Source organism: Nonomuraea antri (assembly GCF_013283785.1).
Classification (GTDB): domain Bacteria; phylum Actinomycetota; class Actinomycetes; order Streptosporangiales; family Streptosporangiaceae; genus Nonomuraea; species Nonomuraea antri.
Map to the genome: position 1 here is coordinate 1 of NZ_JABCPZ010000013.1, position 87,867 is coordinate 87,867.

Consider the following 87,867-nt stretch of genomic DNA (forward strand, 5'->3'; position numbering starts at 1 on the left):
TCGATCACCGGCGACTCCACCTTGGCCAGCCCGCCCACCGCCACCACGCTGAGCACCAGGTTCTTGACCGGGCCCTCGATGAGCATCTTCATGATGATCGCCACGACCCCCACCAGCGTGGCCGCGACCGCCACCACCACGACGACGGCCATCATCGCCCCGATGGACCGCGTCCGCAGCCGCCACATGGCCCAGACGCCCAGCAGCGCCACCAGGAACCCCAGCCCGGCGGTGACCGCCACGATCATCCCGAGATCACCCATCGCCGCCTGCGGCGCCCCATCCGCGGCCGCGGTCACACCACACCCCCGGGCCCGCTCACGTCACGCCCCAAAGCACGCCGCACCCCGCAGGCCCGGTCACGCCGCGCTCTCCAGCGGTTCGTACCGGTAGCCGACCCCCCAGACCGTGACGATCCTGCGCGGTTCCGTCGGGTCGCGCTCGATCTTCTCCCGCAGCCGCCGCACGTGCACCGTCACCGTGGACGAGTCGCCGAACGACCACCCCCACACCTGGTCGAGCAGCGCCGACCGGCTGAACGCCTGCCTCGGGTTGCGCATCAGGTAGGCCAGCAGGTCGAACTCCCTGGCCGTCAGCATCACCTCGGCCCCGCGCAGCCGCACCTCGTGCGCGCCCACGTCCACGAGCAGGTCGCCGTCGCGCAGCACGCCGGTGCCGCCTGTGACGGACGCGCCGCGCGCCCGACGCAGCACGGACTGCACGCGCAGGGCCAGCTCGCGCGGGCTGAACGGCTTGGTCACGTAGTCGTCGGCGCCGGTCTCCAGGCCGACGACGCGGTCGATCTCCTCGCCGAGCGCGGTCAGCATGATCACCGGCACCGGCCAGCGTTCCCGCAGCTTCCTGCACACCTGCAGCCCGTCGATCTTGGGCAGCATCAGGTCGAGCACCATCAGGTCCGGCGGGCGGGCCAGCGCCCTGCGCAGCGCCTCCGCGCCGTCGCCGACGCACTCGACCTCGTGCCCGTCGCGCTCCAGATACCGCGCCACGACCTCGGCCACGGTCGGATCGTCGTCGACCACCAGGATGCGCGTGTTCACGACTTCACGGTACGGCGCGGCGCGCCGAATCCGTCAGACACGTCACCGGTTCGTAAGCCTCCTTCAGGCCCCCGTCCGGCCGGTAAAAACCTCGCAGCCCGCGCCCCGACGACGTACGGTGGCCCCATGGGTAAAGTCGTGATGCTCGCCTTAGGCACCCTGCTCGGTGCGTTCGTGCTGTTCAACTTCCTGCTTCCGATGCTGGGAGTGCTGCTGAAGGTCGCCCTGATCATCGCGGTGATCGGCGTGATCGTCTTCGTCGCGGTCAACGTGGTCGGCAAGTCCTCGCGATCCTCGTGACCCTGTTCGTTCTCGATCCGTGGCTGGCCGGGGTCACCATGATGGCGATCCTGCTGCTGGTCATGTGGGCGGCGGCGCTGCTGCCCGCCCTCGGCGGTGAGCCGTCCGGCTTTCCGCTGATCTACGCGCGCCGTACGGCGTTCCAGCGCCAGCGCGATCCTGACGCGTCCGGGCGTTCGCGTCCTCGCGCACCCTGACCTGCCCCGCTTCCTCCTCAGAAGCGGGGCTCAGACTCATGAGCCCTGAAATCTCACCCTGAATTCCGAAAGGGAAGGGCTCATGATCGATTCTCTCGTCACGTTCGTCATCGGCATGTCCGGCGGCAGCGCCGCGCTCGGCATCGTGCTGTTCACCCTGGCGGTACGCCTGTTGCTGCTGCCGCTCAGCGTGCGCCAGGCCCGTACGTCCAGGCTCAGGGAGAAGCTCGCCCCGAAGCTGCTCGAACTGCGCAAGCGGTACGCGCGCAACCCCGAGCGCCTCACCAGGGAGATGAACGCGCTCTACGCCAAGGAGGGCACGTCACCGTTCGCCGGCATCGGCGCCGGGCTGGCGCAGTTGCCTTTCCTGTGGCTGATGTACCAGGTGGCGACGCACCCGACCGCCCTGGCGGGGCAGCAGTTGCTGGTGGCGCCGCTGGGAGAGCAGGCGGCGGGCGTGATCGCCCATTACGGTCTGATCAGCTTGCCAGTTTCGGTCTTTGCGGTCGTCATCGCGTTGCTCGTGGTCGTGGCCTGGTTGTCGGCCCGCAGGATGAAGGCCACGATGCCCGACGGACAGCCCGAAACGATGCGGAAACTTCTGCCGCTGATGCCGTTCGGCGCCGTGCTGGCCGCGGCCGTGCTGCCGCTGGCGGCCGCGCTCTACCTGCTGGTCTCCACGGCCTGGACGTTCGGCGAGCGGGTCGCGCTGTATCCGCGACCGGCCGCCTGAATTGACCTAACCGGCCTCCCTGAGTGCGGCCACCTGCCCGTTCGCCGAGTTCACCGACCCGTTGGGCGCGGGCAGGATGGCCCACACGGTGGTCGTGTCACCGTCGTGCCGTACCCCCCAGCTCTCCGCGACGTACTCGACGATGCCCAGCCCCCTGCCTCCGAGCGACGACAGGGTCGGGCGTCCCGCCCGCGGCTCGGTGGCCGCGCCCCCGTCGCTGACAGCGACCTCGATGTGGTCGTCGCTGCGTAGCCAGGCGACTCTCACCATGCCTGACGGCAGCGGATGCGCGTGCCGCAGCGCGTTGCTCAGCAACTCGCTCACCACCAGCACGGCATCGTCGATCGCGGCCGAAAAAACCCCGCTGTCCTGCAGATCAGTGCTCAGACGCTGGCGGGCAACGGCGACGCTGGACGGCGCGTACGGCAGTAGCACCACGCTTGACACACCCACCTCCCCGCTCCCTGTGCCCCCCGCGGGAACACTCCCCGGTACGACCGAAATGCCCCGTTACTCGATCCCAGAAACCGCATCTCGATCACAGCTTGTACACATTGGACGATAGATCAGCGCAACCGTGACCACCTCGTTACCGCGTCGGTGTGTCGGATCCGATAGGGGATGCGCACCTCATCACGAGACGCAGCCGAGTGCCGCCACCTGGCCTTGGATGTGCGCTTACGTCGCCTCCCTGAGCTCTCGCCAGACTGCGGACGATATAGAGACCTAGTCCCACTCCACCAAACCGTCTCCGATCGCCGCTGTCCACCTGTACGAACCGCTCGAAAATCCGTTCACGATCCGTGGGAGCGATCCCGACACCTTCGTCGTCGACGACCACGACCGCCGTATCTTCTTCGCGCCAGGCCTCGACCCGGATCAGCCCGCCCTGCGGCGAGTACTTGAACGCGTTCTCCAGCACCTGGCCGAGCACGATGTCGGTGGCCAGCGGATCGCCCAGCACCCGCGGCAGGTCGTCGGCCACGCGCACCTCGACCCGGTGCTTGTCCGACAGCACGGGCAGCCCGAGCGTGGCCACGTCGATCCGCTCGGCCAGGTCGAACGACTCGATCCGCACCGCCAGCTCGTCCGCGCCGGCCCGGGCGCCGAGCAGCAGGTGGTCCATGAGCCCGCCCAGCGACCTGGACCGCTCGGCGATCGTGCGCACGGCCGAGCGCCGCTCGTCGTCGCTCAGCTTGTCCCAGCGCGAGTCGAGCGTGCTGGCGAACCCGCGCACGATGGTGATCGGCGTGCGCAGCTCGTGGCTGGTCGTGGCCAGGAACAGGTCCTTGGCCTCCTCCAGTTCCTTGGCCGCCGTCACGTCGCGGAAGTCGATGACGACCTCGCCGGTCTCCTCGATCCCGGCGCTCACCACGTCCAGCCAGCGGCCGGATTCGAGCTGGAAGGTGCGCTTCTCCCCCGGGCCTGGCAGCGGGAACGGCGGCGGCCCGCCGATCACGGCGGCGGCCGCGTACCCGGTCAGATCGACCGCGGCCGGGTTCCACCGCAGCACGCGCCCGGCCTCGTCGAGCACCGCGATGCCGTCGGCGCTGGCGTCGAACACGGCCCGTTCGTGCGCCCGCTGCCGCACCGCCTCCTGGTAGGCCACCGCGTTGCCGGCCGCGATGCCCGCGTGTCCTGCCAGCAGTTCGAGCAGTTCCAGTTCCAGGTGGCCGGGCTTGCGCCGGGCGAACAGCGCGTACAGCGCGCCGTAGGGCCTGCCGCCAACCGCGGCCAGGCCGAGCGCGATCGTGTGCAGCCCGGTGAGCCTGGCCCACACCAGGTCGCCGAGCCCTTCCGACTCCAGCATGACGGTCTTGCCGGTGCGTAAGAGTTTGTCGACCAGGCTCGTGCGCAGGTCTCTGGTGGTGCCTCTGAGCTGGTCGGGCAGCTGGTAGGTGCTGACCAACCGGAGCTTGTCGCCCTCGATCAGGACGAAGCCGCCGGCGTCCGCGCCGGTCAGCTCGGTCAGGCTGGCGGAGATGCGGTCGAGGACGGCGGGCAGCTCCAGCTCGGCGTTGATGTCGCCGACGACGTCGGTGAGCCTGCGCACGAGCCTGGCGCGGCGGGCCATGCGGCTCTTGGCCGCCTCCTCGGCCTGGGCCAGGTGGTGCACGCACACGTAGCCGGCCACCGAGTTGCCCAGGCGCAGCGCGCTGATGTCCACGCGCACGTCGAGCAGGACGCCGTCGCTGCGCAGTCGCTTGGTACGCAGGGACACGCTGTTCCCCGCGCCGCCGGTGCGCACGCGTTCGAGCACCGCGTTGTGCTCGGCGGTCAGCTCGCCGGGCACGATCGGCGCCCTGCGCCCCAGCATGTCGGCGGCCGGCCAGCCGAACAGCCGCTCGGCGGCGGCGTTCCAGACCAGCACGCTCTGGTCCCGGTCGAGCGCCACCACCGCGTTGGGCGAGCTGGCGAGCACCGCGCGGGCGATCTCATCGTCACTACCGGCCCATTCATCCCCCACACCTCCATAGTGCCCGTGGCGTGGTGCGTGCGAGGGGGGATCCGTCCGATACGCTGCGGTCACGACTTTTCCAGGCGGTGAAGAGGGTGAGGGTATGTCGAGTGGCGATCTCGATGCCCTGCTGCGGGTGACCTCGAGCACCTATCGGGGTGAGACGCCGCCCGACATCGCGTTCGGCACCTACGACGGGGCGCTCGGCCGCATGGTGCTCGCCGTGTCGGGCAGGGGCGTCGTGGCGTGCAGTTTCGAGCCGGAGAACACCGTGTTCGAGCTGATCACCAAGCAGGTGGGAACGTTCATCGGGCCCGACGCGCGGCGGCTCGACCCGGTGCGCAGGGAGCTCGACGCGTACTTCTCCGGCCGCCTGCGCACCTTCGCCACGCCGGTCGACCTGTCGCTGGCCACCGCCTTCGCCCGTACGGTGCTGCAGAAGACGATGGCGGTGCCGTACGGCACGACCACGACGCTGGAGGAGATCGGCGAGCTCATCGGCAGGCCGCGCGCCCTGCGGGCGGTCGGCAACGCGCTGAGCGCCAACCCGGTGTGCGTGGTCGTGCCCTGCCACCGCGTCCTGCGCCAGGACGGCGGGCTCGGCGACTACCCCGGCGGGGTGGCCGCCAAGCAACACCTGCTCAACGTCGAGCAGCGCGCCTCCGCCAGCCGATAGCCAGCGTCACCAGCGCCGCCACCACGGCCGCGCCGAGCGCGCCGTTCATCCACGGCTGCCTGATCTGGTCACGCAGGGGAGCCCAGAGGTCGTCCCAGGCCTGGACGGTCGGGGTCGAGGTGGTCAGCCAGTACGCCACGAAGCCCAGCGCCCACGGCACCAGCATCGACCAGCGCGACGGCGCGTTCTCCGCGGTGTTCCACCGCGACCGGCCGCCGAGCAGGAAGTAGTCGACGGCGAGCACCGCGAACATGGGCACGAACACCGCGCCGATCACGCCGAGGAACGCGCCGTAGGAGGTGATCTCCCGCAGCGCGATCCCGGTGGTCAGCACGCCGATGGCGATGGAGATGATCCGCCGGTCCACGCGCGGCATCAGGTTCTGCAGCGAGACCGTGGTGGAGTAGACGTTGGCGAAGGACTGGTCGGTCTCGCGCAGCACCAGGATGCCGAAGAACAACGCGCCCAGCGGCGCCGCCACGAACGGCTCGAACACCGCCATCGGGTCACCGCTGCCGGCCAGCGCCACCGCGTAGACGCCGAGCCCCAGGCAGGCCACCTGGGCCAGGGTGTACCCGCCGACGACGCCGGTGAAGGCCGCCCTGCTGGAACGCGAGTGCCTGGCGAAGTCGGCGGCCAGCGGCACCCACGAGACCGACAGCGCGATCACGTAGTCGACGGCCGGCGCGAACGCCGTCCACGAGCCGCCCGTCTGCGGCGGGGCCTTGGTCAGGAAGTACACCGTGAACCAGATCATCGAGATGATGACGCCGATCGTGACGTAGCGGCGCAGCACCCGGACCGCGCCGAGCGGCCAGATCGCCAGCGCGGTGGTCAGCAGGCCGGCGGCGATCACCCACACCTCGTAGGGCACCGAGCCGAAGATCGCGCCGGCCGCCTTGGCGATCACCCAGAGCTCGAAGGCGCCCCAGCCGATCATCTGCACGATGTTCAGCACGGTCGGCACGTACGACACCCGCGCCCCGAACAGCCCGCGCAGCAGCGCCATCGCGGGCATGCCGGTCTGCGTGCCGGGAATGGCCGCCAGGCCGACCATGGCGGTGCCGATCAGGCTGCCCACGACGGTCGCGGTCAGCGCGGCGGCCAGGCTGAGCGGCGCGTCGCCCAGCGGGTTGAGCAGGAGCAGCGCGCCGGAGAAGCCCAGAAGGCTGACGCCGAGGTTGGCCCAGAGCGCGCCCTGGTCGAGCACGCCCAGTGTCTTGGGCGGGGCTCCTTCGAGTGTCAGCGGAACTTCGTCTGCGACATGCGTCATCGCACACTCCCTACGCCGGCATTATCCGGACAGGTTCAGGCGGTCGGCAGCGCTTGTGGGGTCTGCCCTCTCAGCCCGGCCATGCCCGAGCTCCCGCGACTATGTAATTTGCGCCCTCATCATGCCCTATGTCGTGCGATGCCGACCACAGGGGTCAGCGCAGGTGGTGTATCACCTGCTCGGCGCGGCCGGGAAAGGCGACGAGCAGGTGCTCTTCGTAGGGGCCGTTCTCGTCGGGTCCGGTCATCTCGCGGACGTAGATCCGCAGCCGGTACCGGCCTGAGCCGCGGGCGGCGAGGTTCACCGACACGATCTCGCCGTCCTCGCCGGAGACGAACAGGCGGCCCGAGCGGCTGAGCACGCCGGCCTCGGCCACCCGCTGCCAGCCCGTGAGCCGCAGCGGCGGGGCGGCGGTGAACGCCTTGATCGTCAGGCAGATGGGCGAGAACTCGTCGGTCAGCACCACGGCGCTGGTGCCCTCGGCGTGGACGAGCCCGTCGTCGAAGGCCGCGTGCACGTCGGCGTGCTCGCCTTCCTCGTAGGAGGCCCGGTCGTCGAAGACGTAGTACGAGATGCCGTCGCCGAAGAGGGCGAGCGTGTCCTGGCGGGCGGCACGCACCCGTGGCCAGGGGTCGCGGCAGCGCGCGGTCAGCTCGGCGCGCTGGTCGGCCTGGGACCGGCGGGCCTGATCGGCCTGCCGGTCGGCGGCCCGTTGCCGGTCGGCCTCCTCGGCGGCGATGACGTCCGGGCAGAGCAGGTGCAGCGCGCCGGACAGGTCCCAGCCGTCCAGCGGCTGCCGCTCGTGCTCCCGCACCGCGCACGCGACCTGACCGGCGACGAGAATCCGCTGGTCGGGCACGTTTTCGAGGAGGCCGGGCGAAGTCGCATCCGAGTCCTGGCGCACCTGGCAGACGAACGCCCGCTCGCCCTCCTGCGGGCAGGAGCCGGCCCGCCCGGTGAACGTGATCCGCGCCAGTTCCTCCGCCTGGACCACGCCGAGCAGCAGCACGGCGGTCACCACCGCGGCGATCGCCCGCCTGCCGCGGCCCTCGGGTGCACCGGGGCCGGCCAGCTCGTGCGCCGAGCGGGCCGGCCAGATCGTGTTGAAGACGTTCAGCGCGCTGATCAGCGCGTACGTCATCCCGCCGTCCTGGATGACGTCGACGACCGGGAGCGCCACCGTGAGCGCCAGCGCGACCCAGCCGAACCGCAGGGTGCCCCGGCTCCAGCGGCCGTCGCGCCGCTGGCCGACCAGGACCGTCACCCACCAGACGACGGCGCCGAGTCCGGTCAGCTCGAACGCCCAGGACGACGTCAGCGCGCTGCCGGCCACCCAGCCGAGCGCCCCGGCGAGCACGTCGATCAGCCCGAGCGTGATGGCCACCGTACGGAACCCGGCCGAGACCCCGCCGAGCGCCAGCGGGAAGAGGATCACCAGGGGAGCCCCGCTGATCAGCGCCACGACGGCGAACACCGGGCGGGGCGACCCGCTGATCAGCGCCCAGAGGATCAGGTCGTGGGCGACGGCCAGGTAGAGCAGGCGGCGCAACCACACCGCGCGCCGGTCCGCCGGGTCAGCCGCTCGCCCGGAGGGCGAGGTCGTGGGCCCGCGCAGCACCTGCCAGTACATCCAGCTCCGCACCGCGCCGACCGCGACCAGCCCGGCCACGGAGACCCAGGGCAGCGACTCGGGCAGCCACGCCGACAGGTACAGCAGCGACAACAGGCCCAGCAGCTCGAACGACGAAGCAGCCGGGCTCCGGACGGTGACCACCGCCACCACGGCCACGACGAGCAGGTGTAACCCGGCGAAGACCGCCGCGAGCCAGCCAAAGCGATACCGGCGCACCCGAAGCCCACCCTCACCCGCATCGGCAGCAGACGGGTGATCTTAGCGCGCCGCCGGACGCCTGTCTCAGGCCACGAAAGGCGGCTGCCCGGTCTCGCTCACCATCGGCCGGTGCGCGTGCTCCCAGGACTGCATGCCGCCGCCCACGTTGACCGCGTCGCGGCCGAGCCGGTTGAGCCAGGCGGCCACCTGCATGGACCGGCCGCCGACCCGGCAGATCACGTAGACCGTCCGCTCGCTCGGGACCTCGTCGAGCCGCCCCTGGATCTGGGTCATCGGGATGTGCACGGCGTGCGGGGCGTGGCCGGCCGTCCATTCGTCCTGCTCGCGCACGTCGAGCAGGTATCCGTCTTCGGGGACTGCACTGGCCTCGATCTCAGGAACGGTCATGACCCCATCATCTCGCGTCTCGCCAGGTCCCGCGGCACCCACCGGCCCCGGGAGCACCAGGCGGCTACTTGAGCAGGCGCGAGAGCCTGCGGTCGGCCAGCGGTTTGCCGCCGGTCTGGCAGGTGGGGCAGTACTGCAGCGACGAGTCGGCGAACGACACCTCGCGGATCGTGTCGCCGCACACGTCGCACGGCTGCCCGGCCCGGTTGTGCACGCGCAGCCCGGACTTCTTCTCCGCCTTGAGGTCCTTGGCCGCCAGCCCGTGCGCGCGTTCGACGGCGTCGCGCAGGGTGGTCACGATCGCCTCGTGCAGGTCGGCGATCTGGGCGTCGGTCAACGTCGCCGCGATCTTGAACGGCGACATCTTGGCCACGTGCAGCACTTCGTCGGAGTATGCGTTGCCGATGCCGGCGATCACCTTCTGGTCGCGCAGCAGGCCCTTGATCTGGGTGCGGTTACCGCCGATGATCCGCTTGAGCGCGTCGACGGTGAACGCGTCGTCCAGCGGGTCGGGGCCGAGCGCGGCCACTCCGGGCACTTCGCCGGGGTTCTTGGTGACGTAGACGGCCAGGCGTTTCTGGGTGCCCGCCTCGGTCAGCTCGAAGCCGGGCGCGATCCCGTCGTCGTCGGGCGCGAAGCGCACGCGTACCGCGAGCGGCCCCTTGCCCGGGCGGACCGGCTTGGCGCCGGACATGTCCTCGCGCCAGCGCAGCCATCCGGCCCTGGCCAGGTGGATGACCAGGTGCAGGCCGTCGCAGTCGAGGTCGAGGAACTTGCCGTGCCTCGACACGCTGGTCACGCTCAGCCCGCCGAGCGCGGTGACCGGCGGGTCGAACGTCTTCAGCGCCTGGATGGCGACCACGTCGACGGCCAGGACGGTACGGCCCACCGCCCGTTCGCGCAGGAAGTGGGCGAGAGACTCCACTTCTGGAAGTTCCGGCATGTCACCAGGGTACGGTGCGCACCGGACCATCCACAGCCTGTGGACACACCCTGGGCAAAGCGCCTAAGGGACGTCCCAGAACGCCAGCTCGTGCGCCATCCCCTCGCGGAACAGCGCCTCGGCGCGGGCCGGGTCGGGGTCGGCCTCGTCGATCATCTGCCCGATCCTGGCCGTCAGCGCCGCGAAACCGGGGTCCGCGTACGTGTCCACCCACGCCCGATATCTCGGCTCAGCAGGCGGATTCTCCGCCAATATCTGGCCAAGCGTCGAATATCCCCACATACACGGGTAAAGCGCGGCCAGCCCCTCCCCGTACGACCCCGCGGACTCCAGCAGGAACCCCGTGTACGCCGAACACGCCGGCCCCTTCACCGCCCCGTCGAGATCGGCGCCGAACTCCGCCGACAACGACCGGTGCAGGTTCAGCTCGTCGTGGTACGTCGTGTGCGCCAGATCGACCAGGTCACCCAGATGGGCCGCGGGCGCCTGCCAGGCCAGCCGCGCGAACACCCGCACGTAGTCGTGCAGGAACAGGTAGTCCTGCTCCAGCCAGGACCGGAACACCGGCTCCGGCAGGTCACCCCGCCCGATCCCCGCCACGGTCGGATGCGCGAGCTGGGCGTCGAGCAGCGGCCGCCCGACAGCGTGCAATTTCTCAGAGATACCCATGAGTGTGGAGGTTAGTGTCGAAGCATGACTATGACGATCGCCGAGGAACTCCTCCTGCTGGCCTACAGCGAAGAGGAAGGCAAGCAGCTCATCGCGGCGGCCCAGCTCGACCCCGCGCTCGGCGGCGCCATACTCGCCGAGCTGGCGGTAGCCGGCCGGGTGGAGCTGTCGGACAAGAAGGTGGCCGTCATCGACCCCACCCCGCTGGGCGACGAGGAGCTCGACTCGGCCCTGGCCCGCATGGCCGCCGAGGACAAGGAGCGCAAGCCGGTCTGGTGGGTGCAGAAGCTGTACTCGAGCAAGCTGCGCAGGCGCCTGCTGACCAGGCTGGCCGAGAACGGCGTGCTGGCCGAGGAACGCGGCAAGGTGCTCGGGATCTTCCCCACCACCCGCTGGCCGGAGTCGAACCCCGAGGTCGAGGCCGGGGTGCGGGCCCGCGTGGCGCACGCGCTGTCGGGCGAGGACCCGGACGCGCGCACCGCCGTGCTGATCGCGCTCATGCACGTCTCGAAGCTGGACGCCAAGGCCTTCCCCGGCGCGGACAGACGCCGAGTCAAGGAGATCGCCGAAGGCGCCTGGGCCGCCGACGCGGTGGCCAAGACCATCGCCGCGATCAACTCGGTCATCGTGATCGCGGCCACCAGCGCCGCCGCCGGCGCCATCGCCTCAGGCTCCTCCTGAGCCGACCGGAGAACCGTCAGCCGGCGTCGAGCACCGCCTTCGGCACCGGCTTGTCCTCCTTCAGCGCGTTGAACAGCATCAGCGCCTTCTCCCTGTCCCACTTGACCGCCTGGCCGCCGCCGGCGATCTCGTTCCCGCCGAACGGCACCACCGTCGTGACCGGGCTGTCGCCCATGGACAGGCCCAGCGACAACATGTCGAACGCGCCGGTGTCGCCGTCGACCGCGACCGCCTCGGTGGCGCTCATCGCCAGCGGGATCGAGGTGAACGGGTTGATGAGCACGCCGGGGCTGGCCGCCTTCTTCACCACCGCGCTGAGGAACTGCCGCTGCCGCTTGGTGCGCTCGAAGTCGGGCAGCGCGCCACCCTTGCGGGTGCGTACGTAGCCGAGCGCCTGCGAGCCGGTGAGCACCTGGGTGCCCTTCTTCAGGTTCAGCCCGGCCTTGGGGTCGTTCACGTCGGCCCGCACGTTGATCTCGACGCCGCCGACGGCGTCGACGATGTCCACGAACCCGGCGAACCCGATCTCCATGTAGTTGTGGATGCGCAGGCCGGTGGTCGTCTCGACGGTGCGGATCAGCAGCTTGGGGCCGCCGATCGCGTACGCCGCGTTGAGCTTGTTGCGGCCCTGGCCGGGGATGGTGACGGCCGAGTCGCGCGGCAGGCTGACCAGGGTCGGCTTGTCGCTGCCGTCGGGGATGTGCAGCAACATCATGGAGTCGGTGCGCTGGCCCTGGGAGCTGCCGGTGGCGAGCTTCCTGCGCTGGGCCGCGGACAGGCCCTTGCGGCTGTCTGAACCGACCAGCAGCCAGTTGGTGCCCGCGGTGTCGGCCGGGCGGCCCTCGTAGTCGGCCAGCACGTCGCCGTCGATGCCGCCCAGGCGGGAGTCGACCCAGAAGAACAGGCCGATGCCGGCCACCAGGAGCACCACGAGCAGACCGGCGAGGATCTTGAGTATCGTCCGGCCCGACGGCAGTTTGCGCGGGCCGCGCGGCCCGCGCGGCTCCTTCTCGCGCCGCTCGGCCGACGACCTCAGCGGCTTGACCGGGCTGCTGCCCGAGCGCTCCCTGCCGTACACGCGCCCCTTGGACGACGACGGCGGCGACGAAGGCGGCGGCGGGGGCGCCGCGGCGGGCGCGGCGACCTCGGGCACGGGCATCTTGTGCGTCGGCGCGGCGGCCGGGCTCTGCGGCATCTGGTGCGCGGGAGCCCCGCCCGAGCGCAGGCCGTCGGCGGGCCGTGGCGGCAGCGGGCGGCCGTCTCCCGGCGAGCGCATGGCCCGTGTCCGGTCGTCCTCAGTCACGTCGCCTTCTTCCCTTCGGTCTGCCTAGACGGTACGTCGAACCCCCAGACAGTGCGCCCTCTGGTCAAGGTTTCTCCAGGGAAAAGTACCGGAACAGCCACAGAGAAGGGGGGACGTGCGGGCTCTGGCGGGCGAGCACGGAGTGGCACGCGGGCGAAACCCGGAGTCACTGCGGAAACATAGAGGTCACCAGCGTCGTTACGGTATTGGACGACCGCTATCGAAGGGATGACCGTGTCCGCTCCGGACCCATGGAGTCTATGCCCGTGCGCAGGCACGGGTTCCTCTGAGAGCTCACCACGGTGAGCGCTTATCTGGGCCTCCTGGCCCTCTTCCTCCTCACCGCGGCGACCGGGTACTTCGTCGCCCAGGAGTTCGCCTTCGTCGCCGCCGACCGCGGCCTCCTGCGCGAGCAGGCCGCCGCCGGTGACACCAGAGCCGTCAAAGCGCTCCAGGTGACCTCACGCCTGTCCTTCATGCTCTCCGGCGCGCAGCTCGGCATCACCGTCACCGCGTTGCTGGTCGGCTTCCTGGCCGAGCCGGCGATCGCCGTGCTGACGCGTCCGTGGCTGGCCGGCGCCGGGCTCTCCGACACGATGGTCACCGGGGTCTCCGTGGCCATCGGCGTGTTCGTGGCCACCGTCGTGCAGATGGTGCTCGGCGAGCTCGCACCCAAGAACCTGGGCATCGCCAGGCCCGAGCCGGTGGCCAAGTTCCTGGCCGCGTCGACGCTGGCGTACCTGGCCGTGGTCGGCCCGGTGATCAAGCTGTTCGACTCCGCGGCGACCGGGCTGCTCAGGCGGGTCGGCATCGAGCCCGTCGAGGAGGTCGAGCACGGCGCGACGCCCGAGGAGCTGTCCCGGATCATCGAGGAGTCCGCGGAGGCGGGCGAGCTGCCCGCGCAGCTGTCCGAGCTGCTGGAGCGGGCGCTGGAGTTCGGCGACAGGAACGCCGAGGAGATCATGGTGCCGCGGCCGCGCGTGGTCGTGCTGCGCGACTCCCAGCCGATCTCCGAGCTGGTCGAGGTCATGCGCCGGTGCGGGCACTCCCGCTACCCGGTGCTCGGCGGCGACGGCGACGTGCTCGGCGTGACCGGGGTGCGCGAGCTGCTGACGTCCGGGCTGGACGAGGGCCTGGTCAGCGCCATCACCCGGCCCGCGCTGCTGGTGCCTGACTCGCTGCCGCTGCCCGCCGTGCTGAACAGGATGCGCGCCGCGCATGAGGACATCGTCTGCGTCATCGACGAGTACGGCGGCCTGGCCGGCGTCATCACCGTCGAGGACCTGGCCGAGGAGCTGGTCGGCGAGCTCATGGACGAGAACGACCCCGAGCCGCAGGGCGCCGTCGAGCAGCCGGGCGGGATCTGGGAGGTGCCGGGCCGGCTCAGGCTCGACGAGGTCGAGCGGGCCACCGGCATCGCGCTGCCGGAGAGCGACGACTACGACACCCTCGCCGGCCTGGTGCTGGCCAGGCTGGGCCGGATGCCGAACCCCGGCGACAGCGTCACCGTGCCGATCGCCGCGGTGACCGACCCGTTCGCCGAGGACGACCAGGAGCACCTGGCCGAGCTGACCGTGATGTCGCTCAGCCGGCGGGTGCCCGAATGGGTGCGGCTCTCGCCCGCCCAGCACGCGGAGGCGGCCCGATGACGCTCATCCTCATCAGCCTCGCGCTGCTGGCCTTCAACGCGCTGTTCGTGGCCGCCGAGTTCGCCTTCGTCTCCTCCAGGCGGCACCGGCTGGAGGAGATGGCCTCCGGCGGCAACCGCCTGGTCAGGATCGCCGCGAAGTCGGCCGTGGGCGGCGGGCGCCAGCTCTCGCTCATGCTGGCCGGCGCCCAGCTCGGCATCACGCTGTGCACGCTGGGCCTGGGCCAGGTCACCGAGCCGGCCATCGAGCACTTCCTCGAACCGGTCTTCGCCGCCGCCGGCGTGCCCGAGTCGCTGCGCCTGCCGATCGCGCTGACGTTCTCGCTGGCGCTGGTGACGTTCCTGCACATGGTGGTGGGCGAGATGGCGCCCAAGTCGTGGGCGCTGACGCATCCCGAGCGGGCCGCGCTGGTGCTGACGCTGCCGTTCCGCGCCTTCACCTGGCTCATGCGCCCGCTGCTCTCCTCGCTGAACGGGCTGACCAACGTCATCCTGCGGCTGTTCGGCGTGCAGCCGCGCGACGAGCTGGCCACCACCAGGACGCCGCGCCAGCTGGCCATGCTGGTGGGCGAATCGGGCCGGATGGGCCTGCTCGACCGGGAGGAGCACGACCTGCTCACCCGGGCGCTGCGCCTGGAGGCCGAGGGCATCGAACGCCTGATGGTGCCGATCGACCAGGTCGTCTTCGTGCCGCCGTCGGCCGATTCCGCCGCCATCAAGGACACGGCCGCACACAGCGGTCACCTGCGGCTGCTGGTGGGCCGGCCGGGAGACGTCGGAGGCGTCCTGCACGCCCGCGACGCGCTCCTGCGCCCCGACCAGACCGCCGCGGGCCTGGCCAGGCCCATGCCCCGGCTGGCGTGCGTCACGCAGGTGCCGGAAGCGGTGGCCGCGCTCCAGGAGGCCAGGGCGCACCTGGCCCTGGTCACCGGCCAGGGCGGGGCCGTCATCGGCATGGTGAGCCTCACGGACCTGCTGAGCGTGCTGCTGGACACCAAGGCCGCCGCCTGAGCCGGAACACCGCCTGACCCGGAACACTGCCTGACCCGGAACATCGGGCGCCCGGCCGCGAACACTCGAGGAAACGACGGTGCGAGCGGCCGGGTGAGGCACCTCTGGCAAAGTTTTCCCGGGGACGGTGTGAGCTAAATCACGTAAGCAACCAGACAGCGGCCTGCAAGTGGCGGGCTTTACCGTCTTCCCAGCGGAGCACGGTCCCCCATGCGCCGGAGAACTTGCGGAGAACAAAGAAATGGCCCCGGCTCTTGCGAACCGAGGCCACTTTCGTCAGTGTGGGTCTGCCGATCTCATCGGTGACCCGAGTGGGCGAGGAGGGATTTGAACCCTCACGTCCTTTCGGACACACGGACCTGAACCGTGCGCGTCTGCCGTTCCGCCACCCGCCCTTTTTTGGGTGCGGAGAAACAGTAGCACGGAACTGCCACTAGTACTGAACCCGGATACGATCGCATAAGACACGGGAGCGGATGAGCTGGGCGCGACGGTCGAGGAGCGCCGGGCAGCCGCGTCGTGGGACGAGCGGAAACCGGGCGCCGGAAGCGTCTGGGGGCCGCGATCATATGCACGGAGGAAGGGAGGTACCCGGTGGGAGTCCTTCAGCGCTTCGAGCGAAGGCTCGAAGGCTTGGTTGAGGGGGCCTTTGCGCGGGCGTTCAAATCTGACCTTCAGCCGGTCGAGGTCGCCAGCGCGGTTCAGCGGGAGATGGATGAGCGTGCGGCGATCGTCGCTCAGGGTCGCACGCTCGTGCCCAACGACTTCGTGGTCGAACTGTCCACGACCGACAGCGAACGGCTCGAGGTCTACGCCGACAGCATCAGCCACGAGCTGGCCAACCTCGCCAGGGAGTACGCCAAGGAACAGGGCTACTCCTTCGTGGGACCGGTCCGGGTCCGTTTCGAGACCGCCGGAGACCTGGCTGTGGGGCTGTTCCGCATCCGGTCCGGCGTGATTCGCGGCGCGACGGTCGAGCAGGACGAGATTCGCCAGCCGGCGAGCGACCTGCCTCCGTCCAGGCCGCACGCGTTCAACGGGCGGCCCAGGCTGCTCGTCTCCACCCAGGACGACCCGCAGGGCGACCGTTCCTACGAGCTCACCACTCCGGTGACCTTGCTCGGCAGGGGCACCGACTGCGATCTTCGTCTGGTCGATCCCGGAGTCTCGCGTCATCACGCGGAGCTGCGCGTCGAGGGCCAGCTGGTGGTCCTCGTCGATCTCGGATCGACGAACGGCACTTTCGTCAACGGCCAGCCGGTACGCAGGATCGAGCTCCAGAACGGCACGCGAGTGACGCTGGGGCGCACGACTCTGGTGTTCCGGCGCGATTAGGGGTAGACAGACGGTCCATGTCCGAGCTCACGCTGCTGCTGATCCGGCTCGCCTTCCTGGCGGTGCTGTGGTTCTTCGTCATTGCCGCAGTCGGCGTGATCCGGACTGACTTGTTCGGCTCACGCACGGCACCCGCGGGCCCACGCAAAGGCGTGAAGCCCGCGAAACCGGTGGTCAAGCCCAAGAGCAAGAAGGGCGAGCCACGCCAGCTCGTTGTCACAGGTGGGCCCCTGCAGGGCACCACCATCAACCTTTCGGAGACGCCCATCACGATCGGCCGGGCGAACGACGCCACGCTGGTAGTCAGCGACGACTACGCATCCAGCCGGCATGCCCGGCTCTTTCCTCAGGACGGTCAATGGATCGTGGAAGATCTTGGGTCCACCAACGGCACGTATCTCGACCGCTCGAAAGTCACCCGCCCGACCCCGGTGCCGCTCGGTGTTCCGATCCGCGTCGGCAAGACAGTCATTGAATTGCGCAAATGACCATCGCACTCCGCTACGCCGCCCGCTCGGACGTCGGCCTCCTCCGCGAAGGAAACGAGGACTCGGCGTACGCTAGCGGCCGCCTGCTCGCCGTCGCCGACGGCATGGGCGGGCACGCACACGGCGAGGTGGCGAGTTCCGTCGCCATCGCCGCCATGGCCTCTCTGGAAGAGGCCCAACAGGGGGGTGACCTGCTCAACGCCATCGAGGCAGCGGTACGCGACGCCAATCGCAAGCTGCACGAGATGGTGGGGCGGGATCCCAGCCTCAAGGGCATGGGCACCACTCTCACGGCCATGCTCTGGAACGGCACCCAGGTAGCCCTGGTGCATGTCGGCGACTCGCGCGCCTACCTGCTCAGACGCGGGGAGCTGTACCAGATCACCCACGACCACACCCTGGTGCAGCAGCTCGTCGACGACGGGCGCATCACGCCGGAGGAGGCGGCCACCCATCCGCAGCGCTCGATACTGCTGCGGGCACTCGACGGCAGCGGCGAGGTCGATCCCGATCTCACGTTGCGCGAGGCGCAGATCGGCGACCGCTACCTGCTGTGTTCCGACGGCCTGTCGGGCGTGGTGAGCGCGGAGACGCTGCACGCGACGCTGACCAACATCGACGACCCTGAAGAGGTCGTCCGCCAGCTCATCGATCTGGCGAACCGAGGCGGCGGGCCCGACAACATCACCTGCGTGCTGGCCGACGTCCTGGAGATCACCGACGGGCAGCAGGTTCCCGCCGAGGCAGCCGTGGTCGGCGCCGCGGGCATGAACCGGCTGCATCCGAGCCCCCAGGACACCTCGCCGGGGCGAGTGAGCGCGGTGACCGCACCCCAGCCGGCGATCACCGATGACGATCTCGACGAGCCGGTCGCGCAGGCGTCCAGGCGGTCGGGCAGGCGTCGTCGCGTGTGGCCCGTGCTGGTCACCGTGCTCGGCATTGGCGGCGTCGTCGTCGGCGTCGGCGCATATCTTGGATATCAGTGGACCCAAGACCAGTACTTCGTCGGAGCTAGGGGCAACGAAGTGGTCGTGTACCAGGGAATCCAGACGGAGGTGGGGCCGTTCCAGCTCTTCAAGGTCAGCAAGGAGACGGGCAAGCCGCTATCCGGCCTGTCCACGGCCGACCAGGCCCTGATCAAGAGCGGAATCCCGGTCACCGACGTCAACGCAGGTATGACGAAAATCAACTCGTTCAAGTTCAGCCAGGACCAGAAGCCGGCGGTCACGGCCTCCCCGACGCCGTCGGTGACTCCGACCACGACGAAGACGAAGTCGCGTTAGATGAGCGAAGTGGCGGCGACCCCCGTCCCCATGCCCGCCAAGCGCCGTGGGGCCCAGCTCGTCATGCTCGCCTTCGCGGTGCTGATCGTCATGCTGGCCTACGCGAACGTGGGGCTGGCGGTCGACGGTCAGGTGCCCGCGGGCATGCTGACGTACGGACTGGGGCTCGGCGGCCTGATGCTGGCCGCCTACCTGGTGCTCGCCAAGTTCGCCCCGTGGGCCGACCCGCTGATCCTGCCGCTGGTGACGCTGATCAACGGCCTCGGCCTGGTGATGATCTACCGGCTGGAGGTCGCCGACCAGGCCGGCGCGTCCGCGGCCAGCCAGATCATGTGGACGGCCGTCGGCGTCGTCATGTTCGCCGCGACCCTGATCGTGCTGCGCGACCACCGCATGCTGCAGCGGCTCACCTACACCGCGGGCGCGGTCGGCCTGGTGCTGCTCGCGCTGCCGGCGTTACTGCCGGCCAGCCTGAGCGAGGTGCAGGGCGCCAAGATCTGGATCAGGATCGGCGGCTTCTCCATCCAGCCGGGCGAGTTCGCCAAGCTGGCGCTGGTGGTCTTCTTCGCCGGCTACCTGGTGGCCAAGCGCGACGTCCTGGCCCTGGCCGGGCGTCGGCTGCTGTTCATCGACCTGCCCAGGGCCCGCGACCTCGGCCCGGTCCTGGTGACGTGGGTGGTCAGCCTGGGCGTGCTGGTCTTCGAGAAGGACCTGGGCACCTCGCTGCTGCTGTTCGGCACGTTCATCGCGATGCTCTACATCGCCACGCAGCGCACCTCGTGGGTGCTGATCGGCATCCTGCTGTTCGTGGGCGGCGCGTTCGTCGCCGGGCAGCTGTTCGGCCACGTCGAGGCCCGTTTCGACGCCTGGCTCGACCCGCGTAACGACGTCTATTTCGGCAACGCCGACGTCTGCCAGACGAACCCGCCGAGCGACCCCATGTGCGGCAAGAGCTACCAGATCATGCAGAGCCTGTACGGGCTCGGCGCGGGTGGCATCCTCGGCACCGGCCTGGGCAAGGGCAACCCGGACGAGATCCCGCTGGCCTTCTCCGACTTCATCTTCGCCGCCACCGGCGAGGAGCTGGGCCTGACCGGCCTGATGGCGCTGCTGCTGATGTACGCGCTGCTGGTCGAGCGCGGGCTGCGCACCTCGCTGGCGGCCCGCGAGCCGTTCTCCAAGCTGCTGACGGGTGGCCTGTCGTTCCTGCTGGCCTGGCAGGTGTTCATCATCGTCGGCGGCGTGACGAACCTCATTCCCCTGACCGGTCTGGTCACCCCGTTCATGTCACAGGGCGGCTCGGCGCTGCTGGCTAACTGGATTCTTATCGCGCTGTTGGTACGAACGTCGGACGCGGCACGGCGGCCTCCGCCCCAGGCGATCCAGAACGAAGGACTGACGCAGGTGTTCCAGCGATGAACAGCACACTCAAGCGCGCGGCCGTGGCCTGTCTGACCTTGTTCGCGCTCCTGATGATCAACGTGAACGTCCTGCAGGCCGTGAACGCCGACAAGTACCGCGAAGACCCCCGCAACCGGCGCAACTACTTCGACCGCTACGCCGTGGAGCGCGGGCGCATCACGGCCGGCGGGAAGATCATCGCGGAGTCGGTGGAGACCAAGGACCCCAAGTTCAAGTTCGTCAGGAAGTACCACGACGGCCGGCTGTACGCGCACGTCACCGGCTTCTTCTCGCCTGAGAGCGCCTCCCAGATCGAGGGCGCCAAGAACAAGCTGCTCGACGGCTCCAGCCCCGACCTGCTGCTGCGCCGGAGCATCGACCTGTTCACCGGCGAGCCGACCAGGGGCGCGAACGTCGAGGTCACGATCAACCCCAAGGTGCAGAAGGCGGCCTACGACGCGCTGCGCGGCAGCGGCAAGCGCGGCGCGGTGGTCGCGCTCGAACCGAAGACCGGGGCGATCCTGGCCATGGTCTCGCTGCCCACCTACGACCCGGCCGAGATCTCGGTCACCGACAAGGGCAAGGCGTTCGGCCGTTACGACGAGCTGGCGGCCGACAAGAGCCAGCCGCTGCTCAACCGCAACATCGACCGCACCTACCCGCCGGGGTCGACGTACAAGGTGGTGACGGCGGCGGCGTTCCTCGAGGACGACTCCTCGCGCGGCCCCGACACGGTCGTGCCGGCGCCGCAGCGGCTCCCGCTGCCCAACACGAACATCAGCCTGCCCAACTACGGCGGCGCGGCCTGCGGCGCCGGCCAGGTGCCGCTGATCTTCGCGCTGGAGAGGTCCTGCAACACGCCTTTCGGCCAGATCGGCATGGATCTCGGCTACGACAAGATGCAGGACCAGATGGCCAGGTTCGGCTCGGCCGAGCCGTTCAGCATCCCGATGCCGGTGGCCCAGAGCAACATCGGCCCGCGCGAGGACGCGGCCGCGCTGGCCAAGACCGCCATCGGGCAGCAGAGCAACCAGATGACGCCGATGCAGATGGCCATGATCGCGGCCGGCATCGCCAACAACGGCGTGGTCATGAAGCCGTACCTGGTGAACAAGGTCAGTGACGCCAAGGGCGACACCATCGAGGAGGCCGACAGGGAAGAGCTGTCGGAAGCGGTGAGTTCCGAGACGGCGGGCAAGTTGCGCGAGATGATGGTGAGCGTCGTACAGAACGGCACCGCCAACCGGGCGCAGATCCCAGGCGTCCAAGTAGCGGGGAAGACGGGCACTGCGGAGACTTCCAACGGCCAGCCGCCGCACGCCTGGTTCATCTCGTTCGCGCCTGCGGAGAACCCGCAGGTGGCGCTGGCGGTGCTGGTGGAGTCCGGCGCCGCGAACGTCGGCGCGGAGGCGACGGGCGGCGGAACCGCTGCCCCGATCGCGAAAGCCGTGATGGAGGCGGTGCTGAACAAGTGATGGGACTTTGGTGCTAGACGGTAACGTGCTGGGTCATGCGGCTCGGTAACCGCTACCTGTTGCTCTCCCGGATCGCCGCGGGCGGTATGGGGGAGGTCTGGCGTGCCCGAGACGAGCTGCTCGGCCGCGAGGTCGCGGTCAAGGTGCTGCGCAGCCACATCTACGCCGACCCCCAGTTCCGCGGCCGCTTCCGCAACGAGGCCCGCATCACCGCCGCGCTGACCGACTCCGGCATCGCCCAGATCTACGACTACGGCGAGCAGGGCGGCGTGGCCTACCTGGTGATGGAGCTGGTGCACGGCGAGCCGCTGTCGGCCATCCTGGCGCGCAACGGCAGCCTGGGCCCCGAGGTGGCGCTCGACGTGGTGCACCAGACGGCCAGGGCGCTGCACGCGGCCCACACCTCCGCGGTGGTGCACCGCGACATCAAGCCGGGCAACCTGCTGGTCACGCCGGAAGGCACGATCAAGGTCACCGACTTCGGCATCGCCCGCGCGCTGGAGGCGGCGCCGGTGACCCAGACCGGCACGGTGCTGGGCACGGCCCAGTACGTCAGCCCCGAGCAGGCGCAGGGGCTGACGCTGACCCCGGCGACCGACATCTACTCGCTGGGCGTGGTGGCCTACGAATGCCTGTCGGGGCGCACGCCGTTCCGCGGCGACAGCCAGGTGGCCATCGCGCTGCGGCATCTCAACGAGCCGCCGCCGCCGCTCGGCGTCGACGTGCCCGCGCCGGTGCGCGAACTGGTCATGTCGATGCTGGCCAAGGAGGTGGAGCAGCGTCCCGCGACCGCGCTGGAGGTGGCGGACCGGGCGTACGTGCTGCGCGAGTCGCTGGCCGGGGCCGAGCACGTGCCGTACGAGCTGTACATGCTCACCGACCCGGCCGGCCATCGGGTGCGCGAGCCCGCGCAGGAGCCCGAGGACGTACGGACGACCGGCCCGCTGGCCGATCAGCCGCTCGGCCCGCCGACCAGGCGGCAGCCCGCGCAGAGCGTACCCGGGCGGCGCAGGGGCGCCAGGACGCTGGCGCTGGTCGCCTCGGCCGGATGCGCGGCCGCGGTCGGGCTGAGCGCCATCACGTTCGCCAACCAGACGCCCAACACCCCCGCGCCACTGCCCGACATCGCCGAGCCCACGCTGACGCTGCCGCTGCCCTCCCCCGATCAGCAGCGGCCGACGCGGACCAAGCCACACACGCGGCGACCCCCGGTGGTTCCGGTGAAGTCGAAGCGGCCGGTACCCTCGCGGTCGGCTACGGTAAGCAAGTCGGCAACTCCTACCAAGAAGCCAACACCGACCACCCGTACCCCGACTCCCACACCCACCCCAACGCCCACCAGTACACCGACAACTCCGACACCAACCGCCTCGCCCGATCCGGGGGAAACCATCCCGATGAAGGAGGAGACGTGATGCGTCACGGGGTCGATGATGGACACCGGCGGCCCCCCGAGCAGGCCGGTACCCAAGATGAACGGTAAGGGACAGTGCAGGAAATGACTCAGCCTCGGCTACTCGGAGGTCGTTACGAGCTCGACGGTGTCGTCGGGCGCGGCGGCATGGCCGAGGTGTATCGTGCCCGAGACATCCGGCTGGACCGCGTTGTCGCGATCAAGACCCTTCGGTCGGATCTGGCGCGAGACCACACCTTCCAGGCCCGTTTCCGCCGTGAGGCCCAGTCGGCCGCCTCGCTGAACCACCCGGCCGTCGTGGCGGTCTACGACACCGGCGAGGACGTCACCGACGGCACCCCCGTGCCGTACATCGTGATGGAGTACGTCGACGGCAGGACGCTGCGCGACCTGCTGCGTCAGGACCGGCGGTTGCTGCCCGAGCGCGCGACCGAGCTGGTCGACGGCATCCTGCGGGCGCTCGACTACAGTCACCGCGGCGGCATCGTGCACCGCGACATCAAGCCGGCCAACGTGATGATCACCCGGGCCGGCGACGTCAAGGTGATGGACTTCGGCATCGCCAGGGCGATGGCCGACTCGGCCGCCACGATGACCCAGACCGCGCAGGTGATAGGGACCGCCCAGTACCTGTCGCCCGAGCAGGCGCGGGGCGAGCGGGTCGACGCGCGCAGCGACATCTACTCCACCGGGTGCGTGCTGTACGAGCTGCTCACCGGCCAGCCGCCGTTCACCGGCGACTCCCCCGTCGCGATCGCCTACCAGCACGTGCGCGAGGAGCCGATCCCGCCGTCGCAGATCGATCCGGAGATCCCCCAGTGGGCCGACGCGATCGTGCTCAAGGCGATGGCCAAGGACCCGGCGCACCGCTACCAGAGCGCGAGCGAGATGCGGGCCGACATCCAGCGGGCGATGTCCGGCATGCCGGTCGACGCCCAGACGATGGCGATGACCGGCAACTACGGTCAGGGCACCCGCATGATGACCACCACGCAGGCGGCTCAGGGTCCGGCCACGCAGCGCACCACCGCGGTCCCCCCGTACGAGTACGGCGACACCGAGCACGGCGGCCGCGGCGGCCGGCGGCGGGCGTCGGGCGGCGGTGGCAACGCGGTCAAGACGGCCCTGTGGATCATCATCCCGCTGCTGATCATCGGTGCGTTCATCACGGTGGGCTACGTGGTGTTCGGCTCGAAGGACACCCCGACGGACACGCAGATCACGATCCCCGGGCTGGTCAGCCAGAAGAAAGAGGCGGCCGAGAGCACGCTCACCGAGCTGGGGCTGAAGCCCAAGGTGGTCGAGGAGTTCAGCCAGGACCTGCAGAAGGGCCTGGTCATCAAGACCGACCCGCAGGAAGGCAGCAAGGTCGACAAGGGTACGGAAGTCACCCTGGTCGTCTCCAAGGGCATCGAGAAGACGACCGTGCCGGAAGGCCTGATCGGTCTCACCCCCGACGAGGCCAACCAGATCCTCCAGCAGGCCGGGTTGCGCGGCACGGTCAAGACCAAGGTCTCCAGCAAGGCGCAAGGCAAGATCCTCGACACCAAGCCGCGGGCCGGCGAGGAGATCGAGAAGGAGGGCGTGGTCACCCTCTACGTGCCGAAGGAGCAGGCCGAGGTCCCGGGCGTGATCGGGCTCACCGAGGCAGACGCGCGCAAGCTGATCGAGGACGCCGGCTTCAAGGTGCGGGTGGTCCCGCAGCCGAGCAACGAGGCGGCCGAGGGCACGGTCATCCAGCAGAACCCGGCGGAGGGCAAGCCGCTCCCGCCGAACACCACGATCACGATCGTGGTCTCCTCGGGCCCTGACATCCCGACGCCGACCGACCAGCCGACGGACGACTTCCCGACCGACGACGTGCCGACCGACGACGTGCCGACGGAGGACGTGCCGACCGAGGACGAGCCGATCGGCGACGGCGGGCTCAACGGCTAGCCGCGCCGGAACGCGAACAGGGCCGCCCATCCCATCGGGGGTGGGCGGCCCTGCCGCGTCTCAGAAAGGAACGCCCCCGCCGCTCGGGGGCAACGGCGGGGACGCTCATTAGGTAGTCGCTCTGTGCGAGAGGTGTGTTACACGATCGCGCGCAGCCAGTTCGCCAGCAGCCGGTGCCCGTGCTCCGACAACACGGACTCGGGGTGGAACTGCACGCCCTCGATCGGCGCGGTGCGGTGCCGCAGGCCCATGATGACGCCGTCGTCGGAGCGCGCGGTGACCTCCAGCACGTCGGGGACGGTCTCGGGGAGCACCGCCAGCGAGTGGTAGCGGGTCATCAGCACCGGCGAGGGCAGCGACTCGAACACGCCCTTGCCGTCGTGGGTGATGGCGCTGGTCTTGCCGTGGAACAGCTCGGGGGCGCGTGACACGGTCGCGCCGTAGGCCAGGCCGATGGCCTGGTGGCCCAGGCAGACGCCGAGCAGCGGCCGGCCCTGCTCGGCCGCCGCGTGCACGAGGGGGACGCTCACGCCGGACGCCTCGGGCGTGCCCGGGCCCGGGCTGATCAGCACGCCGTCGAAGCCCTCGGCGTCCTCGGCCCTGACGCAGTCGCGCGGGCGCACGTCGCACGTGGCGCCCAGCTCACGCAGGTACTGGACGATGGTGTGGACGAAACTGTCGTGGTTGTCGACGACCAGGACACGGGTCATGAACGGACGGTCACCTCATCGAGTGTCACCACGGGTTCCAGGAGTGGGAACACGACATACCAGAGTACGGCCCCCGCCGCGACGACCAGCACGGCGGCCGTCGCGAGCTTGGTGCGGGTGTCGCCGGGAAGCCTGCGCCAGAGCCAGCCGTACATGTCATTCCATTCTGAGCTCGGTCTTCTTGAGCACGCCGTACACGATGAGCCGTTCGGCGGCGGAGTATTCGGGGTGGCAGGTGGACAGCGTGATGAACGCGCGCACGGGCCGGATGTCCGGCTTGCCGGGTACGGGGGCCAGGATCTCCACCTCGTCGGGCGTGACGATGTCCTGGGAGGTGACGCGGTAGGTGTAGCGGGCCTCGCGGGCCTCGATGATGATCTCGTCGTCGCGCCTGAGCCGGTCGATCTCGTTGAACGGGGCCGCGTAGGTGGTGCGGTGGCCGGAGAGCACGAAGTTGCCCACCTGGCCGGGCATGGCGCTGCCCGGGTAGTGCCCGGGGCCCTTCTTCAGGTGTTCGGCATCGACGCCTTCGACGACCGCGTACCGGTAGTCGCGGCCCAGCCTGGGGATGCGCAGCAGGGCCAGGGCCTTGCCGAGCTGTATCTTGGCCAGCTTGGCCGGCTCTTCGCCGGTCACCTTCGCGCTCAGCTCCCGCTGGAGTCGCACCTGCTGGCGCTGCGTGTAGGCGCCGGTCCCCCAGAGCAGGTAGGCGCAGAACATCATCATGATCAGGCCCGCGGTGATGCTCAGCTCCCCCACGGCCCGCAGCACGGCCCGCACCCGATCCACACTATTGCGCGATCGGCGGCCGGTTGGGGATCGCCATGTCGTGCGCGTGGCGACTATCCTGGGGCACGCTTCAACTACGCTTAACGAAGAGCCTGTGGACGATCCGGAAGCCCAGGCCCTCAGCAGGAGTTATCCAGTGCCCAAGTCCAAGGCTCGCAAGAAGGCGGTTTACACCCCGCCGCAGAGGTCCCAGCAGGTCAAGGTCAGCCCGCGCTGGCTGGCGCCGACGATGGTCGTGTCGTGGATCATCGGCATCCTGTGGATCGCCGTGTACTACGTCGCGCCGCAAGCCAAATTCTTCAGCGACCTCCAGAACTGGAACCTGCTGATCGGGTTTGTATTCATCATCTTCGGTGTGGTGCTTTCCACCCGCTGGCGTTAGTTCTTTCCACAGCCTTTTCCACACCCTGGGGAAGTCACCCCATCATGGGGATCATGCTGACTATCGCTGGGACGCGTACCAGTACGAGCACCACGAGCACGGCCAGCGTTCCAGCGATCGCCAGCCCCTGCCAGAGGGTCCTGTTGTTCCTGGGCGCGTAGGCCATCCCGGCCGCCAGCGCCGAGCCGACGATCAGGCCGCCGACGTGCCCGGTCCAGCTGATGCCCGGAAACACGAAGGTGAGCACCAGGTTCAGCACGATGATGACCGCGATGCCGCGCACATCCAGGTTCAGCCTGCGCCCCACCACGAACGCGGCTCCGAACATGCCGAAGACGGCCCCCGACGCGCCTACCGTGGGCTGGCCGATCGGATCCAGCCAGAGGCCGAGCACCGAGCCGCCGAGCGCGCTCAGCACGTAGAGCGCCAGGAAGCGCACGTGCCCATAGGCGCGCTCCAGGTACGGACCGACGAGGTAGATCGCGTAGCCGTTCAGCAGCAGGTGGATGATGCTGCCGTGCACCAGCGCGACGGTCAGCAGGCGGTGGTATTCGCCGAGCCCCGCCACTCCGGCCGGCCACATGGCCAGTTCCTTGACGACGGCCTCGCTGCCTGTGGTCAGGAGCTGGGCGCCGTAGACCAGTGCGGTGACGACCAGCAGGCCCCAGGTCACGTACGTCTTCTGGACCACGCCGCCGCCGAACGGGCTCCTGGCCTGCCTGACCGTCCTGTTGCCCTCGGCCACGCACTCGGGGCACTGGAAGCCCACGGCGGCGTCACGCATGCAGTCAGGGCAGATCGGGCGCTCGCACCGCTGGCAGCGCACCCAGGTCTCCCTGTCGGGGTGCCGGTAGCAGGTGGGGACCGCCTGTTCTGGCTGCTCGGGCTGCGAGGGCGGGCTGGGCGGCTGGCTGGTCATGACCGAAGCCTAAAGCGTGTCGGACCATGCCGCGTGTCGTGTGACCCCAGCCCGTCCCTCGCGGGAGCCCTGCGGGCCTGGATCAGGCCTGCACGCGCTCGATCGTCACCGACTGCAGGACGACGTCCGCGGACGGGCGGTCGCGGCGGTCGGTGGGGACCTTGGCGATCGCGTCGACGACCGCCTGGCCCTCGATGACCTCGCCGAAGATGGTGTGCTTGCCGTTGAGGTGCGGCGTCGGGACCACGGTGATGAAGAACTGCGAGCCGTTGGTGCCCTTGCCGAACCTGACGCCCGCGTTGGCCATGGCCAGCAGGTACGGGCGGTTGAAGTAGAGGTCCGGGTGGATCTCGTCGTCGAACTCGTAGCCGGGGCCACCGACGCCCTGACCCAGCGGGTCGCCGCCCTGGATCATGAAGCCGGAGATCACCCGGTGGAAGATCGTGTTGTCGTAGTAGCGGTCGGTCCGCTTGTCACCGTCGGCCGGGTGGGTCCATTCGCGGGTGCCCTCGGCGAGCTCCACGAAGTTCTTGACCGTCTTCGGCGCCTGGTTCGGGAAGAGTTCTACCTTGATATTGCCGTGATTCGTCTGCAGGTTTGCGATCAGCTTCTCAGCCACGAGACAGCTGCCCCCCTCTATGCACCGGGTTGGTTTTGTGATGTTTTGAGGACTATGGCCGTTGGGCCTTCAGGGCCATCCTCCCACGGCTCGCCATGATTGAGCCGCCTTGTCCAGGGAAGGTCAGGCTCGGGGCCCCAACGACAGGGGAGGTTGTCGTGTCCCTGACACTGAGAAGACGCCGCGTGGTCATCGATGTGCCCACCACGTGGATGGGCCGAATGAAGGCCCAGGCCGTGAAAACCGGTCGCCAGATCCAGCCGATGGCTGATCAGGCGCGGGTGGTCGCGAACCAGCGCATCGAGGATGCCCGCTACTGGGCGGCACCGCGGTTGGAGTCCACCGCACACATGTTCGAAGACCAGGTAGCCCCCAAGGTCAGCGCCATGCTGACCCAGGCGGCACGGAGGATCGACCCCAAGCCGACGCGTTCGCGCCGGTGGCCGGTCATGATTCTGCTGACCGGTCTCGCGGTGGGAACCGTCGGCTACATGTTCTATCGCCGCAATGCCCAGCAGTGGACCGAGCACATGAAGGACTCCGCCTCAGATGCATCACGCTGGGTCAGCGAGAAGGCCGACAGGACCGCCGAGTCCACCGACCGGATGGCGGCCAGGGTGTCCGACCAGGCGGACGAGACGTCTCGCAAGTTTTCCTAGTTCTCACCGCCGTGAACGCGCCCCCGAGCTTCGGCTCCGGGGCGCGTTCCACGTTCACGGCCATGGTTGACCTGTAACCAAGCGCTTGCTACAACCGCTGCATGACGCTGTCACCCCTCGACGACTTCCCCGTGCACCAGACGGCCGAGGTCATGCGGCACCCGGTCACCTCCGACAGGAACTTCTACGACCGGTACTACTTCAACTGCCACAAGGGCACCGACGACCTCATGCTGATCATGGGGCTCGGCCAGTATCCGAACCTCGGGGTCACCGACGCGTTCGCGCTGGTCAGGCACCGTGATCTGCACCGGGTGGTACGGGCGTCGCGCGAGCTGGGCGGCGACCGGATGAACACCGGGATCGGCCCCTTCCGGGTGGAGGTCATCGAAGGGCTCAAGCGGCTGCGCGTGGTGCTCGAGCCGAATGAGCATGGCCTGGCCTTCGACCTCACCTGGGAGGGGACGATCCCGGCGACGCTCGAACCACGGCACTACGTGCGCTGGCAGGAGCGCGTCATGTTCGACTCGATGCGGCTGGCGCAGACCGGAAGCTGGTCGGGCACCATCGCGGTCGGGTCGGAGGAGATCGCGGTCACCCCGGACGAGTGGCTGGGCACTCGCGACAGGTCCTGGGGCGTGCGCCCGGTCGGCGAGCCCGAGCCGCCGGGCATCCAGGTCAAGAACGCCGGGACGTTCTACTGGCTGTACGCGCCGATGCGCTTCGCCGACCACGCGATCCTGTGCATCGTCCAGGAGGACGAGCGGGGGCGGCGGGTGCTGGAGGAGGCGGTCAGGGTCTGGTCGGACGGCCGGGACGAGGAATACCTCGGCCGGCCCGAGTACCACCCGGTCTACGCGCCGGGCACCCGTGACGTGGTGTCGGCCACGATCACGTTCGCGCCGCCCGGTGGCAAGCCGTTCGACGTGCGGTGCACGCCGGTGCTGCCGGTGCACCTCATGGTGGGCACCGGGTACGGGCTGGAGCCCGAGTGGAAGCACGGCATGTACCAGGGGCCCGGGCCGGTGGTGCAGGGCGTGACGTACCGGCTGCCCGACGACGCGGCCAGGATGTGGGGACTGGTCGACGCCGTCGGACGCTTCGAATACGACGGGCTCGTCGGCCACGGTCTCTACGAGTACTGGGCGCTGGGCCCGCATCCGTCGTTCCCCGAATGATCACCCGTGGTCCCGCCGGCACGCCCCGGTCGTGCGGCGGGACCTCCGCGTCATCCCGCCTTGCAGGCGATCGTGACGGCCTTGATCTCGCCGGCCGCGCCGTCCGGCAGGGTGAGGTCCATCGGCGGGGCCGACGCGTCGTTCAGCGGCTGGGCGGGAACCGCGGGCTGGGCCGGCACCATCTCGGTGGCCTCGAAGGGCGCCCGCTCGACCGTCTCGTCCACCTTGACGTCGGGGTTCACGGTCGTCACCGTGCCCTCCTGGCCGGGCTGCGGCGCCGCGACCAGCTCGGCCGCCTTGATCGCCTTGAACTCGACGACCTTGCCGTCGGCGGTGGTGCAGGTGACCTTGGTCTCGTTCGCGGGCGGGGCGTCGTCGGCCAGGGCCGAGCCGCCGAGCACGGACAACGCGAGCACGCCGACCGCGCCGAGCACCGCGAGACGTCGCTTGAACATGGGATCTCCTCGTCGTAGAGCGAACGATCTGACGCTGCACAGGCTGGCCCGGCGTACCTGAAGCGAGGCTGAACACAGCCGAAATGATCTTCAGGTTGGCTTTAGGTGCGCTGCGGCACCCTGGTCGGTGTGCGAGTGCTACTGGTTGAGGACGAACAACGGCTGGCCGACCTGATCAAAGGCGGGCTGACCGGCGAGGGGTTCGCGGTCGACGTGGCCTACGACGGGCGCGACGGGCTCTGGATGGCCACCGAGAACGCCTACGACGTGATCGTCCTGGACGTGATGCTGCCGCGCATGAACGGCTACGCCATCTGCTCGCGGCTGCGCGAGGCCGGCGACTGGACGCCCATCATGATGCTCACCGCCAAGGACGGCGTCTACGACGAGGCCGAGGCACTCGACACCGGCGCGGACGACTACCTGGCCAAGCCGTTCTCGTACGTGGTGCTGCTGGCCCGCCTGCGGGCCCTGGTGCGGCGCGGCGGGCGGGAACGGCCGGTCTCGATCACGGTCGGTGACCTGGTCATCGACCCGGCCGGGCTGAGGTGCCGCAGGGGCGAGGTGGAGATCGCGTTGACGCCCAAGGAGTTCGCGGTGCTGCACGGGCTGGCCCGGCGGGCCGGCGAGGTGGTCTCCAAGAGCGACCTGCTGGCCCAGGCCTGGGACTTCTCCTACGACGGCGACCCGAACATCGTCGAGGTCTACATCAGCGCGCTGCGCAGGAAGATCGACGTCCCGTTCGGCCGGACGACGCTCGTCACGGTCCGCGGGGCCGGCTACCGGTTGGAGGCGGCGTGAACGCGTGGCATGACGGACTCTCCTCGGTGCGACTGCGGGCCACGATCGCGGCGACGCTGGTGGTGGCCGCGGCCCTGGGCGTGGCGGCGCTGGTGCTGGTGGTGTCGCTGGGCGGCAGCCTGCGCGCCAGCGCCTACCAGGAGGCGGCCAGACGCGCGGTCGCCGCCGTGCCGCTCGCCGAGGCCGCCGAGGTGATCTCCACCACGCCGGACTCGGTGGACCTCACCGGGCAGCTCGCGGTCGCCGAGACCATCACGGTCGCCCCGATGCGGGTCGGCCTGGTGCAGTTGAAGGAGGCCGAGCCGGTCTCCGACCCGGACGTCCGGGTGACCAGCGCGCAGCCCGCCGCGGCCGTCGAGTGGGCCCCGACCGGCGACTACGCGGTCGCGGGCCTGCCCGTCACCACCGCCGCGGGCAAGCACGGCATGCTGGTGGCCAGGGCCTCGCTGGCCACCGCCGAGGACGCGCTGCGCACGCTCAACGGCGCGCTGCTGCCAGGCGTGCCCGCGTTGCTGCTGGTCGTGGCCGCCATGACGTGGCTCTCGGTGGGACGCGCGCTGGCCCCGGTGGCCGCGATCAGGGCCAAGGTCGCCGACATCACCGCGCGTGACCTGCATCAGCGCGTGCCCGTACCGCGCTCGAAGGACGAGATCGCGGCACTGGCCACGACCGTGAACAGCACGCTGGACCGGCTGGAGACGGCGGTGGAGACGCACAAACGGTTCGTCGCCGACGCCGCGCACGAGCTGCGCAGCCCGATCGCCACCCTGCGGGCCCGGCTGGAGCTGGCCGCGCCGAGCGAGCTGACCGCCGAGGCGCTGGCCGACGTCGAACGCCTGCAGTCCCTGGCCGCCGACCTGCTGATGCTGGCCAAGCTCGACGCGGGCGAGCCGCTGCGCACCGCCGAGCTGGACCTGGGCCAGGTGGCCGCCGAGCAGTCGCTGCGCGCGGATCGGCGTCCCGAGGTGCGTCTGGAGCTCGACGTCGAGCCCGACGTGGTGGTCGACGGCTCGCGCGCGCACCTCGACCGGCTGGTGACCAACCTGGCCGACAACGCGGTGCGGCACGCCGCAACGACGGTCGAGGTGCGGGTCCGCGCCGAGGACGGCCAGGCGGTGCTGGAGGTGCGTGACGACGGCCCCGGCATCCCGGCCGAGCACCGCGAGTCCGTGTTCGACCGCTTCACCAGGCTGGATGAGGCCCGCGCCAGGGACGCCGGCGGCGCCGGGCTCGGCCTGCCGATCGCCAGGGACATCGCCACGCTGCACGGCGGCACGCTCACCTACGCCGGCGGCGCCTTCGTCGCCCGTTTCCCGTTGAAGGGCGCGGTGGGAGCCGGGTAGCGGGGTCAGGCGTCGAGTTGCATGAAGGCGCGTTCGATGGCCTGCCGCGTCACGTCCTCCTCGTAGGGGAAGCGGCCGATCAGGTCGCGCAGACCGGCCACGTGCGCGTGCCTGGCCAGCTCGGCCACCAGGTCGAGCTCGGCGTGCTGCCGCTCCACGAACGCGCGGTCCACCACCGCGCCGTGCCCGGGGACGAACACCGGCTCGGGCAGCGCGGCCAGCATCGCCGCGACCGTGCCCGGCCAGTCGAGCGGGTAGGAGTCGCCGAACGCCGGCGGCGCGCCCTCCTCGACCAGGTCGCCCGCGAACACCACCCCGGCGTCCGGCACGTGCACGACGATGTCGTTGCTGCTGTGCCCGAGCCCGAAATGCCGCAGGTGGACGATTCTGCCGCCGATGTCGAGCGTGGCCGAGCCGGTGAACGTGTGGTCGGGCGCGACGAGCCGCACCTCTTCGATCTCCGCGCGCCGCTCCTCAGGCAGCCGGGCGATGACGCCGGCCCGGTGGCTCTCGCCGTCGCGTTCGATCTCCTCGGCGCACCTGACGTGGCCCCAGATCTCGGCCGGGAGGAAGAGCGCGTTGCCGAAGTAGTGGTCGAAGTGGGCGTGGCTGTTGACGACCGTCCACGGGTTGCCGGTGATCGTCCTGATCGCGTCGACGAGGTCGGCGGCCTCCCGGTGCGAGACGCGCGTGTCGAGCACCAGGCAGTGATCGTCGCCCACGACCAGGCCCACGTTCATGTCGAAGGACCGGTGACGTCGGACGTACACGCGGTCACCGATCTCCTGCCACCGTTCCCCCATGCCGGAGAAGCATACTTTTATGATCAGTGCATGGCATATGACTTCCAAGTCGTGATCGACGCGAGTGAGCCGCACGCGCTGGCCGACTGGTGGGCGGATCTGCTGGGGTGGAACGTGGAGCCCCAGGACGAGGCGTTCATCCGCAGCATGATCGAGAAGGGCTACGCGTCCGACGACGACACCACCACGCACCACGGCGCGCTGGTGTGGAAGGCGGGCGCCGCCATCAGGCACCCGGACGGGCTCGAACGGGCGCCGCGGGTGTTGTTCCAGCTCGTGCCCGAATCCAAGACGGTGAAGAACCGGGTGCATCTGGACGTCAGGGCGGGGGCCGACAACATCGAGTCCGAGGTCGCCAGGCTCACCGAGAAGGGGGCCACGGTGCTGCATCGCGGGCAGCAGGGGCCGAACTGGTGGATCACCATCGCCGACCCCGAGGGCAACGAGCTGTGCATCTCCTGATCCGCGCCGGGGGTGGCTCGGCGGGCCTTCAGGTGAGGTAGGCCAGGACGGCCAGCACCCGGCGGTGGCCGTCCGCGGCGGGCGGCAGGTCCAGCTTGGCGAAGATGTTCGCGATGTGCTTGGCCACCGCCGCCTCGGTGACGACCAGCTCGCGGGCGATCGAGGCGTTCGAGCGTCCTTCGGCGATCAGCCCCAGCACCTCCAGCTCGCGCGGCGTCAGCCGGTGCAGCGGGTCGCGCCGCCGCCGCAGCAACTGCCGCACCACCTCGGGGTCGACCACCGTGCCGCCCGCCGCCACCCGGTCGAGCGCGTCGACGAACTCACGCACGTCGCCGATCCTGTCCTTGAGCAGGTATCCGATTCCCCGACCTTCGCCGGATTCGAGGAGTTCGGCGGCGTACGTCTGCTCCACGTACTGGCTGAGCACCAGCACCGCCAGATCAGGCCGCTCCCTGCGCAGGTCGAGCGCCGCGCGCAGGCCCTCGTCGGCGAAGCCGGGCGGCATGCGCACGTCGGTCACCACGGCGTCGGGCCGGTGCTCGGCCACGGCGGCGAGCAGCGCGGGCGCGTCGCCGACCGCGGCGACGACGGTGTGGCCGAAGCGTTCGAGCAGCCCGGCCAGCCCCTCGCGGAGCAGCACCGCGTCCTCGGCGATCACTATGCGCACGGGATCTCCACTCGGATCGAGGTCGGCCCGCCGATCGGGCTGGACACCGACAGTCTTCCGCCCACCACCTCCAGCCGGTCGGCCAGCCCGGTCAGTCCCGTGCCCTGGTCCGGGTCGGCGCCGCCCCGGCCGTCGTCGCGTATCTCCAGGACCAGCGTGTCGCCGGTCAGCCGGCCCGCGATCGTGCCCCGGGTGGCCAGGCTGTGCTTGGCCAGGTTCGTCAGCGCCTCGCTGACCACGTAGTACGCGGTGACCTCGACGGGGGCGGGGAGTCTGCCCAGGTCGTCCAGGTCGAGGTCGATGGGGACCGGGGAGCGGCCGGCCACGTCCCGCACGGCCGCCACCAGGCCCCGGTCGGTGAGCACCGGCGAGTGCACCCCTCTGATCAGCTCGCGCAGCTCGGCCAGCGCCTGCTTGGCCTCGCCGTGCGCCTGGCGCACCAACCGGCCCGCGGGCGAGTCCTCAGGCAGGTCGAGACCGGCCAGGCCGAGCGTCACCGACAGCGACACCAGCCGCTGCTGCGCGCCGTCGTGCAGGTCGCGCTCGATCCTGCGGCGCTCCAGCTCGTAGGCGTCCACCAGGCGCGCCCGCGAGCGCACCACCGCGCCGAGGCGCGCGTCCGGCGAGTCGAGCAGCGCCCGCACCATGACGCCGCGCGCCCCCGCCCACGCGGTGACCGTGTACGCCGCCACCGGCGTCAGCAGCGCCCCCGCCACGACCGCCACGGCCGCGACCCCGGGCGTGGCCTCCGGCTGGACCACCGGCGACGACATCAGCACCAGCGGACCGCCGACGGCGACCCCGACCATCAGCAGGTCGATCCACCACAGCGCGAGCACGGTGACCAGCGCCAGCCCCGCCTCCCTGACGCGCCCACCGGCGGGCGGCGGCCCGGCGTCGACCAGCGCGAGCCGCCGCCGCTCGAACCAGGCGACCAGCGGCACGACGGGCACGAGCACCGCGAACCCGGCGAACGCCGCGATGACCTGCCGCGGCAGCGTCCCACCCACCGCCTCCGCGAGGGCGAGCGACCCTGCGACGACCAGCGCCACGGCCGCTCCGGGGAGCAGGCTGGCCAGCAGGTACGCCAGCGAACGCCAGGGCCAGGCCGACCGGAGGAAGGGCAGCGGGCGTCTTGTCAGGGCTTCCAGGGCCGTCCCGTTGAGCACGTGGTGAACGGTATCCCCCGGTCGGCGGGGTGAGCAGTAGCGCCAGGACTACCTCTCACCCGGCCCGCCGGGGGCCGGCTCGCCTGACGTGGGGCAGGACCCCGATCTGGAAGTCGTCCTCGTAGACGAGGGTCCCCGGGTCGTCGGAGCGCACGACGTCGTACGGGATGCCGTAGCGGCGCAGCAGGCTCTCCAGCGGCGCCAGCGCGACCATGAGGGACGCGGCCGCGGGCTTGAACCACGGCACGGCGCCGATCGTGTTCCCGTCGGCGTAGTAGGGCGGGTACGGCAGCCGCGCGATGAACCAGTTGTCGACGTCGGCGAAGAGCCGATCGTCGGCGGGCGTGAGACGGCCGCCCATGCGCAGGTGATGGCAGGCGGCGAAGATGCCGACAGGCACCCCGAGCCGCCCGTAGTAGCGCACCTGGAACCGCACGTAAGGCCCGCCGCCGTCCGGTAAGGCAGTCTTCCGGCTTCCGATGCTCACGCGGGTGTTCCTACCCGGCGGCGCGGCCCTGCACGCGCTCGTGCGGCTCAGGTCGGGACGGGGACCATCAGCGGTTCGGCGGCGATCCGGATCTCCTCGCTGAACGGGGTCGGGCGGAAGGTGGCAGGGTCGAGGTTGACGTTCACCCGGTAGCCGTCGGCGTGCACGATCGACCGGTCGGCGGACATGACGCGGAAGCCGTACACGCCGCTGGTGCGTCCCATCCGGTCCATCCAGAACTCGACCACGACCTCGCCCGCTCCCACGATGGGCGCGTTGTACGTGATCTTGAATTCGCGTACGGCCAGGTAGATGTCCTTGAAGCGGGAGACGGCGGGGTCGAAGTTCCATCCGGCGTCCGTCCAGAACGCGGAGATGGCGCGCTCGACGAGCAGGGCGTAACGCGAGTTGTGCAGCAGGCCCATCGCGTCGAGGTCGTCGAAGTGGATCTGGACGGTGCGGCTCTGGGTCACGTTCAGTCCTCCGGGAGGAGCGCGGGGTCGGTGGTCAGTGCGCGCAGGCGGCTCAGCACCGCGCGGCGGGCCCGCTGGTAGGCGGCCTCGGGCCGGTCGAGCAGCCGGGTGTGGGTGATCGCGGTCTCGCCGAGCGCGTCGATCTCGTACGCGAGCTGCGCGGAGTCGGTGCCCTGCGGCAGCTCGCCAAGTTCCACGGCCTCGTCGGCGAGGCGGGCGATGAGCGCGAGCCAGTCGGCCAGCGCCTGCCCGATCCGTTCCTTGACGCTGCCGGGGCGGTCGTCGAACTCGACCTGGGCGGCGAAGAAGAAGCACCCGCCGGGCAGTACGCCGTCGGCGTAGAAGCGCAGGCGCGACTCGTGCAGCGCCAGCAGCCTGCGCACGCCCTTGGGCGCCTGCATCGCCGGCTGGACGACCTCGTCGACGAACTGGCGGGCGGCCCACTCGATGGCGTCGAGCTGGAGCTGCTCCTTGTCACGCCAGTGGGCGAAGAATCCGGACTTGCTCACGCCGGTGGCGGTTGCCAGCGCGCCCAGGGTCAGGCCGTCCAGGCCGTGGACGGAGGCCAGCGAGACCGCCTGGGCCAGGATGGCCTCCCGGCTGCGCTGGCCGCGGGCCCGGCGACCGTCCTCTTTGGTGTCGGTCATGGACGACACCTTACCTTAACGACCGATCGTTCTTTTAGATTATCTAGAAGCGAGGTTTCTCAGAAGAGGGTCAGCGGCTCCGACGGCATCGGCTCGGGCAGCGGCTCCACCTCCGGCACCCGGGCGCGGACCTCGTCGTGGAACCGGCGGGCGAGCGACAGCGCGTCGGCGTTGTCCGGGGTGTGGACGAACACCGTCGGCGACCGGCCTTCACGCAGCCAGCCGGCCACCGTACCGACCCAGTGCTGCCAGCCCTCGACCGTGCGGTCCGTGGCGTCCCTGCCGAGATAACGCACGATGGGACGGTCGGTGAGCGCCGCCGACCGGCGGGGCACGCGCGGCTTCTTGGTCCAGGCGTCGCGCTCGGCGTCGCTGGTGGGCGGGCTCTGGAACAGCGTGACCGTGTCGAACGGCACCCACTCGGCGTCCACCGGGGAGAGCACCTGCTCCAGCAGGCGTATCGACCGTTCGTCTTCGAAGAACGCGCGGTGCCGCACCTCGACCGCGTACCGGTGGTCGGTCGGCAGCCGGCGCAGGAACGCGGCGAGCGTGCCCAGATCGCCCGGGCCGAACGAGCCGGGCAACTGGATCCAGTAGGCGTGCACCCGCGGGCCCAGCGGTTCCATCGTGTCCAGGAACGCGCGCAGCTCCTCGTCCGCGCCGGTCAGGCGGCGTTCGTGGGTGATGGGTTTGGGCAGCTTGACGACGAATCGGAAGCTCGGATCGGTCTGCGCGGCCCACGACTCGACGGTGGACCTGGCCGGGGTCGCGTAGAACGTGGTGTTGCCCTCGACCGCGTTGCACCAGGTGGAGTAGGCGCGCAGGCGTTCGCCGGGTGGGAGGGGGTGCGGCAGGAACCGGCCCTGCCAGGGGGTGTGGTTCCACATCGCGCATCCCACATGAAGCCGCATACGTTCGACGCTACCAAGGCCGGAACGCCGGCTCTGTTCGTCGGGTCGTTTGCCAGGGCGGTCCTGTTTGTCGGGTCGTTTGCCAGGGCGGTCCCGTTTGTCGGGTCGTTGCCAGGGCGGTCCCGTTTGTCAGGTCGTTTGCCAGGGCGGTCCCGTTTGCCACGTCGGCCGCTTCCCTCGATCATGGTCGGCACCATGGACTTCACCGTCACCTACCACCCCAGCCCCGACGAAGTGGCCCGGGCGCTGCAGCAGGGCCTGCGGCGGCAGCTCAGGCTCGGCTACCTGGCCGCGCCCGCCGCGCTGGTCCTGCTGGGGGTGGTCTGTGTGGTGGTCGGGTCGCGCGGGGTGGCGATCGGGTCGTTCGTCGCCGCCGTCCTGTTCCCGTTCGTGCTCAACCTGTCGATCCGCCGTACCGCCCGGCGGCAGCTCGCCTACCTGTGCGTGCCCACCACGCTCCACGTGACCGGCGACGGGTACGAGTGCCGGACCGAGCAGTCGACCACGACGATGCGGTGGTCGCTGTTCAGCCAGGTCGTGAGCGCGCCGGAGTTCTGGCTGCTGTTCGTCGGCAAGCAGTGTGCGGGGTTCCTGCCTCGGCGTGCGTTCGACCCCGAGCAGCAGGCCGAACTCGACCGCTTCATCGCGGCACGTCAGGTCGGGGCGGCCTGAGACGCGTCTGCCTCGAACTGTCGGTGACCGTCTCTACGATCACCGCATGTTCGGCATGACTCCGGGTGAGACGTTCCTCGTCATCCTGCTCATCGCCATCGTCGGGGTCGGGGTCAGGCGTCGCCGGGTGGGCCGGGTTCACGTCGATCTGGGGTTCATCACGCCCATCGGCGTCCAGGTCCGGGCCCACGATCTCATCGAGGCGGGCCGGTTCGCCGACGCCGTCCGGCTGATCAGGAAGGAGTCGCAGGTGCCGCGGCGCACCGCGGTCGCGGTGGCGCAGGCGCTGCGGGCGGGTGAGGTGCTTCCGGACTTCCCGATGGCCTGGGACGGCGACCTCGCCGACCGGGTTCGCGAACTGCTCGCGGCCGGCAACCGCAAGGAAGCCGTCTTCCTGACCCGGATCACCGAGGATCTGGGCCTGTCCGAGGCCGAGGCGTTCGTCGATTCGCTCGCACGGGAACCGCGCTGAAGGGCTCAGAAAATGGGGCGTCCGTGCTCATGTCCGGCCCGTAGGGTTCTCGCATGTCGAAGACCCTCCGCCTCGCGCCCGTCACGCCCGCCAACATCGAGACCGCCCTCGCGATCAAGGTCCGCCCCGATCAGGAGCGCCTGGTCGCGCCGGTGGCGAAGTCGCTGGCCGAGGCGTACGTGTATCCGCAGGTGGCCTGGCCGCGCCTCATACTCGACGGCGACAAGGCGGTCGGCTTCGTGATGGCGTTCTTCGACATCGACTGGGACGGCAAGGGCGTCGATTTCCGGTCCGGCCTGTGGCGTCTCAACGTGTCGCCCGAGGCGCAGGGACGCGGCATCGGCCGCTTCGCCGTCGACGCGGTGGCCGCCGAGCTGAGGCGGCGCGGCGGGACGCAGCTGTACGTCACCTGGGAACCGGGCGAGGACGGGCCGGTGGGCTTTTATCGGAGGCTGGGGTTCCAGCTCACGGGTGAGACCAGCGAGGGCGAGACGGTCGGCGTCCTGGCCCTGCCCGACCTGGCGTAACGGCGGGCCCCGGCGAACAGCACGTCGGCCAGTTGGATCCGCCAGGGACCTCGGCCGACTGGGTCTGCCGCGCACGTCTTCCGGCTGGATCAGCCAGGTGCCGCGGCCGACCGGTCTTGCCGCCAGGGCCTCGGTCGTTCGCGCGGCGGCAGGGGCTTCTCCCCCGTCCAGGGGAGGCGACTCGCTCGCCGTAGGGAGTCGCCCCCGAGATGCGCACCCTACGGTCGACGTCATGGTTGGTTCTGATCGTCCGCGCAGGTGGCCGGCTTATGCGGTGGCGGCGCTGCTCCTCGGCTACGCCGCGGGGAAGGCCGCCTTCGCCATGCAGTCCAGGCTCGGGTTCCCCGGCGGCCCGCCCGTCCACGCCGCCGAGGCGCAAAGCTACTTCATGGACGCCGCCATCGCCCAGTGGTTCGCGTCCGCGACCGGCGTGCTCGCCGCGATCGTCGCCATCGCCACAGTGACGACGCTGGGACGCCGAGTGCCCAGGATGTTGATGCTGTTCGTCCTGACCGTGATGCTGCTGGCCGTGGGCGGCGGCGCGGGCATCATGATCCTGGACGGTTTCGTCGGCCTGGGCGTGGGCTGGCAGTGGTACCACGGTGTCCTGGGGATCCTGGTGATCGCACTGTCCCTGGAGATGACCCGGTCGTACGCGACCGCGACGAGACCGGTGAGCCGATGATTCGCGCGCGGACGAGGCTACGCTGTCGCGCGTGATCGTCGACCAACCGGTCTATTTCGTGATCCACTCAGCGGACCTGACGCCCGAGCAGATCACCCGGCACCTGCGTGTCGAACCGACGGAAACCGAAGTGAAGCAGTCGCGGCGCGGCAAGCGGGACGGACGCCTGATCCCGTCACAGCACGAGTGGAGGCTGGACTCGGATCTTGCGACTTTCCCGAGTCGGTGGCCGTCTCCTCCATGATCCAGCTGGCCGAGGGGTTCGCGACGGTCCCCGTCCCGTCCGGTCAGGCGGAATGACCTGCGGCCTGACCTCGCCGACGGACGGGGAAGGCCTGTGAGTCGTAACCGGCCCACCGCAGCAGGACGATGGCGAAGCCGACGAGGGCCGTGCCCGCCCCGGAGAAGAAGGCCAGGAACGCCGCTGCGAACTCCGCGTCCGTGTCGCCCAGCCCGGTCGCCTCACCGTCGACCCAGCCCACCGTGGTCCAGGCCAGGACGATGACGGTCAGCCCGAACACGGTAGTGATCGTGCCGAGGATGTAGCCGGGAGCACGCGTCCATACCTTCGCGATCGCCAGGGCGAGTCCGACCACGAACCCGAGCGGGACGGTCACGAGCTGCCCGAGCTCCAACCCGATCAGCGCGCCCAGCGCGCCGTGCTCGAACCCGTCACCACGCGGCCTCCACAGCGGCGGCACCGCCAGCACCCCGCCGATCAGGCCGATCGCCAGCAACCGTAGTAACGCCATGCATCTCATGATCGCGCACCCGGCCCGCCGCCCGGGTGTTCTCGGCGCAACTCGCCACCGTCCCCGCGCCTGGACGCGCGTCGGTGAGCAGCCCCGCACCACCAGCACGCTGCACGGACCGCGGGCAGCGGTCACCCGCCCACCGGACCGCTTCTCACCCGATGAGCAGGACCTGGTTCCCGTCGTCGAGCCGGCCGACCGTGCGCAGGAAGCGAGGACTGTGCCGGTGGCTGTAGGCCTCGGGCAGCCGGCCGGTGGTGCGCGTGATGCCCGCGGCCCTGAGCTCCTGGCGGACGTGCCGGCCGAGCGCCACGGCGACGGCCTGGGCATGACGGGTGCCGGTGATCCGGAAATCGGTGAACTTGCACGTTTCAGGCGACGGCTGGTGAAGCTGGATTTCCACCGTGCCGAGCACCTCACCGGGCGTCACCTCGCCCGGTGGTCGCTTCTGATAGGACCATCGGCGCAGGTCCCGGATGCGTGGCTCGTCGTCGGGCCGGGCCTGTCGTACGTGTGGCACGCCGTCGTCCCCGATCACGGCGACGTACCGGAACCGGTTGTCCGAGCACGGGGTCAGCAGCAGGTGGTGGCGGGAGCAGAGCGGATCCCAGTGGTAGGCGAACCACATCAGCGACGCGGCCAGGTCCGGGTGGGCGGCGGCCCATCGGTCGTCGAAGAAGAACCACTGCTCGAAGTGGTCGTAGCCGTCGTGGATGAACATCTGGGCCACGTGCTCGCCGGTCTGGATGACGGTGCGTTCGCGGTGACGTTCCGGGGCGGGCGGGGTGGCGTCCAGGAGACGTAGTGCTTCCGTGTGGGAGCCGGGCGCGCGCGGCTCGTCCCCCGAGATCCAGGTGTATTCGGGCCAGCGGTTGCATCGCTCGAGCGCGGCGGCGATGTCGTCCTCGCCGGGTGCGACCATCGCGCGCAGCACCCCCAGCTCCAGAGGCCATTCGCCGCTGTCGGTCTCCAGGTCGCGGAGTGCCGCTCCGAAGCGGGGGAGCCGTACGCCGGGTAGCGCGTAGGTGGGGTTCCAGCCGATGCTGTCGTGCTTCGCCTTGCAGGTGAGCAGGACGGCGTACACCGTCCCGTCCCCTGCCGGCGCTTTCCCCGCGGCGTTCAGCTCGGTGAGCGCGACCGGTGCGGTGAACGCCGTGGCGCCGCCGCTCGGCCCGTCGTGTACGGCGGGAGCCTGGGGTAATGGCCCGTCGTGTACGGCGAAGGACCACCGTTCGGGGTTCGCCGCGACGGCGGCGTCGTCCACCAGGTAGTAGGCCACGTCGTGGTCGAGCCCGTTGGCGAGGACGCGGATGCTGTGCTCGTCGACGTTGCACTGGTAGGCCTCCGGGAGCCGGGTTCTGGCCAGAGTGCGCAGGTCCTGGACGGTCTCCGGGGCCGGGCTCTCGGTCGTGAAGAGTTCGTCCAGGCCGTAGACGTTCGTGCCGAGCTCGCGGATGAGCCACTGGTAGGTATCGTGGGCGCAGGCGTCGTCCCAGACCTGGCGCACCCAGCCCAATACCGTCGGCTCGGCCACATGGCGAACCGATTTGCCCAGTATCCCCTGGTTCCACGATCGATAGATCACGTACAAGGTGGTCCGCCCGCCTGAAGGTCGCCGAGTGGTGGCCGTTTCGCCGTCCCATCCTGGTGCAGTCGGCCCCTGCCTGTCATTGGACGGGACGAACCGTGCGACCTCGTCCCGTTCCGGGGGAAATCGGGTCGACAGACGAGCGCACGATGCACTGTGATGGTTCGGCCGCCCGCCGTCCGGAGTGGGCCGATCAGAGGAGTTGCGGCTCTTGGCCACCTCGGGAACCGCGGACGTCCGCCCCACGATCAACACCGCGCTGGTCAGGAGGCTGGTCGAGGCGCAGTTCCCGCAGTGGGCCGCGCTGCCCCTGCGACTGCTCGATCCGGCCGGCTCCGACCATGTGATCTACCGGCTGGGCGAGGAGTTGTCCGTCCGGCTGCCCCGCCACGCCGACGCCATCGGGCAGGCGGACAAAGAGCTCGAATGGCTGCCCCGGCTCGCCCCGCGACTGCCTCTGGCCGTCCCGGTGCCCGTGGCGGTGGGTGAGCCCGGGTTCGGCTATCCGTGGCGGTGGGCCGTGTCGCGCTGGCTGGCGGGCGAGGTGGCGACCGTCGAGGCGCTGGCCGGCTCGTCCGAGGCCGCCGTCGAGCTGGCGGAGTTCCTGGCCGCCCTGCAACGGTTCGACGTCCGGCCGCTGGAATCCCGAGACGATCTCGAAGGCCGGCCGTTGGCGGACCGGGATCGCGCGACCCGAGCCGCAATCGCGCAGGTCGGGGACGTGTTCGACGCTGCCGCCATGACCGAACTGTGGAACGCGGCCCTGGCGGCCCCTGGCTGGGATCGTCCCCCGGTCTGGTTCCACGGGGATTTCCACACCGGCAACCTGCTGACCGTCGACGGCCGTCTCAGCGCGGTCATCGACTTCGGCGGGCTCGGCATCGGCGACCCGGCCTGCGACCTGACCATCGCCTTCACCCTGATGACGGCCGAAACCCGGGCCGCCTTCCGCGCCGCACTCGACGTCGACGACGCCACCTGGACCCGAGGTCGCGGCTGGGCCCTGGCCACCGGCCTGAACGCCTATACCGCCTATGCCGCCGTCAACCCGAGGGTCGCCGCCCAGACCACCCGCCAGATCACCGAGGCCCTGATCGGCTGAACCAGCAGCAACCGCGCTCCTGGCACAATCGTGACAAGGTGAGCAGTGTGAACGGGCCGACAAACGAACAACACGCATCAGGAATTTCGGCGGCAGTTCAACTCGGCGACATCGTCTCAGGCACGATCACGGAACTGGACCGCACTCACTCCGCCGTAGTACGACTCGACGACCCCCTGAGCCGGATTTCGGCGAGCATCGGCCTCCTGGACGTCTCCTGGCGTCACCGGCCGGAGGACATCATTCGAATCGGCCGCCGCATCACCGCAGAAGTGATCGCCGTCGAAGAGCAACCTCCAAGGATCAGACTGTCCCTGGCCGCGACAGAGAACCCCGAACTCTGGGCATTCCTGAAGGCACTCCGCCCAGGCGAGGTGATCGGCGGCGAAATAGCGGACGTACAACGCTTCGGCGTATTCGTAGCCCTGGACGACGGTCCTCCACACCCCATCTATCCGGGAGTGGGCTTCATCACGATCCCCGAACTGTCCTGGCGACATTTCGCCGACGCCTCGGAAATCGTCGAAACAGGCCAACGGGTCACCGGCTCAGTTCTCTGCTTCGACACCACCCAGGGCGAAGCCAGGCTCTCCCTTCGTGCCCTTCAGCCCGACCCTTTCCAGGAGTTCGCCGACGTGACCCGCGAAGGGCAAGAATTCCTCGGCACGGTGACCAAGGTCGTCCCCTTCGGCGTCTTCGTCAGAGTCGCGGACGGCATCGAGGGCCTCCTCCCTTCGGACGAACTCGCCCCCACTCCCGTCGAAGCCGTCCAGGTCGGCGACCACGTCCACGTCCGCCTCATCGACCTGGACCGCACTCGCCGCCGCCTACTCCTCTCCCGCTGATGCGGCGACTGCCCCGGGCTTCTCCACGGATGGAACCCGGTCAAGCAGTGGGACGCCCATCGTTGGAAGCGCGTGAAGATGTACGGCGGGCCATGGGCGCGGTGGTCGGCTCGGCGGTGGGCGACGCGCTGGGCGCCCCATTCGAGTTCGGCCCGGCGGGAGCGTTCTCCGCCCGCTTCCCGACGCCCGGCGCCGGCGGCGAAATGAGCGGTGGCGGCGGCTGGGACGCGGGCGAGGCCACCGATGACACGCAGATGGCCGTTCACCTGGCCGAGTCGCTGCTGGAGCATGGCGGCCTGAACCTGCCGGACATCTTCACCCGCTTCCAGCGATGGGCGTCCGACGACCCCAAGGACATCGGCTTGCAGACCGAGGACGTCCTGACCCGAGGACTGCCCTGGGACCAGGCCGCCACCGCCCACTACCGGAGCAGTCATCGGGCGGCAGGCAACGGCGCCCTGATGCGCGCCACCACGTCGGCGGTGTACTTCGCCCGCGACGGCCGCCAGGCCACCATGGACGCCGCCCGGCGCATCGCCGCCCTCACCCACGGCGACCCGGCGGCCTGGGAAGGCGCCGCGATCTTCCACGACCTGATTCGCGTCACCCTGTACGGCGCGGATCCCTTGGCGGAACTCCCGCGCACCCTCGATGCCGTCCAGCCCGAGCATCGTCAGCGCTACGCTGCCGTCCTCGCGACCGACTGGCATCCCGACCACGCCACCGAGTTCAACGGCGCCGTCTGGCCCTGTCTCGGCTCAGCCGTCTGGGCCCTGCGCACCACCCGCAACTTCGAGGACGCCATCCGCGCCGCAATCGACCTGGGCGGCGACACCGACACCGTCGCCGCGGTCACCGGCGCCCTGGCCGGAGCCGTCCACGGGCCGGCAGCGATACCAGCCCGCTGGACCGAACCCCTGCACGTTCCGCTACCCGGAAGCGGCGGCCGAACCTTGCGCCTGCCCCACCTGCTCGACCTCGCCCGCGGCCTCGCAGAACGCCCGAATACGGGGAGTTGACGCCGAGGCCCGACCTGACCGCGCCCGCGTATCGCACGCAACACCAGCCACACCCCCTACGGCTCACCGACAGGCCCGGCGCGCCGACGACACTCAAACCTTCTGATCCCCATTAACCTCAGCATCGCCCCGCCCACCACCCCTCATCCGGCGATGCGAACGGATCAGGCCAACTGCCCGCGACATAAAGCTCATCAAGCGGCTCAACCAAATGACGCAGCTCACGCGCCACTCGCGAAGGCAAGGCATGGAGAGCGAGCTCAAGAACCGCGCGTTCCTCGGTTCCGTAGAAGGGGTTGCACAACGGGCAGCCACAACCTCCAGAAAGCACAAGGCCGGGACGATGAGCTATCCGCGTCCATTCCCGAAGAGCTTGCGCCACCGCACCCGGCCAAAGACGCTCACGTTCCAAACGAGCGACTGCGGCCGCGAGCGCGCTGGAGCCACGCGCAAGCCCAGGCGCAGAAGCCTCGCCCGACCGTCTCCGCGAGGAACGGCCGGCAACCCGGAGCTGAGACGGCCGCCTACGCGGCATCTCCCTTTCTACCTGGATTCATGAGCACAGCATGCCAGATCCACGCCAACTCGCCTGCCGGACCATATCCGTCCGCAGCCGAGTCATTGTCGAAAGGTTCGCAGACCTAAGCGCCCATGCCGATTCACTCCTTGGCAGCGGAAATTTTGGCGCGCGCCCGGTCTCAACAGTGGCATCCCACGAAATGGCCTGTCGCCAATGGCCGGCGAGCAGGCCGCTGTTCAGACGGACACTCAGGTACTGTGCCACCATGGTGGATCTTGGTCGACAAATCGCCTACTGGGACACCGCCGGTGCCGCGAAGACATTCACCCACCCCGTGAATCTCGCCTGGCTGGCGACCGTGAGCCGGCAGGCTCGAATCCTGGATTACGGCTGCGGGTACGGCCGTGTCATGGCCGAGTTGCGTGAACACGGCTTCTCCGATGTCTCCGGAGTTGACCTGTCTCCCGCTCTGATTTCGCGAGGCCGCCAATTGCACCCTGACCTACGCCTGGCGGTCCTGGAGTCTCCGCCGAGCCTGCCGTACCCGCCGACGAGCTTCGATGTCGTACTGCTCTTCGCGGTACTGACGTGCATCCCAGACACGACGAACAGCGGGCACTCATCGCAGAAGTAGCCCGAATCCTGACACCAGGCGGGCTCCTTTACATCAGCGACATCCTGCTGGAGGACGACGAGCGAAACCAAACCCGCTACGCCGCCTATGCCCAGCAGCTCAAGACGCCGTACGGAGTATTCGCCACCGACGACGGCGCGGTGGTCCGACACCATGACCTAGCCGATCTGCACGCCCTCCTGCCCGCCTTCACCCTCATGGAAGAGCGCGAAATCTCTGTGGTCACGATGAACGGGCATGAAGCCCGAGCAGTGCAACTACTGGCCCATAAACAGTGACCCGCCGAGCCCCGCCCCACCGTTCCCCTTCAATACCCGCCCAGCCGAGCATGCCATCAGCAAGCCGACGAAGCCGGCCACGGCCTTCGTGGCCGATGTCGCTGACAGCGTATGGAAGGGGCCGGAAGAGACGCTTCCACGAAACAATGTGACGTGCGGATCTGCACTCAACGAGCATGATCGCCACCTGTGCTTCGGCCACCCCATCCAGCGCCGGAGCTGGATCCCGCTGACCTGGACGCTCGCCGCGGAGCAACGACGTCATGACGGCGGCCGAGGGGGCCGGCACGCTCGTCAGATGCCTCCTACCAGTCATGCTGACAATGACTACCCCTGTCGACCGCGCCGAATGGCACGGATGGCAGACTCTCGACGTGATCTCTGATGCTCTCGGCTATCTCCAGTCCTGGTACAGCTCCCAATGTGACGGCGACTGGGAACATGGCTACGGGGTCACGATCGACACTCTCGACAACCCCGGCTGGATCCTGAAGGTCGACCTCGTCGGTACCTCACTGGAGGGCGCTTCCAAGGGAAGCATGGAAGTGGATCGCTCCGACGATGACTGGGTTCGTGTGTGGAGCGACGGCGTCCAGTTTCAGGGCGTCTGCGGTCCCTTGAACCTCGGCGAGATGCTCGACGCCTTCCGCCAGTTCACTGACACCGCCAGCCCGCCTCCGCCTGCTTGACCGCCCCTGTACCCGCGTGGTCAGAGGTCGGCGCGCGAGAACATTACAGACTGCGCGCAGCGCGCCGCCGGACGCAAATCATCCGGCCCGTTGCGCCACATCCCTTGACCATCTGACGACGTTTCGTACGCGGCGCCCCCCTCGGAGCGGCACCGCCAGCTCAAGGCCAAGCGGGCGAATGCGTCAGGGCCTGCACTTTCATGATCTCTGGCACACCGGCAACACCCTCGCCGCGCTGATCTACCAGCACGCGACCCCAGACGCCGACTGAAGATCGCCGACGCGCGAAGGAAGGCGAGGGGAACGCAAGAAGCGCGATGACGGCGGAATCTCGACCCCCGCAGGCTAATGGCACGTTAATGGCACGAGAGCCAGCTGGCGAGCTGCTGCGACGACTGCACCAAGAGACGGGGCTGACCGGAAGGACCTGAGAGCGGACGCGGACGAGACAGGGGCTGACATGGGCCTGGTCTTCCGAACCCGGACCGGCACGGCGCTGGCGGCCCGGAATGTGCGCCGCGACTTTCCCAACGTGCTCGGTGCTGCCGGACTAGCCAGCGGGGAGTGGACGCCGCGAGAGTTGCGGCACAGCTTCGTCTCGCTGCTCTCGGACTCAGGGGTGCCCATCGAGGACATCTCACGCCTGGTCGGTCACGCGAACACGGTGGTAACCGAGACGGTCTACCGCTTCCAGCTCCGGCCGGTCCTGCTGGAGGGAGCCGAAGCGATGGACGGCATATTTCCGCTGGCCGAAGAGGCTTAGTCACTCAGTTAGACACTCACCCCCGCTGGAGGATCTTCGGCGGGGGTGTCTTTTCGCTGGTGGAGCCTAGGAGATTCGAACTCCTGACATCCTGCTTGCAAAGCAGGCGCTCTGCCAACTGAGCTAAGGCCCCGATACAAGTGCCTGACCTGAGGAAACGCGTCACAGCCAGTCACCTGCTCCGGTCGTACACCGTAGCAACAGCATAGGCTTTCGCGCCACTTGATATGGCCCCGAGCCCGGTGACGGCGTGACGAGGCTCGGGCCTGGGCGGTGGTGTTGCGCCGAGGCCCGGCCTTTCCCTCCCTCGATACTGCCCGATACCCCCCTCGATGATGAGTTACCGCACGGTGGGCGCGACCTCCGTGGAGCCCAGGTCGTCGCTCAGCACCAGCCCCGGGAAGTCCGCGATCGACTCCAGGATGTGCGTGGCGCCGCCCTTCAGCAGCCGCTCCCTGCTGTGCACGCCCGTGAGCACCCCGGCCACGATCGACGCGCCGGACCGGCGGCCGCAGAGCATGTCGCTCTCCGAGTCGCCGATGACGGCGACCTGGCGGACGTCCTCCACCCCCGTCCGCAGGACGGCGTGCAGCACCATGTCGGGCCAGGGGCGGCCGCGACCGGCGTCCTGGGGGCAGATGGCCAGGTCGATCTTGTCGTCCCAGTCGAGCACGCTCAGGACGCGGCCCAGGGTGTTGCGGCTGAAGGCGGTGATCAGGGCGAGTTTGATGCCTGAGCCCCTGAGCTTGTCGAGGACCTCGGGCACGCCGGCCATGGGTTCGAGCCCGGCACGTTCCAAAGCGCCCTCGTAGGAGCGCTCGAACGTCAGGTTCGCCGCCTGGGCCTGGGCTTCGTTTCCAGGAAATATCCCACGGAAGACATCGATCTTGGGGCAGCCCCGGGACCGGTGCACGTGGACCATGGCACGTGCGTACGCTCCGGTCCCGGGGACTATGCCCTGGGTGGCGATCGCCTCGGCGAAGGCGCGCTCGACCATGGCGATGTCTCCGACTGTGGTGCCCGCCAGGTCCAGGCACACCAGTTTTATGGGGACGACGTCACTCATCGCCTCGCCGGTCGGCTAGTTCTCGCTGCCGGTGGCCTCGGTCCACAGATCGAGCTCGGCGCGGTCGGCCTGCCACTTACGCCAGATCAGCAACCCCCCAAGGGCGACCAGCGCCAGAACAAGCAGCTTCTTCACGGTGTGACCCCACTTCTTCGACGGTCTCACCTGCCGGGGTGAGACCCAACGGTTGACATGCAGCCTAGCAAGGTATGGCTGCGGTCCCTGAGTTGCGCACGGACCAGATGTGCTGAATGTACGGAGAACGAGCGTTCGGCCCCAGGTGGGGCCAGCTATACCCGTCCTATCTTGGACAACGTTTCGATCATGCCAAATAGCCGGACTCGGCGCACGTTAGACAAACCCCTGGGGGGTATGTTACGTTCCTCGCCGTCCACGAGATACCCCCTAGGGGTAATAGGAAGGAAGGGAGGGCATCATGGCTGAGAATCCGCGCCGGTGGTGGGCACTCATCGTGCTCGCCGCCGCACAGTTCATGGTGATCATGGATACGTCCATCATCGGAGTCGCACTGCCCGACATGCAGCGCGACCTCGGGTTCACCGCGAACAGCCTGCAGTGGGTGTTCAACGCCTACGTGGTCGCGTTCGGCGGGCTGCTGCTGCTCGGCGGACGCCTGAGCGACCTGTTCGGCGCGCGCAGGGTGTTCGTGACCGGATGGGTGATCCTGATCGCCGGCTCGGTGATCGCGGCCGCCGCGGGCAACGCCTGGACCGAGATCCTCGGCCGCGGCGTCCAGGGCGTCGGCGGCGCGCTGATCGCGCCGGCCGCCATGACGTTGCTCATGATGCTCTTCGGGGGCAACCCGCGCGAGCTGGGCAAGGCCATGGCGCTGTACGGCGCGGCGGCCCCGGCCGGCGGCACCGCGGGCGTGTTCCTCGGCGGCGTCATCACCGAATACCTCAGCTGGCCCTGGGTGTTCATCATCTACATCCCGATCGGCGTGGCCACGCTGCTGGCGACCGGGCTGCTGCCCGCGGTCCAGGGCAAGCGGGGTTCGGTCGACGTGGTGGGCGCCGTGTCCGCAACCGCCGGCATCGCGCTCGCCGTGTACGGCATCGTCAGCGAGAACTGGCTCGCCGGCCTCGGCGGCGTGGCGCTGCTCGCGCTGTTCCTCATCGTCCAGCGCAGCGTCAGGGAGCCGCTGATGCCACTGTCGATCTGGCGTACGCCGGGGCTGGCCTCGTCGAACCTGGCGATGGCGCTGCTCGGCGCGGCCTGGATCCCCATGTGGTACTTCCTGAACCTCTACCTGCAGCAGGTCCTCGGCTACGGCGCGTTCCCCAGCGGCGCGGCGCTGCTGCCGATGACCGTCGCCATCATGATCTTCATGATCGGCATCACCGCCAAGCTGCTCGGCCGCTTCGGCGCCAAGCCGCTCATCGTGATCGGACTGCTGGTGCTGGCGGCCGGCGTGTTCGGGCTCTCGTTCGCCGGTGAGGGCGGTTCCTTCGCCGTGAACGTGCTCCCGGCGAGCCTGATCGCCGCGGTGGGCATGTCGCTGGCCTACATCCCGGCCATGATGTCGGCCATGTCCGGCGCCCGGCCGGAGGAGGCGGGCCTGGCCTCGGGCATCGTCAACACCACCTACAACGTGGGCTCGGCGCTCGGCCTGGCGGTCATGACCGCGATCGCCACGTCCGAGCAGCGGCTGGTCGACGGCTTCCAGGGTGCCTTCGTCGGCGCCGCGGTGGTGGCCGTGGTCGGCGCGGTGCTGGCGGTGGCCCTCATGCGCAAGCCGGCCGCCGCGAACGCGCCCGCTGCCGACGAGCGGGCGAAGGTGTGAGCTGAATCTCATCGTCCCTCCGACATACCCTAGGGGGGTACGGTGTTAGCATCGACTACGAGCAAGAAGAACGCCGAAGCGAAGGAGACCGCCATGAGCACCGCCACCTACACCGTCAAGGGCATGACCTGCGGCCACTGCGTCAGCTCGGTGAAGGAAGAGGTCGGCGAGGTCGCCGGGGTCACCTCCGTGGAGGTCGACCTGGCCAGCGGCCTGCTGACCGTCAACAGCGACAGCCCGGTCGACCAGGGTGCGATCAGCGCCGCGGTCGAGGAAGCGGGCTACGAACTGGTGGCGAACTCGTGAACACCGCGGCCGGCCAGGTCGGGCCCACCCCGGGCCCGACCACCCCGGCCGGCCCCACGGGAACGCGATCAGCCACCCACTCCCACACTCAGACTCACGCAACTGATACCCCCGGGGGGCTCCAGATGTCGCAGCACGGCTACACGCTCAACCCGCTGACCACCGTCAAGGCCGGCGCACCCACCGACTTCCGCTTCACGGTGACCGGCTCGGACGGCCGCCCGGTCACCGGCTACCAGGTCGAGCACGACAAGAAGCTGCACTTCATCGTGGTCTCCCGCGACCTGACGACCTTCCAGCACCTGCACCCCGAACTCGCCCCCGACGGCACCTGGTCGGTCAAGCTGACCCTGCCCGCCGCCGGGCCGTACCGGGCCTTCGCCGACTTCGCGCCCATCGGCGGGAGCGGCGTGACGCTCGGCGCCGACCTGCTCGTCCCCGGCGATCACCGGCCCGAGCCGCTGCCCGAGGTCAGCCGTACGGCCACGGTCGACGGCTACACTGTGACCCTCGACGGGGACCTGGTGCCCGGCCGGGCCGCCAAGCTCACGCTCACGGTCGGCAAGGACGGCGAGCCGGTCACGGACCTGCAGCCGTACCTCGGCGCCTACGGCCACCTGGTGGCACTGCGCGCCGCTGACCTCGCCTACCTGCACGTGCATCCCGAGGAGAGCGAGCAGGCCGGCCCGGAGATCACCTTCTACGCCGAGGCGCCCAGCGGCGGCGACTACCGCCTGTTCCTGGACTTCCAGCACGACGGCGAGGTCCACACCGCGGACTTCACGGCGAGCGCGGACGGCCCGGCCCCCGCAGGCGCCCACGAACACCACGCGGGCACCCACCACCACTGACAGCAAGACGCACGCCGGGAACGCGCAGGAAAGGAGAGATGATGTCTTCCCTCACCGAAGACAGGGCTGTCGAACTCTCGATCGGCGGCATGACGTGCGCGTCCTGCGCCAACCGCATCGAGCGCAGACTGAACAAGCTCGACGGCGTGACCGCCACCGTCAACTACGCGACGGAGAAGGCGAAGGTCACCTTCCCCGAAGGCGTCGATCCGCAGACGCTGATCGGCGAGGTCGAAAAGGCCGGCTACACCGCCGCGCTCCCCGCCCCGCCCACGGCTAAGGCAGGAGAAGAGCAGGAGCCCGCCGACGAGCTCGCGCCGCTGCGGCAGCGCCTGATCACCGCCGTCACGCTGAGCGTCCCGGTGATCGCGATGGCGATGATCCCGCCGCTGCAGTTCACCAACTGGCAGTGGTTGTCGCTGGTGCTGGCCGCCCCGGTGGTGGTCTACGCCGGCTGGCCGTTCCACAAGGCCGCCTGGACGAACCTGCGCCACGGCGCGGCCACCATGGACACCCTGATCTCGCTCGGCACGATCGCCGCGCTCGGCTGGTCGCTGTGGGCGCTGTTCTTCGGCACCGCCGGCACCCCCGGGATGACACACCCGTTCGCGTTCACCATCGAGCGCACCGACGGCTCGGGCAACATCTACCTGGAGGCCGCCGCCGGGGTCACCGCGTTCATCCTGGCCGGCCGCTACTTCGAGTCCCGCTCCAAGCGCCGGGCCGGAGCCGCGCTGCGCGCGCTGCTGGAACTGGGCGCCAAGGACGTGGAACTGGCCGACGGCCGCCGCATCCCGGTCGAGCAGCTCAAGACCGGCGACAGGTTCGTCGTCCGGCCCGGCGAGAAGATCGCCACGGACGGCGTGATCGAGGAGGGCGCCAGCGCGGTCGACGCCTCGATGCTCACCGGCGAGTCGGTCCCGGTCGAGGTCAGACCCGGTGATGCCGTCACCGGCGCGACCGTGAACGCCGGCGGACGGCTGGTCGTCCGGGCCACCCGGGTCGGCGCCGACACCCAGCTCGCCCAGATGGCCAAGCTGGTCGAGGCGGCCCAGACCGGCAAGGCCCAGGTGCAGCGCCTGGCCGACCGCGTCTCCGGCATCTTCGTGCCGATCGTCATCGCGCTGGCCCTCGGCACGCTCGGCTTCTGGCTGGGCACCGGCGACGGCGTCGGCGCGGCGTTCACCGCCGCGGTCGCGGTGCTGATCATCGCCTGCCCGTGCGCCCTGGGCCTGGCCACGCCGACCGCGCTGCTGGTCGGCACCGGACGGGGCGCGCAGCTCGGCATCCTGATCAAGGGCCCGGAGGTCCTGGAGTCCACCCGCAGGATCGACACGATCGTCCTGGACAAGACCGGCACGGTCACCGAGGGCCGGATGACGCTGGTCGGCGTGCACCTGGCCGAGGGGGAGAGCCGCGAGGAGGTGCTCAGGCTCGCCGGAGCCATCGAGCACGCGTCCGAGCACCCGATCGCGCAGGCCATCGCCAAGGCCGCCCAGTCCGACGCCACGGTCGAGGACTTCGCCAACGTCGAGGGTCTGGGCGTGCAGGGCATCGTCGACGGCCACGCCATGCTGGTGGGCCGGCCCCGGCTGCTGGCCGAGTGGTCGCAGCACCTCACGTCCGAGCTGGAGCGGGCCCTGCACGCCGCCCAGGCGGCCGGCCGCACCGCGGTCGCGGTCGGCTGGGACGGTCAGGCCCGCGCGGTCCTGGTGGTCGCCGACGTGGTCAAGCCGACCAGCAAGGAGGCCATCGCCCAGCTCCGCGCCCTCGGGCTCACCCCGGTCCTGCTGACCGGCGACAACGAGCAGGTGGCCGAGACGGTGGCGGCCGAGGTCGGTATCGACGAGGTCATCGCCGAGGTGCTGCCGGCCGACAAGGTCGATGTGGTCAAGCGGCTGCAGGCGGAGGGCAAGGTGGTGGCCATGGTGGGCGACGGCGCGAACGACGCCGCCGCGCTGGCCCAGGCCGATCTGGGCCTGGCCATGGGCACCGGCACCGACGCCGCGATCGAGGCCTCCGACCTCACGCTGGTCAGGGGCGACCTGCGGGTGGCGGCCGACGCGATCAGGCTCTCACGCCGGACGCTGGGCACGATCAAGGGCAACCTGTTCTGGGCCTTCGCCTACAACGTGGCCGCCCTGCCGCTGGCCGCGCTCGGCCTGCTCAACCCGATGATCGCCGGGGCCGCGATGGCGTTCTCCAGTGTCTTCGTGGTCAGCAACAGCCTGCGGCTGCGTGCCTTCAAGTAAGACGTGCGTGCCTTCAGGTAGGACATGCGTGGCTTCAGGTCGGACACGCGCGCCTTCAGGTAGGACGCGTGTGCGTTCCGCCCATCTGACGGCCGGTGCCATCGCGGCGCCGGCCGTCACGAACATGAGGCCGACCAGCAGCCAGCCGGCCGCGCCCGCGCCGAGCACCAGCCAGGTCAGCACGACCGGGCCGAGCATCCTGGCCACGGCCACCCCGGTGCCGAAGAACCCTTGATACTGGCCCTGCTTGTCGGCCGGAGCCAGCCCGAAGCCGATCTCCCACGACCCGGCGGCCAGCATCATCTCGCCGGCCACCAGCAGCCCGCCCGCCACCAGCAGGAACAGCCAGGCGTACGGCCCGAGCCCGGACAACGCGAACACCGCGCACGCGGCGAACATCACGAAACCGGAGTTCCGCACCGAGACCGAGGCATCGCGCAGGCCCTTGACCCGCCTGGCCACCCGTACCTGGAACAGCACCACGCTGAGTGTGTTGAGCAGCAGGAGCACCGAGACCAGCCATGCCGGGGCGGTGGTGCGCTCGGCGATCCACAGCGGCACGAGCAGGCTGAGCAGCGGCATGTAGAAGAGCATCACCGCGTTGATCAGCGTCACCACCGCGTACGGCCGGTCCCTGAGCACGGCCAGGCGCGGCCCGGCGGTCACCGGGGCGGTCCGCACGGCGGGCAGCCTGAGCAGCACCAGCGCGGCGATCACGAAGCCGGCCGCGTCCAGCGCGAAGACGGTCTGGTAGCCGGCCCGGGTGCCCAGGTGCAGCGCCAGGCCGCCGAGCGCGGCGCCCACGGCCAGCCCGGCGTTCAGCACGGCCTGCAGGCTCGCGCGTACGGCGGTGCGCTCGGCCGGCTCGACCAGCGCGGCCAGCAGCGCCTGACGGGCGGCGGACAGGCCGGTCTGCGCGGTGCCGTACAGGCAGGCGACCGCCACGAACCAGCCGAACGAGCCGACGAACAGGAACGCCGCCACCGCCGCGGCCGTGGTGAGCGCCAGCAGGACGGCCACGCCGCGGGGCCCGCGCCGGTCGGCCAGGTGCCCCAGCGGCACCCCGGCCACCGCGCCCACCGCCCAGCCCAGCGTCAGACCGAAGCCGATCTGGGCCGGCGACAGGCCGACCACCCTGGTGAAGTAGAGCGCCGAGGTCACCAGGTAGAGCCCGTCGCCGAAGGCGTTGGCGAACTGGGCCAGCGCGAGCACCCGCCGGTCGTTCATGACTTGTAGGACTCCGGGATCATCCTGGCGGAGACGCCCATCCGGTTCCAGGCGTTGATGGACGCCACGGCCACGATGAGCGCGGCCGACTCCTCCTCGGTGAAGTGCGCGGTGACCTGCGCCCAGACCTCGTCGGTGACGTCGTCGGTGGACAACCTGGTGGCGGACTCGGTGAAGGCGAGCGCGGCGCGTTCCTGGGGGGTGAAGAAAGGCGCCTCCTGCCAGACCGCCACCGCGTGCAGCCTGGCGTCGCTCTCGCCGGCGAGCTTGGCGTCCGAGCTGTGCATGTCCACGCAGTAGACGCAGCCGTTGATCTGGCTGGCGCGCAGGCGGACGAGTTCCAGGAGTGGCTTGGGCAGGGTACTGGCGGCCACGAACCGGTCGAGGCCCGCCATCGCCCGGTAGGCGTCACCGGCCAGGGAGCCGAGATTGATGCGTTCTGTCATGCGCCCATGCTCCACCCACCTTTGTCCCGATATAAGCTCCAATTTCCGGTGAAATGATTGGGCCAAGATGGACGTCCACATCAGCCTGCACGGCTGCGGTGACCTGGCCGCACAGGTGTACAGGCAACTGCTCGACGCCATACTCGACGGACGCCTGCGCTCCGGCGAACGACTGCCGCCGACCAGAGAGCTGGCCACGCGGCTGGAGATCTCCAGGAACACGGTCGCGGTGGCCTACGACCGGCTGGTGGCCGACGGGTTCCTGGTGGGCCGGGCGGGCGCGGGCACGTTCGTGTCCGCCGACCCGGTACGCGGCCGGGCCGCGCCCAAGGGCGTGGTGCGCCCGCGCCCGGTCTGGCGCGACCTCACCTTCTCCCCCAACCTGACCGGCGACAGGTACGACTTCCGCGTCGGCGTGCCAGACGCCCGGCTGTTCCCGATGGAGACCTGGCGCCGGCTGGTGGCCCGCGAACTGCGTCCTGGCGCCGCCGTCTACGGCGACCCGGCCGGGCACGAGGGCCTGCGTGAGGCCATCTCCCGGCACATCGGCATCAGCCGCTCGGTGCACGCGAGCGCGGCCGACGTGCTGATCACCAACGGCGCGCAGCAGGCGCTCGACCTCATCGGACGCGTGCTGATCGAGCCGGGCGCGTGCGTGGCGGTCGAGGAACCCGGATACCCACCGGCCCGGCTGCTGTTCCGCTCGCTGGGCGCGCGCGTGGCCGGGGTGCCCGTGGACGCCGAGGGCCTGGTCGTCTCGGCCATCCCGAGCGCGGCCCGCCTGGTCTACGTCACCCCTTCGCACCAGTTCCCGCTGGGCACGCCCATGTCGCTGGCCCGCCGCGCGGCCCTGCTCAAGTGGGCGGAAGGCCGCAGCGCGGTGGTGATCGAGGACGACTACGACAGCGAGTTCCGCTTCGGCGAACGTCCGCTCGAACCGCTCCAGAGCCTCGACCGGGCCGGTCGCGTCATCTACGTCGGCTCGTTCTCCAAGACACTGCTGCCCATGCTCAGGCTCGGCTTCCTGGTCGCCCCGGCCTCGCTCGGCCCCGCGCTGCGCGCGGCCAAGCAGCTCTCCGACTGGCACGGCGAGCTGCCCACCCAGGCCGCGCTGGCCCGCTTCATCGACGAGGGCCTGCTGGCCAGGCACATCAGGAAGGCCACCCGCGAGTACGCGGCCAGGCACGAGCTGATCGCCGCGACGCTGGCCGCGGACGAGCGGCTGCGGCCGGTGCCGTCGTCGGCCGGGCTGCACCTGTGCGCCAGGTTCGCCCCAGGCGTGTCCATGAACCGGCTGCCCGGGCTGGCCGTCGAGGAGCTCGGCGGGTACTGCGGCGAGACGCCCGCCCAGCCCGGACTGGTGCTCGGCTACGGCGCGATCGGGCAGCACGACCTCCCGGACGGCCTGCGCCTGCTCCGCCGATCGCTCGGCTCGACCGGCTAGCGGCGGTCGCCGCGGCTCCAGAACCGCCTGGACCGATGCTCGCCCGACAGCTGCGGCTCGTCCGGCGGTGAAGGCTGGCGCACGATCACCACGGTCGTTCGCGCGTGTCTGGCGCAGTACATGCTGGTCGACGGCAGGAACAACCGGCTCAGCAGGCCGCGCCTGCCCCGCCCGAGCACCAGCAGATCACCCTCGCGGGCCAGGTCGACCAGGTGGTAGCCGGGGTCGCCGACCCGGCCGATCATCGCGGTCGTGACGTCGTCGGGCACGCCGCCGGCCACGTCCTCGAACACGCCCGAGATCACCTCGGAGCAGCGGGCCTCCTCCCCCATCCTGACCGCGTGCTGCACGGGCAGTGCCTCGGGGAAGGGATGTACGGGCGCGCGACTGACGTGGACGGCCACCAGAGCCATGCGGTGGAGCCTGGCCACGCCGATGGCCCAGGCCAGAGCCCAGCGCGAGGCCGGGGACTCGTCCACCCCCACGATCAGCCGCGCACCGCCGGGCAGATCCTGTTCCACAGCGCCTCCTGTTGGAAGTACGACCATAGTGCGCCTACCCACCGGTTACCGGGAGGTGGCACTTTGCGAACTCTGGAGTCCCCGAGTGCCGCGGGCGTAGCATGCGGGGGTGGAACGAGGGTGGGTGCAACCCCGTCCCGCCCTCGACCGGCGGCTCGACGGGGCGCTTACGCACAGGCTCACCACTCTCGTGGCGACCACGGGCTTTGGGAAGTCGATCGCGCTGGCCGGATGGAGCCAGGCCGTCGGGGGTGTGCTGCACCGGCTCGGGCCGGCCGATCGCGACCTGCCGACGCTGGCCGGGGCGGTGGCGTCCGCGCTGTCGCAGGCGGTTCCCGGGCTCCCGCACGACCTGATCGCCACCGCCGGGTCGCCGCTCGGCCCCGACGCGGAAGAGCTGTCCAGGGCCGCGGCGCTGGCGGGCGCGCTGGCCGAGGCGCTGGCCGGGCGGCTCACCCGGGGCCTGGCACTGATCTTCGACGGCGTCGAGGCGATCGCCGACGCGCCGGGCCCGGTGCGATACGTCGAGACCCTGGTCCGGGCCGCGCCCAGGCACCTGCACCTGGTCACCGCCTCGCGGGCGCCGCTGCCCTTTCCCACCGCCCGTCTGCGCCAGGACCACGAGGTGCTCGACCTCGACGCCACCGACCTGGCGCTCACCCCCGGCGAGACCGAGACCTGGGCCCACGCCCGGCTGGGCGAGCCCGGCGCGGGCATCGCCGCCGCGCTGCACACGGCCTGCGGCGGCTGGCCGGCCGCGGTGCAGGCCGCGCTCGACGCCCTGGCCAGGGAAGATCCGGCCGTCTGGCCGGGCAGGGCGGCGAGCCTGGCGGCCAACTCCGCCACGCTGGAACGGCTGATCCTCGCCGCCTACGACGACCTGCCCGCCGCCATGCGCGAGTTGTTACGCGCGGCCACCGCGCTGCCGGTGCTGACCGGCGGCCTGGCCGCCACGCTGGGCGCGCCGCCCGACACCCTCGAGTCGCTGACCAGGCGCGGGCTGTTCCTCGAAGCCGGCCAGGAGGGCCACCGGCTCACCGCCACCAGCGCGCACGTGCTGACCAGGCACGCGCCGCTGGACCGGCACGAGGCCCACGACGTGGCCGCGGTGGCCGCCCGCTGGTACACCGAGCACGACCAGCCCGAACTGGCCCTGCGTGCGGCGGTGGCGACCGGGCACGCCGATCTCGCCGCGGCGCTGCTCGACGCCCACGGCCTGCGCCTGGCCGAGCGCGGCGACGTGATCGCGGCGCTCGACCTGCTGCCCGAGCCGGTCAGGCGCTCGCCCGCGATGCTCCGGCTGGCCGGGGTCGCCGAGCAGAACCGGGGGCACTGGAACACCGCACGCGACCTGCTCGCCCGCGCGGCGGCCGGCCCGGCGTTCGACGCGCTGGTGGCCAGGCGGCTGGGCTTCATCGACCACATGCGCGGCGACTTCGACGCCGCGCTCGACTCCTACCGCAGGGGCATGGAGTGCGGGATGCCGCAGGCCGACGCGGCGATCTGCGCGGCGTCGGCGGCCACCGTCCTGTGGATGCGGGGTGACCGGGCCGGCTGCGCCGAGCTGGCGGACCGGGCGCTGGAGCAGGCCGGCGCGAGCGGCGCGCCGGCCGCGCTGGCGGCGGCGAACACGGTGCTGGCCATGCTGGCCGCGCTCGACGGCGACCGCCGCGCCAACGACGCCTACTACCTGCGGGCCCTGGAGTACGCCGAGCGGGCCGGGGACGTCGTGCAGCTCATCCGCATCCGGTCGAACCGGGCCTCCAGGCATCTGGACGAAGGCGCGAGCACCGACGCGCTGGCCGAGACCGAGATCGCGGCCAGGCTGTGCGACCTGGTGCCGTTCGCGCCGTACGCGCCGTTCGTGCTGGAGAACCGGGCCAAGGCGCTGATCAGTCTCGGCCGGCTGGAGGAGGCCGAGGTCGACGCCGCCGACGCGGTGGCCCGCTGGGAGGCGATGGGGTCGCACCTGGTCACGTACGGGCTGACCAGGCTGGCCGAGATCCACGCGCTGCGCGGCGACCGCGGGGCGGCGATCGCGATCTGGCGGCGGATCATCGCGGACTCCGTCAAGTCCGGCGAGGTGCAGGGCCGGTCCATCATGCTCAACGCGCTGGCCGACCTGCTGGCCCGCGAAGACCTCGACGAGGCGGCCCGCGTGGCCGAGCAGGCGCTCGAACACGCGGAAGGCATCGCGGGCGTGAACGCGCGGGTGGTCAGCGCCAGGGTCGCGCTGGCCGCCGACCGTCCCGACGACGCCAGGGCGCTGCTGGCCGAGGCCGAGCCCGTCGCGGTGCGGCGCAGGGACCACGCCGCCCAGGCCGCCATCGTCGAGCTGCGTGCCGCGCTCGACGCCGACCCTGGCCTGGCCGACGAGGCGGTGCGCCGCTGGACCCTGATCGGCGACCCGATCGCCACCGCTCGCGCCGAGCTGGTCAGAGCCGGTCTCGGCGACCCGATGAGCGGCAGGGACGTGGCCGCCCGGGTGCGCGAGCGCATGCACGCGATCGGCTGCCGGGCGCTGGACGACCGGATCGACGCGCTGATCGGCAGGTTCGCGCCCGCGCCCGGGGCGAAGGTGGTCGTGGAGACCATGGGAACGTTCCGCGTGCTGCGCGGCGGCGTGCCGCTGCCCCGTACGGCCTGGCAGTCGCGCAAGGCCCGCGACCTGCTCAAGATCCTGATCAGCAGGCGCGGCGGCGCGATCAGCAGGGAACGCCTGGTCGAGATCCTCTGGCCGGAGCAGGAGGACCCGCACGTGGGGCTGCGCAGGCTCAACGTCATGGTGTCCACGCTGCGCACGGTCCTCGACCCGGCACGCGAACGGCCGGCCGACGCCATCGTGGTCTCCGACGAGGGGGCGTTGCGCCTGGACCTGTCGAACGTCGACCTCGACGTCGAGCGGTTCCTCGACCTGGCGGCGGGCGCCGTCCGGCTGGATCAGGCCGGGCGTGCCGCCGAGGCGCTGGAGCGCTGGGAGTCGGCCGAGTCGGCGTACGGCGGGGAGTTCTGCGAGGAGGACCCGTACGCGGACTGGGCGGTCGGGCTGCGCGAGCAGGCCAGGCTGGCCTACGTGCAGGCCGCGGCCAGGCTGGCCACGGCGCGGGCGGCCGAGCGGCGCTACGACGAGGCCGCGCGCTACTGGCTGCGGCTGCTCGAACGCGACCGCTACGACGAGCGCGCCCACCTGGGCCTGGTCCGGGTGCTCGACCTGGCGGGCCGGCGCGGCGACGCCCGCAGGCGCTACCACCTCTACGCCGAGCGCATGCGCGAGCTGGAGGTCGAGCCCGCGCCGTACCCCACGTGAACCTCGCGTGAACCCGTACCTGAACCAGACCTGAGCCCGTACCTGAACCAGACCTGAGCCCGTACCTGAACCAGACCTGAACCGGCGGGAGAGATCGTGCGGGCATGACAACGGCTCCCCCGATCCAGGTGGTCGCCCTGAGGACGACCTCCTGATGCGAACCGTCATCGTGCGCCTGGTCGAGCCGGAACAGTCCGGCGGCCAGTTGCGCGGGCTGCTCGAGGAGGTGGGCTGCGAGCCGGTGCCGTTCAGCGGTACCGAGGCCGTCGTCCGCCTGCTGCACGACGCCGCCGGGATCCGGCCTGAACCTCCCGCGAACCCTCGCCGGGAGGATGACGGCTGAGAGGAGGCACGATGAGCGAGCAGCTGGGGAGTGGATGGCCGTTCGTCGGGCGAGGGGGTCCGCTCGCGACCGTGCGCGGGGCGCTGCGGTCGGGGCCGGGCGTACTGATCGCCGGTGCGGCGGGGGTGGGCAAGAGCAGGCTGGCGGCGCAGGCGCTGATCGGTCTGGGGGAGTTCGCGGTGGTGCGCGCGCTGGGCACGGAGACCGCGGCGGTGATCCCGTTCGGCGCGTTCGCGCACGTGCTGACCGGACGCCCGCCAGAGGGCGGCGAGAACCTGCTGTGCTGGGCGGCCGGCCACCTGCGCGCGGCGGCGGGCCCGGGGGAGCTGCTGGTCAGCGTGGACGACGCGCACCGGCTCGACTCCGCGTCCGCGGCACTGGTGCACTACCTGGCGCGTACGGGTGCCGCCAGGATCCTGGTCACCGTACGCAGCGGCGAGGCGCAGCCGGCCCCGGTGGCCGCGTTGTGGAAGGACGAACTGCTCGACCGGGTCGAGCTGCAGCCGCTGACCGTCGACGAGGTGGGCGAGGTGCTGACCGGGGCGCTGGGCGGCGAGGTGGGCGCGGCGACCGTCCGGCATCTGGCCAGTGTCAGCGAGGGCAACGTGCTCTACCTGCGCGAGGTCGTGCACGCCGGGCGCACCGGCGGCTGCCTGGTCGAGACGGGCGGGCAGTGGCGCTGGCGCGGCGAGCTGCCGGTGACCACCCGGCTGCGCGAGCTGGTCGGGGCCAGGATCGGCCATCTCGACCAGGCCGAGCGCGAGGTGCTCGAACTGGTGGCGTTCGGCGAGCCGCTGGGCACCGAGCTGCTGGTCTCGCTGACCTCGGCGGACGTGGTCGAGCGGGTGGAGTCGCGCGGCCTGGTCGTGACCGTGACCGAGGACCGGCGCGAGCACGTCCGGCTGGGGCACCCGCTGTACGGCGAGGTGGTCCGGGCGGACTGCGGCACGCTGCGGACGCGGCGGCGGCTGCGCATGCTGGCCGAGGCGCTGGAGGCCAGCGGGCTGCGGCGGCGCGAGGACGTGCTGAAGGCGGCCGTCTGGCGGCTCGACAGCGGCTCGGCCAGCGATCCGGCGATGTTGCTGTCGGCCGCGAACCTGGCCTGGGCCAGGCGTGACCCACGGCTGGCCGCCCGCCTGGCCAGGGCCGCGGCCGACGCGGGCGCGGGCGTGTCGGCGGTCGCGCTGCTCGGCCAGGTGCTCATGGTGCTCGGCGACGCGGACTCGGCGCTGGCCGCGCTGCGCCAGGCGGCACGCACCGCCGTCACCGAGGGCGAGCGCGCCCAGCACGCCTTCAGCCTGGGCATCAACCTGGCCTGGGCGGGCGCTGACGCCGAGGCGTGCCAGGTGCTCGACGTGGCCGCGCGGGCGCTGACCGACCCCGCCTGGCAGCAGGAGGTGCACATCTACCGGGGCGTGGCCGACTTCTTCGCCGGCCGGCTGACCGGCGCGGCCGGTTCGCTGGGCAGGGCGCGAGCGTGCGAGCCGATGACGGTCAGGGGCGCGGCCCACGCGGCCGGTCTCGAGGCCTGGATCGACGCGTACGCGGGACGGACCGAGCACGCGCTGAGCGTGGTCGAGCAGGCGCTGGCCGGCGCGGACGACTGGGCCGACGAGGCGCCGCACGCGCTGCCCACGCTGCTCGATGCCCGCTGCGCGGCGCAGGTGTTCTCCGGCCGGCTGGAGCAGGCCGGGCGCACCGCGGCGGAAGGCATGGAGCTGGCCGCGGCCGAGCTGTCGGTGTCCGGGTTCGGGGCGTACCGGGCGATGGCCGCCAGGCTGCGCGGCGACGCGGTGTCGGCGGCGCGCTGGTGCCGCGACGAGGCGGGCCGGCTGCCCGCGGGCACGCCGTGGCTGGGCCGGTGCCTGGCCGAGCTGGCGCACGCGCTGGCGCTGCTGGGCAAGGCCGGGCAGGCGCGCGAGACGCTGGCCGCGGCCGAGGACCTGGCGGGCAGGTGGGCGTTCACCCGGCAGCCCGCGTCGCAGGCCGCGGTCTGGGTGGCCGCCGCCTCCGGCGACCTGGACGAGGCGGTGACCAGGTGCCTGTCGGCGGTCGACGTCGCCGAGAAGCAGGAGCAGCGCGGTTTCCTGCTGTTCGCGCTGCACGACCTGGTGCGGCTCGGCGTGCCCGCGCTGGCCGCCGACCGGCTGTCCGCGCTGGCCGAGCGGGTGGAGTCGCCGCTGGCCGGGCTGCTGGCCAGGCACGCGCGGGCCACCGGTGACGCCGTCGAGCTGCGCGCGGTCGCGGCCGGTTTCGACCGGCTCGGCCTGACGCTCTACGCGGCCGAGGCCACCGCGCAGGAGTCCGCGGCCCACCGGTGCGCCGGACGCGGTTCCCTGGCCAGGGGCGCGCAGACCAGGGCCTGGGCGCTGGCCAAGCGGTGCCCCGGGATGTCCACGCCGGCGCTGGTCGAGCTGGCCACGCCCGAGCTCACGCCACGGCAGCGGGAGATCATCCAGCTCGCCGCGGCCGGGCTGACGAACCGGCAGATCGCCGACCGGCTGACCCTGTCGACGCGGACCGCGGCCAACCACCTGCAGGCCGCCTACGACAAGCTCGGCATCAACGACCGCACCCAGGTGGGCCGCCTGCTCGCGGCCCTCTGACAGTTCCGGTTCCGGTTCCGGTTCCGAGCCCGACGCTGGACGAGTGCGAACGGGCGCCGACCGTACCCAGCCCGACGCTAGACCAGTGCGAACAGCCCGTCGCGCAGTGCCTCGCGTTCTTCAGGTGAGAGCGCGAGGTACGGCTGCGCGGCGCGCCGGTTCGTGTCGTCCTCGATGCGGGTGCGCAGCGGACCCTCGGGCAGCGTGACGATCTCGGCCGCCGACAGCCCGGCGATCTGCCAGGCCGCGGCGTGCGCGTCGGCGCGGTGGTAGCGCAGCGCGGCGAGCCGGTTGAACAGCAGCAGCTCGGCCGGCGCGCCGTCCGGCTCGTACGGCGGCACCGCCAGCTCGAACGCGCCGCCCGGCAGCGGCTCGGCCCGGTCGAGCACCCGGGTGACCAGGTCGAGCACCCGCTTCGGCTCGTGATCGGCCCAGACCCGCTCGGCGCCGGCGCCCTGCACCTCGTACAGCGCCAGGACGAACGACAGCCCGGTACGCGTCAGCCGCAGCGTGCCCGCGCCGTCCTCGGCCAGCGTGCCCTCGCGCAGATGCTCACGCAGCCCGGCCTCGATGCCCGCCGCGTCGCGATACCGGTAGAGAGCGGACAGGTCGCGGCGGGTCAGCGCGCGCAGCGGGAGGATGAAGCGCAGGTCGTTCAGCAGGCCGATGGTGACTCCGGCGCGCTCGGCGAGTTCGAGCCCCGCCCGGTGGGCGGCGGCGTGCGCGTTGACGTGGGCGGCGTCGATGACGGGGGCGATCGCCGCCGCGTAGTCGAGCAGAACCGGGAATTTCCGCATTTCGCAGCATTATGCCCGGGCCCATAGCGGATCCGCAGCGAATCCATACTGCCCGGCTCCAGGGTGAGATCAACCGTTCGGCGCGCGCCGGTGTTCTCTCACCGCCCTGTGCCTCGCTGCTCCCTGGAGATCTCATGACTGCCAACCGTTGGCTCGCCCTGCCCGTGGTGCTGGTCGCGGTGTTCATGACCACGCTGGACTTCTTCGTCGTCAACGTGGCCGTCCCGTCGATCCGCGCCGACCTGTCGGCGGGCGACGCCGCGCTGCAGTTCGTCGTCGCCGGTTACGGGCTCGCGTACGCGGCCGGTCTGATCATCTCCGGGCGGCTGGGCGACCTGTTCGGGCCGCGGCGGGTGTTCGCGGCCGGGCTGGCGCTGTTCACGCTGGCCTCGCTGGCGTGCGGGCTGGCGCCGGGCGCGGGCGCGCTGGTGGCCGCCAGGGTGGCGCAGGGCGCGGCGGCCGCGCTGCTCGCGCCGCAGGTGCTGACGCTGCTCGGCGCGATCTACCGCGGCGCCGACCGGGCCAGGGCGTTCGGCTGGTACGGCACCGCGGTCGGCCTGGCCGGAGTCGGCGGCCAGGTGATCGGCGGGCTGCTGGTGGCCGCCGACCCGCTGGGGCTGGGCTGGCGGGCCTGCTTCCTGATCAACCTGCCCGCCGGGCTGGCGGCGCTGGCCCTGACCAGGCGGCTGGTCCCGGACGTCCCTGCCGCGAACGCCACGCGCGGCGGCGTCGACCTGCTCGGCGCGGCCCTGGTCGCGGCGGGGCTGGTCGCGGTCGTGCTGCCGCTGATCCAGGGACGCGAGCAGGGCTGGCCACTGTGGACGTGGCTCTGCCTGGCCGCCGCCGGGCCGGTGCTCGGCTGGTTCGCCGTCCGCCAGCGCCGGCTGGCCGCGGCCGGACGCGAGCCGCTGCTGCGCCTGGACGTGTTCGCCGAGCGGGGCTTCGTCCCCGGCCTGGTGGCGGTGGCGCTGCTGTTCGGCGCGTCGGCGGGGCTGTCGTTCGTGCTCGCGCTGTACCTGCAGGAAGGGCTCAGGCTCGGCCCGGCGGCCGCAGGAGCGGTGTGCACGGCGCTGAACGCGGGCTTCTTCGTGGCCTCGCTGCGCACCGGCAGGCTCGGCGCGCTGCTCGGCCGTGGCCTGCCGGTGGCCGGGGCGCTGACGCTGCTGCTCGGCCTGGCCCTGCTGTACGGCGCCGGCACGCCGGCCGCGGTCGTGGTGTCGCTGCTGTTCACCGGGGCCGGGATGGGGTTGCTCATGTCGCCGCTGCTGTCGTCGGCGCTGGACGGCGTGCGCAAGGAGCGCGCTGGCGCGGCGGCCGGGGTGCTCGGCACCGTGCAGGAGACCGGGGGCGTGCTCGGCGGCACGGTGACCAGCGGCGTCTTCCTCAGCGCGCTGGACGGCGGCTGGACGGCCGCCACGCACGCCGCGCTCGCGGTGCTGATCGCGTGCGTGCTCGGGGTGCTGGCCTACGCGCTGTCGCGGGCCGTGCCGAGGCCGCGAGCGCGGCGTCGTGAATGGCCCCAGCGGTCGGTCAGCGGGTCGGTCAGGCGGTCGGGAGGCACGGCTGCGTGCGTGCGGGAGCCGGTCGGCCGGTAGGCCCATCCGGCTTCTTGATCACCCGGTGCGGCACCCGGCGAGGTGCCGTGGAATCCTGAACGGGTGTCCCCGCTGTTCCGTCTCGCCCGCGCCGCGGCCTTCGCCGTCGTGTCGCTCGGGCTCGGCGTGGCGGCGCACGTGCTCGGCGGCGGGTCGGTTTCGGCCCCGGTCATGCTGGGCGCGCTGGGGCTGTCGTTCGGCGCCGCCGTTCCGCTGGCGGGGCGCGAGCGCACGTTCGCGCTGATCCTGCCGCTGCTCGGCGCGCTCCAGGTGGTCATGCACCTGCTGTTCGCGCTGGCGCACACCGCGCCGGAGCAGGCGGCGGCCGGGCACGCGCACGCCGGGCTGGTGCCCGGCCTGGGCATGCTGGTGGCGCACGGCTGGGCGATCGCGCTGACCGCGCTCTGGCTGTCGCGTGGCGAGGCCGCGTTGTTCGCGGTGCTGCGCCGCCTGGCCGTCCGGCTGCTCGTCATCGTGCTGCCCCTGTTCAGCACGCCTTTCTCCGTCCCGCCGAGCACGTCGCGGCCGCTCCTGCCGCGCTCGGCGGTGCTGCGTCACGTGGTCAGCAGGAGGGGTCCGCCCGAGGTCGTCCCCGCCTGACCTGCCAGGTCCGGCAGACGTCTCCTCCGACAACCCCTGTGCCCGGGGCGGCGTTCGCGTGCCCCGGGGTGAAAGGCGTTTCCCCGTGTTCTCTCGTCATGCGTTCTCTCGTTCGGCCTTGCTGCTGGCCGCCGCGCTCCTGATGGCCGGCTGCGGCGGCGAGCCCACCACCGCCGCCGCGCCCGCACCCTCCGCTTCCACTTCCGCTTCCGCCGATGCCGGCGTGCCGGCGCTGACCATCACCGACCCCTGGGTGAAGACCACCGGGAAGGCGATGACCGCCGCGTTCGGGACGCTGGTCAACAACACCGACGCGGCCATCACGATCGTGGCCGGCGCGACCCCGCTGTCCCCAACCGTGGAGCTGCACGAGGTGGTGGAGTCCGGCGGCAAGATGGTCATGCGGCCCAAGGAGGGCGGTTTCGTGGTGCCCGCGCGCGGCACGCACCAGCTCCAGCCCGGCGGCGACCACATCATGCTCATGGGCGTCACGGACGAGGTGAAGCCCGGTGCGCGGATCCCGTTCACGCTGACCGTCAAGGACGGCCGGCCGCTGGAGTTCACCGCCGTCGGCAAGGACTTCGCCGGCGGCAAGGAGGACTACCAGCCGGGGCACCAGTGATCTCGCGCAGGAACCTGTTCGCCGGGGGCGCCGTCACCGCGGCCGGCGCACTCGCCGCGCCCGCGACCCCGGCCGCCACGCCCACCCGCGCCACTCTCACCCGCGCCGCCCCGGCGGCCGAGCCGTTCCACGGACCCCACCAGGCCGGCGTGGCCACGTCCCCGCAGGCGTACGCCGTGTTCCTCGGCCTGGACCTGCGGCCGGGCGGCGACCGCGAGTCCGTCGTGCGGCTGATGCAGTTGCTCACCGACGACGCCCGCCGGCTCACCCAGGGCCGTCCCGCGCTCGCCGACACCGAGCCCGAGCTGGCCACCACCCCCGCCAGGCTGACGATCACGTTCGGCTTCGGCGCCGGGCTGTTCGCGGCGGCCGGGGTCGAGCCGCCGCTCTCGCCGCTGCCCGCGTTCGAGACCGACCGGCTGGACAAGCGGTGGAGCGGCGGCGACCTGCTCGTGCAGATCTGCGCAGACGACCAGCTCACGCTCGCGCACGCGTTGCGGATGATCGTGAAGGACGCCCGGTCGTTCACCCGCGTCAGATGGACGCAACGCGGCTTCCGCAGCGCGCTCTCACCGGCGGGCACCACGCAGCGCAACCTGATGGGCCAGGTCGACGGCACGGTCAACCCCACCGACCTGGACCGGGCGGTGTGGATCGGCCAGGGTCCGCAATGGCTGCACGGCGGCACCACGCTGGTGCTGCGCAGGATCAGGATGAAGCTGGAGACCTGGGACGCCGCCGACCGGGTGGCCAGGGAGTTCACCATCGGCCGCAGGCTCGGCGACGGCGCCCCACTGACCGGCCGGGCCGAGCACGACGAGCCGGACTTCGCGCGCACGAACCGGCTCGGCTTCCCGGTGATCTCCGAGTACGCCCACATCAGGCGGGCCCGGGTGGCCGATCCCGGGCAGCGGATCCTGCGCCGGCCGTACAACTACGACGAGGGCGTGGCGGCCGACGGCACCTCGGACTCCGGGCTGCTGTTCGCCTCCTACCAGGCGGACGTCGAGCGGCAGTTCGTGCCCGTCCAGCGCCGGTTGGCCGAGGGTGACCTGCTCAACGAGTGGATCACCACGATCGGTTCGGCCGTCTTCCTCATCCCGCCCGGGTGCGGGCCCGAGGGGTGGATCGGGGAGACCCTGCCGTCCTGATCCCGGGCCGTCCTGATCCCGGTGTGTCAGCCGTACCTGCCGCCGGCCGGGCGGAGTGCGGCGGCGAGGTCGGCGGCGAGCCCGGGGATCTCCCCCGGGCTCAGCGCGGCGATCGTGACGCGGATCGCGGGCGGCGTGGCGATCCTGTTGCGCGCGCCGGGCGCGACGGCCCAGCCGGCCGCCAGCAGCCGGCTGATCACGGTGCTCTCGTCGGGCACCGGGACCCAGACGTTGAGCCCGCTGCGCCCGTGTGCCGGGATCCCGTGCCCGGCCAGCGCGGCGATCAGGCCGTCGCGGCGTTCCGCGTACGCGGCGGCCACGGCGGCGCTGTCCACCGCGCCGGTGCGCCACAGGTGGGCGACGGCGCGTTGCAGCAGGTGGCTGACCCAGCCGGTGGCCAGGCGCTGACGGCCGCGCAGCCGCTCCAGCGTGAGCTGGTCGCCGGTGACCAGGGCCAGGCGCAGGTCCGGGCCGTAGGCCTTGGCGGTCGAGCGGGTCAGCAGCCAGCGGGTGGTGGCTCCGGCCAGCGGGTGCAGCGGTAGGTGGACCAGGCCGGCGCCGTGGTCGTCCTCGACGAGGAGCACGTCCGGGTGCGCGGACAGGACGGCACGCAGCTCGCGGGCGCGTTCGGCGGTGACGGCGGCGCCGGTCGGGTTCTGCACGCGGGCGGTGACGACCGCGGCCCTGGCGCCCGCGCGCAGCGCCCGGTCCAGGTCGGCGGGCAGCGGGCCGGCGTCGTCCATCCGCATCGGCGCCGGGCGCAGGCCCATGGCGGGGACCAGGTCGAGCAGGGCCGTCCAGCCCGGGTCCTCGACCGCGACCGCGTCGCCGGGTCGCAGGTGGGCGAGGAAGACGCGTTCGACGGCGTCGAGCGTGCCCGAGGTGACCGCCAGGGGAGCCGCGGGCACGCCGTCTTCGCGCAGCCTGGCGGCGGCCAGGGCGAGCAGTTCCTCGTCGTCGCCGGTGCCGTACATGGCGGGGGTGCGCTCGTGCGCCAGCGCGGCGGCGGCCAGCGCCTCGTGCAGCGCGGGCAGCAGCGCCGGGTCGGGGTTGCCCCTGGACAGGTCGCGCGCGCCGGGCGGCGCCTCGACGCGGAAGTCCTCGCGGGTGGTGCCGGCCGGGCGCGGCCTGATCCTGGTGCCCCGGCGGCCGGCCGTCTCGACGACGCCGCGCTCGCGCAGCAGGCGGTAGGCGGCGGCCGCGGTGTTCGGGCTGACGCGGGCCTGCGCGGCGACCTCGCGGACCGGGGGGAGCGCGGCGCCCGGCGCGAGCAGCCCGGACGACACCGCCGCCTCGACATTGGCGGCAATCTCGCTGGCCGTCCCACCGGTTACCCGATATCTTTCTAGCACAAAAACTATTATGTACTAATACAAAGTGAGTTGCGATGCTGATTCAGCCCTGGGACGCGGCCCGTGACGACGACGAGTGGCGAAACTGGCTGGCCGGGCACGACTTCGGCCAGCTCGCGGCCAACGGCGTGGACGGCGAGCCGCCGGTGGTCGTGCCGACGCACTTCCACTTCGACGGCGGCGGCCGGATCGTGCTCCACCTGGCCAGGCCGAACCCGATCTGGGAGGCGCTGGCGGCCAATCCCACGGTGGTGCTGAGCGTGTTCGGCGACTACGCCTACATCCCCACCACCTGGCGCTCGGACTCCCCCACCGACGGCGTGCCGACCAGCTATTACGCCGCCGTCCAGCTCACCTGCACGGCCGAGATCGTGGACGACAAGGAGGGCAAGGCGGAGATCCTGCGCCGCCAGCTCGCCCACCACCAGCCCGACGGCGACTACGGCCAGGTCGCCGTCGACGACGGCCCGTACCGCAAGCTGCTCTCCGCCATCCGCGGCCTGCGGCTGGAGGTGACCCGGGCGCGGGCCAAGTTCAAGTACGACGACCACCGGCCGGCCGAGTTCCGCCGCGCGATCGCCGACAGGCTGGCCGAGCGCGACCTGCCCGGCGACGCCGGCGCCCGCGCCCAGCAGCTCAGGCGCCTGTCCCTCCAGCCGCAGGCGCCGAGCTAGCCGCAGGTGCGGAGCATGTGGGCCAGCGCGGCCCGCTCGTTCGCGGTGACGCGCAGCCGGTAGTGGTGCTTGACGTCGATCCAGGCCCGCGCGTACGTGCACCAGTAGTCGCGCCGGGGCGGACGCCAGGTGATGGGGCTGCGCCCGCCCTTGGCCACGTTGGCGCGCTCGCTCACCGCGATGAGCTCGGGCCTGGTCAGGTCGTTGGCGAAGGCGTGACGCCGCGCGTCGCTCCACTTGTCGGCGCCGGAGCGCCAGGCGTTGCTCAGCGGCACCAGGTGGTCGACGTCGATCTGGGTCTCGCTGGTCAGCGTCATGCCGTCGTACGGGCTGTGCCACCGGCCGTGCACGGCCCGGCACTCCAGGTCGGTCCGGTACGACAGCGCGTCACGGCGCAGCACCACCTCGCGCGTGTCGCACGGACCTTCCTGCTCCTGCCATTCCGGCATGAACCTGGCGTGGCTGTAGCCGGCCAGCGAGCCCGGCCTGCCGACGGTGAGCTGCTTGAGCCGGGCGCGGGCGTCGGACACGGACGCCGGCTCCGGCAGCGCGGGCACGGCCAGCGGGACGATCAGCAGTGCCGCAGAGACCGGCCACAGGTGGGTCAGCATGCGTACACCAGTAGCAGCAGCCCGGCCCCGGCGAACGGCGGTTGACCCAATACTGACCCGCGCGCCGGCCGCGCGCTCACAATCCCAGCGATCTCCGCAGGAACCCGAGCTGGTGCACCAGCAGGTTCTCCGCCACGGCCTCCTGCGTGGGCAGGTGGGTGGCCTGCGACAGCGGCAGCACCTCGTGCGGACGTCCCGCGGCCAGCAGCGCGGCCGAGAACCGCAGCGTGTGCGCGGCGAAGACGTTGTCGTCGGCCAGCCCGTGCACCAGCAGCAGCGGCCGGCGCAGCGACGACGCCTCCAGGACGGGCGAACAGCGATCGTAGGCCTCCGGGTGCTCGTCCGGGTGACCGAGGTGGCGTTCGCGCCAGTGGGTGTCGTACAGCCGCTGGTCGGTGACGGGCGCTCCGGCGACGGCGGCGTGGAAGACGTCGGGGCGGCGCAGCACCGCCATCGCGGCCAGGAACCCGCCGAACGACCAGCCGCGGATGCCGACCCTGGTCAGGTCGAGCGCGGGATGCGCGGCCGCGGCCGCGCGCAGCGCGTCCACCTGGTCGTCGATCACCGGTCCGGCCAGGTCCAGGTGGATGGCGCGCTCCCAGGCCGGGCCGCGTCCCGGGGTGCCGCGGCCGTCCACGACGAGCACCGCGAAGCCCTGCTCGGCGAACCACTGCGAGACGTGGGCGAACCAGGCGGGCTCGGCGGTGGCCTTGCGCATGGCCGGCCCCGCGTACGGGTCCATGAGCACCGGCAGCGGCCCGTGCTCGGGCCGGTGCCAGGACGGCAGGAACAACGCCGCGCGCAGTTCACGCGGGCCCAGCCTCAGCATGGCCGGCCGCGGTTCGAGCACCGGACGCGCGGCCAGTGAGGCGATCTCGGCGGACGTCCCGTCACGCAGGATCCTGGCGCGCGTGCCCGAGCGGCTCAGGGTGCGTGAGACCAGCACGATCGTGCCCGCCCGGCCCGTGCCGCCGTGCCCGCCCGGCTCGTCGCTGACCCGCCGCAGGCCGGTGTCCGGGTGGTAGGCCCACAGGTGGGTCTCGGCCGGCTCGTCGACGGCGGTGAACAGCACGCTCTCGCCGTCGACCGCCTCGATCCTGTCGAGGTGCAGGCCGGGCGGGGTGACGGGCACGCCGTCGACCAGGAGCCTGCGGGTGTCGTCCTGGTCGGCGCTGGTCAGCAGCGCTCCCGCGGCCGTCCTGGCGGGCAGTCCCGGCACCAGTTCCACCCAGGCGTCGTCGCACTGCTCGGCCAGCACTCGCGTCTCGCCGGTGCCCGGGTCGATGCCGAGCACCTGGACGTGGCGCTGGCTTCGATCCTGGACGGCGGCGTACGGGCCGAAGGCGTCCCAGCCGGCGGCGGTCAGGTACTCGAACGCCTTGGTGTCCCAGCCGACCGGCGACAGCGGGCCGCCGGACACGTCGGCCAGCCACAGGCCGACCTCGGCGTTGGCGGTGCCGACCGCCGGATAGGGGAAGCTCGACGGCGGCCGCGACGGGTCGGACGGATCACCCACGTACCAGCGGGCCACCCCGGCCGTGTCCACCCTGGCGACCAGCAGCCGCCGTCCGTCCGGGGCCCACCAGTAGCCCCGGTGCCGGTACATCGACTCGGCGGCCACGTGCTCGGCCAGCCCGAACGTCACCTCAGGGCCGTCGGGCCGGGCGAGCGCCCGGTCCTCTCCGCTCGCGCACTCGACCACGCGCAGCGCGCCGCCGCTGACGTACGCGATCCGCCGCCCGGTGGGGTCAGGGCGCGGGTCGATCACGGGCCCGTCCACCGGCAGCGCTTGGATCTCGCCGTCGGCGGGGCGCACCGTCCACAGGCGGCCGGACAGCGCGAACGCCAGCACCTCGCACGCCTGGTCGGCGGCGTAGGCGACGATCCCGGACGACGTCTGCCTGGCCCGCTCGCGCCGGACGCGTTCCTCGGCCGACAGTTCCTCGTCCGCGCCTGCCAGCAGTTCCAGCGGGTCGGCCAGCAGGTGTTCCACGCCGTCCCTGAGCATCCACAGGCAGGAGACCGGGTCTTCGCCGCCCCTGCTGCGCAGGAAGAAGACCGTGCGGCCGTCGGGGGAGATCGTGAACGAGCCGGGGACGCCGAGCGTGAAGCGGCGGGTGCGGGCGAGCTGGCGGGGGAGCGATGGTGACGTCATTCTGCTTCCTTCACGGAAAAGTGATCGAAAAAGCAGAATGGCCACCTCCGCCCGGCGGAAGCAGCCCATTTTCATCCAGCTATCAACCAGTATAGCAGGTGATCAGGGCGTACTCCTGGCGTGCGTGCCCGGCGTGTAGCCGAAGGCGCGGCGGAAGACGTCGATGAACGCACTGGCCGACGACCAGCCGCAGCGGTGCGCCACCGTGGTGACGGGCACGTCGTCGGCCAGCAGGCGCAGCGCGTGGTAGAGCCGCAACTGGGTGCGCCACTGCGGGAACGTCATGCCCAGCTCGCGGCGGAACAGCCGGCTGAGCGTCCGCTCGCCCGCCCCCGCGGCCGCCGCCAGCGCGGCGAGCGGGCGCGAATCGGCGGGGTCGCGGCGCAGCAGGTCGCAGACCGCCCTGAGCCGGGGATCCGCGGGCGCGGGCAGGTGCACCGGCTGCTGCGGCGAGGCACGCAACTGGTCGAGCAGCACCGCGCGCAGGCGCAGCCGCTCGGGCCCTTCGTCGTGCGGGTCGCGGGTGTAGGCGAGGATCAGCTCGCGCAGCAGCGGGCCGACCGCCAGGACGGTCGGCGCGTCCAGTCCCAGCGGGTTGACCTCCGGCGGCAGCCCGAGCAGGTGCAGCGTGAGATGGCCGTGGGCGCGGTGCGCGTGCACGCACCCGGCGGGCACCCAGATCGCCCGGGTCCCCGGCGCGAACCAGGTGCCGGCGTCGGTGGTGACGGCCAGCACGCCCGAGCCCGCGTAGACGATCTGGTGGTCGTCGTGGCGGTGGGCGTCGATGATCTCGCCGGGCGCCAGGGCCTGGGTTCGGGTGGGCGCCTCGGCGGTGTGGCGGATATACGGCATATGTTGGCATTTTATCGGAAGCGCGCCAGGCAGCCCGCTGACCAGGATGGACACGTGCCCAAGCCCATCACGCTGCTGTCCGTCGGCCATGCCTGCGTGGACGTCTACCAGGGGGCGGTGGCCGCCCTCGTGCCGTTCTTCGTCGCCGAGCGCGCCTACACCTACGCCGCGGTCTCCGGCGTGGTGCTGGCCGCGTCGCTGCTGTCGTCGATCGTCCAGCCCCTGTTCGGGGTGCTCACCGACAAGTGGGCCATGCCGTGGCTGCTGCCCGCGGCCACGCTGGCGGGCGGTGCGGGGGTGGCGCTGGCCGGGGTGGGCGACTCGTACGCGCTCACGCTGGCCGCCGTCGCGGTGTCCGGGATCGGGGTGGCCGCCTACCACCCGGAGGCCGCCCGGGTGGCCCGCCAGGCCGCCGGCGGCAGCCACACCGCGATGGGCGGGTTCTCGCTCGGCGGCAACCTGGGCTTCGCCGTCGCGCCGCTGCTGGTCTTCGCCGCCATGGCCGTGGGCGGGCTCGACGCCACGCCGCTGCTGGTGGTCCCGGCCGTGGCCGGCGCGCTGCTGTGCCTGACCGCGCTGCGCGCCGTCACGCCCAGGGCCGCGGCCGCCGCCCGCGCCGACCTTCCGGTCCGGCGTGACGACTGGCCGTCCTTCTTCCGGCTCACCGGGGCGATCATGTGCAGGTCGGTGGTCTTCGTCGGGCTCAGCACGTTCGTCGCGCTGTACGTCCGCCAGCGCACCTCCGGCGGCGAACTCTCCGGCACGCTCGCCCTGTTCGTGCTCTACCTGGGCGGCGCGGTGGGCACGGTGGCGGGCGGACGGCTGGCCGACCGCTTCGGCCGGGTCAGGGTCGTCCAGTGGTCGTACGCCTTGACCGTCCTGGCCGTGGCCGGGGTGGTGTTCGTGCCCGGGCCGCCGCTCTACCTGTTCGTCGCGCTCACCTCGGCCGGCCTGTACGTGCCGTTCTCCCTGCACATCACTCTCGGCCAGGACTACCTGCCCAACCGGATGGGCACGGCCAGTGGCGTCACGCTGGGCCTGACCGTCAGTGTCGGCGGGCTGGCCGGGCCGCTCGTCGGGGTCGTCGCCGACACTGCCGGGCTGCGTACCGCGTTGCTGCCGCTGATCGTCCTGCCCGCGCTCGGCTGGCTCCTGCTCCGCACCCTGCGCGAGCCCGCCGTCACGCCTGCTTGACGGCCAGCAGGTGGAACAGGCGGGCGACCCGGCGGTAGGGGTCGCGGGCGCCGGCCTCCCACTCCAGTTCCAGCAGGTCGGCCAGCCCGTCGATCGGGCCTGAGTCGTCGCGGTGGTCGGTGAAGATCCGCACGCCGTACCAGGTGGAGGCAGGGGCGCCCAGCCCGGCCAGGCGCTCGGCCAGGTCCTCGACCCGGTCGGCCCGCGCGGGCAGGTACGCATCGCCGACCTGCCGGCCCGCGCGCAGGCTGGCCAGGCCGTCGCGCCAGTCGCCGCGCAGGCCGCTGCGCATGGCGATCGCGTCGGCGTTGAGCGCCAGCACCGACAGCAGCCCGCCCGGCCCGGCCAGCGCGACCAGGTGGCCGAGCATCGGCGCGGGATCGTCGAGGTAGGCCAGCACGCTGTGGCAGCAGACCGCGTCGAACGCGCCGCCGTCGACGCGGCCCGGCACGAGACGCACCCGTTCGCGCACCTCGGCGGGCTCGTCGGCCAGGTTGCGCCGCGCCGCCGCCAGCATGACGGGGTCGGGGTCGGCCACGGTGACCTGGTGGCCGGCCCGGGCCAGCATGATCGCCTGCCGGGCGTGGCCGCCGCCCACGTCCACGATGTCGCACGGCCGGTCCGGCAGGTTCTCCAGGATCGCCCGGGTGACCAGTTCGAAGCGGACGGCGCTGAGCGGCCCGCGCGTGTGCTCCAGATAGGCGGGGGCCAGCATCGGGGTCCAGGTCATGGGGCGGCCTCCGCCCTGGCGGCGGCGAAGCGGACGATCTGCACCACGAGCCCGGCCACCAGCAGCCCCGCCGCGACGGACATGAGCTGCCGCAGGTCGAGCCAGGTGCCGAGCAGGCCGCCGAGCCCGACCCCGGCCAGCGCGGAGACCTGCATGGACGTCCCCGCCATGGCCATCACCCTGGCCACCTGCTCCCCCTTGGCCGCGCCCTGCAGGGTGCCGAAGACCGTGGAGATGAGGATGGTGCCGCCGAAGCTCCCGGCGAACTCGAACAGCACCACCGCCGCCGCCCCGGTCACCCCCGGCCCGGCGAACGGCAGCAGGGCCAGCGAGAGGATGGTGAGCACGGCGCTGATCGTCAGCGTCCTGGCCGGGCCGAACTTGTCCAGCAGGCGTCCGACCACCAGGCCGCCGCTCACGCCGCCCACCGCCCCGAGCGCGATCAGCGCGCCGATCAGCGCGGAGCCGATCCGCAGCTCGTGCACCAGGTACAGCATCAGGATCGTGTCGACCAGCCCGTTGACCAGCGTCACGATGATCAACGCCTGTATGCCGGAACGCGGGGCCAGGAACTTCGCGATCTGCCACAGCTCGCCCGTCGCGCCGCCGCCGCGCCCGCCGGGCTGCCGCTCCGGGGCCTCGATCCTGATGCGGCGCAGCAGCAGCGCCGACAACAGGAACGACACGCAGTCCACCAGCAGCACCAGCGGCGCGGCCAGCACGGCGAGCAGCCCGCTGCTGATCGCCGGCCCGGTGATGTCGGCCACGCTGCGCGTGGTGTTGAGCTTGCCGTTGGCGTCGACCAGCCGTTCCTTGGGCACGATCTGCACGACCACCGGTGTCGCCAGCGAGGCGTAGACGCCCAGCAGCAGCGCGGCCAGCCCCTGCAACACCAGCAGCAGGACGAAGTTCAGCGCCCCCCACCACCACAGCAGCGGGACCAGCCCCACGATGACGGCCTGCAGCAGGTTGCACGCGATCATGTACGGCAGCCGATTCGCCAGCGAGTCCGCCCACATGGCCGCCGGGATGCGAATGAGCAGCACCGGCAGCGTGCCCATCGCCGCCAGCCAGGCCATCTGCCCCAGCCCCGCGTGCAACGTCACGACGGCCACCAGCGGAACCACGACGATGGTGACCGCCGACCCCAGCTGAGAGGTCCCGACAGCCGTCCAATAGGCAAGGAAATTCCGGTTATGCGTGTTAGGCGCCGTAATCGACATGGAACCTCCGGATCAGCGGGGCGGCAGCCGGCCGCTGCCTCAGGGACTCCAGGCAGAGGCCCACCGCGGTGTCGAGCGGGGGGTCGGCGGCCCTCCGCCAGTCGTCGGGCGTGATGAGCACCTCGACGTCGGGATCGACGCCGCGGTTCTCCAGCTCCCAGCCGCGGTGGTCGAACCAGAACGGCCGCGACGGCACGCTGACCAGCGTGCCGTCGGCGAGCTGGTGGAAGCGGTCGTTGCCGACCACGCCGCCCCACGTCCTGCTGCCCACCACCGGGCCGAGCCCCAGACGCTGGATGGCCGCGGTGACGATGTCGCCGTCGGACGAGACCCGGTGATCGGTCACGGCCACGACGGGTCCGCGCGGCGACTCGGGCGGGTAGCTCACCGGCGCGTCGTGGCGCGGCACGTCCCAGGCGATGATCTGCCTGCGCAGCCGGTCCAGCAGCAGCGGTGAGGCGTTGCCGCCGCTGTTGCCGCGCAGGTCGACCACCAGCGCCTCCAGGTCGAGCTGGGCACGCAGGCCGCGGTGCAGGTGGGCCCAGCCGTCACAGTCGGTGTCCGGCACGTGCACGTAGCCGACCCGGCCGGCCGACAGCACGGCCACCCGGTCGCGGCGGCGGCGCACCCAGTCGTGGTAGCGCAGCCGGAACTCGTCGGCCACCGGATGCACCAGCACCCGGACGCCCCGGCCCAGCGTCAGCTCCACCGGCCGGCCCGCCTTGCCCACCAGCAGCGGGAACGGGCCGCGCGCCGGATCGACGGGACGGCCGTCCACGGCGGTGATCACGTCGCCCGGCCGCACGTCGAGCCCCGGCGCGGCCAGCGGCGAGCGGGCCAGGTCGTCGCAGTCGCCGCTGGGCAGGACGCGCTCGATCCGCCAGCCGCCCTCGCCGTCTCTCGCCAGGTCGGCGCCCAGCCTGGCGGCCCTGGCCCGGGCCGGCACCGAACGCGGCGCGGGCCTGACGTAGGCGTGCGAGCAGCCGAGCTCGCCGTTGATCTCCCAGAGCAGGTCGATGAAGTCCGCGTCGCCGTCGATGCGCTCGGCCAGCCGGGCGTACCTGCCGAACGCGTCCGGCCAGCCGACGCCCGGCAGGCCCGCCGCCCAGAACTCCTCGGGGACCAGGTGGCGCAGCTGGTCGAGCGCCAGCCGCCGGCGCGTCATCGGATCGACGTCGGCCTTGATCCCGGACAGGTCCAGCTCCTCCTCGGCGAACTCCCCCGCCAGGTCGATCAGCCGAAGGACGCCTGCACGCCTGACCAGCAGCCACCGTCCGTCGTGGCCGGTCGCGTACCGCTCGACGCCGGTGGCCAGCTCGGTCGTCTCCCCCGTGACCAGGTCGAACCTCTCCAGCGTCGCGCCGCTGCCGGTTACGGGGAGTCGCAGCCAGGCCAGGCCGCCGGGCACCGGGCGCAGGCACGCGTAGACCGCCTCACGCACCGGCACCGGGATCAGCCGCGCCGGCAGTCCGTCGACGTCCACCCGCCCGGCCGGTACGGCGGGACCAGTCGTCAGCGTCCTGCCCCAGCCGGGGAACGGCGACGGCGTTCCCGCGGCCAGGGGCACCAGGTGCGGACGGCACCCCCAGGGAAAGGTCAGCCCGAAGGCGTGCTGGTCGTAGACCGGGTGGAAGTCGCGGAAGGACAGGAAGGCGAGGTAGCGGCCGTCCAGCGTGAAGCAGGGGTCGAGGTCGTAGCAGTCGCCGCCGGTGACGTCGGTGACCTGCCCGGTGCCCGGTTCGGCCAGCTTGACCCGTGACGCGCGGTGCCGGTGCACCTCGGTCCAGGTCAGCCACCGGGAGTCGGGGGAGAACGCGACCGCGCCGATGCTGCCTCTGATCGTGGCCCGGGTGCGGTTCTCGCCGGTCACCGGGTCGACGAGGGTGAGCGTGCCGTGCGCCGAGACGACCGCGAGCGCGTCACCGTCGGGTGCGGTGGCGACCTCGGTGATCCTGCCCAGCTCCCCCGGGCGGCACAACGGGTGCGGCTCGCCTTCCGGGTTCTCCGTGACGAGCACGTCCGGGCCGTCCTGCCGGTTCTCCGACACGAGCACGTCGAGGCCGTCCTGCCGGCGGACCCAGACCGCGCCGGCGCCGAGCGCGCGGGGCAGCCGTCCCTGGTCGGTCAGCAGCGTGGCCCGGCCGCCCCGGTGCTCCACCCGGTGCACGGTGCCGGCGACCTCCACCAGGCTCGACCGTCCGCCGCGCTCCGGGCACGCCTGGCCGATCCCGTCGTCGGCCGTCACCTGCCGCAGCGTGCGGCCCGTCCTGGCCGGCAGGGTCAGCTCCAGCCTGCGGCTCTCGCCGTCCAGGTCGTCGAGCAGCCAGATCTCCCCCGCGTGCTGGTAGACGACGCGTTCGCCGTCGCTGGTGGCCGCGCGGGCGTAGAAGTTTCGGTGCGCGGTGTGGCGGCGCAGGTCGGAGCCGTCGTGACGGCAGGAGTAGACGTTGCCGACGCCCTCGTGGTCGGAGATGAACGCGATCCGCCCGCCGACCGTCATCAGCGAAGCGATCATGCCCTGGTGCCCGGGGAGCAGCCGGCGGAAGGGGCCGTCGCCGTCGGCGATCCACAGGCGGCCCATGCCGCCGCCCCGGTAACGCTTCCACTTGGCCGGGTCGGCGTGCGCCCGGTCCGTGATGAGCACGGTGGTGGTCCCCGAGCGGGCGATCTCGGCCACCGGCCCGTACGGCAGCCGCTCCGGCGGGCCGCCCGCGATCGGCACCAGGTAGGCCCACAGGTCGCGCGGGTTCGGCTGCTCGATCGCCGAGGTGGCCAGCAGCGCCGTGCCGTCGGCCAGCCAGCCGTGCAGGCGGGCGTGCGGATCGCCCCAGTAGGTGAGCCTGGACGGCGTCGTGCCGTCGACCGGCGCGAGCAAGATCTCCGGCGCTCCGTGCCGCCGGCTCATCCAGGCCAGCACGGAACCGTCGGGGGACAACCTGGGCCAGGCCACCGGCCCGTCGGCGCCGGCCGGGTGGCGCCTGGCGGTGCCGCCTGCTGCGTCGGCGTCGGCTTCGGCGTCGGCTTCGGCGATCCAGACGTCGTCGCCGCTGAGCAGGGTCAGCAGGCCGCCCGCGAGATGGGGATCGCGTAAGTAGCCGCGGCGGGTCATCGGCCGGTCACGACGTTCGCGGCGGTCAGGTAGAGCACGTTCTTCACCTGGAACGGGGTGAGCTCGGGATGCTTGCTCAGGATGAGCGCGCAGCGGCCGGTGATGTGCGGGGTCGCGAAGCTGTTGCCGGTGTTGCGGGTGGTGCCGCCGCCCGGCGCGGCGACCGTCACGGCCTGGCCCGGGGCGAAGAACTCGACCGGCGGCTCGGGGTTGTACAGGAACGTCTCGGGATCGCTCTCCCGATGGCTGCCGACCGAGATGGAGGAGGAGAAGCGCCACGGGAAGCTCTCGATGCGCATGTTGTGCGCCGACGCCACGACCAGCACCCGGTTGAAGTAGGCCAGGTCGAGCGCCTCCTGCAGAGGACCGCGGAACTCCTCCTTGGAGGTGGAGAGGCTGAGGTTGATCACGTCGAAGCCCTGGGTCACGGCCCAGCGCAGCGCGGCGATCAGCGCCCGGCCCGAGGTGATGCCCCGGTGGTCGAGTATGCGCAGGCTGTGGATCTCGCATTCGGGGGCGATCCTGCGCACGATTCCGGCGCAGGCCGTGCCGTGGCCGTGCACGTCTTCCGGCGGGACCTCGACCACGTCGAGGTTCTCGTCGAGCCCGGAGGAGCTCACGACGGCGCCCACCAGCGGATGACCCGCCTCGACCCCGCTGTCCATCACGCAGACGCGCACGCCCCGGCCGGTGGCCCCGCCCCAGGCGTATTCGGCGTTCACCTGGCCGGATCCGGCTGCGGGCACGGTGATGGAGTCGACTTCACGCTTTTCCAGGTACCACGTCAACCGGACCTGCGAGCCGATCATCCGATCAGCCTAAATGTCGCCCACATACGCGTCAAGCCCGCCGTTTTAGCGTCGGCTGGTTATCGGTATATTCGCAGGTCAGCCGTGCTGTTGACCTTGAATCACAGCCCTCGGAGAGGCCTTCAGAATTCTCCGGCCTGCGGATATGAGTTATTCAAGTCTCGATTAGCGATTTATTGAGCGCGCCGGGTTGGAGTATGAGCGCAATATCCAACCCGGGAAAGGGAAGCCAATGTCCGACGCACGCAAATCCGCCGCACGCGCCCAGGTAGCCGCCGCCGCCGCGAACCTGGCCGCCGCGCTCAAGGAGCTGCGCGAGGCCGAGCCCGAGCTGGTCGAGAACTACGAGGCCGCCGAGGTGCTCGCGCACGAGGCCCAGCAGTCGTGGAGCGTCTCCTACACGACCTCCCGTCCCGAGGACGTCGACTACTGACGGACGGCCGGGGGAGCCCGGCGCTCCCCCGCCGTCGCCCGCCCGTGACGAGCCAGCCCTGAGAGGAACCAGCGCAGCATGCTCGCAGAAATCACCCAGGCAGAGATCGACAAAGGGGTCGGGGCGTTACTCGACGACTACCTGGCCGTCACGCACGAGGACGCCGTGGTGATCGCCTACACCGCCGACAGCCGGCCGGCGGCCGCCCAGGTGCTCATCGCGCTCAGGAGCCGCGACATCCCGGTCTCGTCCGTGGCGATGCGGCCGCTCAGCGACCCGACCTTCCGCTCGCGGTTCGCCGAGGTGCTGCCGGCGCCGGAGAGCTTCGCCGGCCGACTGATCGTCCTGGCCCTGGAGAAGAACACGCTCTCGCACAGCAGGCACTTCGAGGCGATGCTGAAGGACTACCCGCGCTCGCGCTGCACGCTGTGCCGGGTCATCAGCGCCTCCGACGAGTTCTTCGCCTACGCGCTCAACAGCTCGTCCACCAGTCTGTCGCACCGCAACGCGGCGCTGCTGACCAGGATGCTGGCGGCCACCCGGCTGCGCGTCGCGTCCAAGGCGGGCACCGAACTGGCGATCACGCTCGACCACGACGTCTACGAGTGGGTCAGCAACCGCGGCGAGCGCCGCGACGGCGGCACCTTCCTGCTGCCGCCAGGCGAGATCGCCACCTACCCGGTACGGGTGGACGGCGTGCTGGTGGCCGACGGCGCGTTCAACGCCAACGTCTTCACCCGCCACGACGCCAGGCTCGGCGCGCACCCGGTCCACGTGGAGATCACCGACAGCGTGGTCACCTCCTACGACTGCGCGGACCCCACCACGCTCAGGCTGCTCGACCTGTGCTTCCAGCGGCCCAACGCGCGCCGGATCGGCGAGCTCGGCTTCGGCACCAACGACGGCATCCCCGGGTTCATCGCCACGAACTCGCACATCAACGAGCGGCGCTGCGGCGTCCACATCGGGTTCGGCCAGCACAACCAGGACCCCAGCCGCAACCTGCACACCGCCGACATCCACCTGGACCTGATCACCGACGGCGCGAGCGTCTGGTTCGACGGGCACCCGGAGCCGCTGGACCTGGCCGACTGGACCGCGCCCGCGACGGCCCACCCCAGGGGCGTCAGCGGCGAGGACTTCTTCGACATCGACTGCTGCGGGCTCGAACTCGGCAACCTCGGCAACCTCGGTGTCGCCGACCTGGGGGAGTGATGAGCATGCCGTTCGACGCACTGGCCGCGCTGCGCGGCACCGGCCACCCCGTCGACCTGCTCTCCGACGCGCAGCAGGCGGTCTTCGCCACGCTGACCGAGCCGGAGGTGGAGGTGCTGAACCGGCTGAAGGCCCGGCTCGACGCCGTCGCGCCGGAGGCGGAAGGGCACGGGGTCAAGATCGTATGAACGATCCGGCGGTCCGCACGTCCCGGCGCAACGTCGTCGTGCTGTTCGTCGACCTCGTCGGGTCCACCGGACTGGCCGAACGCGTCGACCCCGAACTTCTCCACCGCATCCTCGACCGCTACTACGGCTGCTGCACCTTGGCCATCGCCGAGTACGGCGGGACGGTGGAGAAGTTCATCGGCGACGCCGTGATGGCCGCCTTCGGCGTGCCCGCGGCCCACGAGGACGACGCCACCCGCGCGGTGCTGGCCGCCGCCGCCATCTTCGACGCCATCGGCAGGCTCAACGCCGAACTGGCCCCCACCCACGGCATCGAGTTGAACGTGCACGGCGGGATCGCGGTCGGCGAGGCCGTGGTCGTCTCCTCGCCCGCGAACGACCTGCGGGTCATCGGCGACGTGGTGAACACCGCCGCCCGCCTGCAGAGCGCCGCCGCGGCCGGTGAACTGCTCATCGACGCGGACGTCGCGCTCATGGCCGGCCCGCACGCCCGGCTGGAGGCGGTCACCCCGCTCACGCTGAAGGGCAAGAGCACGGTCATCCCCGCCTACCGCTTCCTCGGCCGGGCGCAGGAGCCGCCCGGAGCGGGGGACGACGCCGTCGCCCTGGTCGGCAGGGAGAGCGAGCTGGCGCAGCTCGACCAGATCTACCGCCGGGCGCTGGCCGGGCGCTGCTGCTGCGTCACCGTGATCTCCGCGCCGGGGCTGGGCAAGTCGCGTCTGGTGCGGGAGTTCGTCCGGGCTTCATGCGCCGGGCAGGCGCGGATCATCAGCGGCTCCTGCCACTCGTACGGCAGGGGCGCCACCTACCGTCCCATCGCCGAGATGCTCGGCTCGCTGGCCGACGACTGGGCCGGGGTCAGCCAGGCGCTGGGCGGGGAGCACGGCGGAGCCCGGGCGGTCGGCAGCCTGACGGCGCTGGCCGGCGGCGCCGACGGGGAGCCGGTCGGTGAGCCCGTCGGGGTCGCCGAGGTCACCCACGCGGTACGCCTGCTGTTCGAGTCGCTGGCCCGTACGCGTCCGCTCGTGGTGATCTGGGAGAACCTGCAGTGGGCGGAACCCACGCTGCTCGGCCTGATCGACGAGGTGGCCAGGTGGCTCACCGACGTGCCGGTGCTGCTGGTCTGCCTGGCCAGACCCGAACTCCTGGACGTCAGGAGCACGTGGGGCGGCGGACTGCCCTGCTCGGCGATCCTGGAGCTGGAACCGCTGGCCGAGGAGGAGATGGCCCTGCTGGTGGCCGGGCTGCTGCCGGTGGCGCTGCCCGAGCTGGAGGTGAGCGCGCACAGCGCTGCGCCGCCGGGCACGAGCGCGCCGCCGGGTACGAGCGTGCTGGCTCGGCGGGCGATCACCGGTTCCGAGGGCAACCCGCTGTTCGCCGAGCTGATCCTGGCCGCACGGGACGAGGGACAACCGGCCACGCCGGTGCCGCTGACCATCCAGACCGTGCTGGCGGCACGGCTGGACCGGCTCGACGACGGGGAGCGCGAGCTGCTGGAATGCGCCGCCGCCTGCGGCTACTCCTTCACCCACGACCAGCTGCGCCTGCTGCTCGGCGAGGAAGGGGCCGAGCGGGAGCACGTCGACGACCGGCTGCGGCGGCTGCTGCGCGGACGGCTGATCGTCCGCGACAGGGACACGGGCGGCTACCGCTTCGCCCAGGTGCTCTTCCGCGACACCGTCTACACCCTGACCAGCAAGGCCAGACGGGCCACCTGGCACCTGACGCTGGCGGCGCACGCGTCCGGCGGCGACCCCGACCGGGCGCACCACCTCGAATCCGCCTGCACCTTCCGCAGAGAGCTGCGTCCCGACGACCCCGAGCTGCCCGCCCTGGCCACCCGGGCGGCGCTCGCGCTGCTCGACGCGGGCGCCAGGGCGCTGCGCTGGACGGACCTGCCCGCCGCCGACGCCCTGTTGCAACGCGCTCAGGAACTGCTGCCGCCTGGCCGGCCCGAGCATCGGCGGCTCGCCGTGTGGATCTGCGACACCAGGCTCGCGCTCGGCGACGTGGACGGCGCGCTCACGGCTGTCGCAGCCGCCGAGCGAGCGCTGCCTGGGGACCCGGCGAACGCCCTGACCTGCGCCATCCAGCGCAACATCGTCGGCGTCTTCACCGGCACCGCAGACCTCAACGCCCCGAACCTCGACAGCACGCCAGGCCACGACCCAGACCTCGACGACCCAGACCTCGACGGCACGCCAGGCGACGACCTGGGCTGGTGCCGCCTGTACTACCTGCGCAGCCTGCGCCACCTGAACGCGGGCAGGTTCGGCCCCGCCGAGGCCGCGCTGCGCGCCGGGATCGAGCGGGCCGGCGCCATGGGCGACGGCTACGAGGAGAACCGCCTGCTGGTCGCCCTGTGCGAACTGGCCCAGTGGTCGCCGACGCCGATCCCGGCCGGGCTGGAGGTGTGCGCCGAGCTGTCGGCCAGGTTCGCCGACGACCGGGCCATGCTCATCCCGGTGCTGGTCGCGCGGGCCCGGCTGACCGCCTGGCAGGGCGACCTGGACGCCGCGCGCACCGCACTCGACGCGGCCCGCGAACACGCCGCCGACCTGCACATGGAACGGGCGCTCGGCGCGGTGGCCGAGGTGACGGGCCTGCTCGAATCGCTGCGCGGCGACCACGTCCGGGCCGAGGCGCTGTTCACCCAGGCGGCGCGGGCGCTGGCGAAGGCCGGCAGCGCCGACGCCGCCGCGATCCTGGACACCTGCGCGGCCCGCGAACTGCTGCACCAAGGCCGCGTACGTGAGGCCGTCGAACGCGGCGCCCAGGTGAGCGGCGAATGGACGCAGACCGACGCGAAACTGATCACCACCGCCTTCCGCGCCCGCTGCGCCGCGCTGACCGGGCTCGACGCGGACGCCGCCGCGCTCGCCGACGACGTACGGCGGCTGCTCACCCTGACCGACGACCCCTGCCTGCAGGGCGACGTGCTGATCGAACTCTCCCGCGCCTACAAAGCGCTGGGCCGGCCCGCCGAAGCCGCGCACGCCGCCAGGACGGCGGCCGGCCGGTACGCCTCCAAGGGCGCCACGCTCATGGAACGGCAGGCCGGCGCGTGGGCCGCGCGGCTGGCACATCCAGAAGGAGGAACGGCGTGAACCGGATCGACGACCTGGAGGTGTGCCGTGCCCGCTGAGATCCCGCTGCACTCCCGTGACACCGACATCTCCGAACCCCTGCTGCTGCAGTCGATCGTCGAGGTCGCCAGGCACGTGTTCGACTCGGCCGCAGCGTCGATCTTCCTGGTCGAGGAGGAGACCGGTGACCTGATCTTCGAGGCGGTGGCGGGCAAGGGAGAGGAACGCCTGCTCGGCACCCGCTTCCCGGCCGGCACCGGGATCGCCGGCTGGGTGGCGATCAGCAACCAGCCGATGCTGGTCGACGACGTGTCGCAGACGGCGCAGTTCGCCCAGGGCGCGGCCGAGTCCACCGGGTACGTGCCCACCAGCATCATGGCCGCGCCGCTGCTCAGGCGCGGTGACTGCGTCGGCGTGCTGGAAGTCCTCGACCGGGGCATCGGCCACCGCGGTGAGCTGGCGGACGTGGACCTGCTGTCCCTGCTGGCCACGCAGGCGGCGCTGGGCCTCGAACTACTCATCAAGGTGCGTGGCGGGCGTACCGCGCACGACCCGAGAGCGGTCTTCGACCGCGTCGCCGCACACCGGGACGGACCCGTGAGCGAGACCGCGCTGCGGCTGCTCACGGTGGTGGAGGAGCTTCTGGTGCGTGGCGAATGACGGGCCTGCCCCTCATCGGCCAACTGGACGACGCCCACGCCTACCACCTCGACCTACGCCCACACCCTGTCTCTTATACACCTCTGACGCTGCCG

The 87,867-nt window shown here is 71.3% G+C and carries 88 protein-coding genes, 2 tRNA genes, 2 pseudogenes and 1 riboswitch; of the genes and pseudogenes, 51 read left to right on the forward strand and 41 right to left on the reverse strand.

The annotated features are described in order from the left end of the window. Window positions 1–299, reverse strand: a pseudogene (locus HII36_RS06800) (hypothetical protein); the annotation flags it as partial. Window positions 300–359: 60 nt separating this feature from the next. Beyond that, window positions 360–1,058 (reverse strand): response regulator transcription factor, encoded by a 699-nt coding sequence (locus tag HII36_RS06805; RefSeq protein WP_173522207.1) that lies wholly within the window; start codon window positions 1,056–1,058, stop codon window positions 360–362. A gap of 126 nt (window positions 1,059–1,184) precedes the next feature. On the opposite strand from HII36_RS06805, the gene HII36_RS06810 reads away from it, so the two are divergent. From HII36_RS06810 to yidC, 3 genes are all read left to right on the forward strand, one after another. Next, complete coding sequence (locus HII36_RS06810) at window positions 1,185–1,358, forward strand: hypothetical protein (protein ID WP_173522205.1); 174 nt, start codon at window positions 1,185–1,187, stop codon at window positions 1,356–1,358. Continuing rightward, entirely contained in the window at window positions 1,355–1,555 is a 201-nt protein-coding gene (locus tag HII36_RS06815; RefSeq protein ID WP_173522206.1) for a DUF6412 domain-containing protein, read from the forward strand. Before HII36_RS06810 ends, HII36_RS06815 begins: the two co-directional genes overlap by 4 nt. Window positions 1,556–1,637: 82 nt before the next feature. Further along, complete coding sequence (gene yidC / locus HII36_RS06820; RefSeq protein ID WP_173522208.1) at window positions 1,638–2,288, forward strand: membrane protein insertase YidC; 651 nt, start codon at window positions 1,638–1,640, stop codon at window positions 2,286–2,288. Between the two features lie 6 nt (window positions 2,289–2,294). Here the strand turns inward: yidC and HII36_RS06825 are convergent, their stop codons facing one another. Both HII36_RS06825 and HII36_RS06830 read right to left on the reverse strand, forming a co-directional pair. After that, window positions 2,295–2,741 (reverse strand): ATP-binding protein, encoded by a 447-nt coding sequence (locus tag HII36_RS06825; protein WP_173522209.1) that lies wholly within the window; start codon window positions 2,739–2,741, stop codon window positions 2,295–2,297. A gap of 136 nt (window positions 2,742–2,877) precedes the next feature. Beyond that, a complete protein-coding gene (locus HII36_RS06830; protein ID WP_173522210.1) occupies window positions 2,878–4,755 on the reverse strand; it encodes a PAS domain S-box protein in 1,878 nt (625 codons plus the stop codon). A gap of 94 nt (window positions 4,756–4,849) precedes the next feature. On the opposite strand from HII36_RS06830, the gene HII36_RS06835 reads away from it, so the two are divergent. Continuing rightward, window positions 4,850–5,422, forward strand: coding sequence for a methylated-DNA--[protein]-cysteine S-methyltransferase (locus HII36_RS06835; protein WP_173522211.1), 573 nt, complete (start codon window positions 4,850–4,852; stop codon window positions 5,420–5,422). On the opposite strand, the gene HII36_RS06840 is transcribed toward HII36_RS06835, so the two are convergent. From HII36_RS06840 to HII36_RS06860, 5 genes are all read right to left on the reverse strand, one after another. Then, a complete protein-coding gene (locus HII36_RS06840; protein WP_173522212.1) occupies window positions 5,388–6,695 on the reverse strand; it encodes a purine-cytosine permease family protein in 1,308 nt (435 codons plus the stop codon). The genes HII36_RS06835 and HII36_RS06840 overlap by 35 nt on opposite strands. Then, window positions 6,686–6,802: riboswitch (TPP riboswitch) on the reverse strand. Its footprint overlaps the gene before it by 10 nt. Window positions 6,803–6,849: 47 nt before the next feature. Next, window positions 6,850–8,544: a hypothetical protein gene (locus HII36_RS06845; protein ID WP_173522213.1), complete on the reverse strand. Its 1,695-nt coding sequence runs from the start codon at window positions 8,542–8,544 to the stop codon at window positions 6,850–6,852. A gap of 66 nt (window positions 8,545–8,610) precedes the next feature. Beyond that, window positions 8,611–8,934, reverse strand: coding sequence for a rhodanese-like domain-containing protein (locus tag HII36_RS06850; RefSeq protein ID WP_173522214.1), 324 nt, complete (start codon window positions 8,932–8,934; stop codon window positions 8,611–8,613). Window positions 8,935–8,998: 64 nt separating this feature from the next. After that, entirely contained in the window at window positions 8,999–9,877 is an 879-nt protein-coding gene (locus HII36_RS06855) for an Fpg/Nei family DNA glycosylase (RefSeq protein ID WP_173522215.1), read from the reverse strand. 63 nt (window positions 9,878–9,940) lie between these two features. Then, complete coding sequence (locus tag HII36_RS06860; RefSeq protein WP_173522216.1) at window positions 9,941–10,546, reverse strand: TenA family protein; 606 nt, start codon at window positions 10,544–10,546, stop codon at window positions 9,941–9,943. Between the two features lie 24 nt (window positions 10,547–10,570). Between HII36_RS06860 and HII36_RS06865 the strand changes: the two genes are divergently transcribed. Further along, window positions 10,571–11,227, forward strand: coding sequence for a GOLPH3/VPS74 family protein (locus HII36_RS06865; RefSeq protein ID WP_173522217.1), 657 nt, complete (start codon window positions 10,571–10,573; stop codon window positions 11,225–11,227). Window positions 11,228–11,243: 16 nt separating this feature from the next. On the opposite strand, the gene HII36_RS06870 is transcribed toward HII36_RS06865, so the two are convergent. After that, window positions 11,244–12,530: an LCP family protein gene (locus tag HII36_RS06870; RefSeq protein ID WP_328807610.1), complete on the reverse strand. Its 1,287-nt coding sequence runs from the start codon at window positions 12,528–12,530 to the stop codon at window positions 11,244–11,246. Window positions 12,531–12,832: 302 nt separating this feature from the next. Here HII36_RS06870 and HII36_RS06875 point away from each other — a divergent pair, with 302 nt between their 5' ends. Both HII36_RS06875 and HII36_RS06880 read left to right on the forward strand, forming a co-directional pair. Continuing rightward, a complete protein-coding gene (locus HII36_RS06875; protein WP_173522218.1) occupies window positions 12,833–14,179 on the forward strand; it encodes a hemolysin family protein in 1,347 nt (448 codons plus the stop codon). Further along, a complete protein-coding gene (locus HII36_RS06880) occupies window positions 14,176–15,189 on the forward strand; it encodes a hemolysin family protein (RefSeq protein WP_173522219.1) in 1,014 nt (337 codons plus the stop codon). Before HII36_RS06875 ends, HII36_RS06880 begins: the two co-directional genes overlap by 4 nt. A gap of 312 nt (window positions 15,190–15,501) precedes the next feature. Here the strand turns inward: HII36_RS06880 and HII36_RS06885 are convergent. Further along, a tRNA-Leu gene (locus HII36_RS06885) sits at window positions 15,502–15,584 on the reverse strand. Window positions 15,585–15,783: 199 nt separating this feature from the next. Between HII36_RS06885 and HII36_RS06890 the strand changes: the two genes are divergently transcribed. The 7 genes from HII36_RS06890 (at window position 15,784) to pknB (ending at window position 24,523) form a co-directional block, all read left to right on the forward strand. Beyond that, window positions 15,784–16,524, forward strand: a complete 741-nt coding sequence (locus HII36_RS06890) for an FhaA domain-containing protein (protein ID WP_043619792.1) — start codon at window positions 15,784–15,786, stop codon at window positions 16,522–16,524. 17 nt (window positions 16,525–16,541) lie between these two features. Next, complete coding sequence (locus HII36_RS06895; protein ID WP_173522220.1) at window positions 16,542–17,012, forward strand: FHA domain-containing protein FhaB/FipA; 471 nt, start codon at window positions 16,542–16,544, stop codon at window positions 17,010–17,012. Continuing rightward, complete coding sequence (locus tag HII36_RS58560; RefSeq protein WP_173522221.1) at window positions 17,009–18,295, forward strand: Stp1/IreP family PP2C-type Ser/Thr phosphatase; 1,287 nt, start codon at window positions 17,009–17,011, stop codon at window positions 18,293–18,295. Before HII36_RS06895 ends, HII36_RS58560 begins: the two co-directional genes overlap by 4 nt. Next, window positions 18,296–19,714, forward strand: coding sequence for an FtsW/RodA/SpoVE family cell cycle protein (locus HII36_RS06905; RefSeq protein WP_236003254.1), 1,419 nt, complete (start codon window positions 18,296–18,298; stop codon window positions 19,712–19,714). Continuing rightward, window positions 19,711–21,171 carry a peptidoglycan D,D-transpeptidase FtsI family protein gene (locus HII36_RS06910; RefSeq protein WP_173522222.1) on the forward strand — a complete coding sequence of 487 codons (1,461 nt, stop codon included), beginning with the start codon at window positions 19,711–19,713 and terminating at the stop codon, window positions 21,169–21,171. Before HII36_RS06905 ends, HII36_RS06910 begins: the two co-directional genes overlap by 4 nt. A gap of 35 nt (window positions 21,172–21,206) precedes the next feature. Beyond that, entirely contained in the window at window positions 21,207–22,586 is a 1,380-nt protein-coding gene (locus tag HII36_RS58565) for a protein kinase domain-containing protein (RefSeq protein ID WP_173522223.1), read from the forward strand. Window positions 22,587–22,669: 83 nt separating this feature from the next. Beyond that, window positions 22,670–24,523 carry a Stk1 family PASTA domain-containing Ser/Thr kinase gene (pknB, locus tag HII36_RS06920; protein WP_173522224.1) on the forward strand — a complete coding sequence of 618 codons (1,854 nt, stop codon included), beginning with the start codon at window positions 22,670–22,672 and terminating at the stop codon, window positions 24,521–24,523. Window positions 24,524–24,660: 137 nt separating this feature from the next. Here pknB and HII36_RS06925 read toward each other — a convergent pair whose 3' ends face one another. The 3 genes from HII36_RS06925 to HII36_RS06935 are packed head-to-tail and all read right to left on the reverse strand — an operon-like array spanning window position 24,661 to window position 26,013. Next, entirely contained in the window at window positions 24,661–25,233 is a 573-nt protein-coding gene (locus HII36_RS06925) for an anthranilate synthase component II (protein WP_173522225.1), read from the reverse strand. Continuing rightward, window positions 25,230–25,388 (reverse strand): hypothetical protein, encoded by a 159-nt coding sequence (locus tag HII36_RS06930; protein ID WP_173522226.1) that lies wholly within the window; start codon window positions 25,386–25,388, stop codon window positions 25,230–25,232. The genes HII36_RS06925 and HII36_RS06930 overlap by 4 nt, the downstream gene beginning before the upstream one ends. Window position 25,389: 1 nt before the next feature. Then, window positions 25,390–26,013 carry a class E sortase gene (locus tag HII36_RS06935; protein ID WP_173522227.1) on the reverse strand — a complete coding sequence of 208 codons (624 nt, stop codon included), beginning with the start codon at window positions 26,011–26,013 and terminating at the stop codon, window positions 25,390–25,392. Window positions 26,014–26,158: 145 nt separating this feature from the next. On the opposite strand from HII36_RS06935, the gene HII36_RS06940 reads away from it, so the two are divergent. Beyond that, the gene (locus HII36_RS06940; RefSeq protein ID WP_173522228.1) at window positions 26,159–26,404 is read left to right on the forward strand and encodes a cell division protein CrgA; all 246 of its coding nucleotides are present in this window, start codon (window positions 26,159–26,161) and stop codon (window positions 26,402–26,404) included. A 34-nt stretch (window positions 26,405–26,438) separates the two neighbouring features. Here the strand turns inward: HII36_RS06940 and HII36_RS06945 are convergent, their stop codons facing one another. Further along, on the reverse strand, window positions 26,439–27,323 hold the full coding sequence (locus HII36_RS06945; protein ID WP_173522229.1) for a rhomboid family intramembrane serine protease: 885 nt from the start codon (window positions 27,321–27,323) through the stop codon (window positions 26,439–26,441). An 82-nt stretch (window positions 27,324–27,405) separates the two neighbouring features. Then, entirely contained in the window at window positions 27,406–27,942 is a 537-nt protein-coding gene (locus HII36_RS06950; protein ID WP_173522230.1) for a peptidylprolyl isomerase, read from the reverse strand. Window positions 27,943–28,127: 185 nt separating this feature from the next. On the opposite strand from HII36_RS06950, the gene HII36_RS06955 reads away from it, so the two are divergent. Both HII36_RS06955 and HII36_RS06960 read left to right on the forward strand, forming a co-directional pair. Further along, window positions 28,128–28,601 (forward strand): YtxH domain-containing protein, encoded by a 474-nt coding sequence (locus tag HII36_RS06955; RefSeq protein WP_173522231.1) that lies wholly within the window; start codon window positions 28,128–28,130, stop codon window positions 28,599–28,601. Window positions 28,602–28,702: 101 nt separating this feature from the next. Continuing rightward, on the forward strand, window positions 28,703–29,779 hold the full coding sequence (locus HII36_RS06960) for a hypothetical protein (protein WP_173522232.1): 1,077 nt from the start codon (window positions 28,703–28,705) through the stop codon (window positions 29,777–29,779). Window positions 29,780–29,829: 50 nt separating this feature from the next. Here HII36_RS06960 and HII36_RS06965 read toward each other — a convergent pair whose 3' ends face one another. Next, complete coding sequence (locus HII36_RS06965; protein WP_173522233.1) at window positions 29,830–30,234, reverse strand: hypothetical protein; 405 nt, start codon at window positions 30,232–30,234, stop codon at window positions 29,830–29,832. 129 nt (window positions 30,235–30,363) lie between these two features. Between HII36_RS06965 and HII36_RS06970 the strand changes: the two genes are divergently transcribed. Both HII36_RS06970 and HII36_RS06975 read left to right on the forward strand, forming a co-directional pair. Next, the gene (locus HII36_RS06970; RefSeq protein WP_173522234.1) at window positions 30,364–31,035 is read left to right on the forward strand and encodes a response regulator transcription factor; all 672 of its coding nucleotides are present in this window, start codon (window positions 30,364–30,366) and stop codon (window positions 31,033–31,035) included. Further along, window positions 31,032–32,378, forward strand: a complete 1,347-nt coding sequence (locus HII36_RS06975; RefSeq protein WP_173522235.1) for a sensor histidine kinase — start codon at window positions 31,032–31,034, stop codon at window positions 32,376–32,378. The genes HII36_RS06970 and HII36_RS06975 overlap by 4 nt, the downstream gene beginning before the upstream one ends. Before the next feature lie 5 nt (window positions 32,379–32,383). Here the strand turns inward: HII36_RS06975 and HII36_RS06980 are convergent, their stop codons facing one another. After that, complete coding sequence (locus HII36_RS06980; RefSeq protein WP_173522236.1) at window positions 32,384–33,181, reverse strand: MBL fold metallo-hydrolase; 798 nt, start codon at window positions 33,179–33,181, stop codon at window positions 32,384–32,386. Window positions 33,182–33,211: 30 nt separating this feature from the next. Here HII36_RS06980 and HII36_RS06985 point away from each other — a divergent pair, with 30 nt between their 5' ends. Beyond that, complete coding sequence (locus HII36_RS06985) at window positions 33,212–33,643, forward strand: VOC family protein (protein ID WP_173522237.1); 432 nt, start codon at window positions 33,212–33,214, stop codon at window positions 33,641–33,643. 28 nt (window positions 33,644–33,671) lie between these two features. Here the strand turns inward: HII36_RS06985 and HII36_RS06990 are convergent, their stop codons facing one another. Genes HII36_RS06990 through HII36_RS07015 form a run of 6 tightly spaced genes read right to left on the reverse strand, consistent with a single transcriptional unit; the run spans window position 33,672 to window position 37,997 of the window. Further along, window positions 33,672–34,310, reverse strand: a complete 639-nt coding sequence (locus HII36_RS06990) for a response regulator transcription factor (RefSeq protein WP_328807611.1) — start codon at window positions 34,308–34,310, stop codon at window positions 33,672–33,674. Then, on the reverse strand, window positions 34,301–35,479 hold the full coding sequence (locus HII36_RS06995; protein WP_328807612.1) for a sensor histidine kinase: 1,179 nt from the start codon (window positions 35,477–35,479) through the stop codon (window positions 34,301–34,303). Before HII36_RS06995 ends, HII36_RS06990 begins: the two co-directional genes overlap by 10 nt. A 55-nt stretch (window positions 35,480–35,534) precedes the next feature. Continuing rightward, entirely contained in the window at window positions 35,535–35,966 is a 432-nt protein-coding gene (locus tag HII36_RS07000) for a hypothetical protein (protein ID WP_173522238.1), read from the reverse strand. A 47-nt stretch (window positions 35,967–36,013) separates the two neighbouring features. Further along, complete coding sequence (locus HII36_RS07005; protein WP_328807613.1) at window positions 36,014–36,439, reverse strand: acyl-CoA thioesterase; 426 nt, start codon at window positions 36,437–36,439, stop codon at window positions 36,014–36,016. 2 nt (window positions 36,440–36,441) lie between these two features. Continuing rightward, the gene (locus HII36_RS07010; RefSeq protein ID WP_173522239.1) at window positions 36,442–37,086 is read right to left on the reverse strand and encodes a TetR/AcrR family transcriptional regulator; all 645 of its coding nucleotides are present in this window, start codon (window positions 37,084–37,086) and stop codon (window positions 36,442–36,444) included. Window positions 37,087–37,145: 59 nt separating this feature from the next. Next, complete coding sequence (locus HII36_RS07015) at window positions 37,146–37,997, reverse strand: DUF72 domain-containing protein (protein WP_173522240.1); 852 nt, start codon at window positions 37,995–37,997, stop codon at window positions 37,146–37,148. 195 nt (window positions 37,998–38,192) lie between these two features. On the opposite strand from HII36_RS07015, the gene HII36_RS07020 reads away from it, so the two are divergent. The 5 genes from HII36_RS07020 (at window position 38,193) to HII36_RS07040 (ending at window position 40,597) form a co-directional block, all read left to right on the forward strand. Continuing rightward, window positions 38,193–38,669: a YcxB family protein gene (locus HII36_RS07020; RefSeq protein WP_173522241.1), complete on the forward strand. Its 477-nt coding sequence runs from the start codon at window positions 38,193–38,195 to the stop codon at window positions 38,667–38,669. Between the two features lie 46 nt (window positions 38,670–38,715). Further along, window positions 38,716–39,141 (forward strand): hypothetical protein, encoded by a 426-nt coding sequence (locus HII36_RS07025; RefSeq protein WP_173522242.1) that lies wholly within the window; start codon window positions 38,716–38,718, stop codon window positions 39,139–39,141. Window positions 39,142–39,194: 53 nt separating this feature from the next. Then, on the forward strand, window positions 39,195–39,668 hold the full coding sequence (locus tag HII36_RS07030; protein WP_173522243.1) for a GNAT family N-acetyltransferase: 474 nt from the start codon (window positions 39,195–39,197) through the stop codon (window positions 39,666–39,668). A 232-nt stretch (window positions 39,669–39,900) separates the two neighbouring features. Continuing rightward, entirely contained in the window at window positions 39,901–40,353 is a 453-nt protein-coding gene (locus HII36_RS07035) for a hypothetical protein (protein ID WP_173522244.1), read from the forward strand. Window positions 40,354–40,384: 31 nt separating this feature from the next. Beyond that, window positions 40,385–40,597, forward strand: coding sequence for a DUF4279 domain-containing protein (locus HII36_RS07040; RefSeq protein WP_173522245.1), 213 nt, complete (start codon window positions 40,385–40,387; stop codon window positions 40,595–40,597). Window positions 40,598–40,640: 43 nt separating this feature from the next. On the opposite strand, the gene HII36_RS07045 is transcribed toward HII36_RS07040, so the two are convergent. After that, complete coding sequence (locus tag HII36_RS07045) at window positions 40,641–41,105, reverse strand: hypothetical protein (RefSeq protein ID WP_173522246.1); 465 nt, start codon at window positions 41,103–41,105, stop codon at window positions 40,641–40,643. Window positions 41,106–41,259: 154 nt separating this feature from the next. Continuing rightward, window positions 41,260–42,690, reverse strand: a complete 1,431-nt coding sequence (locus HII36_RS07050; protein WP_173522247.1) for a hypothetical protein — start codon at window positions 42,688–42,690, stop codon at window positions 41,260–41,262. A 214-nt stretch (window positions 42,691–42,904) separates the two neighbouring features. Between HII36_RS07050 and HII36_RS07055 the strand changes: the two genes are divergently transcribed. From HII36_RS07055 to HII36_RS07080, 7 genes are all read left to right on the forward strand, one after another. Next, complete coding sequence (locus tag HII36_RS07055; protein ID WP_173522248.1) at window positions 42,905–43,795, forward strand: aminoglycoside phosphotransferase family protein; 891 nt, start codon at window positions 42,905–42,907, stop codon at window positions 43,793–43,795. Window positions 43,796–43,833: 38 nt separating this feature from the next. Then, the gene (locus tag HII36_RS07060; protein ID WP_328807614.1) at window positions 43,834–44,640 is read left to right on the forward strand and encodes a S1 RNA-binding domain-containing protein; all 807 of its coding nucleotides are present in this window, start codon (window positions 43,834–43,836) and stop codon (window positions 44,638–44,640) included. Between the two features lie 62 nt (window positions 44,641–44,702). Then, window positions 44,703–45,659 (forward strand): ADP-ribosylglycohydrolase family protein, encoded by a 957-nt coding sequence (locus tag HII36_RS07065; protein WP_217369245.1) that lies wholly within the window; start codon window positions 44,703–44,705, stop codon window positions 45,657–45,659. Between the two features lie 929 nt (window positions 45,660–46,588). Beyond that, on the forward strand, window positions 46,589–46,813 hold the full coding sequence (locus tag HII36_RS59145; protein WP_407940756.1) for a class I SAM-dependent methyltransferase: 225 nt from the start codon (window positions 46,589–46,591) through the stop codon (window positions 46,811–46,813). Beyond that, window positions 46,768–47,091: a hypothetical protein gene (locus HII36_RS55545; protein WP_217369247.1), complete on the forward strand. Its 324-nt coding sequence runs from the start codon at window positions 46,768–46,770 to the stop codon at window positions 47,089–47,091. The genes HII36_RS59145 and HII36_RS55545 overlap by 46 nt, the downstream gene beginning before the upstream one ends. Before the next feature lie 263 nt (window positions 47,092–47,354). Then, the gene (locus tag HII36_RS07075) at window positions 47,355–47,780 is read left to right on the forward strand and encodes an immunity 53 family protein (protein WP_217369248.1); all 426 of its coding nucleotides are present in this window, start codon (window positions 47,355–47,357) and stop codon (window positions 47,778–47,780) included. A 427-nt stretch (window positions 47,781–48,207) separates the two neighbouring features. Beyond that, the gene (locus tag HII36_RS07080; RefSeq protein ID WP_328807620.1) at window positions 48,208–48,543 is read left to right on the forward strand and encodes a tyrosine-type recombinase/integrase; all 336 of its coding nucleotides are present in this window, start codon (window positions 48,208–48,210) and stop codon (window positions 48,541–48,543) included. Between the two features lie 57 nt (window positions 48,544–48,600). On the opposite strand, the gene HII36_RS07085 is transcribed toward HII36_RS07080, so the two are convergent. The 3 genes from HII36_RS07085 to HII36_RS56360 form a co-directional block, all read right to left on the reverse strand. After that, window positions 48,601–48,676: transfer RNA gene (locus HII36_RS07085), tRNA-Ala, on the reverse strand. 207 nt (window positions 48,677–48,883) lie between these two features. Next, window positions 48,884–49,609, reverse strand: a complete 726-nt coding sequence (locus HII36_RS07090) for an HAD-IA family hydrolase (RefSeq protein ID WP_173522251.1) — start codon at window positions 49,607–49,609, stop codon at window positions 48,884–48,886. Between the two features lie 15 nt (window positions 49,610–49,624). Beyond that, window positions 49,625–49,744: a DLW-39 family protein gene (locus HII36_RS56360; RefSeq protein ID WP_328807615.1), complete on the reverse strand. Its 120-nt coding sequence runs from the start codon at window positions 49,742–49,744 to the stop codon at window positions 49,625–49,627. 301 nt (window positions 49,745–50,045) lie between these two features. Here HII36_RS56360 and HII36_RS07095 point away from each other — a divergent pair, with 301 nt between their 5' ends. The 4 genes from HII36_RS07095 (at window position 50,046) to HII36_RS07110 (ending at window position 54,822) form a co-directional block, all read left to right on the forward strand. Next, window positions 50,046–51,413 (forward strand): MFS transporter, encoded by a 1,368-nt coding sequence (locus HII36_RS07095; RefSeq protein WP_217369249.1) that lies wholly within the window; start codon window positions 50,046–50,048, stop codon window positions 51,411–51,413. 93 nt (window positions 51,414–51,506) lie between these two features. Then, window positions 51,507–51,719 carry a heavy-metal-associated domain-containing protein gene (locus HII36_RS07100; protein ID WP_173522252.1) on the forward strand — a complete coding sequence of 71 codons (213 nt, stop codon included), beginning with the start codon at window positions 51,507–51,509 and terminating at the stop codon, window positions 51,717–51,719. A gap of 125 nt (window positions 51,720–51,844) precedes the next feature. After that, complete coding sequence (locus HII36_RS07105; RefSeq protein ID WP_328807616.1) at window positions 51,845–52,570, forward strand: hypothetical protein; 726 nt, start codon at window positions 51,845–51,847, stop codon at window positions 52,568–52,570. A gap of 41 nt (window positions 52,571–52,611) precedes the next feature. Further along, window positions 52,612–54,822: a heavy metal translocating P-type ATPase gene (locus HII36_RS07110; RefSeq protein ID WP_173522284.1), complete on the forward strand. Its 2,211-nt coding sequence runs from the start codon at window positions 52,612–52,614 to the stop codon at window positions 54,820–54,822. 198 nt (window positions 54,823–55,020) lie between these two features. Here the strand turns inward: HII36_RS07110 and HII36_RS07115 are convergent. Both HII36_RS07115 and HII36_RS07120 read right to left on the reverse strand, forming a co-directional pair. Further along, window positions 55,021–56,049 (reverse strand): annotated as a pseudogene (locus tag HII36_RS07115) (MFS transporter); the annotation flags it as partial. Next, the gene (locus HII36_RS07120) at window positions 56,046–56,495 is read right to left on the reverse strand and encodes a carboxymuconolactone decarboxylase family protein (protein ID WP_173522254.1); all 450 of its coding nucleotides are present in this window, start codon (window positions 56,493–56,495) and stop codon (window positions 56,046–56,048) included. The gene HII36_RS07120 and the pseudogene HII36_RS07115, both read right to left, overlap by 4 nt. 67 nt (window positions 56,496–56,562) lie before the next feature. Between HII36_RS07120 and pdxR the strand changes: the two genes are divergently transcribed. Next, a complete protein-coding gene (gene pdxR, locus HII36_RS07125) occupies window positions 56,563–57,939 on the forward strand; it encodes a MocR-like pyridoxine biosynthesis transcription factor PdxR (protein WP_173522255.1) in 1,377 nt (458 codons plus the stop codon). On the opposite strand, the gene HII36_RS07130 is transcribed toward pdxR, so the two are convergent. Beyond that, window positions 57,936–58,460, reverse strand: coding sequence for a universal stress protein (locus tag HII36_RS07130; protein ID WP_217369250.1), 525 nt, complete (start codon window positions 58,458–58,460; stop codon window positions 57,936–57,938). The two genes, pdxR and HII36_RS07130, sit on opposite strands and share 4 nt — an antisense overlap. 109 nt (window positions 58,461–58,569) lie before the next feature. On the opposite strand from HII36_RS07130, the gene HII36_RS58570 reads away from it, so the two are divergent. The 3 genes from HII36_RS58570 (at window position 58,570) to HII36_RS07145 (ending at window position 64,716) form a co-directional block, all read left to right on the forward strand. Continuing rightward, on the forward strand, window positions 58,570–61,767 hold the full coding sequence (locus HII36_RS58570) for a BTAD domain-containing putative transcriptional regulator (protein WP_173522257.1): 3,198 nt from the start codon (window positions 58,570–58,572) through the stop codon (window positions 61,765–61,767). 154 nt (window positions 61,768–61,921) lie between these two features. Continuing rightward, complete coding sequence (locus HII36_RS07140; RefSeq protein ID WP_173522258.1) at window positions 61,922–62,110, forward strand: hypothetical protein; 189 nt, start codon at window positions 61,922–61,924, stop codon at window positions 62,108–62,110. An 11-nt stretch (window positions 62,111–62,121) separates the two neighbouring features. After that, the gene (locus tag HII36_RS07145) at window positions 62,122–64,716 is read left to right on the forward strand and encodes a LuxR C-terminal-related transcriptional regulator (protein ID WP_173522259.1); all 2,595 of its coding nucleotides are present in this window, start codon (window positions 62,122–62,124) and stop codon (window positions 64,714–64,716) included. 77 nt (window positions 64,717–64,793) lie between these two features. Here HII36_RS07145 and HII36_RS07150 read toward each other — a convergent pair whose 3' ends face one another. Beyond that, the gene (locus tag HII36_RS07150) at window positions 64,794–65,513 is read right to left on the reverse strand and encodes a hypothetical protein (RefSeq protein WP_173522260.1); all 720 of its coding nucleotides are present in this window, start codon (window positions 65,511–65,513) and stop codon (window positions 64,794–64,796) included. Between the two features lie 134 nt (window positions 65,514–65,647). Here HII36_RS07150 and HII36_RS07155 point away from each other — a divergent pair, with 134 nt between their 5' ends. The 4 genes from HII36_RS07155 to HII36_RS07170 all read left to right on the forward strand — a co-directional run bounded on the left by HII36_RS07155 (window position 65,648) and on the right by HII36_RS07170 (window position 69,481). Beyond that, the gene (locus HII36_RS07155) at window positions 65,648–67,108 is read left to right on the forward strand and encodes an MFS transporter (RefSeq protein WP_173522261.1); all 1,461 of its coding nucleotides are present in this window, start codon (window positions 65,648–65,650) and stop codon (window positions 67,106–67,108) included. Window positions 67,109–67,171: 63 nt separating this feature from the next. Then, window positions 67,172–67,708, forward strand: a complete 537-nt coding sequence (locus tag HII36_RS07160) for an MFS transporter (RefSeq protein ID WP_173522262.1) — start codon at window positions 67,172–67,174, stop codon at window positions 67,706–67,708. Between the two features lie 85 nt (window positions 67,709–67,793). Further along, window positions 67,794–68,330, forward strand: a complete 537-nt coding sequence (locus tag HII36_RS07165) for a copper chaperone PCu(A)C (protein ID WP_328807617.1) — start codon at window positions 67,794–67,796, stop codon at window positions 68,328–68,330. Beyond that, the gene (locus HII36_RS07170; protein ID WP_328807618.1) at window positions 68,327–69,481 is read left to right on the forward strand and encodes a Dyp-type peroxidase; all 1,155 of its coding nucleotides are present in this window, start codon (window positions 68,327–68,329) and stop codon (window positions 69,479–69,481) included. The genes HII36_RS07165 and HII36_RS07170 overlap by 4 nt, the downstream gene beginning before the upstream one ends. A gap of 26 nt (window positions 69,482–69,507) precedes the next feature. Here HII36_RS07170 and HII36_RS07175 read toward each other — a convergent pair whose 3' ends face one another. Continuing rightward, complete coding sequence (locus HII36_RS07175) at window positions 69,508–70,833, reverse strand: aminotransferase class I/II-fold pyridoxal phosphate-dependent enzyme (RefSeq protein ID WP_173522263.1); 1,326 nt, start codon at window positions 70,831–70,833, stop codon at window positions 69,508–69,510. Window positions 70,834–70,868: 35 nt separating this feature from the next. On the opposite strand from HII36_RS07175, the gene HII36_RS07180 reads away from it, so the two are divergent. After that, the gene (locus tag HII36_RS07180) at window positions 70,869–71,507 is read left to right on the forward strand and encodes an FMN-binding negative transcriptional regulator (RefSeq protein WP_173522264.1); all 639 of its coding nucleotides are present in this window, start codon (window positions 70,869–70,871) and stop codon (window positions 71,505–71,507) included. Here the strand turns inward: HII36_RS07180 and HII36_RS07185 are convergent. The 3 genes from HII36_RS07185 to HII36_RS07195 all read right to left on the reverse strand — a co-directional run bounded on the left by HII36_RS07185 (window position 71,504) and on the right by HII36_RS07195 (window position 75,125). After that, window positions 71,504–72,118 (reverse strand): HNH endonuclease family protein, encoded by a 615-nt coding sequence (locus HII36_RS07185; protein WP_173522265.1) that lies wholly within the window; start codon window positions 72,116–72,118, stop codon window positions 71,504–71,506. The genes HII36_RS07180 and HII36_RS07185 overlap by 4 nt on opposite strands. Window positions 72,119–72,194: 76 nt before the next feature. Then, entirely contained in the window at window positions 72,195–74,273 is a 2,079-nt protein-coding gene (locus HII36_RS07190) for a prolyl oligopeptidase family serine peptidase (RefSeq protein ID WP_173522266.1), read from the reverse strand. Window positions 74,274–74,375: 102 nt separating this feature from the next. Next, a complete protein-coding gene (locus HII36_RS07195; RefSeq protein ID WP_173522267.1) occupies window positions 74,376–75,125 on the reverse strand; it encodes an AraC family transcriptional regulator in 750 nt (249 codons plus the stop codon). 54 nt (window positions 75,126–75,179) lie between these two features. On the opposite strand from HII36_RS07195, the gene HII36_RS07200 reads away from it, so the two are divergent. Further along, window positions 75,180–76,319, forward strand: a complete 1,140-nt coding sequence (locus HII36_RS07200; RefSeq protein WP_328807619.1) for an MFS transporter — start codon at window positions 75,180–75,182, stop codon at window positions 76,317–76,319. Here the strand turns inward: HII36_RS07200 and HII36_RS07205 are convergent. From HII36_RS07205 to HII36_RS07220, 4 genes are read right to left on the reverse strand one after another with little or no spacing between them, the layout of a single operon-like run. Continuing rightward, on the reverse strand, window positions 76,306–77,049 hold the full coding sequence (locus HII36_RS07205) for a class I SAM-dependent methyltransferase (protein WP_217369251.1): 744 nt from the start codon (window positions 77,047–77,049) through the stop codon (window positions 76,306–76,308). The two genes, HII36_RS07200 and HII36_RS07205, sit on opposite strands and share 14 nt — an antisense overlap. Then, window positions 77,046–78,272, reverse strand: a complete 1,227-nt coding sequence (locus HII36_RS07210) for an MFS transporter (RefSeq protein ID WP_173522269.1) — start codon at window positions 78,270–78,272, stop codon at window positions 77,046–77,048. The genes HII36_RS07205 and HII36_RS07210 overlap by 4 nt, the downstream gene beginning before the upstream one ends. After that, a complete protein-coding gene (locus HII36_RS07215) occupies window positions 78,253–81,381 on the reverse strand; it encodes a S41 family peptidase (RefSeq protein WP_173522270.1) in 3,129 nt (1,042 codons plus the stop codon). Before HII36_RS07215 ends, HII36_RS07210 begins: the two co-directional genes overlap by 20 nt. After that, window positions 81,378–82,190 carry a S8 family peptidase gene (locus HII36_RS07220; protein WP_173522271.1) on the reverse strand — a complete coding sequence of 271 codons (813 nt, stop codon included), beginning with the start codon at window positions 82,188–82,190 and terminating at the stop codon, window positions 81,378–81,380. Before HII36_RS07220 ends, HII36_RS07215 begins: the two co-directional genes overlap by 4 nt. A 232-nt stretch (window positions 82,191–82,422) precedes the next feature. Here HII36_RS07220 and HII36_RS07225 point away from each other — a divergent pair, with 232 nt between their 5' ends. From HII36_RS07225 to HII36_RS07245, 5 genes are all read left to right on the forward strand, one after another. Then, on the forward strand, window positions 82,423–82,623 hold the full coding sequence (locus HII36_RS07225) for a hypothetical protein (RefSeq protein ID WP_173522272.1): 201 nt from the start codon (window positions 82,423–82,425) through the stop codon (window positions 82,621–82,623). Between the two features lie 78 nt (window positions 82,624–82,701). After that, a complete protein-coding gene (locus HII36_RS07230; RefSeq protein ID WP_173522273.1) occupies window positions 82,702–83,838 on the forward strand; it encodes a M29 family metallopeptidase in 1,137 nt (378 codons plus the stop codon). A 5-nt stretch (window positions 83,839–83,843) separates the two neighbouring features. Further along, window positions 83,844–84,026 (forward strand): aroma-sacti cluster domain-containing protein, encoded by a 183-nt coding sequence (locus HII36_RS07235; protein ID WP_217369252.1) that lies wholly within the window; start codon window positions 83,844–83,846, stop codon window positions 84,024–84,026. Continuing rightward, window positions 84,023–87,133 carry an ATP-binding protein gene (locus HII36_RS07240; RefSeq protein WP_173522275.1) on the forward strand — a complete coding sequence of 1,037 codons (3,111 nt, stop codon included), beginning with the start codon at window positions 84,023–84,025 and terminating at the stop codon, window positions 87,131–87,133. The genes HII36_RS07235 and HII36_RS07240 overlap by 4 nt, the downstream gene beginning before the upstream one ends. 27 nt (window positions 87,134–87,160) lie before the next feature. Beyond that, on the forward strand, window positions 87,161–87,772 hold the full coding sequence (locus HII36_RS07245; protein WP_217369253.1) for a GAF domain-containing protein: 612 nt from the start codon (window positions 87,161–87,163) through the stop codon (window positions 87,770–87,772). The last annotated feature ends 95 nt before the right edge of the window (window positions 87,773–87,867 follow it).

Bases quoted from the DNA above. Each gene is read 5' to 3' on its own strand.
- HII36_RS06910 (WP_173522222.1), top strand. From the start codon at position 19,711: ATGAACAGCACACTCAAGCGCGCGGCCGTGGCCTGTCTGACCTTGTTC.
- HII36_RS07140 (WP_173522258.1), top strand. From the start codon at position 61,922: ATGCGAACCGTCATCGTGCGCCTGGTCGAGCCGGAACAGTCCGGCGGC.
- HII36_RS06835 (WP_173522211.1), top strand. From the start codon at position 4,850: ATGTCGAGTGGCGATCTCGATGCCCTGCTGCGGGTGACCTCGAGCACC.
- HII36_RS07210 (WP_173522269.1), bottom strand. From the start codon at position 78,272: ATGTCGATTACGGCGCCTAACACGCATAACCGGAATTTCCTTGCCTAT.
- HII36_RS07010 (WP_173522239.1), bottom strand. From the start codon at position 37,086: ATGACCGACACCAAAGAGGACGGTCGCCGGGCCCGCGGCCAGCGCAGC.
- HII36_RS07240 (WP_173522275.1), top strand. From the start codon at position 84,023: ATGAACGATCCGGCGGTCCGCACGTCCCGGCGCAACGTCGTCGTGCTG.
- HII36_RS06895 (WP_173522220.1), top strand. From the start codon at position 16,542: ATGTCCGAGCTCACGCTGCTGCTGATCCGGCTCGCCTTCCTGGCGGTG.
- HII36_RS06980 (WP_173522236.1), bottom strand. From the start codon at position 33,181: ATGGGGGAACGGTGGCAGGAGATCGGTGACCGCGTGTACGTCCGACGT.
- HII36_RS07120 (WP_173522254.1), bottom strand. From the start codon at position 56,495: ATGACAGAACGCATCAATCTCGGCTCCCTGGCCGGTGACGCCTACCGG.
- HII36_RS07090 (WP_173522251.1), bottom strand. From the start codon at position 49,609: ATGAGTGACGTCGTCCCCATAAAACTGGTGTGCCTGGACCTGGCGGGC.
- HII36_RS07205 (WP_217369251.1), bottom strand. From the start codon at position 77,049: ATGACCTGGACCCCGATGCTGGCCCCCGCCTATCTGGAGCACACGCGC.
- HII36_RS07230 (WP_173522273.1), top strand. From the start codon at position 82,702: ATGCTCGCAGAAATCACCCAGGCAGAGATCGACAAAGGGGTCGGGGCG.
- HII36_RS07100 (WP_173522252.1), top strand. From the start codon at position 51,507: ATGAGCACCGCCACCTACACCGTCAAGGGCATGACCTGCGGCCACTGC.
- HII36_RS07030 (WP_173522243.1), top strand. From the start codon at position 39,195: ATGTCGAAGACCCTCCGCCTCGCGCCCGTCACGCCCGCCAACATCGAG.
- pknB (WP_173522224.1), top strand. From the start codon at position 22,670: ATGACTCAGCCTCGGCTACTCGGAGGTCGTTACGAGCTCGACGGTGTC.
- HII36_RS06925 (WP_173522225.1), bottom strand. From the start codon at position 25,233: ATGACCCGTGTCCTGGTCGTCGACAACCACGACAGTTTCGTCCACACC.
- HII36_RS07045 (WP_173522246.1), bottom strand. From the start codon at position 41,105: ATGGCGTTACTACGGTTGCTGGCGATCGGCCTGATCGGCGGGGTGCTG.
- HII36_RS06840 (WP_173522212.1), bottom strand. From the start codon at position 6,695: ATGACGCATGTCGCAGACGAAGTTCCGCTGACACTCGAAGGAGCCCCG.
- HII36_RS06865 (WP_173522217.1), top strand. From the start codon at position 10,571: ATGACTATGACGATCGCCGAGGAACTCCTCCTGCTGGCCTACAGCGAA.
- HII36_RS06945 (WP_173522229.1), bottom strand. From the start codon at position 27,323: ATGACCAGCCAGCCGCCCAGCCCGCCCTCGCAGCCCGAGCAGCCAGAA.
- HII36_RS07105 (WP_328807616.1), top strand. From the start codon at position 51,845: ATGTCGCAGCACGGCTACACGCTCAACCCGCTGACCACCGTCAAGGCC.
- HII36_RS07185 (WP_173522265.1), bottom strand. From the start codon at position 72,118: ATGCTGACCCACCTGTGGCCGGTCTCTGCGGCACTGCTGATCGTCCCG.
- HII36_RS07225 (WP_173522272.1), top strand. From the start codon at position 82,423: ATGTCCGACGCACGCAAATCCGCCGCACGCGCCCAGGTAGCCGCCGCC.
- HII36_RS06930 (WP_173522226.1), bottom strand. From the start codon at position 25,388: ATGTACGGCTGGCTCTGGCGCAGGCTTCCCGGCGACACCCGCACCAAG.
- HII36_RS07220 (WP_173522271.1), bottom strand. From the start codon at position 82,190: ATGATCGGCTCGCAGGTCCGGTTGACGTGGTACCTGGAAAAGCGTGAA.
- HII36_RS07195 (WP_173522267.1), bottom strand. From the start codon at position 75,125: ATGCCGTATATCCGCCACACCGCCGAGGCGCCCACCCGAACCCAGGCC.
- HII36_RS07020 (WP_173522241.1), top strand. From the start codon at position 38,193: ATGGACTTCACCGTCACCTACCACCCCAGCCCCGACGAAGTGGCCCGG.
- HII36_RS58565 (WP_173522223.1), top strand. From the start codon at position 21,207: ATGCGGCTCGGTAACCGCTACCTGTTGCTCTCCCGGATCGCCGCGGGC.
- HII36_RS07025 (WP_173522242.1), top strand. From the start codon at position 38,716: ATGTTCGGCATGACTCCGGGTGAGACGTTCCTCGTCATCCTGCTCATC.
- HII36_RS07190 (WP_173522266.1), bottom strand. From the start codon at position 74,273: ATGACGTCACCATCGCTCCCCCGCCAGCTCGCCCGCACCCGCCGCTTC.
- HII36_RS07155 (WP_173522261.1), top strand. From the start codon at position 65,648: ATGACTGCCAACCGTTGGCTCGCCCTGCCCGTGGTGCTGGTCGCGGTG.
- HII36_RS06810 (WP_173522205.1), top strand. From the start codon at position 1,185: ATGGGTAAAGTCGTGATGCTCGCCTTAGGCACCCTGCTCGGTGCGTTC.
- HII36_RS07095 (WP_217369249.1), top strand. From the start codon at position 50,046: ATGGCTGAGAATCCGCGCCGGTGGTGGGCACTCATCGTGCTCGCCGCC.
- HII36_RS06985 (WP_173522237.1), top strand. From the start codon at position 33,212: ATGGCATATGACTTCCAAGTCGTGATCGACGCGAGTGAGCCGCACGCG.
- HII36_RS07110 (WP_173522284.1), top strand. From the start codon at position 52,612: ATGTCTTCCCTCACCGAAGACAGGGCTGTCGAACTCTCGATCGGCGGC.
- HII36_RS06965 (WP_173522233.1), bottom strand. From the start codon at position 30,234: ATGTTCAAGCGACGTCTCGCGGTGCTCGGCGCGGTCGGCGTGCTCGCG.
- HII36_RS07035 (WP_173522244.1), top strand. From the start codon at position 39,901: ATGGTTGGTTCTGATCGTCCGCGCAGGTGGCCGGCTTATGCGGTGGCG.
- HII36_RS06860 (WP_173522216.1), bottom strand. From the start codon at position 10,546: ATGGGTATCTCTGAGAAATTGCACGCTGTCGGGCGGCCGCTGCTCGAC.
- HII36_RS07075 (WP_217369248.1), top strand. From the start codon at position 47,355: ATGACGGCGGCCGAGGGGGCCGGCACGCTCGTCAGATGCCTCCTACCA.
- HII36_RS06855 (WP_173522215.1), bottom strand. From the start codon at position 9,877: ATGCCGGAACTTCCAGAAGTGGAGTCTCTCGCCCACTTCCTGCGCGAA.
- HII36_RS07015 (WP_173522240.1), bottom strand. From the start codon at position 37,997: ATGCGGCTTCATGTGGGATGCGCGATGTGGAACCACACCCCCTGGCAG.
- HII36_RS07150 (WP_173522260.1), bottom strand. From the start codon at position 65,513: ATGCGGAAATTCCCGGTTCTGCTCGACTACGCGGCGGCGATCGCCCCC.
- HII36_RS07215 (WP_173522270.1), bottom strand. From the start codon at position 81,381: ATGACCCGCCGCGGCTACTTACGCGATCCCCATCTCGCGGGCGGCCTG.
- HII36_RS07145 (WP_173522259.1), top strand. From the start codon at position 62,122: ATGAGCGAGCAGCTGGGGAGTGGATGGCCGTTCGTCGGGCGAGGGGGT.
- yidC (WP_173522208.1), top strand. From the start codon at position 1,638: ATGATCGATTCTCTCGTCACGTTCGTCATCGGCATGTCCGGCGGCAGC.
- HII36_RS59145 (WP_407940756.1), top strand. From the start codon at position 46,589: ATGGCCGAGTTGCGTGAACACGGCTTCTCCGATGTCTCCGGAGTTGAC.
- HII36_RS06850 (WP_173522214.1), bottom strand. From the start codon at position 8,934: ATGACCGTTCCTGAGATCGAGGCCAGTGCAGTCCCCGAAGACGGATAC.
- HII36_RS06905 (WP_236003254.1), top strand. From the start codon at position 18,296: ATGAGCGAAGTGGCGGCGACCCCCGTCCCCATGCCCGCCAAGCGCCGT.
- HII36_RS58560 (WP_173522221.1), top strand. From the start codon at position 17,009: ATGACCATCGCACTCCGCTACGCCGCCCGCTCGGACGTCGGCCTCCTC.
- HII36_RS07235 (WP_217369252.1), top strand. From the start codon at position 83,844: ATGCCGTTCGACGCACTGGCCGCGCTGCGCGGCACCGGCCACCCCGTC.
- HII36_RS06960 (WP_173522232.1), top strand. From the start codon at position 28,703: ATGACGCTGTCACCCCTCGACGACTTCCCCGTGCACCAGACGGCCGAG.
- HII36_RS06880 (WP_173522219.1), top strand. From the start codon at position 14,176: ATGACGCTCATCCTCATCAGCCTCGCGCTGCTGGCCTTCAACGCGCTG.
- HII36_RS07180 (WP_173522264.1), top strand. From the start codon at position 70,869: ATGCTGATTCAGCCCTGGGACGCGGCCCGTGACGACGACGAGTGGCGA.
- pdxR (WP_173522255.1), top strand. From the start codon at position 56,563: ATGGACGTCCACATCAGCCTGCACGGCTGCGGTGACCTGGCCGCACAG.